The organism is Halomonas sp. I1 (assembly GCF_032334135.1).
Taxonomy (GTDB): Bacteria; Pseudomonadota; Gammaproteobacteria; order Pseudomonadales; family Halomonadaceae; genus Halomonas.
On record NZ_JAVXUS010000003.1, the window covers coordinates 167989 to 283331 of the forward strand.

The window sequence follows — 115343 nt, forward strand, 5'->3', positions numbered from 1 at the left end:
CGTTGAGGCCCGAATCAGGATCGGTCAGATAGCACCAGTCCGTGGACGGGTTATGCATCGTCTTGAAATAGCCGACAGGCACATGGATCCAGGGGTTCCAGTCCGCTCCCCCTGCTTCCAGCAACAGCACCTGCTTATCGGGATCCTCACTGAGCCGATTGGCGAGTACGCATCCGGCTGACCCGGCCCCCACGATGATGTAGTCATAGGCAACCTGGTTGTTATTTATTGATTTCATTGAAAAATCACCATAATGATATTTTTCGTATCGTTTATGATGATCAAAACTATGATTACGGTCAATAACGATTCAATTTGTCTCAAAAAACTTGAAATGAGAAAAATATTCCCCTACGTTGAGACCGGACCCCTCGGTCATGCTGCCCAAAAAGAACCGAGGAGCTGGCACACGCCATACAACATCCCTTCATAAGTCCAATCACAAACGCGGGAGCCCTGCTCATGAAATCACCGATTGGAAACGTGTCTCGCCGGGACTTTCTGAATATCTCGGGACGATTCGGCCTCACCTCCACGCTTCTTGCCGCTTCCGGACTAGGTGCCGGACTCACGGCCAGCACCCTGGCCAAAGCCGCTGAACAGGAGCAGCAACGTCGATACCAGACCGAACCCAAGTTCCAGCTTCGCTTCGGGGCTTCGGGATTCAACGAGCGAAACCTCGATATCCAGAAGTCAGGCCAGCTGTTTTTCGCACGGGACCTGGAAGAACGCACCAACGGGGCCATTCGCGTGGAGTTCATGGGAAGCAATGAGGTCTGCAACCAACTCGACTGTGTCAGCAAGACACAGCAAGGAATTGTCGACATCTTCTCGGCCTCGACACAGAACTCTGCAGGTGGAGCGCCTTACCTCAACATTCTCGACTTTGCCTACCTATTTCCCAGCGTCGCTTCGATGTTTCACTTCTTCTACGACAAGAGAAGCGAGAAGCTGCTTCGAGAGCCGTTACGCCAACGACACAACCTGCAGTTCCTGTTCACGCACTGTGACCTTCGGGGCATTATGATGGGCCTGAAGTGGGCAGATAAGCCCCTGGTAACCAGCCTCGAAGACATTCAGGGAACCAAGAACCGCGTGACCGGCACACAACTTGGTCGTATTGCCATGGAGCAACTCGACCTCAACCCGGTTCCGGTTGCCTGGGAAGAAACCCTCGATGGACTCCGCCAGGGCTTGCTGGATGGCGCAGAAACCTGGATGAGTGCAGTAGCCTATGCCGGTATGGCACCTGTCGTCTCTCAGGCCGTCGACTTGAGGTTCTTTGCAGGAACCGAACACACGGCCATGAGCCTCTCCAAGTTCGAAAGCCTAGGTAGTGACCTCCAGGAACAGGTCATGGAATCAGCCTACTGTGCGCAGATTTTCACCCAGGGCATGAATGAGGCAGGACGCTACCAGATCGTAGGAGCCACGGAACACCCTCAGGAAAATACGGTTTTCGCGGAAAATAATGTGCGCGTCGCACCGCTTTCTGATGCCGAACGGGAAAAGGCCGAAAAAATGTGCTCGCCGGAGTTCAACCCGAAGCCCTGGGAGCAGTGGCGAGAGCGTCTAAATGCCTGGGCCGGTGGCGTGGATATCTATAAGGAGCTTCACGGTATAGCACGTGAAATACCTCGTGACACTGCCGCGGTGAATGTCAAGCCACAGCGCTGGTGGAAAGGATAAGGCGGAGGCCCATCATGGCGAACCACGACCACTCACTAGCGCAACCAGCCACATGGTGGCTGGTTCCCTTTCGCTGGCTGGATGACAATATAGAAAAATGCATCATACTCTTATCCTACACAGGAATGTCCGGCATTATCTTTGTAGAAGTCATTCGCCGATTCTTCTTCAATGCCCAGGCCCCATGGAGTACGAGCATTCCCGTTCTTCTTTTTCTCTGGCTGACCTGGTTCGGCGCTTCACTTAACGTCAAGAACCGAACACACCTTTCGCTCAACGAAATACGGATGCGACTCCCTTATACCGGTCAGTTCCTTTGCCTTGTCCTCGACTCAGTGCTGTGGATTGGCTTTGGGATAATGGTGATAAATTTCACGATTGATCAGGTCCATTTAGCATACAACAATTTCGCCATTGTCCCTGGAACCAACGATGTTATGCAGTGGTGGTTCTACCTGGCAACACCTTTGGCCTGGGCATTAATAATTTATCGTGTTCTGCAAAACCTTTTCACCGACTGGAAACGCTTCCGAATGGGTGAACCATTCAACCTCCAGCCTTCCATGATGGACTAGGGGAAAACCCATGACAGATGGCCTACTTATCGGCCTGATCACGACAGGCGTTACACTGTTTTTCCTGCTGGGCGTTCCCATTTTCCTGGTCATAGGGCTATGGGTGGTTGGAACCAGCATGGTGATCGACTTCACGCTCGCCAATATAGGCGTAACTCTTTTCCAGGGCTTGAGCTTCTTCGGTCTGCTGGCGCTCCCCTTGTTTATATTGACGGGTGATCTGATCAACGCGGCAGGGATCGCCAAACGACTTTCGGACTTTGCCTACTCGGTACTGGGCTGGCTGCGTGGTGGCATGGGGATGGCAACACTGGGTGCCTGTGGTCTCTTTGCCGCAATCTCTGGGTCCAACGCCGGCACCACAGCAACCATCGGCTCGATCATGCAACCGGAGATGCGACAGAATGGTTACGATGACCGGTTCTCGGCTGCGACCGCTGCATCTGGCGGCACGGTCGGTATCATCATACCGCCGAGCATCATTTTCATCGTCTATGGTTTCATGATGAACCTGTCGATCAGCGATCTCTTCATCGCCGGCATGATTCCCGGGGCCATGATGGTATTGGTCATGATGCTGACCTGCCACCTGGTGGCTCGCCGTCACGGATGGGGGACCCTGATCCCCTTCAAGGTCAAGGAAAGTGCTATCTGTGCCAGGAAAGCATACCTCGGTTTTGCCACCATTGGCGTCGTTCTTTATGGAATATATTCCGGAAAATTTTCACCGACAGAAGCGGCCGCCATTACCGTTGGCTTCACTTTGATAGCAGGGCTTCTTATAACCCGAGAAATCAGCATTTTTCGACTTCCTTCCATCATGCTTCGCTCGGGTCAGATAGCCGGCATGCTGGCACCTTTAATCGCCATATCGGTGGTCATGCAACAGCTTTTGTCCGTTCTTGGTGCTGGCCAGATTCTTGAGGACCTACTGAATGGCCTTGGCAATTATTACGCCATCCTCGGGGCCTGCATGCTCATGATCCTGTTGGCAGGAATGATTCTGGAAAGCCTCCCCGTCACCATTATCCTTGCCCCAATTCTGGCACCTATCGCACAGACTGCTGGCGTGGACCCCATCCATTTCTCTGTCATCTTCCTCGTGGGGGCGGCCATCGGCTTTGTTACACCGCCATTTGGTCTGAACCTGTATGTTGCCAGCAGCATCACGGGTATCCCCTACCTCAGACTGGTTCGCTTCGTGATACCATATTTCATCGCTTTGATCTCCTGCTGGATCGCGATATCCCTGTGGCCACAACTCTCCATGTTCCTGGTCAACCTGTGAGATTGCCGTAGCGTGACAGGCCGGACCGAGCCTGTTGCGCTACCATCATGGCAGACACCGACAGCAAGCTCGTCGCAAGGAAAGCTCATGCCCAGAGACACATCCACCAACACCACCCTCCTGCGAGCCATCAGCTTGCTCGAGGAAATTGCCACGACCGAGCACAACATCAGTGCAGCGGACCTGGACAAACGACTGGACATCCCCAAACCAACGATCCACCGTCTGCTCAAGCAGCTCGAGGACCAGCAGTTGATCATGCGGGATATGGACGGCCGACATCTGCTGCCAGGACCAAGGTTGCACCGTATGGCCATGGGGACACTGGCCAACGAAAGCCTGAAAGCACCACGCCGCCTGTTGCTGGAGCGACTGGCCAGAGAGGCCGGCGAGACCTGCAACCTGACCCTGCTCGATGGCCATGAACTGCTCTACTACGACAGGGTGGAGACCAACTGGCCGGTCCGCATACAGCTACCTCCGGGTTCACGCCTGCCGCTTCACTGTACGGCCAGTGGTAAGCTTTTCCTCGCCTTGATGCCTCCTCAACGCCGCCGGGCCCTTCTATCGAGTTTGACACTGGACGCGCATACTCCATACACGCTCACGTCCGCGTCCCTTCTCGAAGAGCAACTTGGCGAAATCGCCAAGACCAGACTGAGCACCGATAACGAAGAATTCATTCAGGGTATGGTTGCCATCGCCGTCCCCATATTCGACAAGATTGGCCATATGCAAGCCACACTTGCCATTCATGCACCACAACTTCGTCACTCCATCGAGTCACTAAGAGAGTGGGCTCCACTGATGCGACAGATCGCGTCAGAACTTGAGGAAACATTCTGACCCCGCTCCAGGATTTCAGGCTCACCTTGGAAATATCAACAAGGAAATATCATTGACAGCAAAACCTCGTAATAAAAAAACTCCAGAAAGTCTCCCATGAAAAACCAGACAGACATCACATAAAAGTCACAACCGAAAAGGGTTTGTTGTTTTCACACAACATGATGCTCTCTGGTACATGGCCGTTTCATCTCGATCGCCGCACATATCGTTACATGTGATGCACTGTCCCACGAAACATGGTACGACAGCCACTTCTCGGCGGAATGTCGACATGACAATACGGAGCAGGCAGGACCGAAGCCGAGTGGAACAGGAGCCTACTCGGTCATCGAAGCGCCCTCCTTCCGGTGACGTACCTGTGCTGACTCAACGGCTCCATGGCGCCCTGTGCGGCTCACCTCGCCTGGTGCCATTGAATACTGCCAACTGGCACTATCCCTCCCGGATCAACCAATCCTAGGCTGTACTCGAGAAATGCTGAAAGCATCCATACAAGAAAAAAGCAAGAGACGAAAGCCTGAGCCATGGCCAACCAACGATAAATAAAAAGAGGAGCAGGTAAAGTGTTTCACACTATCCTCGAAAGACTGACTCATAGAGCGGCCGAGATCATGGGGATCATCGGCTCCATACTGATTCTCTATTGCATGACCTTTGGCGTCACCGATGTCTTCCTGAGATACGCCCTAAACTCCGCCTCACAGTGGATTTCCCCTACCATTCAGGCCGCCATGGTACTTCTTGCTTGTGCGGGAGGAGCTTATGCTCTTAAACACGGCTCCTTCATAAAACTAGATCTTTTCTACGCCAATTTCTCGCCCCGAAAAAAGGCGGTTTTCGATATTCTGACATCTATTCTTACCTTCGCCTTTCTTGGTGTTCTCATCTGGAAGGGAACAGACGCAGCGATCATGTCTTACAAATTCAATCAGACCACTCCCACAGCAATTCCGATCCCTATCTACCCGATAAAAGCCATTATTCCACTGTCTGCCATCATTGTTCTTCTGATTGCAGTTCAGCAACTTCTGGAGGATGTAAAGACGGTATTCAAAGGCACCCAGGAGCCATAACCACCCAGGCCAACCGGCCCCACACAGAAACGCTTAATGACGAAGAAGGATAGACGACATGACAATGACAAAACGCACCATCTTCACCATGACCATGATCAGTGCCGGAATCATGACAGCCAACCAGGCCCTGGCCCAGTCCGATGGTCCACCCGACGAAGTCACGACATGGGTATTGCAGCCTGCTTTCGACTCCTCCGATGCCGGCTGGGACAATGGCCTGATTCCCTGGATCAACGCCGTCGAGGAAGCCACCGAGGGCACGGTCAAGATCGAGTTGCGGCCGGCCGGCTCTCTGACCAGTGGCGATGAAGCCTTCATGGCCGCTGCATCCGGCATGACCGATGGCTACGCCGGCTGGGCCACGGTCTATGGTGGTGACCTGCCAGAAGGCATGCTGGCCTTCGGTCTCCCCATGGGAGCCGAAAGTCCCGAGGAAGCCTGGGAAGTCATGTGGGGCGAGGACTATCGCATTGGTGATCTTGTCCAGGAGGCCGCCCACGAGCGCGGACTCCATTGGGTCGGCTGGACCGACCAGGGAACGAATGCCATGTTCACCAACTTCCGCGTCGAGAAACTCGAGGACCTGGAAGGCAAGAAGATGCGTGCCGGCGGGCCTCAGGCCCTGTTCCACGAAGCACTGGGAGGCACGGCCGTCTCGATGGGGGCCGGTGACATCTACACGGCAATTCGCCTGGGAACGATCGACGGCACCTACTGGGATACCGGCGGCATCGATGACATGTCCTTCAACGAGGTCGTCGACTATGCCATCCAGCCGGGATGGAACCCCGCCCAGCACCAGGAGACCTTCGTCAATCTCGAAGCCTGGAATGCGCTGACCGACTGGCAGCGTGAACAGATCAACAGTGTCTTCAAGGAGACCTACTTCGAGACCAGCAAGATGCACGCTGACCAGGTCGATATCGCGCTGCAGTCCCTGCGGGATGAAGGTGGTGAGGTCATCAACTTCAGCGATGAGGAAATCGATCGTATGCGTGAATTCTCCATCGAGGAAGTCTGGCCGGAAATCGCCGCGATGTCAGAGCGCAATGCGGAAGGCGTGGAGATCTTCAAGCGTTTCATGAAGGACAAGGGTAAGCTCTGACCGAGCACTCGGCCGGTCAACAGGGCCAATGCGCCTGCCCCGTCACCCGCAGGGGCAGGCGTACCTCGTCACGCTTCCGAACCGCTTCACAAGCCAGGATCTCAGATACTTGACCACCTCACCCACCGAGGGCATGGATTCCCGTCTCTGGACAGGACGACATGTCATGGCCCTTTTCGTGTCAACGACTGATATTGACTTGGTTGCTCAATAACTTTCACCAGGAAGGTCACTGAATGAGTCTGGAAATCATCACGCTCCTCTACTTCGCGTGCCTCTTTGGCGCCATGTTCCTGGGGCTGCCCGTTGCCTTCGCGCTCGGTGGCACCGCGGTGGTATTCGCTGCCATGGTTGAGCCACGTGCCCTGCTGGCCATACCGAGCGCCTTCTACTCCACCCCCTGGAATCCCGTGCTGGTCACGGTGCCGTTATTCTTGTTCATGGGCAGCCTGATTCGTTACTCGGGCATCGCCGATGCTGCGTATGATGCCGTATACAAGCTGATCGGCCATATCCCGGGCGGCCTGGCCATCGGCACGGTGAAGGTCAGTACTATCTTCGCCGCTGTCACCGGCATCACCCCGCCGGCAACGATCACCATGGGACAGATCGCCTACCCTTCGATGATGAAGTACTCGTACAGCCGAAAGATCGCCATCGGTTCCATCGGTGCCGGCGGCGCATTGGGGGCATTGATTCCTCCCAGCGTGCCCTTCATCTTCTACGGACTGCTGGCCAATGCCTCGATCGGCAAACTGTTTCTGGCCGGTCTTTTGCCGGGCTTGATGCTGGCCACTTTCTACGCAATCTACATTGGCGTTCGCTGCAAGCTGCAACCGGAAATGGGCCCGGCGCTACCTGCCGACAAGAAATTTTCCCGACGTGAAAAGGCCCAATCCCTGATGGGCATCTGGCCCTTCATCCTGCTGATCCTCATCGTGCTAGGCACCATCTGGGGCGGTATCGCCACACCTCCCGAAGCCGCCGCCTTCGGTGCTACCAGCGCCCTGCTGATCAACCTGTTCAATGGCCGCCTGACCGGGCAAGTGTTCAAGGACTCGTTGAGCACAACCGTGAAGCTGACCGGCATGGGTCTCTGGATCCTGATCGGGGCCAACATCTTCCTGAATATCTTCAACACCCTGGGCAGCCAGGAGCTGATCACCGACATGGTCCTGGCAATGCCGGGGGGCACGACCGGCATCCTGCTGCTGATGATGCTGATCATCCTGCTGCTGGGGATGGTGATGGACGATTGGGCCATCATCATGCTGTGCACGCCACTGTTCCTGCCAATCATCGAATTGCTGGGCGTCGACAAGATCTGGTTCGGTGTCCTGTTCATCGTCAATATCCAGATTGCCTATCTGACCCCACCTTTCGGTTTCGTGCTGTTCTGGTTGAAAAGCATCTTGCCCGGTGACGTCGGATGGGGGGATGTCTATGGATCCGTGGGGCCCTTCGTGCTGCTGCAGCTACTCGGCCTGGGCCTGATCTTTGTGTTCCCCGAGATAGCCACCTGGCTGCCACAATTCTTCGACTGACGGCCCTCCGTCCTGGCACAAGGGCGGCGAGTCCCGGCATGACTCGCTGCCCTCCATGATGGCCGTGGAGGGGCCCGACCAGGACATCCCGGCATGGCGTCGACACGGCGCATGGAGCTCGAGAACATGTCGCATGATGATCGCCCCGCCATCCCGCCGAGAATCTCTCATCGACGCCTGTTGCAGGGACTGGCAGGTATTACGCTGGTTCTGGTGCTGACAGTGACTCTGCAGGTAACCGATTTCCTCGGCAAACGACCGGGCCTGCCCTGGCTGCAACTGGTCGCCATGATCGGCAGTCTTCTATTGATGACGCCGTTGCTTTTCAGCCTCACCAAACGCAGCTCGCTATCGGCCAGCCCACCCTTTTGGTTCGCCGCACACGTCCTGGCCAGTATGGCCGGCTTCGTGTTCGTCAGCCTGCATGTCGCCGCGGGACGTCTCCTCAGCATGCCGGGCGTCCTCTATGTGCTGCTGTTGTTCCTGATCTACCAGGGCATCGTGGCTCGGGTCTTCCTGTCTCGGCAATTCTCGCATCAGTTCGGATCGAGAGAGACCAGCTTCACGCTCACGACGACGACACGACACGAGCTGGCCGGCATCATCGCGGCCAAGACCCATCTTCTGAAGCGTCTGGACCCACAAGCCGATGAAGCCCTGTTCTCGCCGAACCTGAAGCATGCAGTGGCTCATCCATTGCTGACGCTGAGTTATGCACGCCTGGCCGCCCGGGAATCGCGACTCGTGGGCGCCCGTCGCCAGGCCGGACGGGCCCTGTCGCTGTGGCGTCGCCTGCATATTCTCGTCGCTCTGCTGTTCGTCTTCGGCATTATCGTCCACGTCCTGACCGTTACCTTTTTCGCCGGCTACGTCGCCGGCGGCGACGCTGTCTACTGGTGGCACCTGGCCACCTGGGGAGGGGAAACATGAGCCAGCTCTGCTTGAGCATCGACCTGGAGCGCTGCACCGGATGCAAGAGCTGCGAGGCGGCCTGCAAACAGGTCAACGGCCTGGGGCCAGACGAATACCGCAACAAGGTGATGTGGCTGGGCGACCCCTCGCTGCCCGAGCTGGATTTCCTCACCGTGACCTGCCAGCAATGCGAGCGCCCGGCCTGCCTGAGAGCCTGCCCCGTGGTACCCAAGGCCCTGAGCAAGGACCCGGACACCGGTGTGGTCAGCGTCGACGAGTCGCTGTGCACCGGCTGTGGAGAGTGCGTCCTGGCCTGTCCCTATGGCGCCATGGGCTATGACCCGGTGGACAACCATGCCGTGAAATGCGATCTCTGCGCACCGCGCCGGGCCCGTGGTGAAATACCGGCGTGTGCCAGTGTCTGCCCGACGCGTGCCATCACGTTCGGCAAGCGGGAGGAACTGCTGGAACTGGCCCATGAAGCCGACAAACCCGTGCGGGATAACGACCATTTCCTGCAGGGCCCCGCCACCCTCTATCTGGACCGGCACACATCACCGGGAGCGGCGGCCCCGAAGGACCCCCTGGCCGACAAGCATCCGCCCGCTGTTCAGGTCACGGCGCCGTCGAATCCATCCCCCACGTCGAAGTGGGTGCAGATCCCTTACCGCAAGGTGGACGACCAGCAGCCCGACGACATCAAGCCGGGAGGCTGCCATATCTGCTTCAACGGCTGCACCCTCAAGTTCGGCATGAAAGGCGGCGAAGTGGTCAGGATTCTCGGCAATGACGAGGACCCCGTCTTCCAAGGACGTATTTGCCCGAAATCGCAGATGACGCTTCAGCTCTACCGCAACCCGAGCCGCCTGACGCACCCCCTCAAGCGCCGGGGCCCTCCCGGCAGCGAGACGTTCGAGCGTGTCAGCTGGGATGAAGCCCTGGATGATATCGCCGGACGCCTCGAACAGATCCGTGAGCGCGATGGCAGCGAAGCGCTGGCGATCCACATGGGAACCCGAACCGGCGTGCTCAATATCATGGGCTATGTCCCCATGTTCACCCAGATGTGGGGAACACCCAACTTCCTGACGACCGAACCCTTCTGCGATGCGGGCAAGGTCGTGGCTCTGGAACTGACCCTTGGCTCCACCTGCCAGCCCAATATCTATACACCGGAGGATATCGGCAGTGCGGCGCTGCACGTGTATTTCGGCGACAACCAGGCCGAAACTCGCCCGGTCAACTTCGGCATGGTCAATGACTGGCGGCTCCGCCGTGGGGCCGGAATGATCGTCATCGACCCACGCCTGACTGCCACCGCCAGCAAGGCCGATCACTGGCTGGCGATACGCCCCGGCACCGACATGGCCCTGGCGCTGGGGCTCATTCACGAGATATTTCGCCGCGACTGGCATGACCTCGCGTTCTGCCAACAATGGGTACAGGGGTGGGAAACCTGGCGAGACTTCATCCGCCAGCAGGAATACAGCATCGAATGGGCCAGTGATATCACCGGCCTCGACATCGGACGCATTCGCGACCTGGCCCGAGACATCGCCCATGCCGAGGGCTGCATGATCTTTGCCAGTCGCGGCATCAATCAGCACAGCAACGGCGTCCAGGCCAATCGAACTCTCATGTTCCTGGCGGCCATCACCGGTAACTGGGGACGTCGCGGCGGCGGCTACTTCAATGTGGCATCGGAGCCCGACTGGGGACGCATCCCGGTCCCAGAGAGCGACAAGGTATCCATCAACCGGCCGGCGCTGGGCAATAGTCCTCGCCAATGGCTAGACGCCATGCTGGACGGCAAGCCCTATGCCGTCCGCGGTTTGATCACCGGCAACAACCCCGCTGCCCAGTGGCCGAACCGGCACAAGGTCCAGGAGGCCTTCCAGTCACTGGACTTGCTGGTACACATTGATCTGTTCTTCAACGAGACCTCGGCACTGGCCGATTATGTCCTGCCCGCCGCTACCGGTGTCGAGAAGGGGGGCATCAGCCGCCTGGCGGAAGATCGGCGAGTCGTCTGGAACGAGCGTCTCATGGACCCGCCCGGCGAGGCTCGCTCGGATCACTGGTTCTGGATCGAGCTTGGCAAGCGACTGGGATTCCAGTCGGTCCTCCAGGACCGCTACAAGGACCCGGCGGTATTCTGGGACGAGGTTTTCCGGCAGGCCACTCCGGCACTGCGAGGCGTCACTATGCAACGCCTGACATCGACCCCTTATCGCTGGGTTCGCATTCCCGTGGCCACCGAGGATACGCCCGAGCCGGACACCCTCTACCTGGAAGGTACCACCGCCTTCGGCAGCGAACCGGGCAAGCGCTTCCCCACGCCCAGCGGGCAGCTGGAATTCTGGAACGCCACCATCGAAACCAAGTTTCGCTCGCTGGGCCTGTCATCACTGCCGTATTTCTATACCGAGGCGGAAGCCACCTCGGGGCATCTTCACGTTGCCGCCGATGATCGCCCTGCCGAGTTGTCCCCCTTCTTTCACGCGCCGACCCTCACCGACCATGTCACCTTGCAGGCATCCCCAAAACATGAGGAAGCCGAGTGGGATACCCAACTGGTGACCGGGCGCCCCACCGCCTCGCATTTCCACTCCTGGACCCATTATTTCTGGCAGGCACAGGAGATGTGGCCGGACCTTTACTGCCAGATTCATCCCGACAAGGCAGCCAGCAAGGGCATCCGCGAGGGCGAGCCACTGATCATCGAATCGCCCGGAGGGCACCTGGAGGCGCGGGCCTGGGTGACATCGGGGATTCACCCGGACGTGATCTTCATCCCCATCGGCTGGGATACTCAGCAGCCCTTCGCTCCCTGGGGATCTGTCAATGAACTCACCGACGGCCGCCTGGACCCCATGTCCCATCAAAGTAACCTGAAGCTGCATCGCTGTCGGGTCCGAGCCGCCGTCGACACATGAGAGCACTCCGGGGCGCGGGACCCGACAACCATGCGGGAAGCGCTGGCAATCCCGCCATGGACTTGGCATGATCGGGGGACGATATGTACCTTCTCCGCAGCGCATATCGAGTCACCGCGGACCGTCCTGAGCCCTGCATGAGCCAGCTACTCTTCTATCTCGATCCCGACCTTGCGAAAAGCCTGCAACAACAGCTCCGCGAACAGATCGCCCGGGGCATTCTCGATGGCCATATCCCTCGCGACGAGGCCTTGCCCTCCAGCCGCAAACTCGCCAAGGAACTGCACATCGCCCGCAACACGGTGATGCTGGCATATGAACAACTGCTCGACGATGGCTACCTCATCGCCAAGAGCCGAAGCGGTTATTTCGTCAACCCCGAGATCCTGAAAGGCAGTGCCGAGAAGCCCGAACGGCTCAATGACATCGATGCCGACCGCCTCCCCTGGGAGGAACTGTTGACCATGCGCCCGTCGCAGCAACAGACCATCGACAAGCCCAGCGACTGGCACCGGTACGACTATCCATTCATCTATGGACAGATCGACCCCGAACTCTTTCCCACTCAGCACTGGCGAGAATGCAGTCGCGATTCGATGAGCGTGCCGGCGATTCGCAGCTGGTCGACCGATCACCTCAATGACGACGACCCCTTGCTGATAGAGCAGATTCACCAGCGGCTGCTGCCTCGGCGCGGAGTATGGGCCGACCCCGAGGAGATCCTGGTCACGATCGGCGCCCAGCAAGCGCTCTGGATTGCCAGCATGCTGCTCTTGAAGCAGGGCCGGCGGTTCGGCATGGAAAGTCCTGGCTATGTCGACATGTACAACATCGCCCGCACCTTCACCGACGATCTTCATCTGCTGGACGTGGATGAAGACGGCATGTGTCTCGATGCAGCGCTACGTGACTGCCAGCTCGTTTATGTCACCCCCAGCCACCAGGCTCCTACTACGGTGACCATGCCGCTGGAGCGTCGCCGCCAACTGCTCGACATGGCCGAGATCGACAACTTCCTGATCATCGAGGATGACTACGAGAGCGAGACCAACTACCTCGACAACCCGACGCCGGCCCTGAAAAGCCTCGACCGGCACAACCGGGTCATCTATGTCGGTAGCCTGTCCAAGACCCTGGCCCCCGGACTGAGGCTGGGCTACATGGTGGGACCACCGGCGCTGATCCGCGAGGCGCGGGCCCTTCGCCGCCTCATGCTCCGCCACCCGCCGACCAACAACCAGCGCGCCGTGGCGCTCTTTCTCGATCGCGGCTACCACGATGCCCTGCTGCGACACACCCATCAGGTCTTCCACAGTCGTTGGCAGCGCATGGGCGACGCCCTGGCTCGCCATATGCCACAGTCTTCGGTGCCCTCGACTTACGGGGGGTCCTGTTTCTGGGTCAGGGGGCCAGAGGGCCTGGACTGCCACGAGCTGCAGCGTCTCGCCGCCGAGCAGGGCATCCTCATCGAGTGCGGCGATATCCACTTCTTCGATACCCCTCGCCGCGAATACTTCCGGCTGGGCTTCTCGGCGATTCCCGAATCACGAATCGAACCGGGCATCGAGCGCCTCGCGGCGCTCATCCCCCAAGCGGTACGCTCGTGAGACAACTTCATCGAGGCACATGCCAGTCGAATCGCATAGGCCGCCGGGTAGGCGACTGGTCGATGCCGCCTACCCGGCCTAGCCCGGTGTCATAACACCTCATCCTTCATGTGATACCAGCGATACAGCATTCGCTGTCCGAGACGCCGGAAAGGGGCAAACGCCCGGGACTCGACCATTTCGCGAACATTGGGATACGGCAGTCTCGACGTGAATATCGGCAGATCGAGCTCCTGCCCCTGCCCGGCAATCCACTGGGCCAGCCGACGACCGGCCTGGGCGGAATACATCACTCCGTTACCGCCATAACCCAGCGCATAATAGACCGTCTCGCGAGAATCAGGCTGATGAATACGCGGCATCATGTCGTGACTGACGTCGACCCATCCCCACCAGGAATAGTCGATCTGGATTCCCTGGAGGGTCGGGAACTTGCGATGCACGTCATGGATCAGCCGATCCTCGTACTTCTTCTGTGGCGCTTCACGGCCAGTGATCGCACTCCGGCTGCCTATCTGCAGACGCTTGTCCGGCAACAGGCGATAGTAGTGCCGCAGGATCCGCGTATCGGTGATCACCTGGTGCGTCCACAGATTGCATGACGCGATCTCATCATCTGTCAGCCGGCGGGTGACGATAGAATTGGAGAGGATCGGCAGCAGTCGATTCTTCAGCGAGGGATGAAGGCTCTGGGAGGTATACCCTCCCGTGGCGATACCCACGGCACGCGCCTTGACCACGCCCCCCGGCGTTTGAAGGTAGTGAACACCACCTCGAGTCTCGAAGCCCATCACCGGACTCGACGGATGGATCTTCACGCCCAGCTCACGCGCCTTGCGATGATAGCCAAAGGCCAGCTTGCCGGCATGGATGCCGATGCCTTCGGGTTCATGCATGGCACCGGCCGCTTCCTGATCTCCCATCCAGTCACGCTTGACCGTCTCGGCATCCAGAATCCGGGCATCATAATCGAAGGTATCGCGCAGCAGTCTGGCCTCCTTTTCCAGACTCGGCATCACCTTGTCCCGATGGGCGACGTAGAGGTGACCGCCGGGCTGCGGGTCGCAATCGATATCGGCAATCAAACCCTTGAAGGTCGCCATGCCGGCCAAGCATTCCTCATGAAGCTTGAGTGCGGCATCAAGCCCATAGCGCTGGATCCACTGCGAGCGCTTCAGCCGGCCGGATGCACATTGCGCCTGGCCACCATTGCGCGTGGAACATCCCCAACTGGCACGATTGGCTTCGAGCACGGTCGCCTTGATGCCGTGCTCGCGAGCCAGGAAGATGGCGGCACTCAGCCCGGTAAAGCCGGAACCGATGATCACCACATCGGCATCCATGTCACCACTGACCGGACCATCATCCTCCGGCGGCTCACCCGCGGTATCGATCCAGTAGGTGGGCGCATAGTCGCGACCCTGTCCCGGCGTCGCGCTCTTCAAGGGATCATACGCTGGATCGTAAGGCCGGGAAGGCGCGGTGCTTCCCCTGGCTTTCACCTCTTCTACCGATACTGTCTCCATGACCGGACTCCTCGCCGTCTGAATGCCATGACTCGTTCGTGCCCCTGTCAAGCATTGACCGGCGGCCGATTCTTGCGGAAAGCATTCTTCACGGCGATCTTGCCGTCACGGAAGGTGAAGACATCCACCATGCGCGCCTCGGAGCGAGCCCCCTCGGTGGTCGTGCCGCAGTATGTGGTCTCGGAGACACCACGGTCGCCGACCACGAAGTGTTCGCCATCGATCCAGGCGGCATCGGGCGCGGTCTTCCAGGCATTTTCCAGTGCCTGGCGGACCTCCCCCTGCCCCACGAAACTCTTCCCCATCAGCTCCGGACCGGCGACGGCATGAAACACGCAATCCTCGGTCATCATCTCCATCACGGCATCGATATCGTGACGGTTAAGGGCGTCACTGAAGGCTTCAAGAAATTCCACGGTTGGCTGGCTCATTGTTGTCTCCTGGGCTGGTGTTCAGTTCACGCAAGGCGCGAGATAAGGGCCGGAGGTTCGGTCTCTTGTCCTTTTCTCCCCCACGAGAGTACTGACTGTGCCTGATCGACATTAGCGCCAGATGCCAGCCGGACATTGGACCAGTCGGTCGCCATCAAGCGAGCACGCATCCAGGTGAGGCCACATCATGTCCCACGTCGGCCCCCTTCGGTCCCGGCAGAGGGGTAAACGGCGTTGGGTCGAGAATCGGTGCGCGCCCCAGCAACTGATCGACCAGTAGCCGCGTGGCGGCCGGAGCCAGCACCAGGCCATTGCGATAATGACCCGCATTGACAAACAGCCCCCGGACATTGGGAAGCTCACCGATGAACGGCAGGCCGTCCGGGGCGCCCGGTCGTAGCCCCGCCCAGTGATGTTCCACTTCACAGTCGGCCAGTGCCGGCAACATGGATACCGCGCTGGCATGCAACGATGCCCGCGCCGAGGCCGTGGTCGCCTTGTCGAAGCCGGCTTCCTCGAGCGTCGAGCCTATCAACACCCGACCATCGGACCTCGGGATCAGGTATCGCCCCTTGGCCAGCACCACCCGGTCGAGCAGTTGGCGGCTGCCGGATACCACAGGCGTTCGGTAGACCATCATCTGCCCCTTGACCGGCCGCACCGGCAAACCGATCCCCAGTGTTTCCAGCAGTTGTCCAGTCCAGGCCCCACCACAGAGAATCACCGTCCCGGCCGAGAATCGTCCATCAGCGGTGTCGACGCCATGAACCCGGCCTTTCTCGACCACCAGACGGTCGACCCGACACCCCTCTTTCAGCGTCACGTCAGGCAAGCTCCCCAGCCTGGACCGCAGGGCCTGGCCCAGACGTGGATTTCGAATGCTGCCCAGTGTCGGCATCCACAACGCGCCCTCCAGACCGTCGACCAGATGCGGCTCCCTGGCATAAAGGAAGCCGTCGTCGACCCGTGCCAGCGGCTTTCCCTGTTGCTGTGCCCACTGCATGGCCTCGGCCGCATCGTCCAGGTCGAGATAGAAAAGCCCCTTCCGGCGGAACTCCGGATCAATGCCGGTCTCCTCGGCCAGGCGAGCCGCCAGGTCCCGATACCGCCCTTCCGACCAACGCGAAAGCCCCGAGATAGGCGCACTGTATCGCCAAGGGTAAAGGGGCGAGACGATACCACCGCCTGCCCAGGAGGCCTCCTGCCCACACTGCCCGCGCTCGAACAGCGTTACCCCGTGCCCCGCCTCGGCCAGTTGCCAGGCAGTCATCATGCCGATGACGCCGCCACCAATGATCAGGAAATCATTCATGAATCACCTCCGTGGGAAGTCTGCCAAACGCTCTCATGATTCCATAAAACGGTACCATTTGATTCTTTTTATGGAACCATTATATGCTCTAAGCATTCCCGGCAGCCAAGCCCGACCCGGTTGACAAGGTCCGGGCCCCACGGAAACGGTCCCGACGGGCCGAGGAGACAGTGATGACAGATCCCATGTATGCCCAGCCCGACATACTGCGCTCGGCACGCGAGCTCTTCGGCATCGACAGTGACCTGCAGGTACCTGCCTTCAGCGAGCGCGATGAATACGTGCCGGAGATCGATGAGGCCTACCGCTTCAATCCCGACGTGACCCTGGCGATCCTGGCCGGCTTCACCCGCAACCGCCGGGTGATGGTCCAGGGGCTGCATGGCACCGGCAAGTCGACGCATATCGAACAGGTGGCGGCCCGACTCAACTGGCCCTGCCTGCGTGTCAACCTGGACGGCCACATCAGTCGCCTCGATCTCGTGGGCAAGGACGCCATCGTGGTGCGCGACGGCCAGCAGGTCACCGAGTTCCAGGAAGGTATCGTGCCCTGGTCGCTGCAACGACCGGTGGCACTGATCTTCGACGAGTATGACGCCGGTCGGCCGGACGTGATGTTCGTCATCCAGCGCATTCTGGAGCGCGACGGCAACTTCACCCTGCTCGACCAGAATCGAGTAATTCAGCCTCACCCCCACTTCCGTCTCTTCGCCACCGCCAACACCGTCGGGCTCGGCAACCTCACGGGGCTCTACCAAGGTACCCAGGTGCTCAACCACGCCCAGATCGATCGCTGGAACATCGTCGCCAAGCTCGACTACCTGCCCCGTGAAGAAGAAATCGCTATCGTGCTGGGACGCGTGCCCTCCAAGGACTCCGAGAGAGGACGCGAATTGATCACCGCCATGGTGGCGGTAGCCAACCTGACGCGGCAGGGCTTCGCCGCCGGCGACTTGTCGACCCTGATGTCGCCACGCACGGTGATCACCTGGGCGGAAAATTGCGAGATTTTCCGCAACCCGGCGATCGCCTTCCGGCTGTCGTTCCTCAACAAGTGCGATGAAGCCGAACGCCCCATCGTCGCCGAGTACTACCAGCGCTGTTTCGGCACGGAACTCGATGAATCCTGGATGCAGGAGGCCGCTTCCTCATGACCGCAAGCGCCCAGCAACAGGCGCGCCGCCAGCAGTGGATCGAGGAACTGTGCGCCGCCAGCCTGCGTGCGCTGACCGGGGATGCCGACCTTCACTATCGTGGACGGCGCCTCTACCGTGGCGAGGTGCGATTGCCGACCCATGCGCCTCACCTGCGCATCGACCCCGGTCAGGACAACTTCGCCGACTGTCGTGCCGTCGCCGACGGCATAGCCTTGCGTCTGCTGCACTCCGATGCCGAATTGCACCGCCGTCTACGGCCCGAGGGGGCGGTCGAGCGACTGACCTTCGAATTGCTCGAACAACTGAGAACGGAAACCCGGGCCCCCCACGATATGCCGGGCATGCGCGACAACCTCCACCGACGCTTTTCGAGCTGGTCCCGCGACTTCTACCGTTCCGGGCTCACCGAGGGCAGCATCGGCATGCTGGTCTATACCGTCGCCCAGATGGGCTGGTCGCGCTTGAACGCATGCCCCGTGCTGGAGGAAACCGAGGACTATATCGAGAGCACTCGGGCCTCCCTGGTGAACGAACTGGGCACGGCGCTCGCCGGCCTGCGTCGCCATCGCGACGACCAGGCCGCCTATGCCGAACATGCCCTGGCCATCGCTCGGATCGTCGGCGACCGAGTGCGTGCCGAACGCGCCCAGGCCGAAGAAGACGCACCGGGGGATGCGGACGAGACGACCAGCGAGGCGTTCGCCCTGCTGCTCGATCTTGATGATGCCGAGGGCGACGATGATGGCGTTGCCGCCGCGACGACCGGTCACAGCAAGGTCTTCGAGGACACCGCCCAGACCTATCGGGTCTTCACGACCCGGTTCGACCGCGAGGTCGTGGCTGGCCGCCTGGTGCGTCGCGCGCTGCTGCGTGAATACCGTGAACATCTCGATCGAGCGGCCGCCGAACAAGGCATCAACCTACCTCGCCTGGCACGGCGACTCGCTGCCGTGCTCTGCGAGCCCCGCCCCGATGGCCGGGCCTTCGGCGAGGAAGAGGGCCACATCGACGGACGCCGACTGGCCCAGCTGGTCAGTTCGCCGACCGAGCGCCGCCTCTTCTATCGTGACCAGCACAAGCGGGGCGCCGATTGCGCGGTCAGCCTGCTCATCGACTGCTCGGGCTCCATGAAGCACCATATTGAACCGGTAACGCTGATGGCCGAGAGCCTGACTCGTGCCCTGGAAATGATCGGCGCAAGTACCGAACTGCTCGGTTTCACCACCGGCGCCTGGAACGGCGGCCGGGCCTACAAGGAATGGATGCGGCAAGGCCGACCGCGCCATCCGGGCCGCCTCAACGAGGTCTGCCACCTGGTGGTCAAGCCGGCCGAACGCAGCTGGCGACGCGCACGTACCGATATCGCCGCCCTGCTCAAGCCCGACCTGTTTCGTGAGGGCATCGACGGCGAAGCGGTGGATTGGGCCTGCGAGCGCCTTCTCGGCCGCCCGGAATCTCGACGCATACTGATCGTGATCTCCGACGGTTGCCCGGCGGACAGCGCCACCAACCTGACCAACGATACCTATTATCTGGACAACCACCTCAAGGACGTCATCGCTCGGCATACCCGGGAAGGTCAGGTGGAAATCCTCGGCCTGGGAGTGGGGCTGGATCTCAGCCCCTTCTATCGTCGCTGCCTCGCCACCGACATGACCCAGGCACTGGACAGCCACCTGTTCGACGAGATCGTCGAGCTGATCGGTGGCCGTCACCGGCGCTGACGATCCCGGAAGCAAGATTCTCGTCATGATCAAGGAGACCGACATGGCCAAGACACGCCTGGTGCACCAATTCGGCATGGGCACCTCGATCCGCAGCCGCAACTACACCGAGGCCGCGGCGCGGGCGATCCGCGATGCCCTGTGGCACAACTCGCTCAACATCGCCGATGCCTTCGGCTTTCCCAAAGAGGCCATGCTGATCGACGTCGAGGTCGGGGTGCAGGACCCTGCCGCCGTCGACCCGGCGGCCCTGCTGAGAATCTTCCCGTACGGCCAGCCGTCGGTCAGGCTGGTCAAGGGCGGGCTTGACGTGGACAAGCCCGACGGTAGTGGCACCAGCGTGATCGCCAATGCCGCCGTCATCGTCTCCTTCGACATGGAGCCCGAACATGCCTGAGCGACGTCTCATCCTGGAAATGGGCAGCGGCAACGACCTCTACGGCGAGGACTACACCAAGGCCGCCTGCCGCGCCGTACAGGACGCCCTGCACCACTCATCCATCGTGCTGTTCAAGTCGCTGGGCTACGACCATCGCGAGATGCGGGTCCAGGTGACCATCGGTGTCCAGAAACCCGAGCGAGTCGACGCCGAAGCGGTAACGGCCGAACTGCCCCGCGGCCGCGCCGAGGTGAACGTGGTACACGGCGGGCTCGACGTCCACGACCCGGACAACGCCACCACCCACGTCATCGCTACCGCGGCGATCGCCGCCTTCCTGCCGATCGAGGACGGTGAGTGGCGGCTGAGGAAAGCCCCTTGAGGAAACGCTGAATAAATCGCCGAGCATAGTGAAGCGCAAGGCGCACGGAGCACAGAAAGCGAGACATAACAGATGGTTAGGCGAGGTTTCGAGCACCGCGTAACGAAGCGGTTTGCATGCGCAGGCATTTAAGCAGTGTTTCCCTAACTCGATGCCAATGAGACGACACTCTTTATCACAATGGCCAACCCCAGGCCGATCAGGGCCAGCATGGCAACCTGGCGCATGGTTTTCGCCGTACAGGGCGGAGGGCAACGCCGTCCCAGCCAGGTTGCCAGCCCCACGACCGGCGCCGCCCAGAACGCCAGGTGCCAAACGTCCATCGTCAAGCCACCCTGGACAGCGACGAACAGGGTGCGAACGCCGGACGTGATGGCGAAGCACAGGATCAGCAGCAGCCTGATGGTTTCCAGGGGCAGGGGCTGGCGATAACAGTGATAGATGACCGGTGGCCCCGGCACACCGAAGAGCCCGCCGCACAATCCCGTCAAGGCGCCGCTCAGGGTGAAGGTCCAGGCCGCCGAGACCCGCTCGCGGGGATGCGGGCGCAGACCGATGCTGATCCCGCCATAGAGCACCATGACGCCAAGCAGCAGGGTGAGCACGCCGGCAAAGGTGGCGTTCAACCACGACAGCGCCCAGACTCCCAGCCCGATGAAGGGAATGATCCCCACCGCCAGCGCCGCCACCCGACGCTTGTCCAGGCGCCGCCACCCTCCCGGCAACGCCACGGCACTGTTGACCAGGGTCACCAGACTGACCACCGCCGCCAGCACCGGGACCGAGGCGACCCCGAGCCCACCGGCGGCGCCCATCACGATCATGCCCAGGCCGAACCCCGACACCGTGTGCAAGTACCCGGCCACGGCCATGATCGACAGCGTGGCCAACAGCACTCCGGGCTCAAACCCTGCGGTCAAGGGGATCATGCGTCGCTCCTTCGAATGACGATCACGACGCCCGGCGTGAAGAGGCGTTCCGTGCCTGAACGGCGGTCACGGCAATCACATTGACGATATCGTCGACACTACAGCCCCGCGACAGATCGTTGGCCGGTCTGGCCAGTCCCTGCAGCAGGGGCCCGATGGCCATGGCGCCACCGATACGCTCGGCCAGTTTATAGCCAATGTTACCGGCCTCGAGATCGGGGAAGACCAGCACATTGGCATGACCCTTGACCCGGGACTCGGGAAGCTTGCGCTCGGCAATCTCGGCGACGATGGCCGCATCGAGCTGAACGTCTTCATCGATGGCCAGCTCGGGATACCGCGCTTTGACCTGGCGTGCCGCCTCGACCACCTTGTCGACCGACGCATGCCTGGCACTGCCACTGGTGGAAAACGACAGCATTGCGACCCGCGGCTCCTCGCCCAGCAGGACCCGAGCGCTTTCCGCCGCCGCCATGGCAATCTGCGAGAGCTGCTCGGCATCCGGATCGATGACCAGGCCGCAATCGGAGAAGATCAGACCGCCCTTGAGGCTATGGAATGGCTGGCACAGCATCATCAGAAAGAAGCTCGACACCAGTTGGCAACCGGGCGCCAGGCCGAGCAGCTGAATGGCCGTGCGTACCACATCGGCAGTCGTGTTCACCGCCCCTGCCACGCTGCCCTCGGCATGGCCCTCTCGCACCAGCATATTGGCGAAGCAAAGCGGTTCACACACCGCCACCTCGGCCTGCTCCCGGGTCATCCCCTTCTTCTCGCGCAACGAGAACAGTGCCTCGGCCAGGCTCGCCTTGAGCGGCGAATCCGCCGGGTCGATCAGCTCGACGCCCGCCAGGCTGACGCCCAGTTCCCTCGCCTTTTCGGTCATGGCAGTGGCATTTCCCACCAGGAGAATCCTGGCGATACCCTCCTCGGTCGCCTTGACGGCAGCCTGCAGGACCCGCTCGTCCAACCCCTCGCAGAGCACGATGCGGCGCGGGTCGCGACTCGCTCGGTCGAGAATCCGATTCAAGGCTTTCATGTATGGCCTCCCGTCTCCGCCGCCGGTGCGGCAGTCGTCGGGCTATGTCAGAAAGGTCGAAGAACGTCGACATCTTTCGGCCATTGCCCTGGAAAAAAGCCCCCGACATCGTCGGGGGCAACACACTGCGACACGCTGGATCAGACGTAGTCCTGATACTTCTCCAACAGCCGCACCGGCTTCTTGAGTGCGTCCCGGCGGAACGGGTCGCCCAGCTCCCGGGTGCACAGGATCTCGATGATGCAGGTCTTGCCTTCCTTCATCTGCAGCTCTACCGCCTTCTCGAGCGCCGGCCCCACGTCTTCCAGTCGATCGACGGTGATACCCTCGGCGCCCATCGCCCGGCCGATTTCCGCGAAACTCTGGTTGTCCAGCTCGCCGGCCACGAAACGGCGGTTGTAGAACTCCACCTGGTTCTTCTTCTCTGCCCCCCACTGTCGGTTATGGAACACCACCGCGGTCACCGGGATGTCATGGCGCACCGCCGTCATCGTCTCCATCAGGCTCATGCCCCAGGCACCGTCGCCCGCATACGCGACCGCCGGGCGCTCCGGCGCTGCCGCCTTGGCGCCGATGATGGTCGGCAACGCATAACCGCAGTTGCCGAAACTCATCGGCGCGAAGAAGCTGCGCGGCCGCTCGAAACGCAGGTAACTGTGCGCCACGGCGTTGATGTTGCCGATGTCCGTGGACACCATCACATCCGCCGGCATCGCCTTCTCCAGCTCGCGCAACACCTGGCGCGGGTGCAGGTACTCGCCGCCCGAGAACGGCGTTTCCCCCTTGGCCTCGTCGATGGCATCGAGGCTGAACGGGTCCTGCTCGTGGGTCCACTCGTCGAGCTCGCGCTCCCAGGCCGCCTTCTCCTCGGCGATCCGCTCGGCGCGCTGCGCCCTGGTCGCATCGCATGCCAGCTCGTTGTCGGCCAGACGCTCGCTCAGTGCCTCGGCGGACGCCTTGGCATCGCCGCAGATCCCCACCGCGATCTTCTTCACCAGCCCCAGCATCTTGTGGTCGGCGTCGATCTGGATGATCTTGGCGTCCTTCGGCCAGTAGTCCAGACCGTGCTGCGGCAAGGTCCCGAATGGCCCGAGTCGGGTGCCCAGCGCCACCACCACATCGGCCTGGGCAATCAACTTCATGCCGGCCTTGGAGCCCTGGTAACCCAGCGGGCCGCACCACAGCGGATGGCTGGCCGGGAAAGAGTCATTGTGCTGATAGCTGTTGACCACCGGGGCACCCAACCGCTCGGCCAGCGCCTGGCAGGCTTCCACGCCGTCGGCCATCACCACGCCACCACCGGAGACGATCACCGGGAACTCGGCCTTGGCCAGCAAGGCGGCCGCCTCGTCGAGGCTGCGGGTTCCGCCCGGGCCGCGGTCGAGGCGGGACGGCTCGGGAATCTCGGCTTCGATCTCGCCATAGAAATAGTCGCGCGGGATGTTGAGCTGAGTCGGCCCCATCTCCGACATCGCCCGGTCGAAACAGCGTCCGGTGTACTCCGCCATGCGGGCCGGATGTGTCACATGCCCCTGGTACTTGGTGAATTCCTGGAACATCGGCAGCTGGTGGCATTCCTGGAAGCCTCCCAGGCCGATGCCGGTGGTACCCGCTTCGGGCGTGACGATCACCACCGGGCTGTGTGCCCAGTAGGCCGCCGCGATACCCGTCACGCAGTTGGAAATGCCGGGACCATTCTGACCGATGACCAGGCCGTGACGCCCGGAGACTCGCGCATAGCCATCCGCCATGTGTGCCGCGCCCTGCTCGTGAACCACTGGCACCAAGCGAATACCGGCCGGCGCGAAGATATCCATGGCATCCATGAACGCCGAGCCCATGATGCCGAACATGTCGGTCACCCCATTGGCCACCAGTGTTTCGACGAAGGCCTCCGAAGGCGTCATCTTCTGCTTGCCTTGCACCGCCTGGCGCATGTCTTGTGTGTCGTGGTTGCTCATGGAAGTCCTCCTCGGAAGCATTCTGGATGGCCCAGCCAGCCGAAAACCGATTTATGATATAAAAAGTTCCGATATATGGAACTTTCCAACAAAGTAGCGCCGCCGCTGACCCTCGTCAACATATATTCCGTAAAACGGTACAAATTGATCTCTTTTAAGGAACAAGGTACCTTAGTATCAAAGGAGAGCTGACCATGACCACCAATCGAACCGACATGACCCGTCTCGAGGGCGATACGCCCGCGCAGCGTCTGCTGGCACTGCTGGAGGTCATCGCGGGAAAGGATCAACTTTTCACCCTGCAAGGCATGGTCGACGAAACCGGCCTGCCGAAACCTACCCTCCATCGCATGCTCCAGCAGCTCGAATCATCAGGCATGCTGCAGCGCGAGTCCGATGGGCGGCATTACAGCAAGGGCAACCGGTTGAGGCGGTTGGCCGAGACGCTTCTGCTCAATGACACGATCCAGGGAGCACGCCATGCGATATTGGCCAAGCTCGTCGAGGAAGTCGGCGAGAGCTGCAATATCACGGCACTCTCCGGTGGCGAGGTGCTATATCTCGACCGGGTGGAGACATCGGCGCCGTTGCGCTTCTATCTGCATCCCGGCTCGCGCGTGCCAGTACACTGCTCGGCCAGTGGCAAGCTTTTTCTGGCCCAGATGGCACCCGCCCAGCGCCGCCGGCTGCTGAACCAGATGCCATTGAATGCGTTCACCCGTAATACGCTGACCGATCCCGAGGCTCTCGAAGCCGAGATCGAAACCGTGCGACGCCAGGGATATGCCTTCGACGATGAAGAGTTTCTTTCCGGCCTGCTGTGCATCGCCGTCCTGGCCCCCAACCGGGAAGGGCTGTCGAACACGGGACTGGCGATCCAGGCCCCGGTGATGCGCATGGATCGCGACAAGGCGCTGGCTTGCCTGCCGGCCCTGCAACGAGCGGCCGAAGCGCTCGCCAATATCAATCTCGAAGCCCTGCCGGACACGACCGAGCTTGCCTCATCGGATAACTGAGGCAACAAGGGGCCGCCTCGATACCTCCCGGGACGCGAGCCCCTGGCTCGCGAGAAAGATTCGGCATATCCTCGGAGCCATGCATACTGCCCGTACCAGAATAGGGAGACTTTAATGGCCGGCTTGCTACCCGACGTCGACCCCGATGGACTGCTCGAATACTCGGTGGTCTACACCGATCGCGCCCTCAACCACATGTCGCAGAACTTCCAGGAGGTGATGCGCGATATCTCCACTACCCTGAAGCGTGTCTATCGCGCTCACTCGGCGGTCATCGTCCCCGGTAGTGGCACCTTCGGCATGGAGGCAGTAGCCCGCCAGTTCGCTACCGACCGACGCTGCCTGGTGATACGCAATGGCTGGTTCAGCTACCGCTGGAGCCAGATTCTCGAGATGGGCCGGATCCCCTCCGAGCTCAACGTGCGCAAGGCCCGGCGGCAGGACGACGAAGATCCAACGTCCCCTTTCGCACCGCCGGATATCGATGACGTGGTCGAAGCGATCCACGACCAGCAGCCCGACCTGGTGTTCGCGCCCCACGTCGAGACCGCTTCGGGAATGATGCTGCCCGACGAATACATGCGGCGCATCGCCGAAGCGATCCACGAAGAGAACGGCCTGTTCGTGCTGGACTGCATCGCCTCCGGTACCGCCTGGGTCGACATGCTGGACATCGGCGTCGACGTGCTGATCAGTGCCCCGCAGAAGGGCTGGAGCGGTGCTCCCTGCTGCGGCATGGTCATGCTCTCTCGCCTGGCGCGCGACATCATCGACGAGACGACGAGTTCGAGCTTTGCCTGCGACCTGCGCAAGTGGCTGTCGATCATGGAGACCTACGAAGCGGGCGGTCATGCCTACCACGCCACCTTGCCGACCGATGGACTGCGCCAGTTGCGTGATGTCATGGCCGAGACCGAAGCCTATGGCCTCGACAAGGTCCGAGATGAGCAATTCGAACTCGGGCACCGTGTCCGCGAAATGCTCGCCGAACACGGTTTCAAGAGTGTCGCGGCACCCGGCTTTGAGGCGCCGGGCGTGGTGGTGAGCTATACCGACGACCCCGGGATCGCCGCCAGGTTCGCCGATGCCGGTGTCCAGGTTGCCGCTGGTGTACCCTTGATGTGCGACGAAGGTAAGGGTTTCCAGGCCTTTCGCATCGGCCTGTTCGGCCTCGACAAGCTGCACAATGTCGAACGCAGCGTCGAACGATTGGAGCAGGCCCTGACGAAGGTCGAGCACCAGCCGGACGACTGATCTTCCCGCACGTCATACACGAACGGGCGGCCTTCTGGCCGCCCGTTCGTGTTTCAGGACTCGCGAAACCGGGTCGATCAACCCAGCAGTGACAGAATGATGCGCTCGCCATAGCCCCACAACAGCACCGTCAACCCGAGCAGAGCCTCAAGGATCAGGACACCGAAGGCCAGGGTCGTGCTGGAGACGATGAACCCCTCCTCCTTGCTGATGTTGAGGAAGCCGGGAATGCCGAGATAGAGCAGATAGGCGGTATAACAAAGGCCGATGACACCGGCCAGCAGGCATAGCCAGATCAGCGGATAGACCGCCACGATGCCGCTCAGGAACATCGGCGTGGCGACATAACCGGCGAAGACGATGCACTGGCTCTGGCTCGGGGGGTTCGTATAACGCTTGGCCATGTAGCGAATGACCTTGCCGACCGCATAGACCGCCGCCAGGATCACCAGATAGAAGACGACCCCGGCGCCCAGGGCATCCAGATAACTCAGCTGTATGGTGGTACCGCCTCCCAGACTCCAGCCGACCTGTGTGGTACCGATATAGGAACAGACGACCGGGATAGCCGCCAGCAACAGGACATGATGTTCATAGAGATGGGTGAGCGTCTCGCGCTCTTCCTTGATCTGTTTCCACTCGCGGTTCGGGTGGGCGATCAGACCCCATACGTGTGTCAACATAGCGCTACCTCCTGCCGGAGACGGACCGGGACTGGCCCGTCGGTCCTTTGCGTGGTTCTGTCGACTTGCAGTATAGGCAGGAATCCGGGGGATTTGCCCCCGGATGTATAGGTAGGATCAGTTAAGCGCGGTCCACAGGGGGGCCGCCGGCGGTAGACTGGCGTCCACCGACATCATCAGGCTCAAGGCCGTGATGGTAATGATCGAGAAGGCAAAGACGCGTTTCGCCCAGCGTTCCTCGTCATGCACGCGATAGCCCTGCATGGCGAGATACAGCCAGTAGATTCCCATCACCAGGGCGACGATGAAGTAGCCCGGGCCGGCGTATCCCGCCACGCTCAACGCCAGGGAGGCGAAGACGAAGGCCAGAATATAGCCGAGGATATAGTGCTTGGCGGTCCTGATACCCCTGACCACCGGCAATACCGGAATCCGGGCCGCCTGGTAATCCTTCAACCGGAAGATGGCGATGGCATAGGAATGCGGCATCTGCCACAGGCAGAAGATCACCAGCAGTGTCAGCGCACCGGTGTCGAAATGCCCGGTCACGGCGCAGTACCCCACCACCGGCGGCATGGCGCCGGAGAGACTGCCCACCAGAGTGCCGTACTCCGACTGACGCTTCATGTAGAGGCTGTAGACCCCCACATAGATCGCGAAACCGAATGCCGCGAGCCCCACCGTCACCCAGTTGGTGAACAGTGCCAGCAAGGCGAACCCCGCGATCCCGAGCAAGGTCGCGAATCGCAGGGTGGCGGCGGGCGTCACACGCCCCTGTACCAGGGGGCGTGTCCGGGTGCGCTCCATCATCGCATCGATATCGCGATCGATGACGTTGTTGAACGCGCACCCGGAGGCAATCACCAGTGCCAGGCCGACCACCGTGGCGATCAACAACCAGGGATCGACATCGCCCCGGGCGGCCAGGAAAAAGCCGCCCAGTACCGCGATCACGTTGCCGCCGATGATGCCCGGCTTGGTGATGGTGAGATAGTCCTTGCGCATCCTGGCCGCCGGAGTCAGCCGATCATCATGTTGAGATGCAGATGATGCATGATCCACAGCGAACCTCCGATGACCAGGACCAGGATCGACACGGTGAACACGAACGACATGAAGTTCCAGCCCTCATCCGCCTTGGTGTTCATGTGCATGAACAGGATCAACTGCACCAGCAGCTGTGCTACTGCCGTAGCCACGATGATGATGACCGTGGCACTGGTCCCGAGCGCACCGGTCATCACGATCCCGAAGGGAATGATGGTCAGCACGAGAGACAGAATCAGCCCCACGACATAGGACTTGACGCTACCGTGGCTGTGTTCTTCGTGAGAGGCGTGTCCGCTCATGTCAAAGGACTCCCATCAGGTAGACGAAGGAGAAGACGCAGATCCAGACGATGTCCAGGAAGTGCCAGAACAGGCTCAGGCACATGATCCGCGGCCGCGTCATATCGGTCAGGCCCTTCTGCTGTAGCTGGATCAGCATGACAATGATCCAGATCAGACCGAAGGTCACGTGCAGGCCGTGGGTGCCCACCAGCGTGAAGAACGCCGACAGGAAGGCGCTGCGGTCCGGGCCATGGCCGAGATGGATCAGGTGCTGGAACTCGTAGATCTCGATCCCGATGAAGCCCGCTCCCAACAGGAAGGTAATGGCAAGCCATTTCTTGACCTTGTCGACCTGGTCGGCATTCATCGCCAATACCGCCATGCCGTAGGTAAAACTACTCACCAGCAGCAGGAAGGTACTGATCAGGATCAGCGGAAGCTCGAAGATATCCGCGCCCGACGGGCCCCCGGCCGTGCCCCGGAGGAGCACGGCATAGGTGGCGAACAGTGACCCGAAGATCACCAGGTCGCTCATCAGGTAGACCCAGAAGCCGAAGACCTTGGTGCCCGCCGTATCATGATGATCGTCGTGGTGGTCATGCTCGTGGGCATGACCCTCGTGGTTGCTTAGAGTGTCGGTTGCCATGATTACGCCTGCATCTCCACACGTTGTTGGTGCTCACGCTCGATGCGCTCCACTTCGGCGGCAGGGACGTAATAATCGACGTCCTCCCTGAAGACCCGCGCCATGAAAGTCGCGAACGTTGCGATGCCACCGACGATGACCAGCCACCAGATGTGCCACACCAGGGCAAAGCCGGCGGCCGTCGCGAACAGCGCGATGATCGGTCCTTCCCAGGTGTTCTTGGGCATGTGGATGTCCTGGTACGGCGGCTTGGAGAGCGGCGCCTCGCCGCCATTGCGCTGTTTCTGGTCCCAGAAACCGTCGATGTCGTTCACTTCGGGCAGATGCGCGAAGTTATAGAACGGCGCCGGCGAAGAGGTAGACCACTCCAGCGTCCGACCGCCCCAGGGATCGCCGGTGACGTCCTGATTCTTCTTGCGATCACGGATGCTGACGATGAACTGGATCACCGTGCAGGCAATGCCGGCAGCGATGATCAGCGCACCGACCCAGGCCACGATCATCAGCGGCTGCCAGTCGCCGTTTTCATAGGACTGCATGCGACGCACGGCGCCGAAGAAGGACAGCACGTACAGCGGCATGAAGGCCATGTAGAAGCCGATGATCCAGCACCAGAAGGAACGCTTGCCCCACTTCTCGTCGAGGGTGAAGCCGAAGGCCTTCGGGAACCAGAAGGTCAGGCCCGCCAGCATGCCGAACACCACGCCGCCGATGATGACGTTGTGGAAGTGGGCGATGACGAACAGGCTGTTGTGCAGCACGAAGTTGGCTGCCGGCACCGCCAGCATCACGCCGGTCATGCCACCCAGGGTGAAGGTGATGATGAAGCCCAGGGTCCACAGCACCGGCGAGGTGAACTCGAGGCGACCGCGGAACATGGTGAACAGCCAGTTGAAGATCTTCACCCCGGTTGGGATGGCGATGATCATCGTCATGATGCCGAAGAAGGCATTGACGTTGGCACCCGCCCCCATGGTGAAGAAGTGGTGCAGCCAGACGATGAACGACAGGATGGTGATCGCCACCGTGGCCCAGACCATGGTGCCGTACCCGAACAGACGCTTGCGCGCAAAGGTCGAGATGACCTCGGAGAAGACACCGAACGCCGGCAGGATGAGGATGTAAACCTCAGGATGGCCCCAGGCCCAGATGAGGTTGACGTACATCATCATGTTGCCGCCGAAATCGTTCGTGAAGAAGTGCATCCCCAGGTAACGATCGAGTGTCAGCAGCGCGATGGTCGCGGTCAGAATCGGGAAGGAAGCGATGATCAGGACGTTCGCGCACAGCGAGGTCCAGGTGAAGATCGGCATGCGGAACAGGGTCATGCCCTTGGTGCGCATCTTCAGGATAGTGACGAAGAAGTTGATACCGGTCAGGGTCGTACCGATCCCCGATATCTGCAACGCCCATATCCAGTAATCCACCCCGACCCCGGGACTGTAATCAAGCCCCGATAATGGCGCATAGGCCAGCCAGCCGGTCTTGGCGAACTCGCCGGCGAAGAGCGACACGTTGACCAGGACCACGCCCGCCACGAACAGCCAGAAGCTCAGGTTGTTCAGGAACGGGAAGGCCACGTCACGCGCACCGATCTGCAGCGGCACCACCAGGTTCATCAGGCCGATGACCATGGGCATGGCCACGAAGAAGATCATGATCACGCCGTGGGCGGTGAAGATCTGATCATAGTGCGAGGGCGGCAGGAAGCCCTCGGCGCCGGCCGACGCCATGGCCAGCTGGGAGCGCATCATGATGGCATCGGCAAAGCCGCGCAGCAGCATCACCAGTGCCACGAGGAAATACATGATGCCGAGCTTCTTGTGGTCGATGGAGGTAATCCATTCGCTCCACAGGTAGCCCCACTTCTTGAAGTAGGTGATGGCGGCCACCAGCGCGAGTCCACCAATGACGATAGCCGTGATGGTCGTCATGATGATGGGGTCGTGCGTCGGGATCGCCTCTAGACTGAGTTTTCCGAACATAATTTACTCCGCTGCCTCCGAGCTCATGGACTCGCCGTGAGAGCCGGTCGATTCGCCGTGACCGTCGTCGTCACCGTGGGCCGCACCGTGGCCGAAGCCAGCGGCGTAGCGGTCGGCGAATTCGGACATACGTTCCTCGTGGTTACCGCCAGCCAGGAAGCTCTTGATGATGCTCTCGTAGAGAGACGGGGATACCTCGGAGAAGTACTGGATCTCGTTGTCCTCGCTGGGCGCGGCCAGCGCATAGTATTCCTCGGGGAAGGTCAGGGACTTGGAGGATTCACGTACCTGCTCGACCCAGGCTTCGAACTCCTGCTGAGATCCCACATGGGCATCAAAGGTCATTTCCGAGAAGCCCGCACCGCTGTAGTTGGTGGAGCGACCGTGGTAGACCCCCGGCTCATCGGCGACCAGATGAACGTCGTTGTCCATGCCAGCCATGGCATAGATCTGACTGCCCAGACGCGGGATGAAGAAGGCATTCATCACCGAACCGGACGTGACCCGGAAACGTACCGGCGTATCCTCGGGGAAAGCCACCTCGTTGACCGTGGCGATGCCCTGCTCGGGATAGATGAACAACCACTTCCAATCCAGGGAAACCGCCTGGATTTCCATCGGCTCCTCCTGATCCTCGGTGGGCGCGATGGGCTTGTGCGGGTCAAGGCTGTGCGAGGTGTACCAGGTCAGGATCGCCAGGAAGACGATGATGACCATGGGAATGAACCAGACCACGGCCTCGATCTTGGTGGAGTGGGACCAGTCGGGCGTGTAGGTGGCATCCCGATTGCTGCGGCGATAACGCCAGGCGAACAGCAACGTCATCACGATGACCGGAACAACGACGATCTGCATCAGGGCCATGGATGTCAGGATGAGGGTACGTTGCTCCTCCCCTACCTGACCCTTGGGATCCAGCAGCGCCGAACTGCAGCCCGCCAACAGCAGTGGCAGCGATAGCAGCAGCAAGACGCCGAGCATGCGCAGGGTGGGGTTTCTTCTCATGTTTCAACCTCGTCAGGGCTTGGCGGCGAACGCATTCCCGCTTGACGTCAGCGGGTGGTGCACGCGCCGAAGCGCTCTCCGGCGCGGGTCGCTGGCAGGCTCTGGCGGGGAGCTCTACGCACGACCGTCGTGGAGAGTACTTCGGGCACAGTCACGGCACGCAGCCCGCGGCGACGACTCGCTGCGACATCGCCGGGCGGGAGGCTCCGGCCGTGAGGCCCGTATTCTGATGGCCCGAGGACAGAATGGGAAGAGGCGATTTGCCGCAGGTTGTCGCACGGGCTCACTCCTCCTCACTCGTCTCCTCGGTGATGATCTCGTCGACCTCGTCGAGTCCCGCAAAGCGGGCCGGCCTGACCAGCCCATGCTTGCTGGGGTCGACCACCAGCACGCGGTGCTCCGCCGAGGCGATGGCGGCCTGCTTGGGCGCCACCTCATGGAAGTGGAAGCAGCTCAGGCCTTTCTCGGAGTGTACTCCTGCCGCCGATAGAAAGGCCTTGTTGATGCCCAGGCGCGCAATGGTCGCCGGCATGTCATCACCATCGAAGGAACGCGAGGACGACTGGTAGAGCCCTCCCAGCAGCCATAGTCGAACACCGGGGCGGGCGCTCACGGCATCGGCCACGTTCAAGGCGTAGGTGACCACCGTCAGCGACAGGTCGGACGGCAGACCGGCCGCCAGCGGCAATAATGTCGTCCCGCAGTCGATGAACAGGGTGTCACCCTCTTCCAGGGTCGCCATGGCCCGTTCGCAGAGTCGGCGCTTTACCTGGGCATGGCGGTCACGCTGCACGGCCAGGTCATACGCCGGTGCGTGACGAGGGTCATCGGCCAGCATCAGCAACCCGCCGACCAGCACCAGGGCACCGTCGGATGCCGCCAGGTCACGACGGATGGTCATCTCCGAGACACCGCAGAGCATCGCCGCTTCGGCCAGGCGCAGGCTCCCGCCCTGTGCCAGCGACGCCTGAAGCCGTCTCAGCCGTGTCGTACTGCGTTCGTTCACTCAGCCACCTCTCGTTGTACCAAAGCCCCCGACATCACCGCTCTCGTGCCCATGCCACAACGCGTGTACACGCCGTTGATCCTCGGGGTTGCGGCTCCCTGTGTGATTAAAATAACATCACCATGTTACTCAAATAACAAACGCGACGCCCAGCGTTCACCTCCATCCGGCCAGCCCGGAACCATGCATTGACGTCAGTGATGGTCCGCCCGTCTTTACTTGTTCGACGCATCACACGACAACAACTCCAAAGGAAGCCGACATATGCCGACCTTCGCCTCATTCCCGCGTCTCGCCCCTCTGACCGGACTGCTGCTTGCCGCCACCGCGCTGCCTGCAAGCGCCAATGGTGATGATGCCGCATCAGGCCTCTCGCCGCTGTGGTCGTTCGCCAACGTCTCCGTCAACTATCTCGACTGGTCCGACGGCACAGAGCAACGCACCGCCAGCAATGCCGCCAAGGGCGACTTCTTCTACCTGGAACTCGAAGGCGGCGTCGGCTTCGACTGGGGAGAATTCTACGGCTTCTACGATTTCGAGAACCCCCACAACGACACCCTCGAAGAGGACACCCGAGACAACCGACGAGCTGCCGGCAAGGTCACTTCCCATATCTATCTCGGCGACACGCCCTTCTCGCTGTACTTCCACGTCTACGATTTCCGCGACCATGGGTTCGACAGCAAGGAACAGGACCGCATCGTGGGCTTCGGCTACCGCCACACCTTCGACAACGGTCTGTGGTTCAAGCCGTTCCTCGGCAAGGCCTGGGTCGAAAGCGACGCCAATGCGTACAGCGGCGAAAACGGCTATATGCTCGGGTGGGTGCTGGGTTACGATTTCCAGGCCTTCGGCGAGAACTTCAGCCTGAGCAACTGGCACGAGCAGACCTTCGACCGCGATGACGACTATCTGCAGCAGAATTACGTCAACGGTCCCGCCGGCAGCACCGGCACCAATGGCGCCGTGGCCTTGTGGTGGCACCCGATCGACGAGATCACCACCGGCGTTCAGTATCGCTACTCCAACAACAAGCTGGGCACCGCCGATCATTACCAGAACGCGATGATCTACACCCTGAAGTACAACTTCCTGTAAGTCGCCGTATATGAGCGCCCCCATGCCATCGACCACAAGGACATTGCCATGACCTTGATCATGAGTCTCGTCGGAATGGCGACCCTGATCGTCATCGCCCTGCTGTTCTCCACCAATCGCCGCGCGATCCGCCTGCGCACCGTGATCGGCGCCTTTGCCATTCAGGCCTGCCTGGGAGCCTTCGTGCTCTATGTGCCCTTCGGCCAGGCGGTACTTGCCACCGTCTCCGAAGCCGTCAGCCAGGTCGTCAACTATGCCAACGACGGCATCGATTTCCTGTTCGGCGGCCTGGCCAACGTCGAGGACACCGGTTTCGTCTTCGCCATCAAGGTACTGCCGGTGATCATCTTCTTCTCCTCGCTCACCGCGGTGCTCTACTACCTGGGCATCATGCAGTGGATCATTCGCCTGCTGGGCGGCGCCCTGCAGAAAGCGCTCGGCACCTCGCGCACCGAGTCGCTCTCGGCCACCGCCAACATCTTCGTCGGCCAGACCGAGGCGCCATTGGTGGTGCGCCCCTTCATCAACCGCATGACCCAGTCGCAACTGTTCGCGGTGATGTGCGGCGGCCTAGCATCCGTGGCCGGCTCGGTCCTGGCCGGCTACGCTGCCCTGGGTATCCCCATGGAGTACCTGGTAGCCGCTTCCTTCATGGCCGCACCCGGCGGGCTGCTCTTCGCCAAACTGATCATGCCCGAAACCGAGACGCCCGAAGACAGCGTCTCGGCGGCCGAAGAACGTCTCGAGGAAGAAGAGGACCATCCCTCCAATGTGCTCGACGCTGCCGCGTCCGGCGCCTCCTCCGGCCTGCGCCTGGCCGCCAACGTCGGCGCCATGCTGCTTGCCTTCATCGGCCTGATTGCACTGATCAACGGCATTCTCGGCGGCGTCGGCGGCTGGTTCGGCATGGAAACGCTCAGCCTGGAGCAAATCCTCGGCTGGCTGTTCGCGCCCCTGGCCTTCCTGCTCGGCATTCCCTGGTCCGAGGCCACGTTGGCTGGCTCCTTCATCGGCCAGAAGCTGGTCGTCAACGAGTTCGTGGCCTATATCAACCTCGCGCCCTATATCAGCGGCGAGGAAGTCGTCGCCGCCACCGGCGAGGCCATGACCACTCATACCAAGGCAGTCCTGTCGTTCGCCCTGTGCGGCTTCGCCAACCTCTCGTCCATCGCTATCCTGCTGGGTGGCCTGGGCAGTATCGCGCCCAGCCGTCGTCACGACATCGCCCGTTTCGGCATCCGGGCCGTCCTGGCTGGTACCCTCTCCAACCTGATGTCTGCCACACTCGCCGGCTTTTTCATCGCCCTGGGCGCTTGAGCCATAATCTTCAGAGGGCCACCGCGCCCCCTCAGGACGCACTGAACCGGGTGTCACGCAGCAACGGCACCCCTCAGTGTTTCCTTCATGCATCAACGAGAGCACGCCATGAACGACCTTACCCGGACCGCCCGTCAGGCACTGGCCCTGATGGACCTGACCAGCCTGAACGACGACGACACCGATGAGCGTATCGAAGCCCTCTGCCAGCGCGCCAAGACACCGGCCGGCCACCCCGCAGCAATCTGCATCTACCCGCGCTTCATCGTGCCGGCTCGGCGCGCTCTGACCGCCCACCGCCTGAACGACACCATCCGCATCGCCACGGTCACCAACTTCCCCCATGGCAACGCCGATATCATGCGTGCCGCCCGCGAGACCCGCGAGGCGGTTGCCTCGGGCGCCGATGAAGTCGATGTGGTCTTCCCCTATCGCGCGTTGCAGGAAGGCGACGAGGATACCGGACGCGAGCTGGTCGAGATGAGCAAGGCCGCCGCCGGCGGCAAGACCCTCAAGGTCATACTGGAGACCGGCGAACTGAAGGATCCGGCCTTGATCCGTCGCGCATCGGAGCTGGCCATCGATGGCGGCGCCGATTTTCTCAAGACCTCCACCGGCAAGGTCGCCGTCAATGCCACCCTGGAAGCCGCCGAGATCATGCTCGAGGTGATTCGCGACAACGGCGGCGAGATCGGCTTCAAGGCCGCCGGCGGCGTGCGTACCGCCGAAGATGCTCGGGCCTACCTCGAACTGGCCGAGCGCCTGATGGGGGCCAACTGGATCACACCGCAACACTTCCGCTTCGGCGCCTCCGGTCTGCTGGACAACCTTCTCGAGACCCTGGGCATGATGGGGGGCCCCGATATCGAGGAGGATTACTGATGCTGCCCCAGGAGGCCATCCGCGCCAAGCGCGATGGCGAGGCGCTGGATGCCGCGACCATCGCTGACCTCGTCGCCGGCATCGCCGATGACGGTCTCGGCGATGCTCAGATCGGAGCGCTGGCCATGGCCATCTTCTTAAACGGCATGGACGCCACCGAAACGGTGGCGTTGACCGAGGCAGTCCGCGACTCCGGCGATGTGCTCGACTGGACGGCACTCGACCTGCCCGGTCCGGTCATCGACAAGCACTCCACCGGCGGCGTGGGAGACGTGGTGTCATTGATCCTCGGCCCCTGGATCGCCGCCTGCGGCGGCCATGTGCCGATGATCTCCGGCCGGGGCCTCGGCCACACCGGCGGCACGCTGGACAAGCTGGAGTCGATCCCCGGCTATTCGGTCGACCCCGACACCGCCACCTTCCGCCGGCTGGTCAAGGATGTCGGCGTCGCCATCATCGGCCAGACCGCCGACCTCGCGCCGGCCGACAAGCGCCTCTACGGCGTGCGCGACGTTACTGCCACGGTGGAATCACTGCCGCTGATCGTCTCGTCCATTCTCGGCAAGAAGCTCGCCTGCGGACTCGATGCCCTGGTGATGGACGTCAAGGTCGGCAGCGGTGCCTTTATGCCCACCGCTGACGCTTCCAGAGAGCTCGCCACCACGATCGCCGAGGTGGCGAGCCGCGCCGGCACTCCGACCACTGCCCTGCTCACCGACATGAGCCAGCCTCTGGCCCCCTGCGCTGGCAATGCCCTGGAAGTGCGCGAGGCGCTGGCCGTGCTCACCGGCGAGCGTCGTGACGGGCGTCTGCTCGAGGTGACTCGCGGCCTGGCAGTGGAAATGCTGCTGGCCGGCGGCCTGGCCACCGACCGGGATGCGGCACTGGACAAACTCGACGAACGACTTGCCTCGGGCGAAGCCGCCGAGCGCTTCGGACGCATGGTCGCAGGCCTCGGCGGCCCCGCCGACCTGCTCGAAGCCCCGGATCGTCACCTGCCCGTTGCACCGGTGAGGCGTCCGGTTCTCGCGCCACACGCCGGTCACCTGCGTGGCATGGATACCCGGGCGCTGGGCATGACCGTGGTCGAGCTCGGCGGCGGTCGCCGCCAGGCAGGCGAGGCCATCGATCCGGCGGTGGGCCTGGCCGACATCGCCGAACTGGGCACCCGGCTCGATGCCGGTCAACCGCTCGCCACCCTGCACGCCCGCAACCCTGCCGAGGCCGACCAGGCCGAGCGCCAGTTGCTCGAGGCCATCGAGATCGGCGAGACCACCACACCCCCCACCCTGATTCGCGACATCATTCGCCGGGAGGCTCCATGACACGTGCCATCGTGCTCGTCCTCGACTCCTTCGGCATCGGCGCCGCGCCCGACGCCGAACGCTTCGGCGACGCCGGTGCCGACACCCTCGGCCATATCGCCGAGGCCTGCGCCGCGTCCACCGAGCGAGGTCCCCTGCAGCTCCCCAATCTGGGCCGGCTCGGTCTCTTCCATGCTCACCACGAGAGCACCGGGGCCTGGGCCGAAGGGGTCGTCCCGCCCGAGTCGACCCGTGGCGCCTACGGCCACGCCCGGGAAATCTCCTCCGGCAAGGACACGCCGTCCGGCCACTGGGAAATCGCCGGCGTGCCGGTACGCTTCGACTGGGGTTACTTCAGCGAGCCGGAAAACAGCTTCCCCGCCGACCTGCTGGACGCGCTGATCCGCGAGGCCGAACTGCCCGGTGTGCTGGGTGATTGCCACGCTTCCGGCACCGAGATCATCGCCCGGCTGGGCGAGGCGCATGTGCAAAGCGGCAAGCCGATCGTCTACACCTCGGCGGACTCGGTCTTCCAGATCGCCGCCCACGAGGACACCTTCGGCCTCGAACGGCTCTATCGCCTCTGCGAGATCGCCCGCCGGCTGCTCGAGCCCTACAACATCGGCCGGGTCATCGCCCGCCCCTTCAACGGCGACGATGCCGCGACCTTCCAGCGTACCGCCAACCGCCGCGACTACAGTGTCGAGCCCCCCTCGCCCACCGTGCTGCAACGCCTATGCGATGCGGGTGGTCAGGTGACCGCCATCGGCAAGATCGCCGACATCTACGCCCACTGCGGCATCTCGCGCACGCTCAAGGCCAGCGGCCACGACGCCCTGTTCGACGCCACCCTGGATGCCATGGCCACTGACGGCGAGCGCACCCTGATCATGACCAACTTCGTCGACTTCGACATGGTCTACGGCCACCGACGCGACGTGGCCGGCTACGCCGCCGCCCTCGAGGCCTTCGATGCTCGCCTGCCCGAGCTGCTCGAACGCCTCGACGACGACGACCTCTTGATCATTACCGCCGACCACGGCTGCGATCCAACCTGGCACGGCACCGACCATACCCGCGAGCATATCCCGGTTCTCGCCCTCGGCGCCGGGCTCGCTCCCGGCTCGCTCGGTGCACGCAACAGCTTCGCCGACATCGGCCAGAGCCTGGCCCGTCATTTCGACCTGCCACCCATGGACGACGGCGAAAGCTTTCTCCCGGCTGGTTCCCCAAAAGGAGACACATGATGGCGACCCCCCATATCAAGGCCGAACGCGGTGATTTCGCCGATACCGTGCTGATGCCCGGCGACCCGCTGCGCGCCAAGTACATCGCCGAGACCTTTCTCGACGATGCACAGCTCGTCAACGAAGTCCGCAACATGTACGGCTACACCGGCACCTACCAGGGTCGCGAGATTTCGGTGATGGGCCATGGCATGGGCATTCCTTCGGTATCGATCTACGCCAAGGAACTGATCACCGAGTTCGACGTCAAGCGCTTGATCCGGGTCGGCTCCTGCGGCGCGGTACGCGACGACGTGGCAGTACGCGACGTGGTGATCGGCATGGGCGCGAGCACCGATTCCGGCGTCAACCGCACCCGCTTTCTGGGCAACGATCTCGGCGCCATCGCCGACTTCGAGCTGACCCGCCATGCCGCGGATGTCGCCCGCGAACACGGTGTGCCGGTCAAGGTCGGTAACATCTTCTCCGCCGACCTCTTCTACGACCCCCGCCCCGAGATGGTCGAGATGATGCGCCGTTACGGCATCGTCGGCGTGGAGATGGAAGCCGCCGGCCTGTACGGCGTGGCCGCCGAGTTCGGCGCCCGGGCCGCCACCATCTGCACGGTCTCGGACCACATCGTCAAGGGCGACTCGCTATCCAGTGACGAGCGCGCCACCACCTTCGACGACATGATGCGCATCGCCCTGGACAGCGTGCTGCGCGACGACGCCGGAGGTGACGCATGAGCACTGACGTGGACACCGAACTCCTGGCCGAACTGGTCGCGGTACGCGATCGCGCCTATGCGCCCTACTCCCGGCATCCCGTCGGCGCCCTGGTAGTCAGCGAGAGCGGTACTCACTACGCCGGCGCCAACATCGAGGTCGCCCACTACAAGGGGCTCTGCGCCGAGGCCTCGGCCATCGCCGCCATGGCCAGCGCCGGGGAACGCCGCCTGCGCGAGGTCTACGTGATCGGGCCAGGCCAACACCTCTGCACGCCCTGTGGCGACTGCCGCCAGCGCATCCGCGAGTTCGCCACCGGCGAGACTCGCATTCATGTGGTCGATGCCGACGGCACCCTGCTCCGGCGCTACACCATGAACGAGTTGCTGCCGGATGCCTTCGGCCCCGATAATCTGGGCTTGCAGTGAATACCCCGGCCGGCTGCGTCCGGTCGGAACCTGTTTTCTCGAGTCACACGAAGCGCCCATGCATAGTCCCGCCCTCGCCATTACCCGAACGCCCCTGGTGGCCGTCTACGGCACCCTGAAGCGCGGCCTGCGCAATCACCACTGGCTGGAAGGCGCCACCTTCGTCGGTCACGACCGCCTCACCAGTGCGACGCTCTACGACCTGGGGCACTGCCCGGGCGCCAAGGCCGAACCCTCGTGCGGCGTGGAAGTCGAGATCTATCGCGTCGACGCCCGGACCTTTGCCGGCCTCGACCGCCTCGAGGACTATCGCGTGCGCGCTCCGGCATCGGGCATGTACGACCGCGCCATTCACGCCACCATCTTTGGCCCCGCCTGGCTCTACCTCTACAACCACGACGTCACTGGCCGGCCGGTGATTCGCGAAGGTGGCTGGCAACCCGCCGGTTGACCCCTCTTCGCCCCGACGATAGCCATCGACCATCCGGAGTCTCTCATGTCTCGCGCCATCGACATTCCCGCCGCCGACGGCACCATCGACGCTCACATCGTCACGCCCGAGAACGCCGACGGACCATTGCCGGCCGTGGTGCTGTTCACCGATATCGGCGGCCTGCGCCCCTGCTATCACGAGAAGGCCCAGCGGATCGCGGACAACGGCTACGCCGTCTTGATGCCCAATGTCTACTATCGCGATGCCGTCGGCGAGATCGTGCCGGAAGGCCAGTCCTTCCGCGACCCGGACGTGCGTCCGACGCTGGTCGAGTATGCCGGCCATCTCACCCCCGAGGCGCAATCCCGCGACTTCGCTGCCCTGATCGACTGCCTCGACCACGCAGCCGAGTTCACAAGCGGCAAGATCGGCGTGGTCGGTTACTGCATGACCTCGGCCTTCGCGCTGCGCATGGCGGCCGAACACCCTGAGCGCGTGGCCGCCGCGGCCGGCTTCCACTCCGCCAACCTGGCAAAGGCCGACGACGCCTCGAGTCCCGTGGGCGTGGTCGATGCCATCGAGGCCCGCGTCTATTTCGGCCACGCCGACAAGGATGAACTGCTGCCCGCCGAGCAGATCGCCCGCATGGACGAAGCGCTGGCCACCGCCGGCGTGCACTTCACCACCGAGCTCTACAAGGGCGCAGCCCACGGCTTCACCGCCAAGGACGCCCCCTCCTACGACGCCGCCGCCGACGCCCTGCACCACAAGCGACTCGCCATGCTCCTGGAAGAGACGCTTTAAGCCTTCACGCACTGCATTTCGTCAGCGGCCCCATGACGTTGGGGGCGCTGATGGTTCAGCTCCTTGGATTCGAGGAAACTGCTTGGCTCGGTAAGCCCGCCCACCAAGACAGCCGAATTTGCCGGTGCCTCATTGCCAAAGGTGCTTTTGAGTACATCTCGAAGTGCGGCAATATCTTCTTGCCTGGTCAGGTAAGTCACAAGCCGAACGACGTGTCGCAGCTCCGCGCCGAAGTCTGCAAGAACAGTACCAATACTCGTGAAAACCTGCTCGGCTTGTGCCACGAAATTATCTGCCGGCACCTACCCTGAGCAGAAGAGGAACTTCGTGGGGTCTTGAACCTCTACGCAATGGGTCTAGCTGCCAAATGGGCGATGCACGTTTTCCGGATTTTTAACCTCTCGCAAGAGGCTCTCCTTTTTCCCTTAAACGGCATAACGCTTTCAGCATGTGTGCCCATAGAATGGAGCCAAAGGCGCAATGTAATGAACATCGCCGAGGATAAACTTTTCTCACACATGCGAACCACTATACAATCAAAAAACCAACCTCCTTAATATCTTGACCTACTTCTTTTACATGATAAGTTGCCAGAAACTCACCGGGCACTTTACTGCTAGTTTGCTTCCAGTATACGAGCGCCACTCCATCTCGGCGCAAAACCCCAAGTATTTCTCTTCCAGGGTTCAAGGACGTTAATAAATGAGACTCCTCCCACTGCCTTTCGACACTCCTTCTATTTTCAAGGCTATTAGCTTCTTCGGCAGTTTGATATTTAGAAAATGACTCCCAATCCCTCTGATTTGACGCATGAATGACTTCGTCGATCATTGGCTCAACAATTTCAATTATTTCTTTATCTGATTTATCTGTGATAGCCATCTCAATCATCTCCATATGTAAATCAATAAAACCTTGGCGTGCAAATTATTCACGCCAATGGTAACCGGCGCCGGATCGCAGCGGAGGGAACCAAAACCCGCTAGGGGTTTGGCGTCCGGTTGACCGCTTGGTTAATTTTTCGAATCTTCTCGAATTTCAGTAATTGAGTCCACAATATTTTGTGTAACTTGAATAGTAGAGGAGATTTCACTTAACATTTTATCCAGTGATTTGAGCACTCCTTTTTTCGCGCGATTTGACTGATTAGTAATACGCGGAAGGGCTGACACACTCTCTCTAAACTTCTTCAGCCCGACTTTTGAGCCAATTGCTGCTTCTCTCATCCCATTAATATTTTTGTTAAGGCTCTCCAAATCTGAACTATCAACATTAAAATCTCTATAAACCATCAACGCTTTGCTTAGTGCGTCCAGGGCACCATCTTTTGAGCTAGCAAAAACAGGGATTTGAGAGTCAATAAGTTTAGAATACCTATCCATATCCTCGGAAGCTAACTTGATTATCTTTTTCGCATCAGAAATTTCGTAAGTTTCCCCACCGGAAGTTATTTCATCAATAGCTTTGGTGCGAGCCTCAAAAGCTTCAGAAACTTTTATTGTCGCATTAGTTATGTGACCCAGCGAAAGACACATTTCATTATTAAGGGAGTTGTACTTTTCTAAGTAGTCAAGAAATCCATAATCATCAGAACTATCTTTTTCTTCTATGGCTTCTTCTATATTTGGCTCTACTTTCTCTGCAGCATCAACCTTATCTTTCTTTGACCATTTCTGAGCAACGGCGCTTAAATGAGTTCTCAGAGTTGATTCGAAATCACTTATATCTTCGAAATCCCAGTACAACCCGCCAAGACTGCCTAGCGACGATTTAAAAAATTGTAGCCGCTCTAGTTGTTTCGGGTCGAGTCTCGAGGGAGGGATCGGGGCATCTTTGAAGTAAATCATAATATCCAATGAAGGATTGGCTTTACCTAATCTCTTATAGGCCAGCTCAAATTCCTCTAGGGAACCAGAGTCCGATCTTGGAGTTTTCGTCCCTATCCGACCCCAGAATATTCCAATAAATACGTCATACTCGCTATCAATTTGGTGATTGATAACATCTTGTGGGTCATCCCCAAAACCTGGGTAAACATCAGTCTCCCAGCGAACTAGCTCAAAACGCACGCCAAGTGTTCTTGACCAGCTCTTGTTTAATTCATGAACTATGGATTCAAGAGCCTCTCTTTCTTCAGACACGTCGCCGGGAGACGCGAGGAACACGTTTAATATAGTTTCGTTTCTCGGCATTTCGACCATTCCATAAATTTAACTGTTCAGCATTTCTTCGCTGTGCGCAGCATGGCGTATAAATGCCTGTTGGACTAAGCCGCCCATCAGGCTGCTACACAGCTTCTATAGGATATTGTATTGGCCAGTGTGCGGCCTGTGACGGCAGCTCGCGCGCATACGGATCTGTTGTGACGCATTCGGGCAGTGATATTGGCCATGATTCCAGTACCTTCCGGGCCCAGTTTGCCCCAACGTAGCGCGCTTGCCGGTCAAAATCCATCATCGGGACGAGCACCGCCGCGACCCGCAAGCGGGCCGGATCGCCATGCTGCTGTAAGACTCCGTTCATGACGTCCCGTCAACAGTCCCATGGCACGGAATCGTTGGCGGAACAGAACTCCGCCTTCGGGAGAAGTGAAAGTAGGCCATCACCGATGCCTTACGAGCGTCGTCTCTCGGCCATGAGCCTACATTGAGGTAATCTTGATGTAATGCCGAAGCTCAGTTCCCACCGGAGCGGGTCAAGCGGTCAACGGCCGCGTCCTGCCCCTGTTTACCGATTGGCGGCCAGCACTGCTGCGAGGCCTTCCTGCAGGTCCTTGACGAAATACTCGGGAATCTCCAATGACGGGAAATGCCCCCCTCTTTCGGGCGACCTCCACCTGACGATCTGTCGGTAGCGCTCTTGTGCCCAAGCGCGCGGGCACTTCTCGATGTCGCAGGGATAGATACTGATTGCCGACGGGACATCGACTCGCAACTCGGGGTCGAACGCGTTAACGCCGCCGTGGCTTTCGTAGTAGATGCGGGCCGACGATGCACCGGTCCGCGTCAGCCAATAGAGAGTGACGTCGTCAAGAATCCGGTCTCGGGAAATCGTCTCGAACGGACTGTCTTCAGTATCTGTCCACTCAGCGAACTTGTCGAGAATCCAGGCAAGCAGGCCGACAGGTGAGTCGACGAGCGAGTAGCCGATGGTCTGCGGTCGGGTGGCTTGCTGCTTCGCGTACGCCCCGCGGTGATGCCAGAAATGGTGGGTTTCCTCGGCCCATGCGCGCTCGGCCGCCGTCAGCCCGTCTGTTGTCAACCCAGAGGGCGGTTGCGCCAGCGTTGTGTGGATGCCGAGCACGTGCTCCGGGAACCTGCCACCAAGAACCGTGGTAATCACTCCTCCCCAGTCGCCGCCGTGGGCGACGAACTTGCTATAGCCGAGCCTTTCCATCAGTTCCACCCATGCAGCCGCAATCTTTCCGGTTCCCCACCCGGTAGTGGCCGGTTTGTCGCTGTAGCCAAAGCCCGGTAGCGATGGAACCACGACGTGGAACGCTGGCGTGTCCGCATCCTTCGGATCTGCGAGCTCGTCTATGACATCGGTGAACTCAGCAATGCTGCTTGGCCAGCCGTGGGTCAGGATCAAAGGAGTGGCATCCGCGCGTGCGGATCGGCGGTGCAGGAAGTGGATTCCGAGACCATCAATGGCCGTGTGGAACTGGCCGATACGGTCAAGACGCGCCTCGAACGACCGCCAATCATACTCGGTGCGCCAGTAGTTCACGACATCGATGAGATCGGCGAGAGGAACGCCCTGTGCCCATCGGCGAGAGCCGGGCGCAGCGTGATGGACCGTCTCGGCCTCCGGTAGCCTTGCCGCGGTCAATCGCGCGCGCAGATCGTCGAGATCGGCATCAGTGGCGTGGGATTCGAATGCTTGCACGTCGCTGGTTGATCGATTCATGAGATGCCTCCGTCGGTGTGGGCTGCCGCGGTGACGCACCAAGGTGTGAGCATGAGGCCTCCTTCCTGGCCACCGCGAAACCGGTTCGGGTCTTCATGGAACCGTCTAAGGCGGTTCTATCACGTCTTGATGTCCGCGTGCAATCTGCTAATGTCGCGGCGGTGCAGAATTCGATCACGTTGATCGGTCTTTACGCTGCCGTTGACATGCCAAGGTGATTCCATGCGAGATCAGTTCCCTGACTTCCGTCTCGGTAATGTGCTGGCGACCAGCTTCACGGCGACTCTGACGGAGCGTCATGGCAACCCTGTGGAGCGCATTCCCACGCCGCAGCGACTCGTCGACTGGCTGGCAGTGAACGGCCTGGCCGTGGATTCATGCACCACAGCCCAACTCGAACTCGCCCGGAAATTGAGGGAATCCATTCACGCCGCCGCAACAGCGGCCGCGATCCAGGACGCTCTCCCCGCGTCTGCTATCCAGGTCATCAATGACTGCAGCATTCAGGGTCGAGCCGCGGCTATCCTGACACCCGAGGGCAATCGTCAATGGCGACTTGGGGCGGATTCCTGCGTAGAAGATGCTCTGAGCGTCATCGCCGCCGATGCGATCAGCATCATCGCAGGCGAACGAGACGGAAAACTGGCCTTGTGCGCATCGCCGACCTGCCAGGCCGCCTTCTTCGACACGAGCCAAAGCCGCACCCGAAAATGGTGTGACATGAACACGTGCGGGAATCGTCAGAAAAAGGCGCGCTTCAAGGCCAACCACCGCAAGAACGGGACTGCCGCACGGACCGGTGAGATCTGATCCGGCTTGCCTGGGAGGCCGGGCCTGGAAGGAGGGAATCAGCCGGACAGTCGGTCGTGCCTACCTCCCGCTCGGCAGCGGCTATGCCATTGGTACCTACGTGAGCGCATGTGGAAAGCAGACGGTCAGCCGCGGCGTTGACGCTGGCGGCGCCGGGATCGAAGATACGGCACGGCCTTGCGAAATCCACGCCACGCACCGCCGAACAGCTTGGCAAAGAGACCGGCGCGCAACCGGGCATTGTGCTGCTCGATTTCACGGATTCTCGGATCCGGATTATGGAAGGCCATGACGGGCACCCTGCTGCAGTAGCAAGCACACAGGATGCATAGCATGGGGTCACACCACCTGTCGAGACACCCCGACCACAGGATGCAAAGGCGACCTCATCGAGCTGAACCGAGGCGCGTCAGCGGTTCCCCGGAAAATCAGGCTCGATGCGGGCTTCACTGACCTGGGCCAGGAGCGGAGACATCGGTGGCGGAAAGCTCCGAGGTGCAAGCCGACCTACTCGCCGAAACGTCGACGCAGATAATCGACAATGTCACTGGATTCGTATAACCAGCTCACTTCATTGCCCTGCTCGATGCGCAGGCAAGGCACCTGCGCCTTGCCGCCGCCTTCCAGCAGCGCCCGACGATGCTCGGGATCGAGCCGGATATCGCGAATCTCGATCGTCAGGGCGAGACGGGTGATCTCGCGGCGCACCCGCACACAGTAGGGACAACTCCAGAACTGATAGAGCGCCTGGCTCTCGCAGGCCTGGTCGACCCGGGCCTGCTCGGACTCGTTGCGCGAGGCCTCGCGGCGGGTACCGAGCTTCTCGGCTACCCAGACCACCGGCGCCAGCAATGTCTGGATCAACGATCGCATGATGTTTTCCTCCTGCCATCAAGAGATGGGTGTTCAGCCCGTTTCGCGAACCACCAGTTCCACCGGCATCGACACATGGCGTGGCGGCTTGCCCGCCAGCGCCTCGCCCAACAGTTCGACACTCATGGCGGCGATACCGGCGATATCCTGGCGCACCGTGGTCAGACCCTCGGCCAGGGTCGGCAGGTCGTCGAAGCCGGTGACCGCGACCTCGCCGGGCACCTTGAAGCCGTGATCCTCCAGGGCCGTCAGGCAGCCTCGGGCCAGCTCATCGGTCTCGCAGACCAGGCCGTCGTAGGCCCGGGGCTCGTGTTCGAGGCGCCGGCTTAGCCAGCGATAGCCGGTCAGCGCCGGGTCCAGGTTGGGCGGGATGTCGATCAGCGCGGCCTCGAGGCCGGCCTCGTCGAGGGCCTGGCGATAGCCGCCCAGGCGATGCTGGCTGTGGGGACTCTGCAGGTCGTCGCCGACGAAGGCGATGTGCCGCCGCCCGCCCTCGATCAGGTGGCGGGTGGCCAGATAGATGCCGTGGCGATCCTCCGGTGCCACCGAGAAGCCCTCTCCAGCCGGGCCGATGCGCACGAAGGGCAGGTCCCGCGACGTCATCAGTTCGGGGCGCGGGTCGTCGGCGAACTCGCCGAGCAGGATGGCGGCGCCGGCCTGGTCGGGCAGGGTCACCGTGCGGTCGTGGGCGAAGAAGATCGGCACCATGCCCTGGTGGTGCAGCGCCACAGTCAGGTGTTGGTAGAGCAGGATGTAGTAGGGCCGCAGTTCAAAGTCGCGGCGCCCCAGCGAGATGCCCACCACCGCGGCCTTGCCGCTGATCAACTGACGGGCGGCGGCGCTCGGGCGGTACTCGACGTCGCGGCTGATGGCGAGGATGCGCTCGCGCAACGCCTCGCTGATGCCCGGCTTGTCGTTGAGCGCGCGGCTGACCGAGGCGATGGAGACCCCCGCCCGCCGCGCGATTTCCCGGATGTTGGCCGTCTTCGACGGTTCTCTGCTCATCGCCTGCCTCGTCACCGGGCGACCGGCCTCGCGCCAGCCGCCATCTGCTGCCGGATACCGTCTGCTATCGACACTGAATTGTGCCCGATTGGCCGAAAGGGTGCGACTCAGGTGGCCGGTCTCTCCAGATGCAGGCGACCGCCCCGGGCGTCGGCGTCGAAGCAGGCATCCAGCACCCGTTGCAGGGCCGCGCCGCGGGCGAAGTCGGGCTGGTCGTTGACGCCGCTTTCGACGCCATCGACGAAGCGCCGGTAGATGCTCGGCGTGGGCGGTGCCGTGAGTTCGGTCCAACGCGCGGGGTGCACGTCCTCGCCGAGACACACCTGCACCTTGTCCCGGGCCGTGTCGAGATCGACGCGCAGCGCGCCGCGGTCGCCGTGCACGGAGAGCGTCAGCGAGTTGTGGTGGCCCGTGGCCCAGCGAGTGGCCTGGACGCTCCCCAGGGCGCCGCCGGCGAACTCGACTTGCATCAGAGCACTGTCGTTGGCGTCGAGGGTGTACTCGCCGATGCGGTTGTCCGGGGCCTTGTCGAAGCACTTGAGCCGGCAGGTCACCGCGGTGATGTCGCCCACCGGGAAGCTCGCGAAATCGAGGATATGCACCCCCACGTCGCCCAGCACGCCCTTGCTGCCGTGGGCCTCGGAGAGCCGCCACAGCCACTGGCTGTCCTGGTCCCAGCGCCCCCAGGCGTCGCTCACCAGCCAGCTCTGGCGGTAGCTGGCGTCGACGTGTATCACCCGGCCCAGCCGGCCCTCGGCCACCAGCTCGCGGGCCAGCTGGATCGCCGGGGCGTCGCGATAGCTGAGGTTGACCATGTTGATCACCCCGGCCTCGCGGGCCGCCGCGGCCATTTCCTCGGCATCGGCGGCGTTGGTGGCCAGCGGCTTCTCGCAGAGGATGTGCTTGCCAGCGGCGATGGCGGCCAGCGACGTCGCCTTGTGCACGCCGTCCGGGGTGGCGTTGCTCACCGCCTGGATGTCGTCGCGGGCCAGCATGGTCGCCAGGTCGGCATAAGCCTCGGGGATGCCGTGGGCCTCGGCGAAGGCGCAGGCCTTGTCACCGTCCAGGTCGCAGACCGCCACTACCTCGACATCCGCGATCTCCTGAAACCGCTGAGCGTGCTGGCCGGCCATCCCGCCGGCACCGATGATCGCCAGTCGCATCACTTGAAGCCCTCCTCGCCGGGCTTGTGCAGCCCCTCGCCCTTGACCTCGACCGGGTTCGGCGCCTGCTCGGGCGGTACGTTGGGGCAGCGGTCGATCCACCGCGACCCTTCCGGACACGCCCACTTGACGCCATTCTTGAGCACCCGGCGCACCTGGTCGTCGTAGTAGATCGGATAGGTCTCGTGGCCGGGGCCGAAGTAGAAGATCTTGCCGTTACCGCGCTTGTAGGTGAGGCCGGAGCGGAACACCTCACCGCCCTCGAAGGCGCTGATGAAGATCACCTCGTCGGGGTTGGGCACCGCGAAGGGCTCGCCGTACATCTCGCTGTGCGGCAGCTCGAGGTAGTCGCCCAGGCCCTGGACGATGGGATGGCCGGGATTGACCACCCACAGCCGCTCGCGCTCGCCCGCCTCGCGCCACTTCAGCGAGCAGGTCGTACCCATCAGACGCTTGAAGATCTTGGCGTAATGGGCGGAGTGCAGCACCAACAGGCCCATGCCCTGCAGCACCCGGGCCTGGACACGGTCGACGATCTCGTCGCGCACGTCACCATGGGCCGCATGGCCCCACCACAGCAGCACGTCGGTATCGTCGAGCAGCGCCTCGGGTAGTCCCTGCTCGGGGTCCTGCAGCGTGACGGCGCGCGCCTCGATCTGCGGGTCCTCGTTGAGCCCCGCGGCAATGCAGGCGTGCATGCCCTCGGGATAGATGCGCGCTACCACCTCGTTGGTCTGCTCGTGGACGTTCTCTCCCCAGACCGTGACCTTGATCGTCATGGATTGGCTCCTCTTGGCAATGCCCTAAACATTGCCCTGGCGGGCGATGAAAACGCCGCCTATATCGGCGACATGGCGTCAAAGTAAACGTTTACCTCCAAAACGTAAACGTTTACTTATTGCAACCATCGTCGAATTTCACGTCCCGCAGCCGCAGGGCCTGGCGTGGTCGGACGGGGGAACGCCTTGCCGGGACGGCGAGGAAACGGAACGCAAGGAGCAAAGCGGCGGAAAAGCGCCCGGGCCACCGGGCTCGGGCGCGCGTTGGGGAAACAGGAGAGCGGGAGGTGGCCCCCGGGCGGCGCCAAGGGTCAAGTACCGGGGTCGGGGGAGCCGCCGCTGGCACTGGTCTGGTGATGGGGATCGGCGACACCCGCTTCGCCGGCATCGCGACCCGCTGCGTCCCGTTCGTCGCCCCGCTCGCTGCTGCCATCGAGCCGACCACCGCCGCGCCCTTCCATGCTGACGCTGAGGCGCGGCACGCCGAGGTCGACCTGCTGCTCTTCCATGCGCTGCTTGAGCAGCAGGTTGAAGGCCCGGGCTACGTCCCACTGCATCTCGGGCGCCGTACGAAAGCGCATGCGCAGGATCGGACAGCCATCCTCGAAGGCATGAATTCCCTGCATTTCCAGCGGCGACCAGATGTGGTGGCGCATCATCGGATCCTGCCGCAGTGCCCTGGCAGTTTCGTGCATCAGGGTGATGGCATCGTCGATTTTCATGTCGTAGGGAATCCTGATCTTCATCAGGGCGATGCCGAACTGACGCGACATGTTATGGATCGAGTCGATACGACTGAAGGTGATGATGTGCACGATGCCATCCAGGTCACGCAGCCTCACGGTGCGCAGGGTCAGGCCCTCGACGGTGCCCATGTGGCCGTTGATCTTGACGAAGTCATCCACCGCCAGGGAGTCCTCGATGAGGATGAAGATGCCGGTGATCAAGTCCTGCACCAAGGTCTGGGCACCGAAGCCGATGGCCAGGCCGATCACACCGGCACCCGCCAGCAGCGGCGTGACATTGACGCCCAGATTGGCCAGCCCGACGATCGCCGCAATGATCACGATAGTGGCGAAGATGACATTGCGGATCATCGGCGTGATGGTCTGGGCGCGCGCCTGATTGACCCGACGCCCACGGGAACGGGCCGACGACACCAGGGCACGCTGAATGGCCGTATCGGCGAAGATCCACACCAGCCAGGCCAGCAGGATGGTGAAGCCAATGCCCAGCAGTGCCTGGCCGATGCGCACGCTGGCCACCCCCTGACTGCCGATGCCGATCAAGGAGGCACCCCACACCTGCAGCGAGAGCTCGGCGAAGGCAAACCAGGCCAGGACATGAGCCAGCGCATACCCGAAGCGCTCCAATCGACGCCGATACTCGCTCTGGCGGCGACGCGTCGAGCGCTTTTCGGCATGTCGCCGCAGCAACCCCGCCACGACCAGCGTCAGTACCAGCAAGGCGGCGGAAATGATCGAACGTGCCAGCGCCGTGCCGACATCACCACCGGTAACGAAGATCGCCATCAGGGAGCCGCCCACCAGCAGCAGCGCCGGGACATGCCAGAGGCCTCCGACCACGCGGACCACTTCCGACGTCCCCCCCTTCTCGCGCCGCTGGGAATAGGGGCGATTGCGGATCAGGTGCTTGATGGGACGCTTGAAGCGCAGGATGAAGCGACCGCTCAATACGGCCGCCAAGGTATTGGCCAACACCGAGCAAAGGCTGGCCAGGTCGAAACCGATGAGCTCGGTGAGCCGCGATGAGTTGAGGGCATCGCCCAGGGCAATCAAGGCGCCGATCATGAACAACGGCCGCAGGCTCTGATGCTGAAGAATGCGCACGGCAACGAACCGATGTCCACGAGTGAACACCGAGATGACCGTCTCCACCACGACCGACAGGGTCCGCCCGCACAAGGCGACATAGGCAATCACCAGAGCCCCCGTACGTCCGGCACTGCTCGGCACCAGTTGCGCAATGCCCATCGTCAGGGCGAAGGCCAGCGCCCAGGGCAACATGCGCCGCAGGAAATGGATCACCATCAAGTGCGCCCTGGGCTCGCGCGGCAGGTCCAGCGGCCAGTCACGGCGCCTGGCCAGCATTCGGCCGAGGGCGATGAAGATCACCAGCAGGCCGGTCCATATCGCCACCAGCACGGTCAACTCGATGATGAAGCGCACCAGTTCGGCATTGCCGGTCTGGACCACCAGCTCGGTCAGGTCCCGCCAGCCTTCGCTCAATTGAAGGCGCCAGCCATCCACGGGAGACTGGCCCGCTTCGGCCTGTTCTCCCAACTGGTTGAAGGTATCGGCGAGCGCACCCAGCAAGCCCTGCTGAGAGGTGATGCCATTCTGGTCGGCGACCGGTTGATTGGCCTGACGCAGTGCCTCCAGGCTTTTCAGCAACTCCTGCCGCTTGGCATCATCTTCCAGGGTGGAAATGACCTGATCCAGCGACGCCTGCAGCTCCTGAGGGTCGGTGCCTTCCGATTGCTTGGCACTCGCCAGGCTCGACAGCGGCGAAGGCTGTGCCGCCGCCAGCAATGGCAGCGCCAACAAGAGCAGCATCAAGAGGCCTCGCAGGGCCATCGAAACACGGTGCGCGATGAGCAACGTCGGGTCTCCATCCAGAGAGTCACGGTATAAGGAAACGCTGAATAAATCGCCGAGCATAGTGAAGGCTAGGCCCGTTCCCGACGGGCCATCGCATTTCCCACATCCATGTGGGTCACGCAAGGCGCACGGAGCACAGAAAGCGAGACATAACGTGTAGTTAGGCGAGCTTTCGAGCACCGCGCAACGCAGCGATTTGCATGCGCAGGCATTTAAGCAGTGTTTCCCTAACGGCATATCCTGACATAAAGATGCTCTGCCAGTGTGTTAGGCTGCCGAAATCTGACAACAGGATGCCGTCATGACGCCGCAACCGCCACCCACCCCCGATAACGACGACGGCCAGGCTCGGCGGGTCGGCGTCGAAATCGAGTTCGCCGGGCTGCCGCCGAGGGAAACGGCCGCTCTGGTGCAGTCCCTGTTCGGCGGCGAGCTGGACGTGATCAGCGCCCATCGCCTCAAGGTCAAGAATGCCCGCTGGGGCGACTTCGGCATCGAGCTGGACACCCAGTATGCTCACCCCGAACACGGACGGCTCGATGCCGAGGCCTACCAGGACAGCGAGTGGGACCGCATGCGTCAGGACATGCATGCCCGCACTCGTGAACTGATCGGGGACATGGTCACCGGCCTGGTCCCTACCGAGATCGTCTGCCCCCCGGTGCCCTGGAACGAGCTCGGCGACCTCGATGCCCTGTTCGATGCCCTGCGGCAACATGGTGCCAAGGGGACCGATGCCAGCCTGCTCTACGGTTTCGGCCTGCATCTCAACCCCGAGGCGCCCAGCCTCGAGACGGACGATATCCTGGCTTGTCTGCGCGCCTATCTACTCACGGCACGTTGGCTGCGCGAACAGATCCAGGTGGACATCACCCGGGAAGTCCTGCCCCATGCCAATCCCTTCTCGCGGGCTTACGCACTCAAGGTGCTGGACCCGGACTACCGGCCGGATCTGCGGACCCTGATCGACGATTACCTGGAGCACAACCCGACCCGCAATCGGGAACTCGACCTGTTGCCCCTTTTTGCCTATCTGGACCCGGAACATCCCCACGAGCTGCTGAGCGACCACCTGGTCCAGCCGCGCCCGACCTATCACTACCGTTTGCCCAACGCCCAGCTCTCCGAGGCCGACTGGGGGGCCAGCCTGGAGTGGAACCGTTGGCTGGAAGTCGAAGTGCTGGCCGCCGCCCCCGACACCCTGGCCGAACGCGGCGCCCAGTATCTCGCACGCCACCGTCCCGGCTGGCCACGCCGATGCTGGAACGCTCTGCGCCGGAAGTGGCGTCACTGATGGCCGAGCGTCCCCTGATCGGTATCACGACCTCGGATCACAAGAGTCGTATCGCCTGGTGGTTCGACTGGTTCGCCGTCCGACGGCACGGGGGGCGACCGCTGCGACTCTCGCCCGCACGCCCCGTCCCGGCCCACCTTGACGGGCTGATCATCGGCGGCGGCGACGATATACAGGCCCACCTCTACGGCGCCGAGATGCACCTCGATGTACGTGTCGACCCGGAACGCGATGAGCTCGAGCTACGGCTGCTCGAACGCTTCATTCCCGGCGGCATTCCAGTGCTCGGCATCTGTCGCGGCGCCCAGCTGATCAATGTGCACCTGGGCGGCACCCTGGACCCCGATATCTACACGACCCACGAGGGATTGAAGCCACGACGCACCGTGCTGCCCCGCAAGACCGTGGACATCGTCGGCGACAGCCAGCTCAACCGGATCCTCAAGGTCACCTGGTGCCGCATCAACAGCCTGCACCACCAGGCGGTGCAGCGAGCCGGCGAGGGTATCGAGATCGTCGCCCGGGACCGCGACGGCCTGGTGCAGGGCATCGAATCCCGTCACCACGACTTCCTGATCGGCGTGCAGTGGCACCCCGAGTGGCTGATCTTCAACCGCCCCCAGCAACGCCTGATCCGTGCCCTGGTGAACGCCGCCCGCAGGGCCTGAAGCCGCCCAGAACGTCGAGAGGCCGCCCGGTCGGGCGGCCTCTCGAACAAGACGGTGCTACGTCATTATCGGCGTCAGCCTTCCAGTTTGGCGTCCAGGCTGATCTCGGCATTAAACAGCTTGGATACCGGGCACCCTTCCTTGGCCTTGTTGGCGGCGTCTTCGAAGGCCACCTCATCGGCACCGGGGACGCTGGCACGGGTCTCCAGATGAATCTTGTTGATGCCAAAACCGCTCGAATCCTCTTCCAGGGAGACCGTTGCCTGGGTAGCGATACGCTCCGGAGTATAGCCGGCCTCGCCGAGGATCATCGACAGCGCCATCGAATAACAGCTGGCATGCGCGGCCCCGATCAATTCCTCGGGATTGGAGCCGCCCTCGCCTTCGAACCGTTTGGCGAAACTGTAGGACACCTCATCGAGCACGCCACTCTGAGTGGATACCGTGCCCTTGCCATCCTTGAGGCCGCCCTGCCAGACGGCGCTTCCGTTCTTCTTGATGCTCATGTCGACTCCTCGAAGTTTGGGTTGGTCGCAGCATTGCTCTTACACAATAGATCATGGGGATGCCCCTTCCGGGACACAAGGGTCCATTGCATCCCGCACGACCAGCAACCAGAATATATGGAAAATACTTCCACAACCACAGTTCATCAAACTCACCAAAGAGGATGCGCCATGACGACTGTGCCCCGTATCAGCCTCGACGCCACATCCCATGAACCGGCCATCGAACTCCCCGCCATCGGCCAGGGCACCTGGTTCATGGGGGAAGGCCTGGCCCCTCGTGCCGACGAGGTGCGCGCGCTCCAGCAGGGACTGGACCTCGGCCAGACACTGATCGATACCGCCGAGATGTACGGCGACGGCGGCGCCGAGGAAGTGGTCGGCGAGGCGCTCCACGGCCGCCGCGACGATGCTTTCCTGGTCTCCAAGGTCTACCCCTGGAACGCCGGCCGCGACAGCGCCATCGCAGCCTGCGAGCGCAGTCTGCAACGTCTGGGGACCGATTATCTGGACCTCTACCTTCTGCACTGGCCCGGCGGCATTCCACTGGACGAAACCTTGGACGCCTTCGAACGGTTGCGGGAAGCCGGCAAGATCCGCCGTTTCGGTGTCTCCAACTTCGACATCGACGACATGCAGGCGCTGAGTGCCACGCCGGGCGGTAGCGACTGCGCCATCAACCAGGTGCTCTATCACCTCGGCTCGCGGGGCATCGAGCACAGCCTTCGTCCCTGGCAGCGCGATCACGGCATGCCCTTGATGGCTTACTGTCCGCTGGCCCAGGCCGGTCGTCTGCGCCGCCGGCTGCTCGATCATCCCGAGGTCACGGCACTGGCCGCCGAACGCGGCCTCACATCGGCCCAGTTGCTGTTGGCCTGGGCCATCCGCCCGCTGGATGGCAAGCGTGATGTCATCGCCATTCCCAAGGCGGTGCAGCCACAGCACGTGCGCGACAATGCCGCCATGCTCGAGACGACACTCGACGATGAGGCCCTGGACCGGCTCGACGCCGCCTTTCCGGCGGCCAGGCGCAAGGAGCCACTGGATATCGTCTAATCGCCTGCGGAGTATGATGACGGGATGCCGCCGAGGCAGGTGGCATCCTGTTCATCATGGCCGTACTCATCTCGCAATCCCTGGTAGATCGCCCGGCGTTCCTCCAGCGACTTGTGCTGACTGGCCTTGCGCTTGCCCTCCAGACGCTCGACGGTGATCTCGACCCCGACGATGGCACGGCACATCGCCGCGATATAATCGTCGGGCGCATCGCTGACCCGCCAGGGGGTCGCCCGTTCGCTCTCGAAGCGCTCGGTGAGCGCCACCACCATCTCATGGAGCCAGTGCGGATCGTCGATCAGGCGCAGCCTGCCATGCACGTGCACCACCTGATAGTTCCAGGTCGGCACCACCTTGCCGTGCGCTTGCTTGGCCGGATACCAGCTCGGGGTGATATAGGCCTGAGGACCATGAAAGATCGCCAGCGCCTCGACCTCGTCCATGCCCTCTTCAAGGCGATGAGCAAGCGGGTTGGCACGCGCGATATGGCCACACAGTCTGTCGGGCGATCGCTCATCCGCCGCCGGTGTCAGCAGGAGCGGCAAGTGATCGGCATCTGGTGCACCGGAAGCCTCCCGGGTCACCAGGGTGGCGAAGGGGGCGGCCTCGATGGCCCGGTGGCATTCGGCACGATCGAGTCGGAACTGGGGTGGTTGATACATGACTCGCACTCAAGGTCGGGAGGTGGCGGGTGGCAGGGAAGCGGTCATCGACGACAGCGACCGATGCTGGCACCCCGCCGCATCGAAGTTCTCGGGGGCCAGCCAGCGGCGGTGACATTCGCGAATCGCCGGCCACTCATCGTCCAGTATCGAGAACCAGGCGGTATCCCGGTTGCGCCCTGCCACGACCCGGTGCTGGCGAAAGATGCCCTCGAAGCGGAAACCCAGCCGCTCGGCGGCGCGGCGTGAAGGAGCGTTCAGCGCATCGCACTTCCATTCGAGACGCCGATACCCCTGGTCGAAGGCATGAGCCATCATCACCATCAATGCCTCGCTGGACAGCGGGGTTCTCGCCATGCGGGGCGCGAAGCTGAGATGGCCGATCTCGATCCGTCCATCCACCGGCACGATATTGAGATACGCCGCCATGCCGGCCGCCTGCCCGTCGACGGGATTGACCACGGCGTAACACAGCAGGTCCCGCTCCGTGCTCATGTATGCCAGCCAGGCTCGGCAGCCGGCCTCGTCGTCGAAGGGGCGACCACCGAGATAGGTCCAGCGGGCACGCCCTTCGGTATCGTTCTCGATCTCCGGATCCGGCGCCTGCCATGCCTGCCACAAGGCCGCGGCATGGCGCTTGGCATCCAACGGCTCCAGCCGACAGAATCGCCCCTCAAGGCCCTCGGCATCGAGCCCTGACGGGGGTTGCCAGTGACCGATGTCGGGGCCGACCGGCTGTCCGTATGCGTTGCAGGCTCGCGTCATGAGACATTGCCCTCGACCGTCAGCAGATAAGTATCGAACGCCTCGTCGCGCTGCCAGCCAAGCGCATGGTAGCGGGCCTTGGCCGTCGCGTTCTCGACCTGGGTCCGCAGCATCAACTGCGGAATACCATGAGCACGGGCCAGTTCCCGGGCCGCTTCCAGCAAGGCGCTCCCGGCGCCCTGACGGCGCGCGTCGGGCATGACGAACAGGTCATTGAGAATCCAGCGCGATGACAGGCTGGTCGTGGAAGGTACCGGAAAGAGTTGCCCGAAACCGACGGCCTGGCGGTCATCATCGAGAGCCAGCAGCACGTAGGCATCGCCCTTATCGAAACGCGCCTCCATGAAACGTCGAGCGCCATCGGGGTCGCTGGGCTGACGATAAAACCGGCGATAACCGTCGACCAGGGGGATGAGGTCGTCGAGTCGTTCATGAGTTGCACGGACAATCGAGATCATGGCAAGGCCCACCTTTGGATGTGACGAACCGCCAGTCTGTCGACATAATGGTCCCTCAAGAAGAACCAATTCTGCCGATATATGGGGGACCAGTGACTGATCCGAATGCCCATCGACTCTGGATTCAGGAGGCACTGAACCTTCGCCTGGCCGAGCCGGGCGCCCGTACCCTCGGCCAGCGCCTTTACGAAACCCTGCGCGACGGCATCCAGCAGGGCCAGCTTGCCCCGGGGAGCGCCCTGCCCTCGTCCCGGCAGCTGGCAAGCGAACTGGGTATCGGGCGCAACACCGTGCTGGGCGCGGTCGACCGTCTCATCGCCGAAGGCTTCCTGGCATCGCGTCCCGGTGCCGGCGTCTTCGTTGCCGACTGGCAATGGGGACCCCGAGAGCACCTCGACGTCCAGACGACGTCGCCCGTGACGCTCTCGCGTCGCGGCGAACGCCTTCTCGATTTCACGACACCCCCGAGCGCTCGTCATACTGCCTTCGCACCGGGCGTGCCGGCGCTGGATCGCTTCCCCCGCGAACGCTGGCAACGCTTGCTGCGACGTCACCAGCAGCGAGCCCCCGTCGACTGGTTCGATTACCGGAATGAAGGCGGCGTGAGCGCACTGCGCGAGGCGCTGTGCGACTACCTGCGGCTATCGCGTTCGGTACGCTGCCAGCCCGAGCAGATCTTGATCACCCAGGGCGCACAGCAGGGTTTCGAACTGATCGCACGGCTGCTCGCCGATGTTGGAGATGACGTCTGGCTGGAGGAGCCGGGTTACGGCGGTGCGCAGGCCTGCTTCGCCTCGGCGGGGCTGACGCTGCGCCCGGTGGCGGTAGACGATGAAGGCCTGAATGTCGCGTCGCTTCCCGCCGGAACGCCATCACCCAGGCTGATCTACGTGACGCCATCCCACCAGTACCCCAGCGGCACGACGCTGTCACTGGCGCGCCGTACGGCGCTGCTGGGGCTCGCCCAGCAGCATGGCGCCTGGATCATCGAGGACGACTACGACAGCGAGTTTCGCTATACCAGCGCACCGATTGCCTCGCTCCAGGGGCTGATGGACAACGCCCCGGTGATCTATGTCGGCACCTTCAGCAAGGTCCTCTATCCGGGGCTACGACTGGGCTATCTGGTCTTGCCTCCGCCGCTGGTGGCGACCTTCCAGCGCGTCAACGCTCGCCTGCACCGGGAAGGACAGTACGTAACCCAGGCGGCGCTGGCCGACTTCATCGCCGAAGGGCATTTCTCGCGCCACGTGGCACGCATGCGCAAGTGCTATCGCACTCGACAGACAGCACTGCGCCGCGCTCTGGCCCCGGCGATTGCCCGCGGCCTCGAACTCTCGTCCGGCCATGCGGGAATGCACCTGGTCGCCTACCTGGCAAGCCACGAACTGGAACGCGAACTGCTTCAGCGGGGAGAGGAAGCCGGCCTGCGGCTATCGCCCCTTTCCGGTTATTACCTGCAGGCACCAGGCCAGCCGGGACTGGTACTCGGCTATGCCGGCGCCACGGAGGACGAGATCGCACACGTCGGACGCTGGCTCAGCGACACCTGGCTGGCTCTGGTATGAACCATCTGCCCGCCCTCGTGAGATTATCGCCCGATACCACGTAACGCCGCCAGGGAGGCAGCCAGCCGCTCGGTGCCCAACGCCTGCATCCGGACCGCGTTACGCGCGGGAATGGCCTCGGGGTCGGGGTAATGGGCCAGGGCACGCTCGAGCCCGGCCTCGCGGATCAGATGCCACATCGGCCAGGGCGACCGATTGGTGAAGTTACGCGGTGCATCCTCGACCTCGCCCTCGAACTGATACTCCGGATGAAAGCTCGCCAGCTGATAGGTCCCCTCGTACCCCTGCTCCACCAGCAGCGCCTCGGCCAGCCCCAGCGCATCCAGGTAATCGTCAAAGTCCGACAGTCCTTCACTCAGTATCAGCAGGGTCGTCTCGGTTTCCGGGTGCGCATCGAGGTGCCAGCATTCCTCCATCAGCCGCAGCAGGGCGTCCTCCAGTTCCATGGTCGCCACCGTCACATAACGAATGCTGTCGCGGGCGACTTCACGTCCCGCAAAGGGACAGATCTCGCGACCGACCACGAAGGATTCAACCCAGGCACGGGTGGCGGCAAGCGGATCGGCAGGATGGGTCATGGGCGGCTCGTCGGGAGAATGGAAGCGCAGTATACGATTGGTGGCTATCCATGTCGCGAGCCGTCGTCATACGCCAGAGCTCAATCGGCAGCTCCCTGGATGGCCCCTTGCGATGATGCGTTGTCGGCACGTCGCCGATAACGATAACCGACGCCGGCCACCGTCTCGATGCGGTCGGCGTCCTCGCCCAGCTTGCGTCGCAGCCCCACCACCACGGCATCCACCTTGTTGCTCCAGCCCGTATAGTGACTTCCCCAGACCTCTTTCAGCAGTTGCTCGCGGCCTACCGCCTCGCCCGGACGATCCGATAGATACGCCAGGACCCCGAACTCCAGGGGCGTCAGGGAGATGCGCCGCTCCTGCCGAATCAGCTCGTGCGCCTGCCGATCCAGCCAGACATCCTCGCCAGGCAACCCCAGTTCCGCGGCCGCCAGCCGCGCCAGCCAGCCATCCACCGACCGCGGCCCGAAATCGAGTACCGCTGTGGTGTGCTCGCATCCATCCAGGAGCACGCGATGGTGCGACAGTGGCTGAAAGCCCAGCGTTTCGGCAACCGCCGCATAGGGGGACAGGTCGGCGAGCACCAGATAGACGCGACGCAGCGCCGGGCGCATCGCCATGTAATCCCCCTTGAGGGCCAGCCAGCAGGCGGCCTGGACCTCCCCCGGCCTCTCACCGTCGTCGCGCCCCAGCCAGCGACGAATGAACAGCACCCGCTGCCCTTCGGGTACCGGGCGCTCCTCCAGCGCACCGCACCAGGCGGCTGTGACGGGATCCTCGGCCAGGCATTCGGAAGATGCCTGCCGCGGATCGAATCGACAACATACGCCCTGGCACTCGCCACAGGCATCGCGCACCACCCAGAAGGCCTCTGGCATGGTCTGCCACCACCGCCACAAGGCACGCGCGCCTTCGGGACTTTCATGCCGGTCGACGATATCCCGCACGCTGTCGCTATCCGAAGGCTGGGCCGGTTCCACCACCAGCTCGGGACGATCGGTGGGAAAGAAGGCCTCCCGCACGACCGGGTTCTCGACCAGGTAGAGCAGATCGGCGGTACACCGCCAGAGTTCGCGGCGCCCGGAACCGCTCGTCTGCGCCACCAGCGCCTGCCAGGCTCGGCGGCGATAGTCGGCGTGCCGCTGCGGATCACGCGCGAGCAGACTCCTGCCGAGTGCCTCGCGAACCATCTCATGCAGACCCAACCCATCCGGCAGAGCCTCGATGAAATCGAGTGTGCGCAGTCGAGCATAGGCATCGGTAGGCGAGGCCTCGGGAAACATCGCCTTCAGCAGCGGTTCGGTAACGCGGCGCACCACACTGGCCCCCTCCAGTAACTGGCGCTGGAACGGATCCGGGTGATCCGCCAGGTAGAGATCGGAGAGCGCATCCATGATGTGTTGCAAGGAGGCATCGGGCAGTTGGAAGTCGGGCCGTGCGGGCAAGGTGGCAGCGGCCAGCTGGATCGCCAGCGGATGGCCGTGCAACCGCCTGTTCAGCCCCCTGGCCTGCGGCTCGGAGAATCCCAGGCATTCCAGCCATCGAACTGCCTCGGACATCGTCAGGGGGCCCAGCTGCATCGATCGCAGCTCGCACCCCGAGGGGCCGCCGAACCACCCCGTTGCCGGCCGATGACGCCCGCTGAACAGCAACCGCACGCCCTCGGGCAACCGTGGCATCAGCGTGGTGCGCAGCCATGTTTCCAACAGGCGAAGCGACTCGATGGCATCCACGCTGATGATCAGTGTCGTGCCTTCCTGCCCTCCCGAAAGGTAAGCCAGGTCGTCCGGTGCATCGAGCTCGAGCTGCGCCGCCTCGCCCAGAGCCGCCAGGAACCCCTCGGGCGTTGGTTCGATTTCCCGACCATCCAGGCACAGGCAGCAGGCACCGCCACGACTGGCGACATGCGCGAAGTGACTCAGCAGCGCGCTCTTGCCAATGCCCGCAACGCCATGCACCCACATCATCGTGGGCCCCGTCGCGTCGAGCAGGGTCATCAATCGCTCTAACGCCACTTCCCGGCCGACCAACGCATCCGAAGGCCCCGGGATGAATCCTGTCGGACCGGCCATCGCGTCACCCCGTGTGCCATCTCTTCTCAGACTAGCAAGGCATCAGCGCCACCATGTCATTATCGCGTGGCATTTCTCATGGAATTCTCATCGACTTCTCGGGAGGGCCTTCCGCCAAGGCGCTATACCTGAATGAAGGCAATATTTCCTGAACACGACCCGAGAATCATGACATCGCGTGATGTCATGTCGGCACAGGCAAGCCCGATGAAGAGGAGGCACGTTCATGACCGCGCAATGGCAAGTCGAAGGCACATATTTCGAGGCCTGCACCTGCAAGGGCGCCTGCCCCTGCCTGTTCGGCGGCGACCCCACGGAGGGCACCTGCGATGCCCTGGTGGCATGGCACATCGACCAGGGCAACATGGATGACCTCGCTCTCGATGGATTGAACCTGGCCATGGCCTTGCACACCCCAGGCAACATGACCGCCGGCGACTGGAAGATAGTGGTATATATCGATTCGCGAGCCAGCCAGCAACAGCATGATGCCCTGGTGCAGATCTTCGGTGGATCCGTCGGTGGACATCCGGCCACCCTGGCAGGTTTTATCGGCGAGATACTGGGCGTCGAATCGGTGCCGATGCGCTATGACATCGACGACCGCCATCACCAGCTCGACGTGGGCGAGCTCGCCGACGCGTCGCTGAGGGCCATCGAAGGGCAAGGCGGCGAAGCGGTCACCATCAGCGGCCATCCTGTCGCGGTGGCACCGGGCAACACCGGCACGGTGGCAAAATCGGATCACGTCTCGCATCGCGGCTACGGCCTGGACTGGCACTTCAGCGGGCGCACTGCCTTCTATTCCGCGTTCCAGTATCAGGCGACGTAATGCGTCAAGGAGGTGTTCGAGATGCCAGCCATTTCCTTGCAGACACTTCGCCACGGCCGCGCCCTGCTCCTCGCCTGCCTGGCCCTGGCAGTCATGTTGAGCTGGTGGTACCTGTACCGGATGGCCGGCGGCATGCCGGCCATGGATGCTCCCATGCCCTTCCAGCCCGGGGCCACCTTCATCATGTGGATGGTCATGATGGTCGGTATGATGCTGCCGAGTGCCGCGCCGGGCATCCTGATGTTCGCCGCGGCTCGACCACAAGCCAGCAAGGATGAGGCGCTGCCCTACCTGTTCACGCTCGGCTACCTGCTCGCCTGGGCAGGATACTCGGCGCTGGCGACGGCCACCCAGTGGGGGCTTCATGCCTCGGGACTGCTGACCCCCGCCCAAGCCTTGAGTGGCAGCCTGCTGGCCGGGCTGCTACTGATAACAGCCGGCGTCTTTCAGTGGACGCCCTGGAAGCGCGCCTGCCTGCGCTATTGCCGTAGCCCGCTGGGCATGGTCGCCGAGGGCTTCCCGACTCGGCGGCACCACGCACTGGGCGCCGGCATCCGGCTTGGCCTCTACTGTGCGGGCTGCTGCTGGGCCTTGATGGCCTTGATGTTCGTGGGGGGCGTGATGAGCCTAGCCTGGATGGCCCTGCTTACGCTGGTCATCCTGCTGGAGAAGGTCATCGCCCCCTGGCAACGCCTGGCCAACATGCTCGGCTTGGCACTGGTCGCCTACGGCAGCTGGCTAGTGTTCACCTGACAGCCCCCATGCAGACAGGACACCTCATGGCCAGAGCCACCATCTCCGCCGGTGTCGTACATGACGTTCCCGAGGACCTCGGGCAATCCCTGGCCGACGCCGTCGCCTTCCTGGCCGGCCCACAGGGTAGCTGGATCAACGCCCAGGTCCTGCGCGCCAACGGCGGCTTCGCCTGAAGTGGCCAGGATCCGCCCTCAACCTCTCCGCGATGCCAGCCGATCCGCCAGACGGGTCGGCTCAGGCAACTTGGTACGGCCCAGGCAAGCCACCACCCACGCCAGGGCGGAATCCAGGCACAATCGGTGGCCAGGCGACACGAACACCGGTTTCACGCGAGGTCGAGAACGCAGCACGGCACCGATGGTGTCCTCGCCGTCCATGAGTGGCATCCAGTCGCCCTTCTCGCTTCCTGGCTCGGCATGACGGCCACACAACCGTTTCTTGGCGATCCCGATGGTCGGCAGGTCGAGCCATAGTCCGAGATGGCTGGCCACACCAAGCCGCCTCGGATGGGCGATGCCCTGGCCGTCGACCATGACCAGTTGCGGCTTCGTCGTCAGCTTGTCGAAGGCAGCCAGGGCCGCCGGCACCTCGCGAAACGACAACAGGCCGGGGATATAGGGCATGCGCGTCGGCTCGCGATGCACGACCTGCTCCACCACCTCGAACTCGCCGGTAGCGAGCGGCGGCCAGGCCAGCACCACCACCGCCGCACGAGTGACCTCGCCACCGGCCTCGAAGCCGATATCCACACCGGCGATACGGCCGACCGACTCGAGTCGATCCTGACATTCCACACGGCTCGCCAGCCGTTTCTGCAACTCGATGGCCGCTTTCGGCGCAAGATTCCAGTCATGCAAGGGAGGACGGGGCATTATTCGGGATTCCTGATTCATGGCCGTCACTCGGGTTAGACTACGGCTCTTGATTTACGATGAGTCACCGGGGCGCCCATGCTGAGACTGATCCACACCGCCGACTGGCACCTGGGCCAGAGCTTCCATGGCCAGGAGCGCCACACGGAGCACCGCGCCTTTCTCGACTGGCTGCTCGAGACCCTGATCGAGCGCGACGCCGATGCCCTGCTGGTCGCCGGCGATATCTTCGATGTGGTCAATCCCTCATTGCGCGCCCAGGAACTCTTGTACGACTTCATCGTCACCGCCCATGAGCGGCTGCCGCAACTGGATATCGTACTGATTGCCGGCAACCACGACAGCGGTAACCGCCTTGAACTCCCCGCGCCCTTGATGCGCCGCCTGCGCACCCATGCCCTGGGGCGCGTCGTCTGGCGGGAGGACGGAGAACTCGACGCCGACCACCTGCTGGTGCCGCTCACCGATGCGGCCGGCGAAACGCAGGCCTGGTGCCTGGCGCTGCCATTCCTGCGGCCCGCCGAGGTCACCGGGCGCGACGCCGAGGACTATGTCAGCGGCATCACCGGCGTTCATGAGCGGCTGATCGACGCCGCCCGGCGGCGACGCGACCCCGGCCAGGCACTGGTCGCCATGAGCCACGCTCATCTGCATGGCGCCACTGTCTCCGAGGCCAGCGAACGCCCCATCGTGATCGGCGGCGAAGAGTCGATTTCCGCCGCCCTCTTCCCGGACGACATCGCCTATGTGGCGCTCGGCCACCTGCACCGCGCCCAACAGGTCGGCGAGGCACGCATTCGCTACAGCGGCAGTCCCCTGCCACTAGATTTCAGCGAGGTCGATTATCCTCATCAGGTCGTGGAGGTCTGCCTGGATGACGAGCGGTTGACCAGTAGCGAAGCGCTTCCCGTGCCGCGTCCCGTGGCCATGCATCGTCTCGGTCCGGCTCCGTTGAATGACGTGCTGGCCAGCCTCGAAGCTCTGGACGACGACCCTGACCTGCCGCGTGAGCGTTGGCCATGGCTGGAGGTCAGCGTCAAGCTCGACGCCCCGGCACCCGACCTTCGCGCACGAGTGGAGTCGGCCCTGGAAGGCAAGGCACTGCGCCTGCTGCGACTCTCCCGCCGCCTGCCCGAAACCGAAAGCGACACCACCTCGGCACGCATCGACCTGCAGACGCTGGGACCGCGCAAGCTCTTCGAACGCACCTGGCAAGAGCGCTGGGACACCCCGCCCGGCGACGACGTCCTGGCCGACTTCGACCGCCTGCACCAGGACGTGCTCGACGACCCGGAGGCCGACGCATGAAGATTCTCGCCCTGCGCCTGGCCAACCTGGCCTCGTTGCCCGGCCCGCTGGAACTCGACTTCACCGACGCGCCACTGGCCGAGGCCGGCCTGTTCGCCATTACCGGCCCCACCGGCGCCGGCAAGAGCACCCTGCTGGATGCCCTGTGCCTGGCGCTCTACGGCAACACGCCGCGCCTCCGTCAGGCCCCTAACCGCGACAGCCAGGTCGACGACCCCGCCGGACAGTCGCTCACCACCAGCGATCCCCGCACCCTGTTGCGCCGGGGGACCGCCAGCGGTCATGCCGAGGTCGACTTTCTGGGCCGCGACGGCCATCGCTACCGCGCCCGCTGGTCGGTGCGCCGCGCCCGCGACAAGGCCGACGGACGCCTGCAAGCCGTCGATCAGTCGCTGCGCGATCTGGACGATGACCGCCTGCTGACCACCCAGAAGCGCGAGTTCGACAAGCTGCTGCCGGAACGACTGGGCCTGACCTTCGAGCAGTTCACCCGGGCCGTGCTGCTGGCCCAGAGCGAGTTCTCCGCCTTCCTCAAGGCCGACGACAACGAGCGCAGCGACCTGCTCGAACGCCTCACCGGAACCGCGGAATACTCCGCTATCTCGCGCGCCGCCTATCGTCGCGCCAGCGAGGCGAAGAAAGGCGTCGACGCCCTGGAAGCCAGGCTCGCCGACGACCTGCCCGCCGAACCGGAGGCTCGTGTCGAGCTCGAGCAGCAGGCCGAATCGGCCCGTCTGGCCCTGATCGATCTCCAGCAACGGCAGGACCAACTGGACGCCCGTCAGCGCTGGCACGACACCGACGACCGACTGAACCATGCCGTCATCGAAGGCGAGCAGCAGCGACAACGAGCCGACGCCGACTGGCAGGCATTGGCGGATGCCCGCGCCGACCGCGAGTGGCGCCGGCTGATCCTCCCCCAGCGCCACCGACTGACGCGTCAGGCCACCCTGCCCGGCGAGATCGCTACCCTGGAAGCCACCCTCGCCACGACACTCGAATCGCTCGAGGCCAGCGAAACAACGCACCAGCAGGCCAGCCAGGCCCACACCGAAGCCGAACACGCCCTGCACGAGGCCATCGAGGCACGCCGGCACGCCGACCCCGCGCTACGCGAAGCCCGCGACCAGGCGCAGCAACTCGCCGGCATCCAGCAGCAATTGGCCGAGCGGGAAGCCACCCAGGCCGAGCGCCAGAAACAACTCGCCGACCTCGACGCCCGTCACCGGAAGGCCAGGACCGAGCAACACGAGCGACGCCAGCAACGTGACGCCCGGCAAGCGACACTCAAGCAGCGGATGGGCGATCACCCGCGACTGGAGGACGCTCGCCAAGCGACTCAACGCCAGCTCGACCAGGCCGCCCAGCGTCGCCTGGCCCTGGATGAACTGGCCAGCCGCTGGCAACAGGCCAGCCGAGCCGCCGCGACCCACCGCCGGCTGACCGACCAGATCCGTGACGACGAACGCCGCCTGACGACGCTGCTGGAGCAGGGCCAACGTGCCCGCCGACGCCTCGATGAAGCGCACCGTCACTACGCCAGCGTCACTGCCATCATCGAACGCAACCGCGCCGTGCGCAGCGAGAGCGTGGCCACGCTGCGCGAGGGCCTGCGAGCGGACCAGCCCTGTCCCGTCTGCGGTGGCCTCGATCACCCCTGGCGCCATCAACCACCGCCGACGCCGGAAGCCACCCAGCTCGCCGCCCAGCAGACAGAGGAAGAACGCCAGCTGAGCGAGGCACAGGAGGAACGCGACCAGGCACAACAACAACGCGACACCTTGTTCGGCGAATACAGCGCCCTCGAGGCCACGCTCAAGCAGCACCGGCAAGACGCTCGAGCGGCCGAACAGCAGCTCGACGACGCCCGCCAGGCCCTGCACGGCCATCCCCTCAACGCCGAATTGTCGGCCATCGATGAGGCCGAGCGAGACACCTGGCTTGCCGAGCAAGGCGCTGACAGCGAAGCACGGCGGACGCATCACCAGCAGATACTGGACGAGTTGGCCAAGGCCGAAGCCGAGCTGGCCCCGTTGGATCGCGCCCTGCAGCAGGACGAACTCGTCATCGCCCGGCTCGAGACCCAGCGAGCGTCGCTCGACGAGGAACTGGCCGAGCTGGCCGAACGCCTCCCGCCCCTGCGCGCGCAACACGACGACCTGGCCACCCGACTCAAGGCACGGCTTGGCGAACACGCGACGCCGGACGCCTGGCAGCAATACCTCGATAACCGACAGTCACAGGCTCATCAAGCCCGGGATGCGGCGCTGAATCGCTTGCACGAAGCCAGGCAGGAAACCCAGCGCCTTGCCCAGCAGCGCGACCATGAGCGTCAACGCCTCGACGCCTTGCACCGGGAGCGCGATACCCTGGATAGCGAGCTGGCCACATGGCGGCAGTCTCACCCAGCGCTGGACGACGCCACACTGACGCGGCTGCTGGAACAGAGCGAGGCGGAAGCCCGGCAGCAGGATCAGCGACTGGATGCCGCCGAGCAGGCACGCCACAAGGCGACCGCCACCCTTGCCGAACGCCGCCAGGCGCTGCTGGACCATCGCCGCAACCCGGCATTGATCGAAGGCGTAGAAGACGACGAGACACTGCTGGGAGAGCGCGCCAACGAAACGATCCGTGAGCGCCGCACGGCGCTGATCGATGAACGCGAGGCTCTCGCGCCAGAGCTCGAGACCGCCCAGCGGCGCCGCGACGAGACCCAGCACGCCCTGCGCGACGACGACCGCAAGCGAAAGCGCCAGCAGCAGGGCCAGGCCGAGCTGGAAGCGGCCCGTACCGAATATCGCCGCTGGGGCCGGATCAACGAGTTGATCGGCTCCGCCGACGGCAAGACCTTCCGGCGTATCGCCCAGGCCTACAATCTCGAACAGCTACTGGAGCACGCCAATACTCACTTGACCGGCCTCAGCCGTCGCTATCGCCTGGTACGCGGCGGCAGCGAACTCGGCCTGCTGGTCGTCGACCGCGACATGGGCGACGAACGCCGCTCGGTGCACTCGCTTTCCGGCGGCGAGACCTTCCTGGTCTCGCTGGCTCTGGCACTGGGCCTGGCCTCGATGGCATCCGGCGAGCTGACCATCGAATCGCTGTTCATCGACGAGGGCTTCGGTAGCCTCGACCCCGAATCCCTGGCACTGGCCATGGATGCCCTCGACGGCCTCCAGGCCCTGGGCCGACGCGTCGGCGTGATCTCCCACGTCCAGGAAATGCATGAACGCATTCCGGTGCAGATTCGAATCGCGCCCGTCGGCAATGGCACCAGCCGTGCCACACTGGAAAATGCGTGAGCCACGCGACGCTGAAAAGGGAAATGCTGAATAAATAGACGAGCGCTGTGAAGGCTAGGCCCGTTCCCGACGGGCCATCGCATTTCCCACATCCATGTGGGTCACGCAAGGCGCACGGAGCACAGAAAACGAGACATAACTAGTCGTTAGGCGAGGTTTCTAGCACCGCGCACAAATTCGCCAGGAGCGAATTTGAACCGTCTTTAGACGGGCCCGCAGGGTAGCCGCCAGGGATGGCGGCTATAGCGAAGCGATTTACGCGCGCAGGCATTTATGCAATGTTTCCAAGGAGGGGCTGATGAAAATCGCCATGGGTCTATTGCTGCTGGTCAGCATCGGGTTATTGAGTACCGTCGCCCTGTCGCTCATTTTCGGCGGCCCTTCACAGCCGCCTGCCATGACCGACATCAACGGGCCGTTCAAGGCGCTCGACAATCGCGATCTTCCGGAGCTGGATACCTACCAGGCGCGTGATGGCAGCCAACTCGCCTACCGGCACTACCCGGCCGAGGCCAGCGGTGACGCCGGCAACGGCAGCGTGGTCCTGCTGCATGGCTCTGCCGGCAACAGCCGCAGCCTGCACACGCTCGCCAGGGCCTATGCCGATGCCGGGTTCAGCGCCTACTCACTGGATGTACGCGGCCACGGGGCTTCAGGGCCTCGGGGCGACATCGCCTACATCGGCCAGCTCGAGGACGACCTGCAAGACTTCATTGACGCCGTCGGGCCCGCCACGCCACGCACCCTCGTCGGCTTTTCCTCGGGCGGCGGCTTCGCGCTACGGGTCGCCGGTAGCCAACACCCGCAACGGTTTGCCCACTACCTGCTGCTCGCCCCCTTCATCAGCCAGGAAGCCCCGACGTATCGGCCCGACAGCGGAGGCTGGACGAGTGTCGGACTGCCCCGTTACATCACCATCGCGCTGCTCAACCAGTTGGGCATCGACACCTTCAACCATCTGCCCGTGATGCGATATGCCGTCGACGACGAAGTCGCCCCTTCGCTGACGCCAGCCTATTCGTTCACGCTCGCACAGAACTACCGCCCCCGGCCCGATTACCTCGCCACCCTGGAAGCGGTCGATCGCCCCATGCGCGTACTGGCAGGCCGGGACGATCAGATCTTCCGTGCCGAACACTTCGCCCCCGTGTTCCAGCACGCCGGTCACGAGGTACCGGTCAAGCTCCTGCCCGGCATCGAGCACATCGGCCTGATCCTCGACCCCGGCGCCATCGACGCCGCCATCGCCGAGACCCGCCACCTGATCGACACCAACCCTGCCCGGTAACGTGGGCACCATGGCCACAACCGAGGGGCGACAGCCACTACCAGAGCCCGAACTGCGCCGACACCCAGCGCCCCGGCATCAGGGTGCCGAAGAAAGCTCCCAGCAGACCGAGATAGGCACCAACCATCCATTGGCGGTGCTGGCGTGCCTTGCGCCTCAGTATGCTGATCAGGCCCACGGTAACGGATACCAGCACCCAGACCGAAAGCAGATGCACCGGACCGAAGTGACCAACCAGAGGTAGCAGGCTACTCCCCAGCCAGAAAGAACTGAGCGCCGAAAGCACCATGCTGCTAACCCAGATAGCCCCCAGGGTCCTGTGTACCAGGCTTCCCTTGCGCAGCATCAATACCAGTCCGCCAAGCGCCAATGCCAGAAACGAAGCATAAAGGTGCAGCGTGAACGCCATGAGATGCCCTCTCGAAATCCATGCAACTTGTTGCATAACACTAGCCGGGCACGACTTAATATGCAACTATATGCATAATAAAGGCAGAGGGTCAGGAAGCTTCATGTCATTACGCGCGGTTGTCCTCATTACACTACAGCAGGAGCCCGGCACGGGTTATGACATCCTGCAGCGCTTCAGAACAGGGCTGGCCCATGTCTGGCAGGCCAGTCATCAGCAGATCTACCGCGAGCTGGACCGCATGCGTCGCGACGCGCTGCTCGAATGCCGGTCGGTGGCGCAATCAGAGCGCCCGGACCGCAAGGTCTACCAGCTTACCGCCACAGGTCGGCAGGCGCTGGAGGCCTGGCTGGCCGAGCCGTTAAGCGCCGGGCCGGTACGCGAGCCCTTGTTCGCCAAGTTCTTTGCCTGGCGGGACTGGCCGACCGAAGCACGGCAGCACGAGCTGAAAGTGCTAAAACAACAGCTGGAGCAACGACTGGCCACCTATGCCGAGATCGAACAGACATGGTTCAGCGCTCCCGAGACACTGGCACCTGAGCAGCGCGCTCCCTGGCACACGCTGCGTCTCGGCCAGCGGCTGACGCAGACTTGGCTGGAATGGATCGAGGAAGTGATGGCGGACGACGCCTGAGATGTCCGGGCCGGCGGCACAGGGGCAGTGAAGTCCTCACCGTGTGCCGGAAGTCGAATGCTTGCATACCCAACAGCATCGCGCCCCCCCCTAACAGGAACGCCCCCGCAGGGGCGTTGGTATCTTCGGATTAATGCGGGCACTCGATAGCGAGCCTTTGCCTAAAAACCGATATCCTTGTAGTGGCGAGAGACCTTCTCGATGGCCAGGGCGTAGGCGGCCATGCGGTAATCGTTGATCTTCGGGTTCTCATTGCGCAGGCGGATGATCGACTGCAGAGCCAGACGCATGGAGTCGTCCAGACCGGAGCGCACCAGGTCGAACTCATCGGCCCCGCGCCCGATCCTCTCGCGCAGATGCTCGGGCACTTCGACGCCGGTGGCGTGCTCGATGGCATCGATGATCTGCTCGCCACGCGCCTCGTGGAAGCGACGCTCCAGGCGACCGAAGCGCACATGGTTGAGGTTGCGAATCCACTCGAAGTAGGAGACCACCACGCCGCCAGCGTTGCAGTAGGCATCGGGGAGGATCTCGACACCACGCTCCTGGAGAATCTTGTCGGCCAGGAAGGTCACCGGGCCGTTGGCCGCCTCGGCGATCAACGACGCCTGGATGCGCTCGGCATTGTCGACGGTGATCACGCCTTCCAGGGCGGCCGGAATCAGGATGTCGCACTCCATCTCCAGCACTGCCATGCCATCTTCGCGGTACTCGCCTCCGGCATAGCCCTTGACCCCGCCGTGCGCGGCGACATGCTCTCGAACCGCGCTCACATCCAGCCCATCGGGGTTCACGACCGCTCCATCGCGCTCGATGATGGCGGTGATCAGGCTGTCATCCTCGGTCTGCAGGAAATGTGCGGCATGGTAGCCCACATTACCCAGGCCCTGAACGATGACGCGCTTGCCGGCGAGCGAGCCGGACAATCCGCAACGCTCGAGCTCTTCCGGGTGGCGGAACAGCTCGCGCAGCGCATACTGCACACCGCGGCCGGTGGCCTCGTTGCGGCCGCGCACCCCGCCATGCTCCACCGGCTTGCCGGTCAGCGCGCCCATGTAGTTGATGTCATTGGGAAACATCTGCCGGTAGGTATCCACCATCCAGCCCATCTCGCGAGGACCGGTCCCCATGTCCGGCGCCGGGACATTCTGGGCCGGGCTGAGATACCCCTTGTTGATCAACTCCCGAGCAAAACGCCGGGTAATGGCCTCCAGTTGATGCGGCTCGTATTGGCGCGGATCGATCACCAGGCCGCCCTTGGAGCCGCCGAACGGCACATCCACGATGGCGCACTTGTAGGTCATCAGCGCCGCCAGGGCTTCCACTTCATCCTGGTCGACGATCGGCGCGAAGCGAATCCCGCCCTTGGAGGGCAAGCGGTGATCGCTGTGGGTGGCCCGCCAGCCGGTGAAGATCTCCGCCTTGCCGTTGACCTCCACCGGGAAGGAAACCTGTACCACGCTCTGACAGATCTTCAGGGCATTGCCGATGCCCTCGTCCAGTTCCATGATCTCGATGGCATGATCCACCATGTGTTCCACGCTCTCGCGGAATGACATGCCTTGCTGCGCGTACTTGCTATCACTCATCTTATGCCTCCATGGCTATTGTTCTCTTCACATCACGACACGCGGCAGGCTTGCCAGCGCACTCCCTCATCACTCTAGCAACTCCAGCGTCGGCTAGACGTTGAACCAACGCCATGGGCGAGCCATTTCTTCCATTGTTCACACTGCCAGGTCCCGTGCGTTTTCCGTTGCCGAATCCACCGACGGGCCATATCGTTCGAGTGGACAACGCCTCACACTTGTTCTTCAAGGCGTTGGAAAGGAGACAGAGATGGCGCAAGCCCCGACGAATTCGACACGCAACCTGCTGATCACGGGCTGTTCAAGTGGCATTGGCCATGCCGCCGCACATGCCATGTCGGCGCGCGGCTGGCGAGTCTTCGCCACCGCGCGGGCCGAGGCGGACGTCGCACGTCTCGAGGAGGAAGGCCTGGAGGCTCTGCCACTGGACCTCGCCGACAGCGCCTCGATCGAGGCCACGGTAGCGGAGGTGCGGAAACGCACCGGCGGTGAACTGACGGGACTGTTCAACAACGGCGCCTACGGCCAGCCCGGTGCCGTCGAGGACCTGACCCGGGACGTACTGCGCGAACAGCTCGAAACGAATTTGCTGGGCACCCATGAGCTCACTAGCCGCGTGCTGCCGTTGATGCGCGCCCAAGGCCATGGCCGCATCGTGCAGAACAGCTCGGTACTCGGTTTCGCCGCCCTGCCCTACCGAGGCGCCTACGTGTGTTCCAAGTTCGCCCTCGAGGGCCTCACCGACACCCTGCGCCAGGAGCTCAACGGCAGCGGCATCCATGTCAGCCTGATCCAGCCCGGCCCCATCGCCAGCCGCTTTCGCGAGAACGCCCACGCCGCCTTCAAGGCCAATATCGACACGGTCAACAGCGCCCACGCCAGGACCTACGAAAAGGTCGAGGCACGGCTCGCCAACCCCGACGGCAAGACACCCTTCGCGCTGGAGGCCGACGCGGTGGTCGCCAAGTTGATCCATGCCCTGGAACATCCGCGGCCCAGGCCACGCTACGCGGTTACCCTCCCCACCCACCTGTTCGCCGCGCTCAAACGAGTGCTGAGCACACGCGGCATGGACCGGGTGCTGTTGCGGGCGACCAAGGATGAGCGGTAGTGAGTGCCGATCAGCAAACCGGCTCTCACAAAGGCATCAGCATGACTCGCCGACGTTCTTCGCCGCGACGCTTTGAGACTCGTTGCGCACATCCGGCATCGTGCGCTGGCTAAGGGCGTCAAGCTGTACACGAACAGCTTCACGTCGCCTGGCGGCCTTTTGAGCATCTGACTGATTAGCGCTGGTAGTGTTGAAGTGATGCTCCACATAGACAGTGACGTCCATACGGCTTTCGATCGCTTGATAATGGCGTACATTATTTTAATTTCAGCTCGAAATTAAAATAAGGGCAGACGTTACTTTAATGTCGATGCCATCGACATGTTTCTGGGACGTGTCGAAAAAATCGCGTTTCGTGTGCATTTCCCGGCGACATGTCGATGTCGTGAACATGCAGTTGGCTCCCCGTAGCACGCCATTGAGGGGCTTGAACCGCCTAGCGATGAAACAGCATGGCGATCCTCGCCACGACGAGTTTGCCGATCAGCTTGAACGGGTAGGCCGAGTAACTCGGTGCGTCGTCGGGGATCGTACTGCCTTCAGGCTTGAAGCGAGTTTGAATGCGTACCTGCACAGGCCAGTCATACTCGACGAACTGCGCCCTATTCATGGAAAGCCAATGGCCTCTCTGGAAGTCGAGGTACATGAAGGTATTACAGCAGCTTGCCACGATGCGGCTGGTGGGTGATGTGCTCTTGAGCTTGACATCGCGCAGATGCTCGTCCCCTTTGGGGCATCTGACGCGATCCTTGCGGTAGAGCAGATAGGCGGTTCCGCCTGCCTCGTCGAGGATGGGCGGTGCATCGTCCAGCCGCTCGATCTGTTCCGAGCCCGCCTGGCAATCATCGCAATGACAGGCCGCACCCAAGATGGGGCTGCCGGTCACTTCGAGTTCGACGTCTCCGCATGCGCAACGCGATATGGCAGTTGATCGGGTCACAAGCCCCCGTCCGTTCAGTGTTCAACATGCAACCTACCGGGGCTTTAAGCACAGCGCTAGACCCGACCGCGCAACCACCCTGGTGAAGGCTTTGCCCAGGAAATGTCTCCCCGACAGCTATTGCCCTCATCATGCCATACCCCCTTGATGCACAAAGCCCGGCGCACTGGCCGGGCTGCTGTATCAGGCGAAGCGCGAGCAGCGCTGCCGCTATCAGGCCTTGCGATCGTGGCCGTTGTCGAGGAAGGGGTAGTCGGTATAGCCCGGCGCATCGCCACCGTAGAAAGTATCCGGGTTCGGCTCATTGAGCGCGGCGCCCAGGCGGAAGCGCTCGGGAAGATCCGGATTGGCGATGAACGGGCGACCGAAGGCCACGGCGTCGGCGGTCTTTTCCTCGAAACGTTGCCGGGCGCGCTCGGCGTCGTAGTGACCGCAATAGATCAGGCCGCCTCTGAAGCGCTCACGAATCTGCTCGCGGAAACCATCGGGGAAGGTGATGTCGCCGCCGGCCCAGTTAGGCTCGTTGAAGTGGAGGTAGGCCAGGCCACGCTGGTTCAATTGATCGGCCAGATAGAAGGCCATCGCTTCGGGTTCATCGTCGGTGAGACCGAAGATCTCGATGAAGGGCGTGAGACGGATCCCCACACGATCGGCCCCGAACACCTCGGCCACGGCATCGACCACTTCCAGCGGGAAACGCGCGCGATTCTCGATGGAGCCACCATAGCGATCGGTACGCTGATTGGGACCGGTAGCAAGAAACTGATTGAGCAGATAGGCATTGGCGGCATGTATTTCCACCATGTCGAAGCCGGCTCGCCTGGCCCGCACGGCGGCCTGACGATAGTCCTCGACAATGCCCGGAATCTCGTCGGTCTCCAGCGCGCGAGGCGTACTGGTGGGATGCCGTCCGGCGGACCCATCCTCGAACTCGACGAAGCACTGGGCGCCCTCGCCTTTCAATGCGCTGGGTGCCACGGGCTGTCGGCCATCGGGCTGCACCATTTCATGGGAGACGCGCCCGACGTGCCAGAGCTGCAGGGCAATGCGTCCGCCCTTGGCATGCACCGCATCGACCACTTGCTGCCAGCCGGCTTCCTGCTCGTCCGTCCAGATCCCCGGGGTGTAGACATAGCCCCGGGCGGTCGGCGAAATGTTGGTGGCCTCGCTGATGATGAGACCGGCGCCGGCACGCTGGCCGTAATAGGCCTGCTGCAGCTTGCCGGGAACGCTGTCAGGGGTGCGTGCCCGAGTCAGTGGCGCCATGATCACACGGTTGGGGAGGCTCAGGCTGCCAAGCTGAAGCGGAGTGAATAGTGAGGTATCGGCCATTGCGTCGCCTCCTGTGGCGAAAATCTTGCAGATGATAAAGTGAGGCACACAATAAGCGTGTTAATTATTTCACGCAAAACCCGCAAGCCGATCGACACGATAGACGGGGCCTATAGCCTGTGGAGCCGCGCCAGCTTCGGTCAGCCTCGTCCGCATGCTAATCTCCCCCCGAACTCTTGAGCCTGGAGCCGTCATGACCGCCGCCGAAATACTACAGCGCTTGGTGGGCTTTGCCACCGTGTCGCGAGATTCCAACCTGGCCCTGATCGAATGGATCGAAGCCTGGCTCGACGATCATGGTGTCGAGCATTGGCGCATCGAGAGCGACGATGGCCGCAAGGCCAACCTGTTGGCGCGTATCGGGCCGGCGGTGGAAGGTGGCGTGGTACTTTCCGGGCATACCGATGTGGTGCCGGTGGACGGTCAACCGTGGTCGAGCGACCCCTTCGTGCTGCGCGACGGCGACGATGGCCGCCTCTACGGGCGCGGCACCTGCGACATGAAAGGCTTCATCGCCTGCGCCCTGGCGGAGGTGCCCAGGTGGGTGACGATGACGCTGGAAAAGCCATTGTGGCTGGCCTTCTCCTACGACGAGGAGATCGGCTGCGTCGGGGCACCGCGCATGATCGAGCGGCTGATGGCCGACCACCCTCGCCCCTCGACGGTGATCGTCGGCGAGCCGACACTGATGCAGCCCGTGGTGGCACAGAAGGGAGCGACCAATCTGCGCACCACGGTCACCGGCCGCGAGGCTCATTCGAGCCAGGTCTATCAAGGCGTTTCGGCCATTCATGTGGCGGCCCGGCTGGTGACGAAGATCGAAGACGTCATGCGCGAGCTCAAGGCCGAGGGGCGCATCGACGAGGCCTTCAACGTGGCCCATTCCAGCCTGCATGTGGGGCGGATCGAGGGCGGCACGGCGATCAATATCATGGCGCGCCAATGTACCTTCGAGTGGGAAGTTCGCCATCTGCCGAGCGATGATTTCGAGGCACTGCGCGGCCGCATCGATGCCTATGCCGCGGAGCTGGAAGCCGAGATGCAACGAACCGCACCGGAAACCGGCATTGCCACCGAGGCACTGAACGTCACGGTGCCCGCGCTGGCCGACCGCGACAACGACGAGGTGCTGGCCCTCTGCCGTTCTTTGCTGGGCAGCGATATCGAAGCGTCGGCGGTGGCCTATGCCACCGAGGCAGGCCAATTCCAGCGCCAGGGACTCTCCACCATCATCTGTGGCCCCGGCAGCATCAGCCAGGCTCATCAGCCGGATGAGTACATCGATCTCGAGCAACTGGCGGCGGGAGAGCACTTCATGACGGCCCTGGGCGAGCGACTGTCGGCATCGGCAAGGTGACACCTTGATCGCAGGTGCCGCCTTGCCGACCAGGTAAGGTCGCACACCGACGTTTAAGCGCTATTCCTTGTCGCCTGCTGCATGGACTTGCTGTTGCATGGCCTGTTCCTGCAGGAGTCGCTCGTCGGGTGCACCGGCAGCGGCCTTGCGGCGTTGGCGATAGAGATCGCGGAGCCCACTGACCAGCATGGCAGCGACGATCATGCCGCCGCCCACGAAGGCCAGTGGCGGCGGCACCTCATCCAGCCACCACCACACCAGCAGGGCGCCGACCAGGGTTTCCAGCAGCATCACCAGACTGACCTCGGCACCAGGCAAGTAACGTGGGCCGGTCTGGATCAGGAAATAGGCGGCCGGCAGGAACAGTGCCAGCAGCGCCAGGCGCTGTACGTCCTCGGGCGGCGGTAGTTGCATCCCGCCCAGCAATACCGCCGGTACCAGCATCGCCAGGCACCCCAGCGGCAGCACGACCGTGGTGTCCACGCCACGCTGTCGGTCGCCACGCTGAACACTGGCCACCGTGGTATTGACCGCAATGGAGATCGGCACGAACAGGGCAATCGCCAGCCCCAGGGGGCTGCCCTGGCCGATCTCGCCCGCCGCCATCAAGCAGGCCCCTGTCACGCACACGGCAATCACCACCCAGGTCTGGCGGCGCAATCGTTGACCGAAGACCACCATGCCGATCAGACCCGCTACCAGCGGCGCCAGGTTCATCATCACCAGGACGTTGCCGGCGGCAGTCAGGCGCGCGGCACAGACAAACGCCCAGGCGCTGCCGGCGAATGCCAGCGGACACCACCAGGCGGCAGCACCACAGGCACGAATGGCCTCTGGCAGCCGCGTGCGATACCGCAAGGCAGCGATCGCTGCCAGCACAGCCCCCAGCAGCAAGCCGCGCCAGAACATGAAGATCGCCACCTCGGCCTGGGTATCCTTGATCAACAGGGCATCCGGCGACAGCAGGAGCACCCCGGTCATGGTGATCAGATAGCCCCGCAGGCGGAACGGCAGTCGCTTCCACATGGCTGATACCTCACCGGTTCTTGCCAGACATCATCAAAGGATGCTTATAAAAGCAAGCAGGCCGGGGGATTTCCCCGGCCTGCCTCGATACCCATCGACAACCGCCTATCGGGCGGTGCCGTGATCAGGCCCGTTCGCGACGGCCCGCCTCATCCTCGCGCTGACGACGCGGTGCGCGGTCCTCGCTGATTTCCAGCGGGCGACCACCGACCCGGGCTCGCGACATCTTGGCCAGGATGCTGGACGGCAAGCCACTCGGCAACTCGACGACGGAAAAGGCATTGCGAATGTCGATCCGCCCGATCCGGTTGCCCTCGATACCGCCTTCATTGGCCAGTGCCCCGACCAGTTGGCCAGGCTTGATGCCGTCCTTGTGGCCCACGGCAACGCGATAACGCGTCATGCCTTCGCTGGGCCCCCGGTTGTCGCGATCACCGCGACGCGGTGCCTTGCCTTCGCGAGGTGCACGCTCCTTGCGCGGCGCTTGCAAGCGACCGATCGGGGTTTCATCGGCACGCGCCAGGGCGGCGAAGGCGCAGGCCAGCTCGGCCGCATCATAGCCTTCCGCCATCAGGCGCTCGACCAGACTACGCTGGGTATCGGCATCCTTGGTCAGCGAGCCGATCACGCGCTGATGGAAGACCTCGTCGCGATGGGCGCGAATGGCCGCCTCGTCGGGCAACTCCATGTCTTCCATCTTGCGACCGGTGGCACGCTCGAGCCAGCCGACCTTGCGACCTTCGCGGTTGCCGGCGAAGGTAATGGCGACGCCAGGGCGACCGGCACGACCTGTCCGTCCGATGCGGTGAGTATAAGCCTCGGCATCTTGCGGCAGGTCATAGTTGATGACGTGCGTGATACGCGGTACGTCCAGGCCGCGAGCGGCCACGTCGGTGGCGATCAGCACATCGATCTTGCTGCGCTTGAGACGCGTGATGGTGCGCTCACGCAGACTCTGGTCCAGATCACCGGACAGACTCGCCACACTCAGGCCACGCGCCGAAAGCTGTTCCATCAGGGTGGTGCATGCCGCCCGGGTGCGGACGAAGACGATCGCCGCGTCGACGGGCTCCACTTCGAGAATGCGTGACAGGGCCTCGAGCTTGGCACCACCATCGATGCGCACCCGGCGCTGTTCGATGTTATCGCCGCTGGAAGCACGCGATTCGATGGCCACCTTGACCGGATCCACCAGGTACTGGTTGACGATGCGCTCGATCTCGGTGGGCAGAGTCGCGGAGAAGAACACGCGCTGGGCATCCTGCGGGGTATCAGCAACCACACGCTTGACGTCGTCAATGAAGCCCATGCGCAGCATCTCATCAGCCTCGTCCAGCACCAGGGCGGAGAGTCCGCCGAGCTTGAGGCTGCCGCGATCCAGGTGATCGATGACCCGACCGGGCGTGCCGACCACGACCTGTGCACCACGGCGCAGTGCCTGCAGTTGGTCCCGGTATTCCATGCCGCCGCACAGGGTCGCCACTTCCAGGCCCTTGAGGTTCTGGCCATACTTGGAGAAGGACGCGGCGACCTGTTGCGCCAGTTCACGCGTCGGTGCCAGCACCAGCACCTGAGGCTCACGACGCCCGAGTTCGAGACGCGAGAGAATCGGCAAGGCAAAGGCGGCGGTCTTGCCGGTACCGGTCTGGGCCTGGCCCAGCATGTCGCGGCCTTCCAGCAGGGCTGGAATGGTCTGTGCCTGGATCGGTGACGGCGTTTCGTAACCGAGCGTCTCGATAGCGGAGAGAACGGAGGGCAGCAGGGCCAGATCGCCGAAACTCGGCGAGGCGACGGAAGTCGAGGTCATGAATCACACCTTGGTAGGCCGGGATCACCGGCAAAAAACGTCAGTCAAGGCGTCCCTTACACCTGGCATACAGTCAAGGTCCCGCATACGGCGGGAGTCTTAAGCGGAGTCGGGGACGCCGGTCGCACCTAGCATCCGATGCTTGCCCGCCGGTTCGGCGAGCACATCGTCGTGGCGACCGTCTGCGCCGAATTCGCCCTGGTGGCGAACTCTCGTCGGCGCTCCATCTACACAGTTCGAACGCTTGGGGCCTCGGCCCGGCGTTGTCGACCACCGCGTTCACGTCGGTGAACGGGTCGCGTCGTCATGATGGTGGGGTCAACACATGCGAGGAGCGCGCATGCTACCATCGTCGCGCCGCCCTGACCAGTCCTTTCAAGGAGCCCTATTATGCCCAGCTTGTGGGTCGATGCCGATGCCTGCCCTCGAATCGCCCGTGACATCATCGTGCGCGCCGCCGAGCGCACCGCCACACCGACCACTTTCGTGGCCAACCATCAGGTGCCATTACCGCCCTCGAAATGGGTCAAGGGGCTGTCGGTGAGCCACGGCTTCGACGCCGCCGACGACGAGATCGTCACCCGCCTGCAAGACGGCGACCTGGTCATCACCTCCGACCTGCCGCTGGCCATGACAGCCATCGAGCGCGGCGCCAAGGTCATGACCAGCCGTGGCGAAGCATTGAACGAGAGCAATATCCGCGCCAGGGTCCAGATGCGGGACTTCATGGAAACCTTGAGGGCCAGCGGAGAACATACCGGTGGCCCCAAGGGCTATTCCGACGTGGACCGACGGGAATTCGCCAATGCCCTGGACCGGTGGTTGGCGAAGAACGCGAAATAAGCGGCGAGCGGCGAGCGGCGAGCGGCGAGCGGCGAGCGGCGAGCGGCGAGCAGTATGTTGGCACCGCGCAGCTCGTATCTCGTAGCCCGGCATCAGCCGCGTTCGCGTATCCCCTGCCCCGGCAGCCGTTCGCGGTCGTGGGGCCGTTCAAGGTCGAGTCGCGGTCCCGCCGGGACGATGCGCGTCGGGTTGATATTGCCGTGGCTGACATAATAGTGGCGCTTGATATGGTCGAGATCCACGGTCTCGGCGATGCCCGGCCACTGATAGAGTTCGCGCAGGTAGTGGGAAAGGTTCGGGTAATCCTCCAGACGACGCATATTGCACTTGAAGTGCCCGTGGTAGACGGCATCGAAGCGCACCAGAGTAGTGAACAGTCGAATATCCGCCTCGGTCAGCCATTCACCGGCCAGGTAGCGTTGTTCATCGAGACGCGCTTCGAGACGATCCAGTGACTGGAAAAGCGCGACGACGTGCTTCTCGTAGACCGATTGTTCGGTGGCGAACCCTGCCTTGTAGACACCGTTGTTGACATGGTCATAGACCTCGGCGTTGACCGCATCGATGGTCTCGCGCAAGTCCGAGGGGTAGAGATCCAGGCGATTGCCTGTCAGGCCATCGAAAGCGCCATTGAACATGCGCACCAGTTCCGCCGACTCATTATTGACGATCCGTCCCTCGTGTTTGTCCCACAGCGCCGGCACGGTAACGCGCCCGGTGTAATGCGGATCGGTCAGGGTATAGAGCTGATGATGAAATTCGACATCATTGAGCGGATCGCCACTCGAGCCCTCGTCGCGATGATAGCTCCAGCCCTGATCCAGCATCAGCGGACTCGTCACGGACACGTCGATCAGCGACGTCAGCCCCTTCAGGCGCCTCATGATCAGGGTGCGATGCGCCCAGGGACACGCCAGCGATACATAAAGGTGGTAACGCCCCGCTTCGGGGGGCAAGCCGGGCTGCCCGTCCGGTCCCGGGCCGCCATCAGCGGTCACCCAGTCGCGCAGCTTGGCGGACTCTCGGACGAACTCTCCGCCATGTCGCTTGGTGTCGTACCACTGGTCGTGCCAGCGTCCCTCGATCAGAAGGCCCATGTCGCCGCTCCTTTTTCATCACCGATTTAAGGAAACACTGCTTAAATGCCTGCGCATGCAAATCGCTTCGCTATAGCCGCCATCCATGGCGGCTACCCTGCGGGCCCGTCTAAAGACGGTTCAAATTCGCTCCCGGCGAATTTGTGCGCGGTGCTCGAAAGCTCGCCTAACCACCCGTTATGTCTCGCTTTCTGCGCTCCGTCCGCCTCGCGTGACCCACATGGATGTGGGAAATGCGATGGCCCGTCGGGAACGGGCCTAGCCTTCACTATGCTCGGCGATTTATTCAGCATTTCCTTTATGCCAGCTTAATCCGAAAAACTTGGCGCTCAAGCGCAGTTTTTGGCGACATTCATTCGATTTTATCGATGATCAAGGCAGCATGAATCAGAGTTTCCTTCTTGCATCGGGGCAAACCGCCACTTCATCACGCAAATGCTGCGCCATGGCATGGGTCGCCGGGCCGGCTCGATCACGATCTCGATGAATCAACTGCATCGGCGCTTCGCGCACGCCGCCAGCCGACAGCGGCAATGGCTTGAGGCGACCATTCGCCAGTGCGGATTCGATCAGCGTCTCCGGCACCCAGGCGAACCCCAGGTTACGCTCCAGCATGTCGATGGACGTGCTGAGGTGGCTGACCGTCCAGCGCTGTTCGGCCTTCAGCCATCCCGCATCCAGTGACTGGCGCTGTGCGGAGTCCCTCACCACCAGTTGACGATGTTGCTCCAGGTCACGCAGGTCCAGCACACGCTCCAGTTTGTGCAGAGGATGTTCGGGATGCGCCACGGCGATGAAACGCACCGAGACCAGCGGCTCGCCCAGGAACCCCTGAGCGGCAAGCCCCGAGATGACCAGATCGGCCGAGCCGTCGTACAGCATCTCGACGCCACCGTTGAGCACCGATTCATGAAGCTGCACTCGCACATGAGGGTAGTCACGCGAAAAGGCTTCCATGGCGCGCGACAGGACATCGGGGGGGAAGATCTGATCGACGCTGAGCACGATCTCGGCCTCCAGCCCTTCACCGAGTCGTTCGGCAACATCCTCCAGGGCCTCGGCGCCTTCCAGCAACTGGCGAGCTCGACGCAACAACAGCTCGCCGGCCTCGGTCAGGCGTACCTGGCGCCCTACCGGCTCGAGCACCTCGACACCCAATTGCTCCTCGAGCTTGTGTACCGCATGGTTGAGCGTGGAGGGACTCTTGTGGATGGCCTCGGCCGCACGGGCAAAGCCCCCGTGATCGACCACGGCAGCGAGCATCTGCCATTGCGCCAACGTGACACGTGACATTTTCGATTTCCTCGAACACAAAGACCAAAACTATGCGCTTAATTTTCGAAAAAATCGGACTAGAATGCCAGTCATACCCTCCCTCATCGAGGAGATTCTTCCATGAACACCCCGACTCCACGACACGTGACACGCCGCCAGCGCAGCCAGCCCAGCCGTGATGGCGATGGTGTCGATATCCTGCGTCTGCACGATTTCGGCGGTGGCCTCGACCCCTTCCTGATGCTCGACGAGCTGATCGCCGCACCGGGTGACGATGCCATCGGTGGCTTCCCGCCCCATCCGCACCGAGGTATCCAGACGCTCACCTACGTGATTCATGGCGGCCTGCGTCACGAAGACCATCTCGGCCACCACAGCAGCATCGGTGCCGGCGGCGCCCAGTGGATGCATACCGGACACGGCATCATCCACGGCGAAACGCCCTTTACCGATGTCGACGGCCTCCATGCGTTCCAGCTATGGATCAACCTGCCAGCGCGCGACAAGCTGAGCGAGCCAACCTACCGCGACGTGAACGCCGAGCAGATGCCTCGTTTCAAGGCCCCGGGAGCAGAGCTGATCGCTCTGGGTGGCCACTGGCAAACCACGGGGGGCGACACCCTTCAGGGCCCCCTCGATGCCCTGGCCGGCCAGAGCGCGGTGGCACACCTTCGTCTCGATGCCGGTGCTTCCCTGTCACTGATGAACCAGGCTACCCGGCTGCTGGTATTCGTCTTCGATGGCAACCTGACGGCAAACGGCGACGACCTGACGCACGGCGAACTGGCCAGCTTCGGCCCTGGCGATACCCTGGTTCTGCAGGGCTCCCGTGACGCTCAGGTACTATTGCTTGCCGGGGAGCCTCATCATGAGCCGATCGCTCACCACGGCCCCTTCGTCATGAATCACCAACATGAACTGGAACAGGCCATGCGAGACTATCGCGACGGGACGCTGGCCGCAGCGCCGACCGGCTAGGGTTTGCCGAACCTTGCCGAACAAGGGGGTTGCCAAAGGCCACTTAGGCATGGCAACGTCGTCTTTAGCAAACAGCGTTCGATTTCGCATCCTGAGCTCGCCCCGCATGACGATGGGGCGAGTTGGCCACTTACTGTATAAACGTATAGACTAGGCACCCTCCGTATCATGCGTTATGGTCTTTGTGCCTTTTTATATGTCATTTACGTTTACTCATTCAGTCACGACGGCCCAAATTCATGATGCGAATCCTCCATTCGCTGCCCCGCACGCACAAGTTGCTGTTGTTACCCGTTGCCACCATGGTTACCGTGCTGGGCGCTCACAAGATCGTCTCCACTCTGGAAGACACCCGATACGAGCATGACACGACACAGACCGATACTCTGCTCGTCCCTCTCGAATCCGACACCAGTCCCGGCGTTCCTTCTCTGACCCTGGATCGCTCCCCTGTCTCACAGGCCATCGACGTCGCTTCCCGTGCCGTGGACGCCACCCGCGAACACGTGCCGCTCTCGCAATTGCCCGCCGGCGAAGTCGTGAATATCGACTTCATCGACGCCGCCCAGGCCGGTCGCGACGATCTTGCTTCGAAGACCGATACGCCGGCAGTCGAGTCAACACCGCATATTGACGAGGCCGCTCGTCACATTGCCGTCGTGCTCGGCACGGTGGCCAGTGGCATGCTGGCATCCGACAAGCGATTGATGGCCGATGCCACTTCCTATGAAGATGCCACTTCCTATGAAGAGGTCAGCGAAGACGAGCTCGAACTGTTCGATGAAGGCCCGATCATTCTCGAGGAAGAGATTGCCGCCAACGAGCCTTTCGTGCCTGAATGGCGCACTTATACGGTCCAGCCAGGCGATACGTTCACGGTCCTGGCACAGAACCGTTTCAACATGGGTTACAGCGATGTCATGGCCCTGTTGGATGAAATGCCCGAACCTGAGCTGCTGACTCGCTGGAACGTCGGAAGTCGCTTCGAGTATCAACTCGATGCCGAAGGCGAGCTATCTGCACTACGCATCATGAGCAGCCCGCGCGACGGCTATCTGGTCAAGCGCAGCGACGACGGCACTGACGTCTCGACCATCGAACGCGCCGGGGAGTCGACCCAACGCATGTACGCCGGCACCGTGAGCGGCAGTTTCGCCCGCTCGGCACAGGCCACCGGTCTGACCAGCGCCGAGGTGGCCGAACTCTCCCATGTGCTGGAAAAGAAACTCGACTTTCGCCGCGACACTCGTCGCGGCGACCGTTTCGAGGTGCTGGTGGAATCCGACACCATCGATGGCCAGAGCCTCGACCCACGTATCCTGGCAGTCAAGTATGACGGGTCTCGCATGGACCTGACGCTGCTCCGCAACCCCCAGGACAACCAGTTCTACACACCGGATGGCATCAGCCTGAACCCCTCGTTCAACCGTTACCCATTCGATGGCCAGTATCGGATCAGCTCCCCCTTCAATCCTCAGCGCCATCATCCGGTCACCGGCCGCATCAGTCCTCACAAGGGCACCGATTTCGCCATGCCGACCGGCACGTCGGTTCAAGCACCGGCCAATGGGCGCGTCGAGAAGGTCGGCAACCACCCGGCGGCTGGGCGCTACATCGTCATCCGCCACGACAATGGCTACAAGACACGCTATCTGCACCTTTCACGGCCGCTGGTCAGTCGCGGCGACCGCGTCACCATGGGGGAGCGTATTGCCTTGTCCGGCAATACCGGACGCAGCACGGGCCCCCACCTGCACTATGAAGTGCTGGTCAACAACAACCAGGTCAACGCCATGAAGGTCCAGCTGCCCGAGGGCGGCAGCCTCAGCGGTGAAGCCCTGGCAAGTTTCAAGCATCAGACTCAGCCGGCACTTGCTGCCCTCGAAAGTGGCCAGACCGGCACAGTGGTCGCAAGCACGCAAGCGACCGACGACGACGATGACGACGAGGATGACGAAGGCTGACGACACGCCATCCCCGACGTCATGACCGCGACGCCCTATCCTTCAGGATGGGGCGTCGTCGTAGGCGAGGCCATGATGTCGTCGCCCAACTCCGTCAGTCGCCGTTCGAGGAAGGCTCGTTCCGGTAACTGTTCGCTGAGATGCAGTGCCTGCCGATAGGCAATCCGTGCACGCTCGTCGTCGCCGAGCCGGTAGCACAGGTCGGCACGAGCGGCATGAGCCAACCGGTAATCGGCCAGTTCTCCGCTGGCCAACAGGGCGTCAATCAGCACCAGTCCCGCCTCGGGCCCATCACGCATGGCGACGGCCACGGCCCGGTTTAGTTCGATAATGGGCGATGGCGACGCCTGACGCAGCACATCATAGAGCCCGACGATACGCGACCAGTCGGTCTGCTCGGCACTGGCCGCGCCTGCATGCTCGGCGACGATGGCCGCCTGAAGGGTATAGGGCCCCACCTCCCCGGTGGCGAAGGCTCGCTCGATCAGTGTCTGCCCCTCGGCGATCATGGCTCGGTCCCAGAGACATCGATCCTGATCGGCCAGCAACACTGGCTCACCGGCCACGCTGGTGCGCGACACGCGTCGCGCTTCGTGCAGCAGCATCAGCGCCAGCAACCCCATGACCTCGGAATCCGGCAGCAAGTCCAGCAACAGTCGCCCCAGCCGTATGCTCTCTTCGGCAAGCTCGCCGCGCGTCATCCTGTCTCCCATCGACGCGGTATAGCCTTCATTGAACACCAGGTAGATCACGCTCAGCACGCTTTCCAGGCGCGCCGAAAGCTCGGAGACCTCGGGGACTTGATAGGGAATGCCGGCATCCCGGATCTTGGCCTTGGCCCGCACGATACGCTGCGCCACGGTGGAGGGCCGAGTCAGAAAGGCGTGGGCGATCTGCTCGGTGGTCAAGCCACAGACCTCCCGAAGGGTAAGTGCTACCCGAGCGGACGCCGTCAAGGCGGGATGACAGCAGGTAAAGATCAGCCGTAACCGGTCGTCCTCCACGGCATCGACATCGGCGGGATCTCCCCCGCCGGGGGACGCTTCGTCGAGCCGCTCCGCCAGTGTCTCCAGCGACGCATCGAAGCGGGCCCGTCGACGCAAGCGGTCGATGGCCTTGAAACGCCCGGCGGTGACCAGCCAGGCACGCGGATTGTCAGGAATGCCCTCCCGTGGCCACTGATCCACCGCCGCCATGAAGGCATCGTGCAGGGCCTCCTCGGCGAGGTCGAAATCTCCCAGCCGCCGGATCAGGGTCGCCAGCACACGACGCGATTCATGCCGGTAGGTACGCTCGACCAGTGCATGCACCCGGGCACTCATGTCCATCTCCGGCGTCATTGCCGTATCCCATCGCATCAACCACGCTCGCCGGCGGCTGCCGACCTTGCCGGCACATCCAGCTCACGCACCGGACGCACTTCGATGCTGCCCACCCGAGCCGCCGGAATGCCGGCCGCGATGTTCAACGCCTCGTTCAGGTCCCGAGCTTCCACCATGTAGAATCCCGCCAGCTGCTCCTTGGTCTCGGCGAAGGGACCATCGGTGATGGTCGTCTTGCCAGTGCGCACGCGCACGGTCGTCGCGGTCTGCACCGGTGCCAGCGCCTCACCGGCGATCAAGCGTCCGCTTTCCTGGACGCTCTCGGCATAGGCCAGGCACTCCTCGTCCCTGGGACTCTCCGGCAGGCTGTGCAGGAGCTCTTCGTCACTGTAGACCAGACACAGATATTTCATGATGTCCTCTCCTTTCTTGTGGTCGTTCAGCCTTGAGTCGTCTGGCGGGCCCCGGATTCGACAGATGTCACGACGAGCGTCGAGCTTCGAGCTTCGAGCTTCGAGCTTCGAGCTTCGAGTTTCGAGTTTCGAGCAGCATGGTATCTCGCATCTCGCATCTCGCATCTCGTGGCTCGTGGCTCGTGGCTCGAGACGACTAGCGCATACCCCGGAACGTATCAACCACATGCCCAGCCAGCACATCCGTGGCCTCGCCGGCCCGACCGGAACGCAGCAACAGAATGCGATAGTCCCCCAGCAGCGGCAGGCCTGACTCGTCACCGAGAATACTCAGCGGCGCACGAACCAGGCTACGCGGCAGGGGGGCCACGGCCAGATCCGCCAGCAACGCCGCCTCCTGTCCGGCACAGTTCTCGCTGATATAGGCAATGCGGTATGTCAGGCCGGCATCGTCCAGCACCGACAGGGCCACGCGTCGCCAGGCGCAGCCGTGGTTGGCCATCGCCAGCGGTAGCGGCGAGCGATCTATCGCCACGCCGCCATCGCGTCCCGCCCAGACCAGGGGCTCGGTGTGCACGACCTCGCCGCGGTCGGCGGGGAGCCCCTCGCTTCCTGCCGTGGCCAGCACCAGGTCGAGCTCGCCCTTGTCCAGGCGTTCCAGCAGATCGACGCTGCGACCGACCACGACGTCCACTTGCACGGCGGGATGCGAACGCGCGAACTGCGACAGTACTCGGGGCAGGATGCGCGATCCCACGTCGTCAGGGGTACCGAAGCACACGGTGCCTTCCAGAGAAGGCGTCAGGAACTGTGTCACGGCCTCTTCGTTGAGCCGCAACAGGCGGCGACTGTATCCCAGCAACATCTCCCCTTCTGGCGTCAGCCGCACATGACGTGCTTCTCGGACGAACAGGGCCTGGCCCAGCGTTCCCTCGAGGCGCTTGATCTGCATGCTGAGCGCGGACGGCGTACGGAAGACATGATTGGCCGCCCGCGTGAAGCTGCCGCTCTCGGCTATGGCGACGAAGGAACGCAGGACATCGCTATCGAGCAGCGGCAAGGCCGTGGGATGCGAAGTAGCGGGTGCGGTGTCCATGGCATATCACCTTTCAGAATTTCTGAATCGTGAATGTAGACCTTTTCGTTGGATTGAACAAACTCTTCATACCATCCTGAGCACCGAGGTCGCGACCCCTGGAATCTTTCCATCGGCCCATGCCCCGTAAAGGGGCACACATGAGAGGTGCTGTCATGAACGCTTTTCACACACTGCATCCAACACCGCAATGCCGCGACACACGTCATGCGTCCGGCAGCGAAGTTCCACCGCATGGCGAAGGCGGCGACGAACGGCCGCGCAACCGGTTGCCGACGTTCTACATGCCGGCCATGCCGCCGCTGGGGCTGATCGACGCGCTGGAAGGCTGGATCGTCGGCCGCGTGCGCCAGTGGCAACGCCGTCGACATTTCCGTCGCCAGATCGCCAACCTGCTGGTCCATGATGACCGGATACTGGCCGATATTGGCCTTGATCGGAGAGAGCTCGAGCGGGCCTCGCGCCTGCCGCTCAGGAAGCACTGAACAAATCGACGAGCGGAGCGAAGCACAAGGCGCACGGAGCACAGGAACCGAAGCCTATGGGGGTATAGGTGAGGATTCCGAGCACCGCGCAACGCTGTGCTTTGCCCGCGCAGGCATTTGTACAGTGTTTCCCTCAAGGAAGATGCCGGCCGTGCTCTGCCCGAACGTCAGCCATGCCACCATGCCGACTCGGCATGAAGACGGGTGATCACGCGGGACCGGCACCTTCCGTCGGTCCCGCGGCGACGTGTTTCCCCGGGTCAGTTGACCGGCCCCGTACTCTCACGCACCACCAGTTCGAAGGGCATGATGCGATGCTTGTCCGCGGCGTCATCCCGATCATCGATGATATCAAGCAACAGGGATACGGCTTCGCGGCCGAATTCCTCGGCGGGCTGGGCAATGGTCGTCAGGGAAGGATCACAGAAGGAAGCGAAGGCGATATCGTCGAATCCCGCCACCGAGATATCGTCGGGCACCCGTAATCCTGACTCCCTGATGCGCCGCATCGCGCCCATGGCCATTTCATCGTTCTCGCAGAAGATCGCCGTGGGTGGGTCCGCTCGCGACAGCAGATCGCCGGCCGCCCGATGGCCCGAAGGTGGCGTGAAGTCGCCGGGACACCACAGGCTTTCGTCCGGCGTCAGGCCAGCGGCCGCCAGGGCATCCTGAAAGCCCAGTAGACGATCCCGGGTCAAGGGGCTATTGCGTGGCCCCTTGATCATGCCGATACGGCGATGCCCCAGTGCCAGCAGATGCTCGGTCACCGCCCGGGCGGCGGCTCGGTTGTCGAGCTTGACGGTGGGACACGGTGCCGCGTCGAGCACTTCACAGGCATTGACCATCGGCGGCCGCGTCTTGCCGTTCGATGCCGTGAAGGGGTCGTAGGCGCGCAACTGGATGAGGCCGTCGGCCTGACGGGTCGACACCATACCAGCATAGGCTCGCTCGGCACGTTCGTCGCCGAGAGTGTTGCACAGCAGGATCCCGTATCCCCGCCGCTGCGCCATTTCCTGGATGCCACCGATTACCCGGGCAAAGAAGGTATTGGCGATGGTCGGCACCAGTACCACCAGATTACGGGTCCGTTGCGACCGGAACTGCACCGCCATGAGATTCGGCCGGTAACCGGCCTGCTCGACGGCGGCCAGCACCCTGTCGCGGGTTCCCGGCGACACGATGTCGGGCGTCTTCAAGGTACGCGACACCGTCGCCACCGAAACACCGGCCAGTTCGGCCACCTTGCGTATATTGGTCATGCCTGGCTGTGAACCTCCTCGCTCTCATCGGACAACTCGGCGTCGCCATGCGACCAGTCTACTGTATCGTTGCACCGGGCTCACCGTTGCACCCGCTCTTGCCCATGCGACCGAGGGCCTTTACGAAACGAGTCCGCACTCGCCAATGTTTCGTACAAGACCTAAGTCTCATTGAACCCACACGGCTCACGGGCTAGTTTTCAGCAAAATGTAACCGGTTACATTCATGCATCAAACCGGCTCGACACGAGTTCGGCCGCATCCCTGTGGAGGACGAATGGCAATGACGAAACGACGCGTGCGAATGGGCATGATCGGTGGCGGCGAAGGCGCCTTCATCGGCCGAGTGCATCGCCTGGCCGCCGCTCTGGATGGCGAGCTGGAACTGGTCTGCGCCAGCTTCAGCCGCGACCCCGACAACAATGCCCGCACCGGCGAGGCCTGCGGCCTGTCGGCACAGCGCCTCTACCCCGACTGGCAGTCACTGATCGACGGCGAACGCCGGCTCCCCGATGACCAGCGCATGGACGTGCTGGTCGTGGTCACGCCCAACCATCTGCACGTGCCCATCAGCCAGGCCGCGCTCGAGTCGGGCTTCCATGTCTTCTGCGAGAAGCCGGCAGCGACCACCCTATCGGAAGCACGCCAGCTCGCCACCACGCTCGATGCGAGTACGAGCCTCTACGGCCTCGCCCACACCTATCTCGGCTACCCCATGGTCTGGCAGGCACGCCGCCTGGTGCGCGATGGCGAGCTCGGCCGCCTGCGCAAGATTCACGTCGAATATCCCCAGGGCTGGCTCGGCACCAACCTCGAGGGCACCGGCAACAAGCAGGCGGGATGGCGCACCGATCCCGACATTGCCGGTGCCAGCGGTTGCATGGCCGACATCGGCACGCACGCCTTCGGTCTCGCCGAGTTCATCTCGGGGCACCACGTCACCGAGCTCTGCGCCGCCCTCGGCACCCACGGCGAGCAACGGCGCCTGGACGATGACGGCGACGCCTTGTTCCGCACCGCCGAAGGCGCCAGCGGCACCCTGATGGCCAGCCAGGTCTGCACCGGCGAGGAGAACGCCTTGAAGATTCGCCTGTATGGCGATCGCGGCGCGCTGGAATGGCAACAGATGGAGCCCAATAGCCTGGTCCACCGGCGCCTCGACGAGCCCATGCGCGTCCTGCGGGCGGGGATCGACCAGCCCGGCCTGGCACCAGAAGCCCTGGAGCGCCTGCGCCTGCCCGGTGGCCATCCCGAGGGCTATCTGGAAGCCCTGGCCAACCTCTATCGCGACTTCGCCGACGCCGTCCGGCGTGGCGAGCACGGTGCCGCCGCGGGCGTCCCCGGCATGGCCGAGGGAATACGTGGCATGGCTTTCATCGAGGCCCTGCTGAAAAGTCAGGCCAGTACCGCCAAGTGGACACCCCTCGATGACACTCCCCAACGAAATGACGCGGAGGCCACGACATGACGAGCCCTCACAGCGAAGGCATCCAGGGGCCGGGGCTCTTCCTCGCCCAGTTCCTCGACGATCAGCCGCCTTTCGATGACCTCGACACGATCACTCGTTGGGCCGCCTCACTCGGCTATCGCGGCGTACAGATGCCGACGATCGACCCACGTCTGATCGACCTCGAGCTCGCCGCCGACAGCCAGGATTACTGCGACGAGCTGACCGGGCGCTGCGCCGAGGCCGGTGTGGCGATCAGCGAGCTTTCCACCCACCTCCAGGGACAGCTGGTGGCCGTGCACCCCGCCTTCGATGAGCTCTTCGACGGCTTCGCACCCGCGCACCTGCATGGGCGGCCCGACGCTCGCCGGCACTGGGCCGAGGCGCAACTCAAGCTTGCCGCCCGCGCCAGCCGGCGCCTGGGGCTGAACGCACACGGCACCTTCTCAGGTGCCTTGCTGTGGCCCTACTTCTATCCCTGGCCACAACGGCCGTCGGGGCTGATCGAGGACGGTTTCGCCGAACTGGCCCGTCGTTGGCGGCCGATCCTCGATGTCTTCGACGAGCAAGGCGTCGACCTGTGCTTCGAGATTCACCCGGGCGAAGACCTTCACGACGGTGCCACCTTCGAGCGATTCCTCGATGCCGTGGATGGTCACTCCCGGGCGAAGATCCTCTTCGACCCCAGCCACATGGTGCTGCAGCAACTCGACTATCTGGGCTTCATCGATCGCTACCACGAGCGGATCGGCATGTTCCACGTCAAGGATGCGGAGTTCACGCCCAGCGCCCGCAGCGGGGTCTATGGCGGATATCAAGGATGGGTCGACCGCCCCGGCCGTTTCCGTTCACTGGGCGATGGCCAGGTCGACTTCAAGGGCATCTTCTCCCGGCTCACCCAGTACGGCTACGACGGCTGGGCGGTACTCGAGTGGGAATGCTGTCTCAAGGACGCCGCCCAGGGGGCCGCCGAGGGCGCGCCCTTCATCGCTCGCCACCTGATCCAGCGCGCCGACAAGGCCTTCGACGACTTCGCCGACACTGGCTCGGACCCGGGGCGCAACCGACGCCTGCTGGGGCTCGACGAGACGAACTGACACCCACCACACAATAACGAGGGTTCGCCATGCTACGCACACGGCTCGGCATCATGATGTTTCTGCAGTTCTTCATCTGGGGCGGCTGGTTCGTCACCCTGGGCACCTTTCTTTCCCAGAACCTGGGGGCCAGCGGAGGCCAGATCGGCATGGCCTTCTCCACCCAGTCATGGGGCGCGATCATCGCGCCCTTCATCATCGGCCTGATCGCCGACCGCTACTTCAACGCCGAGCGCATCCTCGGCGTGCTGCACCTGGCCGGTGCCGCCCTGATGTTCGGCCTGTACCGCTCTCAGGACTTCGCGTCCTTCTACCCGCTGGTCCTGGTCTACATGATCCTCTACATGCCCACCCTGGCGTTGGTGAACTCGGTCTCCTTCCGCCAGATGCGCGACCCCTCACAGGAATTTGCCAGGATTCGAGTCTGGGGCACCATCGGCTGGATTCTCGCCGGACTGGCGATCAGCTACCTGTTCTCCTGGGACGGCGCCGAGGCCATCGCCGGCGGCGCCCTGCGCAATACCTTCCTGATGTGCGCCATCGCCTCGCTGGCTCTGGGCATCTACTGCTTTACCCTGCCGGCCACACCACCCCGGGCGGACACCCGCAAGGGTGGCCTGAAGGAAATCCTCGGACTCGATGCCCTTCAATTGCTCAATGACCGCAACTACGCGATCTTCTTTATCGCCTCGGTGCTGATCTGCATTCCGCTGGCCTTCTACTACCAGAACGCCAACCCCTTCCTGGCAGAGATCGGCGTGGCCAACCCCACCGGCAAGATGACCCTGGGACAGGTCTCGGAAGTCCTGTTCATGCTGCTGCTGCCGATCTTCATCCACCGATTCGGCATCAAGATCACGCTGATCGTCGGTATGCTGGCCTGGGCGGCACGCTACGCCCTCTTCGCCGTCGGCGATGCCGGTGAAGGCGTCTACCTGCTGCTGATCGGCATCGCCCTGCACGGCGTCTGCTACGACTTCTTCTTCGTCTCGGGACAGATCTACACCGATGCCCGCGCCGGCGAACGCTTCCAGAGTGCCGCCCAGGGCATGATCACACTGGCCACCTACGGGGTCGGCATGCTGATCGGTTTCTGGGTCGCCGGCCTGGTCACCGACCACTTCGCCACCCCCGGCGGTCATGACTGGCAAGGCATCTGGCTGTTCCCCGCGCTCTTCGCCCTCGCCGTCCTGCTGCTCTTCCTGGTGGCCTTCAAGGACAAGGATCGCGCCAAGGAGGCTGCCGAGGCGAAACGTACCTGAGAGAGTCCCGATCAGTTCGCCGGCGCCATGCCGGCGGACTCGACCGGTGCTTCACGAATCGGCCAGTGCAGCACCACTGCCACCACACCAAGTACCACGCCGGTCCACCAGAGGCCGGCGTAGCTACCGGTGGCCTCGAACAGCCACCCCCCTAGCCACACCCCCCAGAAACTGCCGAACTGATGGCCGAGAAATACCACGCCATACAGTGTGGCCATGTAACGCGTGCCGAACATCGCCGCTACCAGTCCCGTCGTCGGCGGCACGGTGGCCAACCAGAGAAAGCCCATCACGCAACTGAAAATCAACACGGACGGCAGGCTCAGCGGCACCAGCATGAACAGGGTGATGGCGATGACCCGCCCGGCGTAGATACCGATCAGAACGCCGCGCATGGCCATTCGCCCGGACAGCACACCGGCCAGGAAGGCACCTATCACGTTACACAGGCCAATCAAGCTGATCGACCAGGCGGCAACCTCGGAAGCAAATCCCGCATCGGCCAGGAAGGCCGGCATGTGCACCGTGATGAAGGCAACATGAAAACCACAGACGAAAAAGCCCAGGATCAGCAACCAGTAGGAACCATGACCGCGAGCCATCTTCAGTATTTCGCCCAGCCTGGGCTCATTGCCGGAGTACTTCGGGGGAACGCTCGTTCGCGCCAGCGGCATGGCCAACAGCGCCATGAAGAGCGCCGTTACGGCCATCACGTTCAAGGCGCCGACCCAACCGAAGGCCTCGATCAGTTGCTGGATCACTGGCACCAGGACGAACTGGCCCATCGAGCCTGCCGCCGTACCGATCCCCAGCACCGTCTGCCGTCGTGACGGCGATACCGCACGCGCCATAGCCGGCAAGACCAGGCCGAAAGCGGTCCCCGCGATACCGGCCCCCACCAGGAAACCGGCACTGGTATGCAGCACCCAGACCCGATCGACACCGCCGACAAGCCAGATCCCCAGCGCGTAGAACACGGCACCGGCAACGATGACCTTGACGGTGCCAAAGCGATCGGCCAAACCGCCCGCCAGCACGGCGACCAAGCCCCAGGCCAGATTCTGGATGGCCAGCGCCAGACCAATGACATCACGCCCCCAGCCATTGAGTTCATCGAGTGGCTCGACGAATAGTCCGAAACTCGAGCGCAAGCCGAAGGAAAACATCAGCAAGACGCAGCCACTGACGATCAAGAAGAGACTGGCAGCAGGTGGGCGTTGCGCGAAACGCGATGACGACATCTGGAAGCTCCTCGGTTGAAACGCTATGAATAGCGCCATCATCATGAATCAGAGAGGCTATCGACAAACCCGTTATTCCACCCATTTGAATGAGAGTTCCTCTTTCATGAGCCAGCCACCTCTCAGGGCCATGCAGTGTTTCTGCCTGGCCGCCCATCACCTCAGCCTCAAGCGAGCCGCCCATGAGCTGGCGGTGACACCTGGCGCAGTCAGTCAGCAGGTCAAGCTGCTCGAACACTGGCTGGGTTTCACTCTGTTCCATCGGCAAGCCCGTTCCATCACGCTGACCGAGGCCGGCAATTCCTACTTCCGGCGCATCGCGCCCCTGATGGACGAGCTGGTGAATATCAGTCATTCGGTGAAGCAGACCGATCGTACTCGGGTCGTGCGCTTGAGCCTGCCACCGAGCTTCGCCATGCAGTGCATGAGTCGGTACCTGCCTGCGCTGCGACGCGACCATCCCGATATCGAGCTACGCCTGCACGCCTCGGCGATGCCGCTGGCAGTAGAAGAATCCGGGGAGGATATCGCACTGCGCTACCTGGCCTGCGCCGATTCGGCGCTGGACTGCACACGCCTCCTCCACTTCGAGGTCTTTCCCGTATGCAGCCCGGCTTATCTCGACGCACACCCGTCGCTCGCTGCAGGAAAACTGGACGGCACCACGCTGATCCACGACATCCTGCACCAGGACTGGCATCGCCTGCTTCAAGCCCAGGGCCTCTCCACCAGGGATACCAGGAGCCTGCATTGCGATCAGGCGATGCTGGCCCTGCAGGCGGCGGAAAGTGGCCTTGGCATCGCCCTCGCCGATCCCTTCCTCAGCCGCGAAGCCCTGCATGAGCAACGACTCATCATCCCCTTCGAGGCCAGACTGGAAGCCCGGCGCCATTTGTTCCTGGTACATCGCCGTCATCCACCGATTCGTCCCGCTGCCGCTCAGGTCAAGGACTGGCTCGTCTCGGCTCTGGTGCAGGGCATCGATAGAAGGCAGTAAGCACCCTCAAAGCGCCACGGAACGATCCAGCGCGGCGATCAGTGCATCGTCGCGGTCATAGATATCCGGCCGGAAGGCCAGTTCGCCATCCGGTTCAGGCTGCACGGTCCAGTAGTGCAATACCACCGGCACATGGCGCTTCAACAACACATTGCGGGTCTTGCCATCGGCGATCAGGCGTCGCGCATCGGCCTGGGTCCCTGTGTCTTCGAACAACAGCTGTGCCAGTTCCAGCACGCCCTCCACGCGGATGCAGCCGGAGCTGAGTGCTCGTTGCGAGCGGTTGAACAGGCCCCTCGACGGCGTGTCATGCAGGTAGACCATGTGGTCGTTGGGAAAGCGCACCACCAGCTGTCCAAGCGGGTTGTTCGGTCCGGCCTGCTGACGCAGCATCACCCCGCCGGGGTTCGACCAGTCGACGTTCTCCGGATCCAGCCCCTCCCCGGAAGGACTCAATACCGAGAGATTCTTGCGTTTCAGATAATCGAGATCGCGCCGTACCTCGGGCAGCACGTCCTCGCGCATGATGGTCGGGGGCACCGTCCAGGTCGGGTTGATGGTCAGGTGGGTGATCTCGGAACGCAGCGATGGGGTCCGACGATAGGGTTGTCCGACCACGATCCTCGATCGCCAGGTATCGCCGTTGGGGCGAAAGTAGCGCAGGTCATAGCCGGCGATGTCGACCAGCACGAAGGACTCCGGCAGCCCATGCAACAACCAACGGGCCCGCTCCATGTTGGCACGGATCTGATCGATGCGCCGATCGACGCTCATGTTCAGGGCCTCGAGCGTACGTGGCCCCACCACCCCGTCGTCGGCCAGGAGATGGTGACGCTGAAAACGTCGCACGGCATCGACCAGGGCCTCGTCATAGACCCGAGGCTCGGGCGCACGCAGCTCGACGGCCGGGTAATACCCCTCGTCGGCAGCCACCACCTGGGTATTGCCGATCGCCGCCAGTCGCTCGCGCAGTGCAGTCACGCCTTCGCTCGTATCACCGGGACGCAGCGGCTCCTCGAGGCTCATCAATGCCGGCCAGCCACCCTGGCGCTCGATATCCCGGTAGCGGGCCAGCCCCTCGCGCAACTGGTCATAGGGCTCGTAGGGCGGACGCGCCAGATCGATCGCCGTGGACACCTTGCCCGCATCCAGCGCTCGCGAGATGGCGGCCAAATCGAGCGAGGGCGGCTCGATGGACAGATCCCATTCGTCATCGATGCGATACGGGTCGACCTTGCCACGCTGCAAATGCGTCAGGGCCGTCAGCAGAGTGCGGCTGGCCCGTATCTCGAAGCGGGCCCTTGCGTCCCTGCTGGCATTCTCCATGAGCGCCGACCGGGAGGCCGCCTGAAGGTCGTCGGGGCGATAATCGCTCGGCGAGAGGCCATCGGCATCCAGCTCCTTCAGCGACGCGATCAGGGCATCCACGGTATCACCGTCGCGCCAGATCGGGCGGTCGTCACGCACCGCATAAAGATTGCGCAATTGGGAGGAAGCCTCGGCCAGACGTTCGCTCAATGGCTGACCGCTTTGCGGCGACGCGGACACCTCTGCCTGGGCCATGGCGGGTCCGGCCAGTGCAAGCCAAACCCCCAGAACCCAAGCACCGCGCTGGAACCTTGTATACCGAATCTCGGTGGCGAACATGACGTGACCTCCCTGCGAATCGTCGACAAAATTGGCCATCCAGGCCAGTATCGTCATAATAATGCCAGATGGCGCACGATAGGAAAGCGCCACAGGAAATACGAACCGGACTCCGAACGATCACAAGGGATCGATACCGGTCCTGAATATCATCGACGGGAACTCGCAGGATGCCACATTGCAAGCTCCGCCGATCGGTCGGCTCCTTTCTGACCGGCGCCTTGATGTTACTCGCGTCTCCGCTCCAGGCGGGGGATTTCATGGTCCGGGCCTTCACGCCCCAGCAACTCGACCAGCCTCCCCTGGCACAACAATTGACCCGCATGGCGCCTCGCGCCAATCCCGGCGTCCTTCATCTGGCGGCCCGGGCCCTGAGCTGTGCCGACCCAGGCGCCGACCGGCTGGCGGTGATCGACTTCTCGTTACCCTCCACCGAGCCCAGACTCTGGGTCTTCGACCTGCGCCGCGACCGCCTGATGTTCCGCGAACTGGTCTCGCACGGCCAGGGATCCGGCGACAACATGGCCACATCCTTCTCCAACATTCCCGATAGCCATCAATCCAGTATCGGGCTCTTCCGCACCCTCAACAGCTACGAAGGCAGCAATGGTTATTCGTTGCGCCTCAAGGGACTGGAGCCGGGCGTCAACGACCTCGCCTATCAACGTGCCATCGTGATGCACGGCGCGGATTATGTCAGTGAAGAATTCATTGAAAAGGCCGGCCGACTCGGTCGCAGCTACGGCTGTCCCGCCGTGCGCGAGGAAGTCGCCGTGCCGCTGATCAACAGCCTCAAGGACCATCAGTATCTCTTCACCTACTATCCCGATCAGGAGTGGCTGAGCCAATCCACCTACCTTCGATGCCCCGGCAACGACGCCCGCCTCGCCATGCAGTGACTCGATCGCCCCGCCCGTTGGCACCAAGGCGGGGCGCCCGCGTCTCTTCTCGCACCCCCATGCATCGCCAGATGCTCGCCAACGCCGCCTCCTTGAGCCCCTCTAAACCTTCAAGTGCATGAAAAAAAAGGCCATAAAAAATATTGGCAAACCATGTGCTTAATCCATACCAAAGAAAAGGTGGACGTGGACCAGGCCCCTCGCGGTACGAGTGCGTCGAACCCGACCTTCAACGATGAAGGCCCGGCTCGTGTTATTCGACCATCACCCGACGAGGCACTCCATGGAAATCCGCAACAAGGCCAACAGGATTCGCCTGTTCACCCTCAAGACACCGCAGATGCGCGCCTTCCACTTCTCGTGGTTCGCCTTTCACATCTGCTTCTTTGGCTGGTTCGGCATCGCCCCTCTGATGGCAGTGGTCCGCGATGACCTCGGCCTGACCAAGACCCAGATCGGCAACACCATCATCGCCTCGGTGGCCATCACCGTGATCGTGCGGCTGGCCATCGGCGTGCTCTGCGACCGCATCGGTCCGCGTCGTGCCTATACCTGGTTGTTGTGCCTGGGCTCGTTGCCGGTGATGAGCATCGCCCTGGCCGACAGTTTCGAAGCCTTCTTCCTGGCTCGGCTGGCCATCGGCGCCATCGGTGCCTCCTTCGTGATCACCCAGTATCACACCTCGATCATGTTTGCCCCCAATGTGGTCGGCACCGCCAATGCCACCTCGGCGGGCTGGGGCAACCTGGGCGGTGGCACCACCCAGATCCTGATGCCGCTGATCTTCTCCGGCCTGCTGATGCTCGGCGTCAACGAGGCGCTCGGCTGGCGCCTGGCCATGGTGGTGCCCGGCGTCGTGCTGTTCCTCTGCGGTATCGCGTATTACATGTTCACCCAGGACGCCCCCGACGGCAATTTCGCCGAGTTGCGCGAACGTGGCGAACTGCCACCGGCCAGCGGGGATCACGGCATGGGCCGGAGCTTCGCCACCGCCGCCAAGGACATCCGCGTCTGGGCATTGTTCGTGGTCTACGCTGCCTGCTTCGGTGTCGAGCTGACCATCAACAACATCGCCGCCATCTATTACTTCGACAACTTCGATCTGACCCTGGCCACCGCCGGCCTGATCGCCGGTCTGTTCGGCCTGATGAATCTCTTCGCCCGCACCCTGGGCGGCATCTTCTCCGATCTGTTCGCCCGCAACGGCGGCCTGAAAGGCCGGGTTCGCTGGCTGTTCATCGCCATGCTCTGCGAAGGCGTGGCCTTGATGTTCTTCTCACAGATGCAGGTCCTGGCGTTGGCCATCGCGATCATGCTGGTATTCAGTCTCTTCGTGCAGATGGCCGAGGGCGCCACCTTCGGGATCGTCCCCTTCATCAACAAGAAGGCGCTAGGCGCCGTGGCCGGTATCGTCGGCGCAGGTGGCAACGCCGGCGCCGTGGCAGCCGGCTTCCTGTTCCGCTCCGAATCTCTCAGCTACCAGCAAGGACTCTTCTATCTCGGCGTTGCCGTGGTGATCGCCGCCCTCTGCGCCCTGGTGGTGCGCTTTTCCCCCGACGTCGAGGCCGAAGAGACCGCCGCTTACCACGACGCCGCTGGCAACAACGGCTCCGGCGCCCTCTCGCTGCGCTGATAGCGCCCTCCCCGGAAACGCCCTCGCTGCGGCAACGCACCGGGGGCGTTTTATGCTCTCCAGGCAACATATCGCTCGGGGCTGATCCGTCGAGATCCCGGTCCCCCGTACGTTGCAGAGCCCCTCATATATGCCCATGCTGGAACCTGCACAGTGCGACGGCGTCTCGCCGTCTCTATCCCATGTGAAAGGAGCTTGAAATGACGATCGCCATCGGTGACCGCATCCCCGACATCACCCTCAAGACCAACGGCAACCAGGGACCGGAGGACATCGCCACCGGCGAGCTGTTCGCCGGCAAGCGCGTGGTGCTGTTCGCGGTGCCGGGCGCCTTTACCCCCGGCTGTTCCAACACCCATATGCCAGGCTTCGTGGTCAACGCCGACAAGCTGCTCGATAAGGTCGATGTCGTGGCCTGCATGGCCGTCAACGATGCCTTCGTGATGGATGCCTGGCAGAAAGACCAGAATGCCGAGCGCATCACCATGCTGGCCGACGGCAACGCCGAGTTTGCCCGCGCCCTGGGGCTGGACATGGACGCCAGCGCCGGCGGCATGGGAACGCGCAGCAAGCGCTTTGCCCTGATCGCCAATGACGGCGTAGTGGAATACCTCGGCGTCGACGCCAAGGGCGTGGAGCAGAGCAGTGCCGAAACGGTCCTGGCGCAACTCTGATCCCCGGGGTCCGACCTGCCGATCCGGTGGTTCGCTCATGAGCGAACCTGGTGAAACCACCTGGCCGACTCTCGGCCACCAAGGAGATGACCATGAACGATGCCATGACCCTGCGCGGCAGCTGTCTGTGCGGCGCCGTGACGCTCTCCGTCGAGGCCGAGCGTCAGAATGTCGGTGCCTGCCATTGCCAGATGTGTCGAACCTGGGGCGGCGGCCCCCTGCTGGCCATGGAGTCGGTGCGCCGCGTGACCCTTGAGGGTGAGGCACAAGTCAGTATCTATGCCTCCTCGGACTGGGCGGAACGTGGCTTCTGCCGGCACTGCGGCACCCACCTGTTCTACCGCCTCAAGACCGGCGAGCACTATGCCGTACCGGTAGGCCTGGTCGACAATGGCGAGGCCTGGACCTTCGACTCGCAGATCTTCATCGACGAGAAGCCGGGCTGGTACCACTTCGGCAACGCCACCGAGGACCTCACCGGCCAGCAAGTCTTCGAGGCTTTCCAGGCCGGCGAAGAATAAGGGTTTCGCCATGCGAGCGGGGAGAACATCCCCGCTCCCCTGCCCCTCGATGCAGACCCGACACCCGCCCGCCATGATCGCCACGCCCAGGCATGCGAGACTGTGAGCATTCGATACCATCGACGACTCGACAACCACGATCATGACACCGAGAAAGTACACCGAAGATGACGAACCCCGGGTCGCGGCCCTCTGGCGGGCCAGCTTTCCCGATTACAATGGCTACAATGCGCCCGAGGCCGTACTGCGCGCCAAGCGGCTGGTCGATGATCACATCTATGTGATCGAGGATGGCGGCGAGATCATCGCTACCTGCATGGCCGGGTATGACGGTCATCGAGGCTGGCTATACTCGGTCGCCGTGGCGAATTCGAGGCAGGGAGAAGGCCTCGGCAGGCGCATGGTCGAGTTCGCCGTCGAGCGCCTGAGAGAGCTCGGTTGCGTCAAGGTCAATCTACAGATACGGGGTGGCAACGAAGCCGTGGTGGACTTCTATCACGCGCTCGGCTTCGACACCGAGGATCGCGTCAGCATGGGGTTACGCCTGACCTGAACCGGCACCATGCCGACAAGCGGGGAGGAGGTATCGCCAAGCATCCTGACCATCAGGCCGCTTGGCGATACCCCCGCCCCTTGCGGGAGTAGCTTCCCTTGCCTTTCTTGGGTTTCTGTTGCTGAAGACGGAACTGCGGGGTGCGCAGTCGGGCCTTCAGGGCGTTGTCACGTATGCCGGTCGTTTTCTTGGCCATGGGTATCTCTCCTGTTGTTGGCTTCGCTGTCGAGCGACCGGTGAGTCTAGCTCATTTTCCCAGGACAATAGCAAGCCCCCCGGCATCGTTTTCCTTCGCGCCCGCGGCCTGCGCCGCGTGGGTCTCGGCGAGGCGTACCACGCTGCCGACGATGATCAGGCAGGGTGACGGCAGTGGATTAGCGGCAAGCCGCTCGGGCATGTCGGCCAAAGTACCGACGAGCGCCTCCTGCTCCGGCAGGCTGGCGTTGGCGACCAGCATGATCGGCCAATCGTCGGGCAGCCCGGCACCGCGCAATCCATCGCAGATGGTCTCGACGCGAGACAGTCCCATGTAGAACACCAGGGTCTCGTCGCGACGCGCCAGGGCGGGCCAGTCCGGCTCGCCGCCCTCGCGACACTGCTGAGCGGTAATCAGGCGTAATTGCTGGGCATGACCACGGTCGGTCAGGGAAATGCCCATGCTCGCGCAGGCCGCCGAAGCGGCCGTGATACCGGGGACGATCTCACGATCGATTCCTCCAGCATCCAGCGCGGCCAGTTCCTCGCCCATGCGCCCGAAGACACCGGGGTCACCGCCCTTCAATCTGACGACTCGCTTGCCCTCGCCGGCCAGGCGCACCAGCAGCGCACCGATCTCGGCCTGGGCGACACTGTGGTGCCCACGCGACTTGCCCACGTAGTACCGCTCGCGTCCGGCGGGAATCAGGGCCAGGATCTCGTCGCCCACCAGACGATCGTAGACCACGGCGTCGGCCTCCCTCAGCAGCCGGGCGGCCTTGAGGGTCAACAGCTCGACATCGCCGCTGCCGGCACCGACCAGAAACACCCGCCCGTCCCGGTCGCCGTGCCGGCTCGCGGCGGCCGGCTCATCGCTCGGTGGACGCTGCGACGCCCACCAGGAGAAGGCGAGGCGCGCCAGCGAATGCAAGGGACGCTCACGCCATGGGCGCAGGGCACCCTCAAGCCGGCTCGACATCAGGGACGGGATGAGACGCATCGGCCATCTCCTCTTCGATGAGTGATTTCAATTCGGGGATACAACTGCCGCACTGGGTGCCGCAGGCCAACCGGGCGCCCAGCGCCTCGACACTGGTATCACCCTCGCGGATGGCCGACGAGATGGCGCCCCGTCCGACCTGGTGACAACTGCACACCAGGGGGCCGTCGTCGGCGGCCCCATCCTCGCAGGCAGCCAGTATCCGACGCCGCTGTTCCGCCTCCAGGCGGATGCCTTCGGCCGCCTCGGCGAACCGTTCGTCGAGCCAGGCCAGTCCGGGCAACTCGGCCGGCGGACCGACCATCAGCCACCAGCGCAGTCGGCCCGCCTCGATCCCCGCGGCACGCAGCCGACCATCGGCCGGATCGTCGCACCACAGCGAGGCCGACACCGGCAGGACATCGGCCAGCCAGGCCAACCAGTCACGCCCGGCGGCGGCGGGATCGCCCGCCAGTTGCCAGCGTTCGGCATGGGCCATGGGAATTCGCGCCCAATAAGCGGTCGCCTGGCGCACCCGCTCCCCCACGGTTAAGTCGTCGGCGACCACCAGGGTGGCTTCCCAGGCAACGGGCAGACCTGCCAGGGCCACGGCGCCATGCTTGGACTCGGGCTGGCCGGACAAGGGGTCGACATGCGATGCCAGCAGCGCGCCGGCCAGTGCCGAGGCACTGAAGCGATCACTCCAGTGGATGGGCACGAACAGTTCGCCGCGCCGCTGCGCCGGCGAGATCCGCACACGTCCCCGATAGTCGCCCCCCTCGCTCTCGAGCCGTGCCAGCCCTTGATCGGTCAGGTCCAATGCCCGGGCATCCTCGGGGTGCACCTCGATGAAGGGCTCGGTGCGGTGGTTCATCAGCCTGGACGCCCGGGCGGTACGCGTCATGGTGTGCCACTGGTCACGGACCCGGCCAGTATTGAGGCGGAAGCGTCGATGTCCGCCGAGAGCCTGGACCGGGCCTCGCGGCCTCACCGGCAAGAGCCTGGCCCGGCCATCGGGGGTGGCGAAGCGCCCATCCTCGAACAACCGGGGCGTGCCCCGTGTCGCCTGGCGCGTCACCGGCCACTGGATCGGTGCCAGGGCGTCATAGCTCGAACGGTCCAGCTCGGCCAGCGCGGAGATATCGAAACAGCGCCGCCCTTCTCCCTCGTTCTCGAAACCGGACAGGCGTGCATGCTCGACGAAGATGTCGGCCGGATGGGCATAGTCGAAGGCCTCGCCGAACCCCAGGCGCCGCGCCACCTCGCTGATGATCCACCAATCGTGGCGAGCCTCGCCCGGCGGCGTCATCAGGCCGCGCTGCCGCGAGATGCGACGCTCGGAATTGGTCACAGTGCCATCCTTTTCGGACCAGCCGGAGGCCGGCAGCACGATATCGGCAACCTCCAGAAGATCGGTATCGGCCATGCACTCCGAGACGATCACCAGCGGACACCTGGCCAGCGCCGCACGCACCCGGTGGGTATCGGGCAGGCTCACGGCAGGATTGGTGGCCATGATCCACAGGGCCCGAACCTCGCCGCGCTCGATGGCCTCGAACAGTTCCACCGCCTTGTGGCCCGGCGCGGTCGGGAGACAGGGAACGAGCGACTCGGTAGACCAGAAACGTGCCACCCGCTCCAGGGCTCCCGGACTGTCGTAGTCCATGTGGGCGGCCAGCTGATTGGCCAGGCCGCCCACCTCACGCCCGCCCATGGCGTTGGGCTGGCCGGTGATGGAAAAGGGACCGGCACCGGGCAGGCCGATCTTGCCGCCGGCCAGGTGGCAATTGATGATCGCCTGGCACTTGTCGGTACCGCTGCTCGACTGATTGATGCCCTGGGAGTAGAGCGTCACCACGTGGAGCTGGCTGGCGAACCAGTAGAAGAAGGTTTCCAGGCGCTCGGGATCGACATCGCAATCGGCGGCGATGGCCTCGATCGAGACCTCGTCCTGTCGTGCCGCTTCCAGGGCCTCCTCCAGCCCTCGGGTGTGACGCGCCAGATAGACACGGTCGAGCTTGCCCCGCTCGGCCATCCAGGCCAGCAGTCCCGTGAACAGGCGAGCATCACTGCCGGGGCGGACGCCCAGGTAAAGGTCGGCCAGCTCACAGGTATCGGTGACGCGCGGATCGATCACCACCACGCGCAGCAGGGGATTGCGCGTCTTGGCGACACGCAGGCGCTGAAACAGCACCGGGTGATTCCAGGCCAGGTTCGAGCCCGTCAGCACGACCAGCTCGGCATCCTCCAGGTCCTCATAGTTGCAGGGTACGGCGTCGGCTCCCAGCGAGCGCTTGTAGGCGGCCACCGCCGAGGCCATGCAGAGTCGCGAATTGGTATCCAGATGCGGCGTGCCGAGAAAGCCCTTGAACAACTTGTTGGCGACGTAGTAGTCCTCGGTAAGCAGTTGCCCGGAGAGATAGCCGGCCAAGGCCTCGGGGCCATGCTCGCGCCTCGTCTCGGCCAGGCGGTCGGCCACGGCGTCCAGGGCGGTGTTCCAGTCGACCTCGGCGCCGTCCAGCCGAGGACGCATGAGCCGCCCCCGATCACCGAGCGTCTCGTGCAGGGCCGACCCCTTGACGCACAGACGACCGTAATTGGCCGGATGCTCGGTGTCGCCCTCGACGGCAACGATCCGCCCCTCCTGCATCTCGGCGCGCACGCCGCAACCGACGCCGCAATAAGGGCATGTGGTGCGTGCGTCTTGCGTTGGGGCCCTGGACATGACGCTTTCCTCCCGTCGTGGACGACTGCCGAAACGACGACGCCCACCGCCTCACGGCAGCCGAGGCTGCGGAGAAGCGGTGGGCGTCTTTGCCGATGAATGAACCACCCTTGGTTCATCCTGGTCACCCATTTGGATAGCAAGTGCCATGCCAAGTACGTCGAACCCCGGCGTGGCGCATTCCGTACCGACATCGGTGCTGACGGACGCGATGTTGCTGCACATGTCGAGCGCACCCTGCCACCCGGTGCGCACCGCTTCGGTGCAGCAATGCCTCGTTGCGCCGCCTTCCCGGGTCACCCAGAAGGCGCTCCAGAAGCGCATCGCTGTCGTTCACGGGCTGACCCGGCAACTGGAACACATCTTGCAGAAGGTACCGCCAAGCCCCAACGCAATGAGCCACACCACCATGCCTCAGCCCTTGAAAGTCCTTCTGGTCGACGACGAGATCGTGCGGGCCGCCATGGTCGAGGAAGCCCTCGCCAATGAGGGCCACGAGGTCATCTGTCGCCTGCAGGCCCCGACGAGCCTCAACGAGATGGTCGCTCGTCATCAGCCCGATGTGGTGATCATCGACATGGAATCCCCCGACCGCGACACCCTCGACAGCATGTCGCTGCTCAACCGCGAGAACCCGCGCCCGGTGGTGTTCTTCGCCGACCAACATGACCCCGACACCATGCAGGCCGCGCTCAAGTCCGGCGTCAGCGCCTATGTGGTGGATGGCCTGGTACCGGGCCGGGTAAAGGCGGTCATGGAAGTCGCCATCGCCCGTTTCGAATCCTTCCAGTCGATGCGCCGTGAACTGGACCAGGCCCGAACTCAACTGGCCGAACGCAAGCGCATCGAACGCGCCAAGGGCCTGTTGATGAAGCATCAGGACTGCGACGAGCCCCAGGCCTACCGCATGTTGCGCAAGCTGGCCATGGACCGTGGCCAGCGTATCGGCGACGTGGCGAACAACGTGATCGACATCCTCGAACAACTGGAGAAGGGACGATGAGCGCACCGCGCCCCCCCGAAATCGAACGCCTGACGCTGGGTTTCATCCCCCTGCTCGATGCCGCCCTGCCGATCATCGCCAGGGAGGCGGGCTTCTTCACCGACGAAGGCCTCGAGGTGGCGCTCTCGAGGGAAAACGCCTGGTCGACGCTGCGTGACAAGGTGGCCTCCGGCCTGCTCGACGGCGCCCACATGCTGTCCCCCATGCCATTGGCCATGAGCCTCGGGCTGTCGCGCGCGCCCTGCGAGACCCTGGCGCCGTTCATCCTCGGCCGTGGCGGCAACACCATCGTGCTGTCGAAACGCTGGTCCGAGGGGATGGACGACATCGGCGCAGATCGCGACCCCCGCGACAATGCCCGGCGCTTCGCCGCTCGCCTCCACGACCATCGCGGCAGCCCCCCTCGGCTGGCGATGGTCTATCCCTACTCCTGCCAGCACTACCAACTGCGTGAATGGCTGGCCAGTGCCGACATCGACATTGAGCATCAGGTGGTGCTGGGGGCCCTGCCCCCGCCCCGCATGGTCGAGGCGCTGGAAAACGACGAGATCGATGGCTTCTGCGTCGGCGAGCCCTGGGGCAGTCTCGCCCGATATCGCGATGTCGGGCGCGTCGCCGCCAGCGGTGCCCAGCTGTGGCCCGCGCACCCCGAGAAAGTCCTCGGCGTAACGGCCTCCTGGGCCCTGCGCTATCCCGCCACCCTGGCGGCCCTGATCCGAGCCCTCCACAAGGCCGTGCAATGGCTCGACGCATCACCGGACCATGCGCGACGCGCACTGGGCTGGCTGGCCCTGCCGCCTTACCTGGATCGCAGCGTCGAGCACCTCGAGACCCTGGCACCCGATGTCCCGCCGGCCTGGCAGTGCCTGGTCGGCGATCCCCGCCCGACCGCCGAGATCATGTCTCATGTCGCCGAGCACCTCGACCAGCACATGCGCGAAAGCGGTCGTGTGCTGGACATGCGCACCCTGTCGACCTGCTACAGCCCTGCGCATTTCGATGCCGCCACGCACCAATGACGTGCACACGACAGGACATGGCACAGTGACAAATTCCCGCAATTAAACGATAACCAGCTGATTTTACAAATCACATCATAAAAATGGCGTAGAAATTGAAACCCTCGTCATGAATCACGCCGGTACGCGGGTCCCGCCCCGCACCGGCCCCGGCGGTCAACGGCGACCGCCCCATGCTTTCGGACAAAGACGTCTCAGCGCCCCCGATGCCGGGGAGCGCGGGGACGTCTTTTTGCGTTTTCAGGAGGTTGCGATATGCGACCCGATGCCACGACACGCCCCGACGACCGGGCCCCCATCGATCACCTGGTGATCGTCGGCAACGGCATGGCCGCCCACCGCCTGGTCGCGACACTATGCAGCAAGCCTCGGCCACCTCGCCGGATCACTGTCATCGGCGAGGAAGTCAGCGCCGCCTACAACCGTATTCTGCTGTCGCCCTGGCTGGCCGGCGAGATGGAGCGCGGTGCACTGCGACTGCCCGAGCACACTCCAACAACAGGAAACCGCACACGTATCGAGACCCGGCTCGGCGAACGCATCATCGACATCGACCGCGATACACGCCGGATCACCACCGCCCGGGGCGCGACCCTCGACTACGATCGTCTGGTGTTGGCCACCGGTTCGCGTTCCGCGATGCCGCCGGTTCCCGGGGTGGCCCTGGGTGGCGTACATGGCTTTCGCGATCTGGGCGACGCCGAGATCCTGGCCGAGGCCGCTCGACATGGCGGTCGTGCCGTCGTCATCGGCGGTGGCCTGCTCGGCCTGGAAGCCGCCGAAGGACTGCGCAAACGCGGCATGCGGGTCCGGGTGATCCAGCGCAGCGCTCACCTGATGAACCGCCAGCTCGACGCCACCGCCGCGGGGCTGTTGCGCGGTGAACTCGAGGCGAGGGGCCTGGAAATCATCACCGACGCCCACTTGAGCGAGCTGGAAGACAACGGTCGGGGCCGGGTGCGCGCGGTGCATCTCGCCGACGGCACCCGGTTGGCTGCCGATCATGTGGTGATCGCCACCGGCATTGCGCCCAACGTCGAACCGGGTCGCACGGCCGGCCTAGAGTGTGATCGGGCCATCCGCGTCGACGAGCAGATGACCACCTCGGACCCCGCCATCCATGCCCTGGGCGAATGCTGTCAGTTCGGCTCGAGCACCTTCGGGCTGGTAGAACCGATATGGCAGCAGGCCGAGGTCCTCGCCGCCCGGCTGGCCGGCGAGGACACCCCCGGCTACCGGGACCGACCGACCGCCACCAAGCTCAAGATCAGCGGTGTGGCGCTGTACGCCTTCGGTCCCATCGAGGCGACACCGGACCACGACGTCCTCACCTACCACGATCCCGAACAGGGCGAATATCGCCGCCTGCTGCTGCGTGACGGCCGTGTCGACGGTGCCGTGCTCTATGGCGATACCGCCATGGGGCCCTGGCTGTTCGCCCGATCACAGGATGGCACGCACTTCGGCGCCGCTCGTCGTGCACTGCTGCTCGGCCAGGCCGACACCGAAACCTTGCTCGACGACGCCTCAGCCGATGCCCCGGCCACTACCTCAGCCACCGACACTATCGACCAGGAGGCCGCATGAAGGCACCCAACTCCGCTCCCCAGGACCTGATCATTGTCGGCAACGGCATGGTCGGCCATCACCTCGTCGAACAACTCGTCGAACGCGATGCCCATCGGCACTACCGCATCCGCGTGTTCGGTGAAGAACGTCACCTGGCCTACGACCGGGTGCATCTCTCCGAGTACTTCAGTGGTCGCGACGCCGATGACCTCGCGCTTTCGACCGCCGACTACTACGAGGCACACGGGATCGAACTGCGTCTGAACGAGGCGGTCACTACCATCGACCGCGACGCCCGCGAGCTGATCACGCCCCGGGGGCGTTATGCCTTCGATCGACTGGTCCTGGCCACCGGCTCCTACCCCTTCGTGCCGCCGATCCCCGGCGGTGACCGGGACGGTTGCCTGGTCTACCGCACCCTGGACGATCTCGACGCCATCCGTGAGGCAGCCCGCTCGGCCACCACCGGGGTGGTAGTCGGCGGCGGCCTGCTGGGCCTGGAAGCGGCCAACGCCCTGCGCGGGCTCGAGCTGGACACCGCCGTGGTGGAGTTCGCCCCGCGTCTGATGCCCATGCAGGTCGATACCGAAGGCGGCGAGCTGCTGCGCGAGAAGATCGAGGCCCTGGGCGTGCAGGTCCTGACCGACCGGGCGACCCAGTACATCGAGGACGGCGACACCGGCCGCCACCGCATGGTCTTCCAGGACGACAAGCGGCTGGAGACCGACCTGATCGTCTTCTCGGCGGGCATCCGTCCGAGGGACGAGCTGGCCCGCGATGCCGGCCTGGAGATGGGCGAACGGGGCGGCGTGGTCATCGACGACCGCTGCCTGACCAGTGATCCGGCGATTCTCGCCGTCGGCGAGGTCGCGCTCTGGCAAGGCAGCATCTTCGGTCTGGTGGCGCCGGGCTACCAGATGGCCAAGGCCGCCGCCGACACCCTGTGCGGCGGCAGACTGACCTTCGAAGGCGCCGACATGAGCACCAAGCTGAAGCTGCTCGGCGTCGACGTCGGTGCCATCGGCGACGCCCATGGCGACCGCTCGCCGGGCGCCCGCCAGTTCCGGTACTTCGACCAGCTCAAGCAGGAATACCGCAAGATGGTCGTCTCCAGCGATGGCAAGAAGCTGCTCGGCGCTATGCTGGTGGGCGACAACGCCACCTACGACACCCTGATGCAGTACTACGCCAACGGCCTGGAACTGCCGGAGGATCCGGCCTCGCTGATCCTTCCCAGCGTCGAAGGCGCCCCGACCCTGGGACCCGATGCCCTGCCCGCGACGGCCTCGATCTGTTCCTGCCATAACGTCACCAAGGGCGCGATCTGCGAGGCCATCGACGCCGGATGCGACGATCTCGGCGCGGTCAAGGGCGCCACCAGGGCGAGTACCGGGTGCGGCGGCTGTGCGGCGCTGCTCAAGAGCGTGGTCGACAGCGAGCTGGAGGCACGCGGCGTCGAGGTCGACCAATCGATCTGCGAACACTTCGCCCATACTCGCCAGGCGCTGTATTCGATCGTGCGAGTCGAGGGCATCAAGACCTTCGGCGAGCTGATCGAAAAGCACGGCCATGGCTCTGCGCAATCGACAGGCCTGGGCTGCGATATCTGCAAGCCGGCCGTGGCCTCGATCCTGGCCTCCTGCTTCAACGAGCCGATCACCGACGCCGCTCATGTGCCTTTGCAGGACACCAATGACACCTTCATGGCCAACATGCAGAAGAACGGCACCTATTCGGTGGTGCCGCGCATTCCCGGCGGCGAGATCACCCCGACCCGACTCCGCGTGCTGGGCGAGGTCGGCGAGAAATATGGTCTCTATACCAAGATCACCGGCGGCCAGCGTGTCGACCTCTTCGGCGCCCGTCTCGAACAGTTGCCCGACATCTGGGCCGAGCTGATCGAGGCCGGCTTCGAAACCGGCCATGCCTACGGCAAGGCCACCCGCACGGTGAAATCCTGCGTCGGCAGCACCTGGTGCCGCTACGGCGTGCAGGACAGCGTGGGCATGGCGATCCGCCTCGAGAATCGCTACAAGGGGCTGCGCTCCCCGCATAAGCTCAAGTTCGCCGTCTCCGGCTGCACCCGGGAGTGCGCCGAGGCGCAGAGCAAGGATGTCGGCGTGATCGCCACCGAACACGGCTGGAACCTCTACGTCTGCGGCAACGGCGGCATGCGTCCACGCCATGCCGAGCTGTTCGCCACCGATCTCGATGACGACACCCTGATCCGTTATATCGACCGCTTCCTGATGTTCTACGTGCGCACCGCCGACCGGCTGCAGCGCACCTCGGTATGGCGCGAGAACCTCGAAGGCGGGCTCGACTATCTCAAGGAAGTCGTGATCGACGACAGCCTGGGACTCGGCGACGAGCTCGAGCGCCAGATGCAGACGGTGATCGACAACTACGAATGCGAGTGGGCCGGCGCCCTTTCCGACCCCGAGAAACTCAAGCGCTTCCGCAGCTTCGTCAACGACGAGCGGCCGGACCCGGATATCATCGTGACGGAAGAGCGTGGCCAACTCAGGCCCGCCTGAACAGCGCTTTCGCTATGGTTGGTTCCCGTACCAACGAGGGGCGCCGGGGACAGGTCAAAGAGGAGGTCCTACGCCAGGAAAGGCGTAGGTAGCGCCCAAGGATGGGTTCACAGCGCCTCCTCGAAGACCTGTCGACGGATCAGCCCCGAGTGAGACGACCGGAAGCCTACACCGCTGCGCCGCGCGCCTAGCGCTTCATCTCGCTCGCCAATTTCTCGACATCATCGCGAGGACTACCAATCTATGACCATCGCAACTGCAGAAGCCATGACCATGACCCAGACCTGGCAGCCCCTGTGCACCCGGGAGGACCTGGTCGCCCACTCCGGCATCGCCGCCCGGCTCGAGACCGACGATGGTCCCGTCCAGATAGCGATCTTCTACCTGCCCGGCCACGAACCGGCACTCTACGCCATCGACCACCATGACCCCTTCTCCGGTGCCAATGTCATCGCCCGGGGCATCGTCGGCGACGTGGCGGGCGAACCGGTCGTGGCCTCGCCGCTCTACAAGCAGCATTTCAGGTTGAGCGATGGACAATGCGTGGAAGACGAGCAGGTCAAGCTGCGTACCTGGCGGATCATCCTGCACGACGGTCGCGTCATGGTTCAGGGCTGACACCACGGGGCCCGCCGGCAGGCGGGTCCGTTTCGTTGACATGGCCGTGAGACTCGTCTACTTGAAGACTTGACGATATGGTCCATGCTGAGAAAGCACCGCCGACAATCGCACCCTCGGCATCATTCAATGTCCAACCCGACAGGAGGAAACGCCACACCATCAGGGAGACACGTCGCGCCCCTGTCACAGACCTGACATTTCGCGCTGACAGTGTCGACATCGAGGCGTCATGTTGGTGACGCCGATCCGGTGACAATCAGGAGAGCTGCGCCGATGGTACGCATCGACAAGAAAGCCACCCGGCTTTACGTGCTGGACACCAATGTCCTGATTCACGACCCCGCCGCCCTCTACCAGTTCGATGAGCACGAAGTGGTGATCCCGATGACCGTGCTCGAAGAACTCGACAAGCACAAGAACGGCATCCGCGAGATCGCTCGCACCGCCCGGCAAGTCAGCCGGACCCTGTCCGACCTCACCGCCAACGTCGATATCGGCCAGATTCGCGATGGCATTCCCATCTCCCGCCCCACCGGCACCGAAGGCCGCCTGCGGCTGCTCTGCTACAACGACCTCAAGCCCCTCGACCCGCTCGAAGACAGCCCCGACAATCGCTTGCTCACCGAGACCTGCCGGCTACGTGACGAACGCCCCGATGCCTCGGTCGTGCTGGTAACCAAGGACATCAACCTGAGGGTCAAGGCGGCGGCACTCGGCGTGCCCGTGGAGGATTACCTCACCGATCGCGCCTTCGACGACAGCGACGCCATGATCGGCGGCGCCCGCATCTATCCCGACGCCGGTCACGACGGCAGCGGCCTGTGGGAAGGCCTGCGTGCCGACGTCAAGGTCGACCGCGAGGACGACCGAGTGGTCTATCGCCTCAACGGCGAGATCCCGGAAGACTGGCACCTGGGCATGCTGGTGTCGGACAACGACAACGGCGCCAGCTTCGAAGCCGTGGTGCGCGAGGTGAGCCCTCGACACGCCCAGCTCGAGCTGCTCACCGACTATCGTCACGGCGCCAGCGTCTGGGGCGTCCACGCCCACGACAGTCGCCAGAACTTCACGCTCA

General features: G+C 63.1%; 107 protein-coding genes (2 of these 107 only partly in view). 58 read left to right on the forward strand and 49 right to left on the reverse strand.

Translation table 11 applies throughout. The features are described from left to right. Positions 1–238, reverse strand: the 5' end (the start) of a protein-coding gene (locus RSO41_RS06345; RefSeq protein ID WP_315618235.1) for a choline dehydrogenase. It extends 1394 nt beyond the left edge of the window; the window shows 238 of its 1632 coding nt (coding positions 1–238); it begins with the start codon at positions 236–238; its stop codon lies off the left edge, out of view. 224 nt (positions 239–462) lie between these two features. On the opposite strand from RSO41_RS06345, the gene RSO41_RS06350 reads away from it, so the two are divergent. The 10 genes from RSO41_RS06350 (at position 463) to RSO41_RS06395 (ending at position 13581) form a co-directional block, all read left to right on the forward strand. Continuing rightward, positions 463–1689: a TRAP transporter substrate-binding protein DctP gene (locus tag RSO41_RS06350; RefSeq protein WP_315618236.1), complete on the forward strand. Its 1227-nt coding sequence runs from the start codon at positions 463–465 to the stop codon at positions 1687–1689. A gap of 14 nt (positions 1690–1703) precedes the next feature. Then, the gene (locus tag RSO41_RS06355; protein ID WP_315618237.1) at positions 1704–2264 is read left to right on the forward strand and encodes a TRAP transporter small permease; all 561 of its coding nucleotides are present in this window, start codon (positions 1704–1706) and stop codon (positions 2262–2264) included. A gap of 10 nt (positions 2265–2274) precedes the next feature. After that, entirely contained in the window at positions 2275–3552 is a 1278-nt protein-coding gene (locus RSO41_RS06360; RefSeq protein WP_315618238.1) for a TRAP transporter large permease, read from the forward strand. 87 nt (positions 3553–3639) lie between these two features. Further along, positions 3640–4398, forward strand: coding sequence for an IclR family transcriptional regulator (locus tag RSO41_RS06365; protein WP_315618239.1), 759 nt, complete (start codon positions 3640–3642; stop codon positions 4396–4398). Positions 4399–4964: 566 nt separating this feature from the next. Then, positions 4965–5474: a TRAP transporter small permease subunit gene (locus tag RSO41_RS06370; protein ID WP_315618240.1), complete on the forward strand. Its 510-nt coding sequence runs from the start codon at positions 4965–4967 to the stop codon at positions 5472–5474. A 58-nt stretch (positions 5475–5532) separates the two neighbouring features. After that, on the forward strand, positions 5533–6582 hold the full coding sequence (locus tag RSO41_RS06375) for a TRAP transporter substrate-binding protein DctP (RefSeq protein WP_315618241.1): 1050 nt from the start codon (positions 5533–5535) through the stop codon (positions 6580–6582). Positions 6583–6818: 236 nt separating this feature from the next. Beyond that, complete coding sequence (locus RSO41_RS06380) at positions 6819–8126, forward strand: TRAP transporter large permease subunit (RefSeq protein WP_315618242.1); 1308 nt, start codon at positions 6819–6821, stop codon at positions 8124–8126. 93 nt (positions 8127–8219) lie between these two features. Beyond that, a complete protein-coding gene (locus RSO41_RS06385; protein WP_315618243.1) occupies positions 8220–9056 on the forward strand; it encodes a hypothetical protein in 837 nt (278 codons plus the stop codon). Beyond that, positions 9053–11974, forward strand: a complete 2922-nt coding sequence (locus RSO41_RS06390) for a molybdopterin-dependent oxidoreductase (protein WP_315618244.1) — start codon at positions 9053–9055, stop codon at positions 11972–11974. Before RSO41_RS06385 ends, RSO41_RS06390 begins: the two co-directional genes overlap by 4 nt. Positions 11975–12111: 137 nt before the next feature. Beyond that, entirely contained in the window at positions 12112–13581 is a 1470-nt protein-coding gene (locus RSO41_RS06395; protein ID WP_315618245.1) for a PLP-dependent aminotransferase family protein, read from the forward strand. Positions 13582–13670: 89 nt separating this feature from the next. Here the strand turns inward: RSO41_RS06395 and RSO41_RS06400 are convergent, their stop codons facing one another. From RSO41_RS06400 to thiO, 3 genes are all read right to left on the reverse strand, one after another. Next, a complete protein-coding gene (locus tag RSO41_RS06400; protein WP_315618246.1) occupies positions 13671–15107 on the reverse strand; it encodes an FAD-binding oxidoreductase in 1437 nt (478 codons plus the stop codon). A gap of 47 nt (positions 15108–15154) precedes the next feature. Further along, the gene (locus tag RSO41_RS06405) at positions 15155–15538 is read right to left on the reverse strand and encodes a nuclear transport factor 2 family protein (protein ID WP_315618247.1); all 384 of its coding nucleotides are present in this window, start codon (positions 15536–15538) and stop codon (positions 15155–15157) included. A 154-nt stretch (positions 15539–15692) separates the two neighbouring features. Beyond that, the gene (gene thiO, locus RSO41_RS06410) at positions 15693–16850 is read right to left on the reverse strand and encodes a glycine oxidase ThiO (RefSeq protein ID WP_315618248.1); all 1158 of its coding nucleotides are present in this window, start codon (positions 16848–16850) and stop codon (positions 15693–15695) included. A gap of 173 nt (positions 16851–17023) precedes the next feature. On the opposite strand from thiO, the gene RSO41_RS06415 reads away from it, so the two are divergent. From RSO41_RS06415 to RSO41_RS06430, 4 genes are read left to right on the forward strand one after another with little or no spacing between them, the layout of a single operon-like run. Beyond that, positions 17024–18004, forward strand: a complete 981-nt coding sequence (locus tag RSO41_RS06415; protein ID WP_315618249.1) for a MoxR family ATPase — start codon at positions 17024–17026, stop codon at positions 18002–18004. Beyond that, positions 18001–19731, forward strand: coding sequence for a cobaltochelatase CobT-related protein (locus RSO41_RS06420; protein WP_315618250.1), 1731 nt, complete (start codon positions 18001–18003; stop codon positions 19729–19731). The genes RSO41_RS06415 and RSO41_RS06420 overlap by 4 nt, the downstream gene beginning before the upstream one ends. A gap of 43 nt (positions 19732–19774) precedes the next feature. Further along, positions 19775–20128: a Lin0512 family protein gene (locus RSO41_RS06425; protein WP_315618251.1), complete on the forward strand. Its 354-nt coding sequence runs from the start codon at positions 19775–19777 to the stop codon at positions 20126–20128. Further along, positions 20121–20492, forward strand: coding sequence for a Lin0512 family protein (locus tag RSO41_RS06430; protein WP_315618252.1), 372 nt, complete (start codon positions 20121–20123; stop codon positions 20490–20492). The genes RSO41_RS06425 and RSO41_RS06430 overlap by 8 nt, the downstream gene beginning before the upstream one ends. Positions 20493–20635: 143 nt before the next feature. On the opposite strand, the gene RSO41_RS06435 is transcribed toward RSO41_RS06430, so the two are convergent. The 3 genes from RSO41_RS06435 to xsc all read right to left on the reverse strand — a co-directional run bounded on the left by RSO41_RS06435 (position 20636) and on the right by xsc (position 24421). Beyond that, positions 20636–21421, reverse strand: coding sequence for a sulfite exporter TauE/SafE family protein (locus RSO41_RS06435; RefSeq protein WP_315618253.1), 786 nt, complete (start codon positions 21419–21421; stop codon positions 20636–20638). Between the two features lie 22 nt (positions 21422–21443). Next, the gene (gene pta, locus RSO41_RS06440; protein WP_315618254.1) at positions 21444–22460 is read right to left on the reverse strand and encodes a phosphate acetyltransferase; all 1017 of its coding nucleotides are present in this window, start codon (positions 22458–22460) and stop codon (positions 21444–21446) included. 140 nt (positions 22461–22600) lie between these two features. Continuing rightward, positions 22601–24421: a sulfoacetaldehyde acetyltransferase gene (gene xsc, locus RSO41_RS06445; protein ID WP_315618255.1), complete on the reverse strand. Its 1821-nt coding sequence runs from the start codon at positions 24419–24421 to the stop codon at positions 22601–22603. 194 nt (positions 24422–24615) lie between these two features. Here xsc and RSO41_RS06450 point away from each other — a divergent pair, with 194 nt between their 5' ends. Together RSO41_RS06450 and RSO41_RS06455 are read left to right on the forward strand one after the other, a co-directional pair. Next, positions 24616–25437 carry an IclR family transcriptional regulator gene (locus RSO41_RS06450; RefSeq protein WP_315618256.1) on the forward strand — a complete coding sequence of 274 codons (822 nt, stop codon included), beginning with the start codon at positions 24616–24618 and terminating at the stop codon, positions 25435–25437. Positions 25438–25551: 114 nt separating this feature from the next. After that, positions 25552–26691 (forward strand): aminotransferase class V-fold PLP-dependent enzyme, encoded by a 1140-nt coding sequence (locus RSO41_RS06455; protein WP_315618257.1) that lies wholly within the window; start codon positions 25552–25554, stop codon positions 26689–26691. 77 nt (positions 26692–26768) lie between these two features. On the opposite strand, the gene RSO41_RS06460 is transcribed toward RSO41_RS06455, so the two are convergent. From RSO41_RS06460 to RSO41_RS06490, 7 genes are all read right to left on the reverse strand, one after another. Next, on the reverse strand, positions 26769–27374 hold the full coding sequence (locus RSO41_RS06460; protein WP_315618258.1) for a Yip1 family protein: 606 nt from the start codon (positions 27372–27374) through the stop codon (positions 26769–26771). A gap of 117 nt (positions 27375–27491) precedes the next feature. Further along, positions 27492–28379, reverse strand: a complete 888-nt coding sequence (cyoE, locus tag RSO41_RS06465) for a heme o synthase (RefSeq protein ID WP_315618259.1) — start codon at positions 28377–28379, stop codon at positions 27492–27494. Between the two features lie 14 nt (positions 28380–28393). Next, the gene (gene cyoD, locus RSO41_RS06470) at positions 28394–28723 is read right to left on the reverse strand and encodes a cytochrome o ubiquinol oxidase subunit IV (protein WP_315618260.1); all 330 of its coding nucleotides are present in this window, start codon (positions 28721–28723) and stop codon (positions 28394–28396) included. Between the two features lies 1 nt (position 28724). Next, positions 28725–29351, reverse strand: a complete 627-nt coding sequence (gene cyoC / locus RSO41_RS06475) for a cytochrome o ubiquinol oxidase subunit III (RefSeq protein WP_315618261.1) — start codon at positions 29349–29351, stop codon at positions 28725–28727. A gap of 2 nt (positions 29352–29353) precedes the next feature. After that, entirely contained in the window at positions 29354–31336 is a 1983-nt protein-coding gene (cyoB, locus tag RSO41_RS06480) for a cytochrome o ubiquinol oxidase subunit I (protein ID WP_315618262.1), read from the reverse strand. 3 nt (positions 31337–31339) lie between these two features. After that, positions 31340–32341: a ubiquinol oxidase subunit II gene (cyoA, locus tag RSO41_RS06485; protein WP_315618263.1), complete on the reverse strand. Its 1002-nt coding sequence runs from the start codon at positions 32339–32341 to the stop codon at positions 31340–31342. Positions 32342–32624: 283 nt separating this feature from the next. Then, entirely contained in the window at positions 32625–33347 is a 723-nt protein-coding gene (locus tag RSO41_RS06490; protein WP_315618264.1) for a DeoR/GlpR family DNA-binding transcription regulator, read from the reverse strand. Positions 33348–33611: 264 nt separating this feature from the next. Between RSO41_RS06490 and RSO41_RS06495 the strand changes: the two genes are divergently transcribed. From RSO41_RS06495 to RSO41_RS06535, 9 genes are all read left to right on the forward strand, one after another. Then, entirely contained in the window at positions 33612–34445 is an 834-nt protein-coding gene (locus RSO41_RS06495) for an outer membrane protein OmpK (RefSeq protein ID WP_315618265.1), read from the forward strand. Between the two features lie 48 nt (positions 34446–34493). Next, positions 34494–35762: a NupC/NupG family nucleoside CNT transporter gene (locus RSO41_RS06500; protein ID WP_315618266.1), complete on the forward strand. Its 1269-nt coding sequence runs from the start codon at positions 34494–34496 to the stop codon at positions 35760–35762. Positions 35763–35870: 108 nt separating this feature from the next. Continuing rightward, positions 35871–36644, forward strand: a complete 774-nt coding sequence (deoC, locus tag RSO41_RS06505) for a deoxyribose-phosphate aldolase (RefSeq protein ID WP_315618267.1) — start codon at positions 35871–35873, stop codon at positions 36642–36644. Next, positions 36644–37969 (forward strand): thymidine phosphorylase, encoded by a 1326-nt coding sequence (gene deoA / locus RSO41_RS06510; protein WP_315618268.1) that lies wholly within the window; start codon positions 36644–36646, stop codon positions 37967–37969. The genes deoC and deoA overlap by 1 nt, the downstream gene beginning before the upstream one ends. Further along, on the forward strand, positions 37966–39195 hold the full coding sequence (locus RSO41_RS06515; RefSeq protein WP_315618269.1) for a phosphopentomutase: 1230 nt from the start codon (positions 37966–37968) through the stop codon (positions 39193–39195). The genes deoA and RSO41_RS06515 overlap by 4 nt, the downstream gene beginning before the upstream one ends. Further along, on the forward strand, positions 39195–39923 hold the full coding sequence (deoD, locus tag RSO41_RS06520; protein WP_315618270.1) for a purine-nucleoside phosphorylase: 729 nt from the start codon (positions 39195–39197) through the stop codon (positions 39921–39923). The genes RSO41_RS06515 and deoD overlap by 1 nt, the downstream gene beginning before the upstream one ends. Further along, positions 39920–40330: a cytidine deaminase gene (gene cdd, locus RSO41_RS06525; protein WP_315618271.1), complete on the forward strand. Its 411-nt coding sequence runs from the start codon at positions 39920–39922 to the stop codon at positions 40328–40330. Before deoD ends, cdd begins: the two co-directional genes overlap by 4 nt. A gap of 58 nt (positions 40331–40388) precedes the next feature. Beyond that, positions 40389–40781, forward strand: coding sequence for a gamma-glutamylcyclotransferase (locus tag RSO41_RS06530; RefSeq protein WP_315618272.1), 393 nt, complete (start codon positions 40389–40391; stop codon positions 40779–40781). 45 nt (positions 40782–40826) lie between these two features. Then, entirely contained in the window at positions 40827–41567 is a 741-nt protein-coding gene (locus RSO41_RS06535; protein WP_315618273.1) for a dienelactone hydrolase family protein, read from the forward strand. Here RSO41_RS06535 and RSO41_RS06540 read toward each other — a convergent pair. The 4 genes from RSO41_RS06540 to RSO41_RS06555 all read right to left on the reverse strand — a co-directional run bounded on the left by RSO41_RS06540 (position 41564) and on the right by RSO41_RS06555 (position 45476). Next, a complete protein-coding gene (locus tag RSO41_RS06540; protein ID WP_315618274.1) occupies positions 41564–41851 on the reverse strand; it encodes a RidA family protein in 288 nt (95 codons plus the stop codon). The two genes, RSO41_RS06535 and RSO41_RS06540, sit on opposite strands and share 4 nt — an antisense overlap. 244 nt (positions 41852–42095) lie before the next feature. Beyond that, complete coding sequence (locus tag RSO41_RS06545; protein ID WP_315618275.1) at positions 42096–42449, reverse strand: hypothetical protein; 354 nt, start codon at positions 42447–42449, stop codon at positions 42096–42098. Positions 42450–42580: 131 nt separating this feature from the next. Then, entirely contained in the window at positions 42581–43759 is a 1179-nt protein-coding gene (locus RSO41_RS06550; RefSeq protein WP_315618276.1) for a hypothetical protein, read from the reverse strand. A 535-nt stretch (positions 43760–44294) separates the two neighbouring features. Next, positions 44295–45476 carry an epoxide hydrolase family protein gene (locus RSO41_RS06555; protein ID WP_315618277.1) on the reverse strand — a complete coding sequence of 394 codons (1182 nt, stop codon included), beginning with the start codon at positions 45474–45476 and terminating at the stop codon, positions 44295–44297. A 222-nt stretch (positions 45477–45698) separates the two neighbouring features. Between RSO41_RS06555 and RSO41_RS06560 the strand changes: the two genes are divergently transcribed. Beyond that, positions 45699–46286, forward strand: a complete 588-nt coding sequence (locus tag RSO41_RS06560; protein ID WP_315618278.1) for a CGNR zinc finger domain-containing protein — start codon at positions 45699–45701, stop codon at positions 46284–46286. Positions 46287–46411: 125 nt separating this feature from the next. Here RSO41_RS06560 and RSO41_RS06565 read toward each other — a convergent pair whose 3' ends face one another. From RSO41_RS06565 to RSO41_RS06590, 6 genes are all read right to left on the reverse strand, one after another. Further along, positions 46412–46576 carry a hypothetical protein gene (locus tag RSO41_RS06565; protein ID WP_315618279.1) on the reverse strand — a complete coding sequence of 55 codons (165 nt, stop codon included), beginning with the start codon at positions 46574–46576 and terminating at the stop codon, positions 46412–46414. 217 nt (positions 46577–46793) lie between these two features. Further along, a complete protein-coding gene (locus RSO41_RS06570) occupies positions 46794–47159 on the reverse strand; it encodes a glutaredoxin family protein (protein WP_315618280.1) in 366 nt (121 codons plus the stop codon). A gap of 33 nt (positions 47160–47192) precedes the next feature. Continuing rightward, on the reverse strand, positions 47193–48164 hold the full coding sequence (locus RSO41_RS06575) for a LacI family DNA-binding transcriptional regulator (protein WP_315618281.1): 972 nt from the start codon (positions 48162–48164) through the stop codon (positions 47193–47195). 107 nt (positions 48165–48271) lie between these two features. Then, positions 48272–49327, reverse strand: a complete 1056-nt coding sequence (locus RSO41_RS06580; protein WP_315618282.1) for a Gfo/Idh/MocA family oxidoreductase — start codon at positions 49325–49327, stop codon at positions 48272–48274. Next, positions 49327–50106, reverse strand: a complete 780-nt coding sequence (locus RSO41_RS06585; RefSeq protein WP_315618283.1) for a ThuA domain-containing protein — start codon at positions 50104–50106, stop codon at positions 49327–49329. The genes RSO41_RS06580 and RSO41_RS06585 overlap by 1 nt, the downstream gene beginning before the upstream one ends. Before the next feature lie 311 nt (positions 50107–50417). Next, entirely contained in the window at positions 50418–52682 is a 2265-nt protein-coding gene (locus RSO41_RS06590; protein ID WP_315618284.1) for a mechanosensitive ion channel family protein, read from the reverse strand. Positions 52683–53028: 346 nt separating this feature from the next. On the opposite strand from RSO41_RS06590, the gene RSO41_RS06595 reads away from it, so the two are divergent. Together RSO41_RS06595 and RSO41_RS06600 are read left to right on the forward strand one after the other, a co-directional pair. Then, a complete protein-coding gene (locus tag RSO41_RS06595; RefSeq protein ID WP_315618285.1) occupies positions 53029–54021 on the forward strand; it encodes an amidoligase family protein in 993 nt (330 codons plus the stop codon). After that, a complete protein-coding gene (locus RSO41_RS06600; RefSeq protein WP_315618286.1) occupies positions 53985–54689 on the forward strand; it encodes a type 1 glutamine amidotransferase in 705 nt (234 codons plus the stop codon). The genes RSO41_RS06595 and RSO41_RS06600 overlap by 37 nt, the downstream gene beginning before the upstream one ends. A 74-nt stretch (positions 54690–54763) precedes the next feature. Here the strand turns inward: RSO41_RS06600 and RSO41_RS06605 are convergent, their stop codons facing one another. Continuing rightward, positions 54764–55195: an OsmC family protein gene (locus RSO41_RS06605; RefSeq protein WP_315618288.1), complete on the reverse strand. Its 432-nt coding sequence runs from the start codon at positions 55193–55195 to the stop codon at positions 54764–54766. Between the two features lie 171 nt (positions 55196–55366). Here RSO41_RS06605 and RSO41_RS06610 point away from each other — a divergent pair, with 171 nt between their 5' ends. Beyond that, a complete protein-coding gene (locus RSO41_RS06610) occupies positions 55367–56251 on the forward strand; it encodes an aldo/keto reductase (protein WP_315618289.1) in 885 nt (294 codons plus the stop codon). Here RSO41_RS06610 and RSO41_RS06615 read toward each other — a convergent pair. The 3 genes from RSO41_RS06615 to RSO41_RS06625 are packed head-to-tail and all read right to left on the reverse strand — an operon-like array spanning position 56248 to position 58136. Beyond that, positions 56248–56913 (reverse strand): FMN-binding negative transcriptional regulator, encoded by a 666-nt coding sequence (locus RSO41_RS06615; protein ID WP_315618290.1) that lies wholly within the window; start codon positions 56911–56913, stop codon positions 56248–56250. The two genes, RSO41_RS06610 and RSO41_RS06615, sit on opposite strands and share 4 nt — an antisense overlap. A gap of 9 nt (positions 56914–56922) precedes the next feature. Beyond that, positions 56923–57678, reverse strand: coding sequence for a GNAT family protein (locus RSO41_RS06620; protein ID WP_315618291.1), 756 nt, complete (start codon positions 57676–57678; stop codon positions 56923–56925). Then, positions 57675–58136 (reverse strand): GNAT family N-acetyltransferase, encoded by a 462-nt coding sequence (locus RSO41_RS06625; protein ID WP_315618292.1) that lies wholly within the window; start codon positions 58134–58136, stop codon positions 57675–57677. Before RSO41_RS06625 ends, RSO41_RS06620 begins: the two co-directional genes overlap by 4 nt. 92 nt (positions 58137–58228) lie before the next feature. Between RSO41_RS06625 and RSO41_RS06630 the strand changes: the two genes are divergently transcribed. Further along, positions 58229–59704 carry a PLP-dependent aminotransferase family protein gene (locus RSO41_RS06630; protein ID WP_315618293.1) on the forward strand — a complete coding sequence of 492 codons (1476 nt, stop codon included), beginning with the start codon at positions 58229–58231 and terminating at the stop codon, positions 59702–59704. A 23-nt stretch (positions 59705–59727) separates the two neighbouring features. Here RSO41_RS06630 and RSO41_RS06635 read toward each other — a convergent pair whose 3' ends face one another. Together RSO41_RS06635 and RSO41_RS06640 are read right to left on the reverse strand one after the other, a co-directional pair. Then, a complete protein-coding gene (locus RSO41_RS06635; RefSeq protein ID WP_315618294.1) occupies positions 59728–60282 on the reverse strand; it encodes a DUF1415 domain-containing protein in 555 nt (184 codons plus the stop codon). Between the two features lie 80 nt (positions 60283–60362). Continuing rightward, positions 60363–62354 carry a winged helix-turn-helix domain-containing protein gene (locus tag RSO41_RS06640; protein ID WP_315618295.1) on the reverse strand — a complete coding sequence of 664 codons (1992 nt, stop codon included), beginning with the start codon at positions 62352–62354 and terminating at the stop codon, positions 60363–60365. A 226-nt stretch (positions 62355–62580) separates the two neighbouring features. Here RSO41_RS06640 and RSO41_RS06645 point away from each other — a divergent pair, with 226 nt between their 5' ends. The 3 genes from RSO41_RS06645 to RSO41_RS06655 are packed head-to-tail and all read left to right on the forward strand — an operon-like array spanning position 62581 to position 64115. Next, positions 62581–63186: a DUF1326 domain-containing protein gene (locus tag RSO41_RS06645; RefSeq protein ID WP_315618296.1), complete on the forward strand. Its 606-nt coding sequence runs from the start codon at positions 62581–62583 to the stop codon at positions 63184–63186. Between the two features lie 21 nt (positions 63187–63207). Further along, entirely contained in the window at positions 63208–63939 is a 732-nt protein-coding gene (locus tag RSO41_RS06650; protein WP_315618297.1) for a DUF2182 domain-containing protein, read from the forward strand. Positions 63940–63965: 26 nt separating this feature from the next. Continuing rightward, on the forward strand, positions 63966–64115 hold the full coding sequence (locus tag RSO41_RS06655; protein WP_315618298.1) for a hypothetical protein: 150 nt from the start codon (positions 63966–63968) through the stop codon (positions 64113–64115). Positions 64116–64133: 18 nt separating this feature from the next. Here RSO41_RS06655 and nfi read toward each other — a convergent pair whose 3' ends face one another. Beyond that, the gene (gene nfi / locus RSO41_RS06660; protein ID WP_315618299.1) at positions 64134–64814 is read right to left on the reverse strand and encodes a deoxyribonuclease V; all 681 of its coding nucleotides are present in this window, start codon (positions 64812–64814) and stop codon (positions 64134–64136) included. Positions 64815–64892: 78 nt separating this feature from the next. Here nfi and RSO41_RS06665 point away from each other — a divergent pair, with 78 nt between their 5' ends. From RSO41_RS06665 to RSO41_RS06675, 3 genes are all read left to right on the forward strand, one after another. Next, positions 64893–66122, forward strand: a complete 1230-nt coding sequence (locus RSO41_RS06665; RefSeq protein ID WP_315618300.1) for an exonuclease SbcCD subunit D — start codon at positions 64893–64895, stop codon at positions 66120–66122. Further along, complete coding sequence (locus RSO41_RS06670; RefSeq protein WP_315618301.1) at positions 66119–69424, forward strand: AAA family ATPase; 3306 nt, start codon at positions 66119–66121, stop codon at positions 69422–69424. Before RSO41_RS06665 ends, RSO41_RS06670 begins: the two co-directional genes overlap by 4 nt. Before the next feature lie 298 nt (positions 69425–69722). Continuing rightward, the gene (locus RSO41_RS06675) at positions 69723–70712 is read left to right on the forward strand and encodes an alpha/beta hydrolase (RefSeq protein WP_315618302.1); all 990 of its coding nucleotides are present in this window, start codon (positions 69723–69725) and stop codon (positions 70710–70712) included. Positions 70713–70749: 37 nt separating this feature from the next. Here RSO41_RS06675 and RSO41_RS06680 read toward each other — a convergent pair whose 3' ends face one another. Next, a complete protein-coding gene (locus tag RSO41_RS06680; protein WP_315618303.1) occupies positions 70750–71121 on the reverse strand; it encodes a DUF2306 domain-containing protein in 372 nt (123 codons plus the stop codon). Positions 71122–71224: 103 nt separating this feature from the next. Between RSO41_RS06680 and RSO41_RS06685 the strand changes: the two genes are divergently transcribed. Then, the gene (locus tag RSO41_RS06685) at positions 71225–71755 is read left to right on the forward strand and encodes a PadR family transcriptional regulator (protein WP_315618304.1); all 531 of its coding nucleotides are present in this window, start codon (positions 71225–71227) and stop codon (positions 71753–71755) included. Between the two features lie 161 nt (positions 71756–71916). On the opposite strand, the gene RSO41_RS06690 is transcribed toward RSO41_RS06685, so the two are convergent. After that, positions 71917–73344, reverse strand: a complete 1428-nt coding sequence (locus tag RSO41_RS06690; RefSeq protein WP_315618305.1) for a Glu/Leu/Phe/Val dehydrogenase — start codon at positions 73342–73344, stop codon at positions 71917–71919. Positions 73345–73594: 250 nt separating this feature from the next. On the opposite strand from RSO41_RS06690, the gene RSO41_RS06695 reads away from it, so the two are divergent. Further along, positions 73595–74455 (forward strand): SDR family oxidoreductase, encoded by an 861-nt coding sequence (locus RSO41_RS06695; RefSeq protein ID WP_315618307.1) that lies wholly within the window; start codon positions 73595–73597, stop codon positions 74453–74455. Between the two features lie 36 nt (positions 74456–74491). Here the strand turns inward: RSO41_RS06695 and RSO41_RS06700 are convergent, their stop codons facing one another. The 3 genes from RSO41_RS06700 to RSO41_RS06710 all read right to left on the reverse strand — a co-directional run bounded on the left by RSO41_RS06700 (position 74492) and on the right by RSO41_RS06710 (position 76727). Beyond that, a complete protein-coding gene (locus RSO41_RS06700) occupies positions 74492–74680 on the reverse strand; it encodes a hypothetical protein (RefSeq protein WP_315618308.1) in 189 nt (62 codons plus the stop codon). Positions 74681–74891: 211 nt separating this feature from the next. Continuing rightward, entirely contained in the window at positions 74892–75395 is a 504-nt protein-coding gene (locus tag RSO41_RS06705) for a GFA family protein (protein WP_315618309.1), read from the reverse strand. Between the two features lie 213 nt (positions 75396–75608). Then, the gene (locus RSO41_RS06710; protein ID WP_315618310.1) at positions 75609–76727 is read right to left on the reverse strand and encodes an alkene reductase; all 1119 of its coding nucleotides are present in this window, start codon (positions 76725–76727) and stop codon (positions 75609–75611) included. Positions 76728–76920: 193 nt separating this feature from the next. On the opposite strand from RSO41_RS06710, the gene argE reads away from it, so the two are divergent. After that, on the forward strand, positions 76921–78084 hold the full coding sequence (gene argE / locus RSO41_RS06715) for an acetylornithine deacetylase (protein ID WP_315618311.1): 1164 nt from the start codon (positions 76921–76923) through the stop codon (positions 78082–78084). 60 nt (positions 78085–78144) lie between these two features. Here the strand turns inward: argE and RSO41_RS06720 are convergent, their stop codons facing one another. Both RSO41_RS06720 and RSO41_RS06725 read right to left on the reverse strand, forming a co-directional pair. After that, positions 78145–79110 (reverse strand): DMT family transporter, encoded by a 966-nt coding sequence (locus tag RSO41_RS06720; protein WP_315618312.1) that lies wholly within the window; start codon positions 79108–79110, stop codon positions 78145–78147. Between the two features lie 124 nt (positions 79111–79234). Further along, positions 79235–80917, reverse strand: coding sequence for a DEAD/DEAH box helicase (locus RSO41_RS06725; RefSeq protein ID WP_315618313.1), 1683 nt, complete (start codon positions 80915–80917; stop codon positions 79235–79237). Between the two features lie 390 nt (positions 80918–81307). On the opposite strand from RSO41_RS06725, the gene RSO41_RS06730 reads away from it, so the two are divergent. Continuing rightward, positions 81308–81760, forward strand: a complete 453-nt coding sequence (locus RSO41_RS06730) for a YaiI/YqxD family protein (protein WP_315618314.1) — start codon at positions 81308–81310, stop codon at positions 81758–81760. A gap of 92 nt (positions 81761–81852) precedes the next feature. Here the strand turns inward: RSO41_RS06730 and RSO41_RS06735 are convergent, their stop codons facing one another. Both RSO41_RS06735 and RSO41_RS06740 read right to left on the reverse strand, forming a co-directional pair. Then, complete coding sequence (locus tag RSO41_RS06735; RefSeq protein ID WP_315618315.1) at positions 81853–82857, reverse strand: glutathione S-transferase family protein; 1005 nt, start codon at positions 82855–82857, stop codon at positions 81853–81855. A gap of 387 nt (positions 82858–83244) precedes the next feature. Further along, positions 83245–84150, reverse strand: a complete 906-nt coding sequence (locus tag RSO41_RS06740; protein ID WP_315618316.1) for a LysR family transcriptional regulator — start codon at positions 84148–84150, stop codon at positions 83245–83247. Between the two features lie 102 nt (positions 84151–84252). Here RSO41_RS06740 and RSO41_RS06745 point away from each other — a divergent pair, with 102 nt between their 5' ends. Next, a complete protein-coding gene (locus tag RSO41_RS06745) occupies positions 84253–85110 on the forward strand; it encodes a pirin family protein (RefSeq protein WP_315618317.1) in 858 nt (285 codons plus the stop codon). Positions 85111–85349: 239 nt separating this feature from the next. After that, positions 85350–87074 carry a peptidoglycan DD-metalloendopeptidase family protein gene (locus RSO41_RS06750; protein ID WP_315618319.1) on the forward strand — a complete coding sequence of 575 codons (1725 nt, stop codon included), beginning with the start codon at positions 85350–85352 and terminating at the stop codon, positions 87072–87074. A 35-nt stretch (positions 87075–87109) separates the two neighbouring features. Here the strand turns inward: RSO41_RS06750 and RSO41_RS06755 are convergent, their stop codons facing one another. The 3 genes from RSO41_RS06755 to RSO41_RS06765 form a co-directional block, all read right to left on the reverse strand. Continuing rightward, a complete protein-coding gene (locus RSO41_RS06755) occupies positions 87110–88414 on the reverse strand; it encodes an RNA polymerase sigma factor (protein WP_315618321.1) in 1305 nt (434 codons plus the stop codon). 17 nt (positions 88415–88431) lie between these two features. Next, on the reverse strand, positions 88432–88809 hold the full coding sequence (locus tag RSO41_RS06760) for a YciI family protein (protein WP_315618322.1): 378 nt from the start codon (positions 88807–88809) through the stop codon (positions 88432–88434). A 196-nt stretch (positions 88810–89005) separates the two neighbouring features. Continuing rightward, positions 89006–89905 carry a LysR family transcriptional regulator gene (locus RSO41_RS06765; protein ID WP_315618323.1) on the reverse strand — a complete coding sequence of 300 codons (900 nt, stop codon included), beginning with the start codon at positions 89903–89905 and terminating at the stop codon, positions 89006–89008. 155 nt (positions 89906–90060) lie between these two features. Here RSO41_RS06765 and RSO41_RS06770 point away from each other — a divergent pair, with 155 nt between their 5' ends. After that, positions 90061–90390, forward strand: a complete 330-nt coding sequence (locus RSO41_RS06770) for a DUF1127 domain-containing protein (protein WP_315618324.1) — start codon at positions 90061–90063, stop codon at positions 90388–90390. A gap of 260 nt (positions 90391–90650) precedes the next feature. On the opposite strand, the gene RSO41_RS06775 is transcribed toward RSO41_RS06770, so the two are convergent. Next, on the reverse strand, positions 90651–91649 hold the full coding sequence (locus RSO41_RS06775; protein WP_315618325.1) for a LacI family DNA-binding transcriptional regulator: 999 nt from the start codon (positions 91647–91649) through the stop codon (positions 90651–90653). 283 nt (positions 91650–91932) lie between these two features. Between RSO41_RS06775 and RSO41_RS06780 the strand changes: the two genes are divergently transcribed. From RSO41_RS06780 to RSO41_RS06790, 3 genes are read left to right on the forward strand one after another with little or no spacing between them, the layout of a single operon-like run. After that, the gene (locus RSO41_RS06780) at positions 91933–93117 is read left to right on the forward strand and encodes a Gfo/Idh/MocA family oxidoreductase (protein ID WP_315618327.1); all 1185 of its coding nucleotides are present in this window, start codon (positions 91933–91935) and stop codon (positions 93115–93117) included. Further along, positions 93114–94193, forward strand: coding sequence for a sugar phosphate isomerase/epimerase family protein (locus RSO41_RS06785; RefSeq protein WP_315618328.1), 1080 nt, complete (start codon positions 93114–93116; stop codon positions 94191–94193). The genes RSO41_RS06780 and RSO41_RS06785 overlap by 4 nt, the downstream gene beginning before the upstream one ends. Positions 94194–94222: 29 nt before the next feature. Further along, on the forward strand, positions 94223–95455 hold the full coding sequence (locus RSO41_RS06790; protein WP_315618329.1) for a nucleoside permease: 1233 nt from the start codon (positions 94223–94225) through the stop codon (positions 95453–95455). A gap of 11 nt (positions 95456–95466) precedes the next feature. On the opposite strand, the gene RSO41_RS06795 is transcribed toward RSO41_RS06790, so the two are convergent. After that, positions 95467–96696 carry an MFS transporter gene (locus RSO41_RS06795; protein WP_315618330.1) on the reverse strand — a complete coding sequence of 410 codons (1230 nt, stop codon included), beginning with the start codon at positions 96694–96696 and terminating at the stop codon, positions 95467–95469. A 106-nt stretch (positions 96697–96802) separates the two neighbouring features. On the opposite strand from RSO41_RS06795, the gene RSO41_RS06800 reads away from it, so the two are divergent. Next, complete coding sequence (locus RSO41_RS06800) at positions 96803–97693, forward strand: LysR substrate-binding domain-containing protein (protein WP_315618331.1); 891 nt, start codon at positions 96803–96805, stop codon at positions 97691–97693. Positions 97694–97699: 6 nt separating this feature from the next. On the opposite strand, the gene RSO41_RS06805 is transcribed toward RSO41_RS06800, so the two are convergent. Next, the gene (locus RSO41_RS06805; protein ID WP_315618332.1) at positions 97700–99256 is read right to left on the reverse strand and encodes a murein L,D-transpeptidase; all 1557 of its coding nucleotides are present in this window, start codon (positions 99254–99256) and stop codon (positions 97700–97702) included. Positions 99257–99510: 254 nt separating this feature from the next. Between RSO41_RS06805 and RSO41_RS06810 the strand changes: the two genes are divergently transcribed. From RSO41_RS06810 to RSO41_RS06830, 5 genes are all read left to right on the forward strand, one after another. After that, a complete protein-coding gene (locus RSO41_RS06810) occupies positions 99511–100239 on the forward strand; it encodes a murein L,D-transpeptidase catalytic domain family protein (RefSeq protein ID WP_315618333.1) in 729 nt (242 codons plus the stop codon). A gap of 283 nt (positions 100240–100522) precedes the next feature. Further along, positions 100523–101872 carry an MFS transporter gene (locus RSO41_RS06815; RefSeq protein ID WP_315618334.1) on the forward strand — a complete coding sequence of 450 codons (1350 nt, stop codon included), beginning with the start codon at positions 100523–100525 and terminating at the stop codon, positions 101870–101872. Positions 101873–102072: 200 nt separating this feature from the next. After that, on the forward strand, positions 102073–102546 hold the full coding sequence (locus tag RSO41_RS06820) for a peroxiredoxin (RefSeq protein WP_315618335.1): 474 nt from the start codon (positions 102073–102075) through the stop codon (positions 102544–102546). A gap of 92 nt (positions 102547–102638) precedes the next feature. After that, a complete protein-coding gene (locus tag RSO41_RS06825) occupies positions 102639–103067 on the forward strand; it encodes a GFA family protein (protein WP_315618336.1) in 429 nt (142 codons plus the stop codon). Positions 103068–103209: 142 nt separating this feature from the next. Beyond that, positions 103210–103620, forward strand: coding sequence for a GNAT family acetyltransferase (locus tag RSO41_RS06830; protein WP_315618337.1), 411 nt, complete (start codon positions 103210–103212; stop codon positions 103618–103620). Between the two features lie 52 nt (positions 103621–103672). On the opposite strand, the gene arfA is transcribed toward RSO41_RS06830, so the two are convergent. From arfA to RSO41_RS06845, 3 genes are read right to left on the reverse strand one after another with little or no spacing between them, the layout of a single operon-like run. After that, positions 103673–103816, reverse strand: a complete 144-nt coding sequence (gene arfA / locus RSO41_RS06835; RefSeq protein ID WP_315618338.1) for an alternative ribosome rescue factor ArfA — start codon at positions 103814–103816, stop codon at positions 103673–103675. Positions 103817–103867: 51 nt separating this feature from the next. After that, positions 103868–104815 carry a uroporphyrinogen-III C-methyltransferase gene (gene cobA, locus RSO41_RS06840; protein WP_315618339.1) on the reverse strand — a complete coding sequence of 316 codons (948 nt, stop codon included), beginning with the start codon at positions 104813–104815 and terminating at the stop codon, positions 103868–103870. Beyond that, entirely contained in the window at positions 104778–107519 is a 2742-nt protein-coding gene (locus RSO41_RS06845) for a molybdopterin-dependent oxidoreductase (protein ID WP_315618340.1), read from the reverse strand. Before RSO41_RS06845 ends, cobA begins: the two co-directional genes overlap by 38 nt. Before the next feature lie 148 nt (positions 107520–107667). Here RSO41_RS06845 and RSO41_RS06850 point away from each other — a divergent pair, with 148 nt between their 5' ends. The 6 genes from RSO41_RS06850 to RSO41_RS06875 all read left to right on the forward strand — a co-directional run. After that, on the forward strand, positions 107668–108522 hold the full coding sequence (locus RSO41_RS06850) for an ANTAR domain-containing response regulator (RefSeq protein ID WP_315618341.1): 855 nt from the start codon (positions 107668–107670) through the stop codon (positions 108520–108522). Then, entirely contained in the window at positions 108519–109541 is a 1023-nt protein-coding gene (locus RSO41_RS06855) for a CmpA/NrtA family ABC transporter substrate-binding protein (RefSeq protein ID WP_315618342.1), read from the forward strand. The genes RSO41_RS06850 and RSO41_RS06855 overlap by 4 nt, the downstream gene beginning before the upstream one ends. Positions 109542–109796: 255 nt before the next feature. Beyond that, positions 109797–111128 (forward strand): NAD(P)/FAD-dependent oxidoreductase, encoded by a 1332-nt coding sequence (locus tag RSO41_RS06860; RefSeq protein ID WP_315618343.1) that lies wholly within the window; start codon positions 109797–109799, stop codon positions 111126–111128. Next, positions 111125–113647 (forward strand): nitrite reductase large subunit NirB, encoded by a 2523-nt coding sequence (gene nirB / locus RSO41_RS06865; protein ID WP_315618344.1) that lies wholly within the window; start codon positions 111125–111127, stop codon positions 113645–113647. Before RSO41_RS06860 ends, nirB begins: the two co-directional genes overlap by 4 nt. A gap of 243 nt (positions 113648–113890) precedes the next feature. Further along, positions 113891–114265, forward strand: a complete 375-nt coding sequence (gene nirD, locus RSO41_RS06870) for a nitrite reductase small subunit NirD (protein WP_315618345.1) — start codon at positions 113891–113893, stop codon at positions 114263–114265. A 276-nt stretch (positions 114266–114541) separates the two neighbouring features. Next, on the forward strand, positions 114542–115343 hold the 5' portion of the coding sequence (locus RSO41_RS06875) for a PhoH family protein (protein WP_315618346.1). It continues 611 nt past the right edge of the window; the window shows 802 of its 1413 coding nt (coding positions 1–802); it begins with the start codon at positions 114542–114544; its stop codon lies beyond the right edge, outside the window.

Bases quoted from the DNA above. Each gene is read 5' to 3' on its own strand.
- RSO41_RS06350 (WP_315618236.1), top strand. From the start codon at position 463: ATGAAATCACCGATTGGAAACGTGTCTCGCCGGGACTTTCTGAATATC.
- RSO41_RS06355 (WP_315618237.1), top strand. From the start codon at position 1,704: ATGGCGAACCACGACCACTCACTAGCGCAACCAGCCACATGGTGGCTG.
- RSO41_RS06360 (WP_315618238.1), top strand. From the start codon at position 2,275: ATGACAGATGGCCTACTTATCGGCCTGATCACGACAGGCGTTACACTG.
- RSO41_RS06365 (WP_315618239.1), top strand. From the start codon at position 3,640: ATGCCCAGAGACACATCCACCAACACCACCCTCCTGCGAGCCATCAGC.
- RSO41_RS06375 (WP_315618241.1), top strand. From the start codon at position 5,533: ATGACAATGACAAAACGCACCATCTTCACCATGACCATGATCAGTGCC.
- RSO41_RS06380 (WP_315618242.1), top strand. From the start codon at position 6,819: ATGAGTCTGGAAATCATCACGCTCCTCTACTTCGCGTGCCTCTTTGGC.
- RSO41_RS06385 (WP_315618243.1), top strand. From the start codon at position 8,220: ATGGCGTCGACACGGCGCATGGAGCTCGAGAACATGTCGCATGATGAT.
- RSO41_RS06390 (WP_315618244.1), top strand. From the start codon at position 9,053: ATGAGCCAGCTCTGCTTGAGCATCGACCTGGAGCGCTGCACCGGATGC.
- RSO41_RS06395 (WP_315618245.1), top strand. From the start codon at position 12,112: ATGAGCCAGCTACTCTTCTATCTCGATCCCGACCTTGCGAAAAGCCTG.
- RSO41_RS06400 (WP_315618246.1), bottom strand. From the start codon at position 15,107: ATGGAGACAGTATCGGTAGAAGAGGTGAAAGCCAGGGGAAGCACCGCG.
- RSO41_RS06405 (WP_315618247.1), bottom strand. From the start codon at position 15,538: ATGAGCCAGCCAACCGTGGAATTTCTTGAAGCCTTCAGTGACGCCCTT.
- thiO (WP_315618248.1), bottom strand. From the start codon at position 16,850: ATGAATGATTTCCTGATCATTGGTGGCGGCGTCATCGGCATGATGACT.
- RSO41_RS06415 (WP_315618249.1), top strand. From the start codon at position 17,024: ATGACAGATCCCATGTATGCCCAGCCCGACATACTGCGCTCGGCACGC.
- RSO41_RS06420 (WP_315618250.1), top strand. From the start codon at position 18,001: ATGACCGCAAGCGCCCAGCAACAGGCGCGCCGCCAGCAGTGGATCGAG.
- RSO41_RS06425 (WP_315618251.1), top strand. From the start codon at position 19,775: ATGGCCAAGACACGCCTGGTGCACCAATTCGGCATGGGCACCTCGATC.
- RSO41_RS06430 (WP_315618252.1), top strand. From the start codon at position 20,121: ATGCCTGAGCGACGTCTCATCCTGGAAATGGGCAGCGGCAACGACCTC.
- RSO41_RS06435 (WP_315618253.1), bottom strand. From the start codon at position 21,421: ATGATCCCCTTGACCGCAGGGTTTGAGCCCGGAGTGCTGTTGGCCACG.
- pta (WP_315618254.1), bottom strand. From the start codon at position 22,460: ATGAAAGCCTTGAATCGGATTCTCGACCGAGCGAGTCGCGACCCGCGC.
- xsc (WP_315618255.1), bottom strand. From the start codon at position 24,421: ATGAGCAACCACGACACACAAGACATGCGCCAGGCGGTGCAAGGCAAG.
- RSO41_RS06450 (WP_315618256.1), top strand. From the start codon at position 24,616: ATGACCACCAATCGAACCGACATGACCCGTCTCGAGGGCGATACGCCC.
- RSO41_RS06455 (WP_315618257.1), top strand. From the start codon at position 25,552: ATGGCCGGCTTGCTACCCGACGTCGACCCCGATGGACTGCTCGAATAC.
- RSO41_RS06460 (WP_315618258.1), bottom strand. From the start codon at position 27,374: ATGTTGACACACGTATGGGGTCTGATCGCCCACCCGAACCGCGAGTGG.
- cyoE (WP_315618259.1), bottom strand. From the start codon at position 28,379: ATGCGCAAGGACTATCTCACCATCACCAAGCCGGGCATCATCGGCGGC.
- cyoD (WP_315618260.1), bottom strand. From the start codon at position 28,723: ATGAGCGGACACGCCTCTCACGAAGAACACAGCCACGGTAGCGTCAAG.
- cyoC (WP_315618261.1), bottom strand. From the start codon at position 29,351: ATGGCAACCGACACTCTAAGCAACCACGAGGGTCATGCCCACGAGCAT.
- cyoB (WP_315618262.1), bottom strand. From the start codon at position 31,336: ATGTTCGGAAAACTCAGTCTAGAGGCGATCCCGACGCACGACCCCATC.
- cyoA (WP_315618263.1), bottom strand. From the start codon at position 32,341: ATGAGAAGAAACCCCACCCTGCGCATGCTCGGCGTCTTGCTGCTGCTA.
- RSO41_RS06495 (WP_315618265.1), top strand. From the start codon at position 33,612: ATGCCGACCTTCGCCTCATTCCCGCGTCTCGCCCCTCTGACCGGACTG.
- RSO41_RS06500 (WP_315618266.1), top strand. From the start codon at position 34,494: ATGACCTTGATCATGAGTCTCGTCGGAATGGCGACCCTGATCGTCATC.
- deoC (WP_315618267.1), top strand. From the start codon at position 35,871: ATGAACGACCTTACCCGGACCGCCCGTCAGGCACTGGCCCTGATGGAC.
- deoA (WP_315618268.1), top strand. From the start codon at position 36,644: ATGCTGCCCCAGGAGGCCATCCGCGCCAAGCGCGATGGCGAGGCGCTG.
- RSO41_RS06515 (WP_315618269.1), top strand. From the start codon at position 37,966: ATGACACGTGCCATCGTGCTCGTCCTCGACTCCTTCGGCATCGGCGCC.
- deoD (WP_315618270.1), top strand. From the start codon at position 39,195: ATGGCGACCCCCCATATCAAGGCCGAACGCGGTGATTTCGCCGATACC.
- cdd (WP_315618271.1), top strand. From the start codon at position 39,920: ATGAGCACTGACGTGGACACCGAACTCCTGGCCGAACTGGTCGCGGTA.
- RSO41_RS06530 (WP_315618272.1), top strand. From the start codon at position 40,389: ATGCATAGTCCCGCCCTCGCCATTACCCGAACGCCCCTGGTGGCCGTC.
- RSO41_RS06535 (WP_315618273.1), top strand. From the start codon at position 40,827: ATGTCTCGCGCCATCGACATTCCCGCCGCCGACGGCACCATCGACGCT.
- RSO41_RS06545 (WP_315618275.1), bottom strand. From the start codon at position 42,449: ATGGCTATCACAGATAAATCAGATAAAGAAATAATTGAAATTGTTGAG.
- RSO41_RS06550 (WP_315618276.1), bottom strand. From the start codon at position 43,759: ATGCCGAGAAACGAAACTATATTAAACGTGTTCCTCGCGTCTCCCGGC.
- RSO41_RS06555 (WP_315618277.1), bottom strand. From the start codon at position 45,476: ATGAATCGATCAACCAGCGACGTGCAAGCATTCGAATCCCACGCCACT.
- RSO41_RS06560 (WP_315618278.1), top strand. From the start codon at position 45,699: ATGCGAGATCAGTTCCCTGACTTCCGTCTCGGTAATGTGCTGGCGACC.
- RSO41_RS06565 (WP_315618279.1), bottom strand. From the start codon at position 46,576: ATGGCCTTCCATAATCCGGATCCGAGAATCCGTGAAATCGAGCAGCAC.
- RSO41_RS06570 (WP_315618280.1), bottom strand. From the start codon at position 47,159: ATGCGATCGTTGATCCAGACATTGCTGGCGCCGGTGGTCTGGGTAGCC.
- RSO41_RS06575 (WP_315618281.1), bottom strand. From the start codon at position 48,164: ATGAGCAGAGAACCGTCGAAGACGGCCAACATCCGGGAAATCGCGCGG.
- RSO41_RS06580 (WP_315618282.1), bottom strand. From the start codon at position 49,327: ATGCGACTGGCGATCATCGGTGCCGGCGGGATGGCCGGCCAGCACGCT.
- RSO41_RS06585 (WP_315618283.1), bottom strand. From the start codon at position 50,106: ATGACGATCAAGGTCACGGTCTGGGGAGAGAACGTCCACGAGCAGACC.
- RSO41_RS06590 (WP_315618284.1), bottom strand. From the start codon at position 52,682: ATGCTGCTCTTGTTGGCGCTGCCATTGCTGGCGGCGGCACAGCCTTCG.
- RSO41_RS06595 (WP_315618285.1), top strand. From the start codon at position 53,029: ATGACGCCGCAACCGCCACCCACCCCCGATAACGACGACGGCCAGGCT.
- RSO41_RS06600 (WP_315618286.1), top strand. From the start codon at position 53,985: ATGCTGGAACGCTCTGCGCCGGAAGTGGCGTCACTGATGGCCGAGCGT.
- RSO41_RS06605 (WP_315618288.1), bottom strand. From the start codon at position 55,195: ATGAGCATCAAGAAGAACGGAAGCGCCGTCTGGCAGGGCGGCCTCAAG.
- RSO41_RS06610 (WP_315618289.1), top strand. From the start codon at position 55,367: ATGACGACTGTGCCCCGTATCAGCCTCGACGCCACATCCCATGAACCG.
- RSO41_RS06615 (WP_315618290.1), bottom strand. From the start codon at position 56,913: ATGTATCAACCACCCCAGTTCCGACTCGATCGTGCCGAATGCCACCGG.
- RSO41_RS06620 (WP_315618291.1), bottom strand. From the start codon at position 57,678: ATGACGCGAGCCTGCAACGCATACGGACAGCCGGTCGGCCCCGACATC.
- RSO41_RS06625 (WP_315618292.1), bottom strand. From the start codon at position 58,136: ATGATCTCGATTGTCCGTGCAACTCATGAACGACTCGACGACCTCATC.
- RSO41_RS06635 (WP_315618294.1), bottom strand. From the start codon at position 60,282: ATGACCCATCCTGCCGATCCGCTTGCCGCCACCCGTGCCTGGGTTGAA.
- RSO41_RS06640 (WP_315618295.1), bottom strand. From the start codon at position 62,354: ATGGCCGGTCCGACAGGATTCATCCCGGGGCCTTCGGATGCGTTGGTC.
- RSO41_RS06645 (WP_315618296.1), top strand. From the start codon at position 62,581: ATGACCGCGCAATGGCAAGTCGAAGGCACATATTTCGAGGCCTGCACC.
- RSO41_RS06650 (WP_315618297.1), top strand. From the start codon at position 63,208: ATGCCAGCCATTTCCTTGCAGACACTTCGCCACGGCCGCGCCCTGCTC.
- RSO41_RS06655 (WP_315618298.1), top strand. From the start codon at position 63,966: ATGGCCAGAGCCACCATCTCCGCCGGTGTCGTACATGACGTTCCCGAG.
- nfi (WP_315618299.1), bottom strand. From the start codon at position 64,814: ATGCCCCGTCCTCCCTTGCATGACTGGAATCTTGCGCCGAAAGCGGCC.
- RSO41_RS06665 (WP_315618300.1), top strand. From the start codon at position 64,893: ATGCTGAGACTGATCCACACCGCCGACTGGCACCTGGGCCAGAGCTTC.
- RSO41_RS06670 (WP_315618301.1), top strand. From the start codon at position 66,119: ATGAAGATTCTCGCCCTGCGCCTGGCCAACCTGGCCTCGTTGCCCGGC.
- RSO41_RS06675 (WP_315618302.1), top strand. From the start codon at position 69,723: ATGAAAATCGCCATGGGTCTATTGCTGCTGGTCAGCATCGGGTTATTG.
- RSO41_RS06680 (WP_315618303.1), bottom strand. From the start codon at position 71,121: ATGGCGTTCACGCTGCACCTTTATGCTTCGTTTCTGGCATTGGCGCTT.
- RSO41_RS06685 (WP_315618304.1), top strand. From the start codon at position 71,225: ATGTCATTACGCGCGGTTGTCCTCATTACACTACAGCAGGAGCCCGGC.
- RSO41_RS06690 (WP_315618305.1), bottom strand. From the start codon at position 73,344: ATGAGTGATAGCAAGTACGCGCAGCAAGGCATGTCATTCCGCGAGAGC.
- RSO41_RS06695 (WP_315618307.1), top strand. From the start codon at position 73,595: ATGGCGCAAGCCCCGACGAATTCGACACGCAACCTGCTGATCACGGGC.
- RSO41_RS06700 (WP_315618308.1), bottom strand. From the start codon at position 74,680: ATGGACGTCACTGTCTATGTGGAGCATCACTTCAACACTACCAGCGCT.
- RSO41_RS06710 (WP_315618310.1), bottom strand. From the start codon at position 76,727: ATGGCCGATACCTCACTATTCACTCCGCTTCAGCTTGGCAGCCTGAGC.
- argE (WP_315618311.1), top strand. From the start codon at position 76,921: ATGACCGCCGCCGAAATACTACAGCGCTTGGTGGGCTTTGCCACCGTG.
- RSO41_RS06720 (WP_315618312.1), bottom strand. From the start codon at position 79,110: ATGTGGAAGCGACTGCCGTTCCGCCTGCGGGGCTATCTGATCACCATG.
- RSO41_RS06725 (WP_315618313.1), bottom strand. From the start codon at position 80,917: ATGACCTCGACTTCCGTCGCCTCGCCGAGTTTCGGCGATCTGGCCCTG.
- RSO41_RS06730 (WP_315618314.1), top strand. From the start codon at position 81,308: ATGCCCAGCTTGTGGGTCGATGCCGATGCCTGCCCTCGAATCGCCCGT.
- RSO41_RS06735 (WP_315618315.1), bottom strand. From the start codon at position 82,857: ATGGGCCTTCTGATCGAGGGACGCTGGCACGACCAGTGGTACGACACC.
- RSO41_RS06740 (WP_315618316.1), bottom strand. From the start codon at position 84,150: ATGTCACGTGTCACGTTGGCGCAATGGCAGATGCTCGCTGCCGTGGTC.
- RSO41_RS06745 (WP_315618317.1), top strand. From the start codon at position 84,253: ATGAACACCCCGACTCCACGACACGTGACACGCCGCCAGCGCAGCCAG.
- RSO41_RS06750 (WP_315618319.1), top strand. From the start codon at position 85,350: ATGATGCGAATCCTCCATTCGCTGCCCCGCACGCACAAGTTGCTGTTG.
- RSO41_RS06755 (WP_315618321.1), bottom strand. From the start codon at position 88,414: ATGACGCCGGAGATGGACATGAGTGCCCGGGTGCATGCACTGGTCGAG.
- RSO41_RS06760 (WP_315618322.1), bottom strand. From the start codon at position 88,809: ATGAAATATCTGTGTCTGGTCTACAGTGACGAAGAGCTCCTGCACAGC.
- RSO41_RS06765 (WP_315618323.1), bottom strand. From the start codon at position 89,905: ATGGACACCGCACCCGCTACTTCGCATCCCACGGCCTTGCCGCTGCTC.
- RSO41_RS06770 (WP_315618324.1), top strand. From the start codon at position 90,061: ATGAACGCTTTTCACACACTGCATCCAACACCGCAATGCCGCGACACA.
- RSO41_RS06775 (WP_315618325.1), bottom strand. From the start codon at position 91,649: ATGACCAATATACGCAAGGTGGCCGAACTGGCCGGTGTTTCGGTGGCG.
- RSO41_RS06780 (WP_315618327.1), top strand. From the start codon at position 91,933: ATGACGAAACGACGCGTGCGAATGGGCATGATCGGTGGCGGCGAAGGC.
- RSO41_RS06785 (WP_315618328.1), top strand. From the start codon at position 93,114: ATGACGAGCCCTCACAGCGAAGGCATCCAGGGGCCGGGGCTCTTCCTC.
- RSO41_RS06790 (WP_315618329.1), top strand. From the start codon at position 94,223: ATGCTACGCACACGGCTCGGCATCATGATGTTTCTGCAGTTCTTCATC.
- RSO41_RS06795 (WP_315618330.1), bottom strand. From the start codon at position 96,696: ATGTCGTCATCGCGTTTCGCGCAACGCCCACCTGCTGCCAGTCTCTTC.
- RSO41_RS06800 (WP_315618331.1), top strand. From the start codon at position 96,803: ATGAGCCAGCCACCTCTCAGGGCCATGCAGTGTTTCTGCCTGGCCGCC.
- RSO41_RS06805 (WP_315618332.1), bottom strand. From the start codon at position 99,256: ATGGCCCAGGCAGAGGTGTCCGCGTCGCCGCAAAGCGGTCAGCCATTG.
- RSO41_RS06810 (WP_315618333.1), top strand. From the start codon at position 99,511: ATGCCACATTGCAAGCTCCGCCGATCGGTCGGCTCCTTTCTGACCGGC.
- RSO41_RS06815 (WP_315618334.1), top strand. From the start codon at position 100,523: ATGGAAATCCGCAACAAGGCCAACAGGATTCGCCTGTTCACCCTCAAG.
- RSO41_RS06820 (WP_315618335.1), top strand. From the start codon at position 102,073: ATGACGATCGCCATCGGTGACCGCATCCCCGACATCACCCTCAAGACC.
- RSO41_RS06825 (WP_315618336.1), top strand. From the start codon at position 102,639: ATGAACGATGCCATGACCCTGCGCGGCAGCTGTCTGTGCGGCGCCGTG.
- RSO41_RS06830 (WP_315618337.1), top strand. From the start codon at position 103,210: ATGACACCGAGAAAGTACACCGAAGATGACGAACCCCGGGTCGCGGCC.
- arfA (WP_315618338.1), bottom strand. From the start codon at position 103,816: ATGGCCAAGAAAACGACCGGCATACGTGACAACGCCCTGAAGGCCCGA.
- cobA (WP_315618339.1), bottom strand. From the start codon at position 104,815: ATGCGTCTCATCCCGTCCCTGATGTCGAGCCGGCTTGAGGGTGCCCTG.
- RSO41_RS06845 (WP_315618340.1), bottom strand. From the start codon at position 107,519: ATGTCCAGGGCCCCAACGCAAGACGCACGCACCACATGCCCTTATTGC.
- RSO41_RS06850 (WP_315618341.1), top strand. From the start codon at position 107,668: ATGCCAAGTACGTCGAACCCCGGCGTGGCGCATTCCGTACCGACATCG.
- RSO41_RS06855 (WP_315618342.1), top strand. From the start codon at position 108,519: ATGAGCGCACCGCGCCCCCCCGAAATCGAACGCCTGACGCTGGGTTTC.
- RSO41_RS06860 (WP_315618343.1), top strand. From the start codon at position 109,797: ATGCGACCCGATGCCACGACACGCCCCGACGACCGGGCCCCCATCGAT.
- nirB (WP_315618344.1), top strand. From the start codon at position 111,125: ATGAAGGCACCCAACTCCGCTCCCCAGGACCTGATCATTGTCGGCAAC.
- nirD (WP_315618345.1), top strand. From the start codon at position 113,891: ATGACCATCGCAACTGCAGAAGCCATGACCATGACCCAGACCTGGCAG.